Source organism: Amycolatopsis sp. WQ 127309, assembly GCF_023023025.1.
Lineage (GTDB): Bacteria > Actinomycetota > Actinomycetes > Mycobacteriales > Pseudonocardiaceae > Amycolatopsis.
In genome coordinates this window covers 57,672-170,856 of record NZ_CP095481.1, presented here as the reverse complement: position 1 = coordinate 170,856, position 113,185 = coordinate 57,672, and the positions used below count along the sequence as shown (strand labels likewise).

General features: G+C 71.8%; 107 protein-coding genes and 1 riboswitch (2 of these 108 only partly in view). Of the genes, 54 read left to right on the top strand and 53 right to left on the bottom strand.

Annotated elements, in window-relative coordinates; translation table 11 throughout:
• The 4 genes in view from MUY22_RS00760 to cobC are tightly spaced (at most 5 nt apart) and all read left to right on the top strand, a layout consistent with a single transcriptional unit that may run on beyond the window.
• A protein-coding gene (locus MUY22_RS00760; protein ID WP_247055909.1) for a putative cobaltochelatase crosses the window boundary here: on the top strand, positions 1-1,949 show its 3' portion. Its footprint begins 16 nt before the window's first position; 1,949 of the gene's 1,965 nt are visible here — the last part of the coding sequence; the start codon falls outside the window, past its left edge; its stop codon occupies positions 1,947-1,949.
• A complete protein-coding gene (gene cobO / locus MUY22_RS00755; protein ID WP_247055908.1) occupies positions 1,949-2,563 on the top strand; it encodes a cob(I)yrinic acid a,c-diamide adenosyltransferase in 615 nt (204 codons plus the stop codon). Before MUY22_RS00760 ends, cobO begins: the two co-directional genes overlap by 1 nt.
• Positions 2,564-2,568: 5 nt before the next feature.
• The gene (locus tag MUY22_RS00750; protein WP_247055906.1) at positions 2,569-3,894 is read left to right on the top strand and encodes a cobyrinate a,c-diamide synthase; all 1,326 of its coding nucleotides are present in this window, start codon (positions 2,569-2,571) and stop codon (positions 3,892-3,894) included.
• Complete coding sequence (cobC, locus tag MUY22_RS00745; protein WP_247055904.1) at positions 3,887-4,903, top strand: Rv2231c family pyridoxal phosphate-dependent protein CobC; 1,017 nt, start codon at positions 3,887-3,889, stop codon at positions 4,901-4,903. Before MUY22_RS00750 ends, cobC begins: the two co-directional genes overlap by 8 nt.
• Here the strand turns inward: cobC and MUY22_RS00740 are convergent.
• The 5 genes from MUY22_RS00740 to MUY22_RS00720 all read right to left on the bottom strand — a co-directional run bounded on the left by MUY22_RS00740 (position 4,884) and on the right by MUY22_RS00720 (position 8,528).
• A complete protein-coding gene (locus MUY22_RS00740; protein WP_247055902.1) occupies positions 4,884-5,357 on the bottom strand; it encodes a hypothetical protein in 474 nt (157 codons plus the stop codon). The two genes, cobC and MUY22_RS00740, sit on opposite strands and share 20 nt — an antisense overlap.
• Positions 5,354-5,878 (bottom strand): RNA polymerase sigma factor, encoded by a 525-nt coding sequence (locus MUY22_RS00735; RefSeq protein WP_247055900.1) that lies wholly within the window; start codon positions 5,876-5,878, stop codon positions 5,354-5,356. Before MUY22_RS00735 ends, MUY22_RS00740 begins: the two co-directional genes overlap by 4 nt.
• Before the next feature lie 14 nt (positions 5,879-5,892).
• A complete protein-coding gene (locus MUY22_RS00730) occupies positions 5,893-6,615 on the bottom strand; it encodes an adenosylcobinamide-GDP ribazoletransferase (protein ID WP_247063555.1) in 723 nt (240 codons plus the stop codon).
• Positions 6,616-6,889: 274 nt separating this feature from the next.
• On the bottom strand, positions 6,890-7,903 hold the full coding sequence (gene cobT, locus MUY22_RS00725; protein ID WP_247055898.1) for a nicotinate-nucleotide--dimethylbenzimidazole phosphoribosyltransferase: 1,014 nt from the start codon (positions 7,901-7,903) through the stop codon (positions 6,890-6,892).
• Positions 7,904-7,925: 22 nt separating this feature from the next.
• Positions 7,926-8,528: a bifunctional adenosylcobinamide kinase/adenosylcobinamide-phosphate guanylyltransferase gene (locus tag MUY22_RS00720; protein ID WP_247055896.1), complete on the bottom strand. Its 603-nt coding sequence runs from the start codon at positions 8,526-8,528 to the stop codon at positions 7,926-7,928.
• 36 nt (positions 8,529-8,564) lie between these two features.
• Between MUY22_RS00720 and MUY22_RS00715 the strand changes: the two genes are divergently transcribed.
• The gene (locus MUY22_RS00715) at positions 8,565-9,524 is read left to right on the top strand and encodes a cobalamin biosynthesis protein (protein ID WP_247055894.1); all 960 of its coding nucleotides are present in this window, start codon (positions 8,565-8,567) and stop codon (positions 9,522-9,524) included.
• A 419-nt stretch (positions 9,525-9,943) separates the two neighbouring features.
• Positions 9,944-11,425 carry a cobyric acid synthase gene (locus MUY22_RS00710; RefSeq protein ID WP_247055892.1) on the top strand — a complete coding sequence of 494 codons (1,482 nt, stop codon included), beginning with the start codon at positions 9,944-9,946 and terminating at the stop codon, positions 11,423-11,425.
• A gap of 3 nt (positions 11,426-11,428) precedes the next feature.
• Here the strand turns inward: MUY22_RS00710 and MUY22_RS00705 are convergent, their stop codons facing one another.
• From MUY22_RS00705 to MUY22_RS00695, 3 genes are all read right to left on the bottom strand, one after another.
• Complete coding sequence (locus MUY22_RS00705; RefSeq protein ID WP_247055890.1) at positions 11,429-12,064, bottom strand: DUF4190 domain-containing protein; 636 nt, start codon at positions 12,062-12,064, stop codon at positions 11,429-11,431.
• Between the two features lie 63 nt (positions 12,065-12,127).
• Positions 12,128-12,898, bottom strand: a complete 771-nt coding sequence (locus MUY22_RS00700) for a CbtA family protein (RefSeq protein ID WP_247055888.1) — start codon at positions 12,896-12,898, stop codon at positions 12,128-12,130.
• Between the two features lie 18 nt (positions 12,899-12,916).
• Positions 12,917-13,126 (bottom strand): CbtB-domain containing protein, encoded by a 210-nt coding sequence (locus MUY22_RS00695; protein WP_247055886.1) that lies wholly within the window; start codon positions 13,124-13,126, stop codon positions 12,917-12,919.
• 30 nt (positions 13,127-13,156) lie between these two features.
• A riboswitch (cobalamin riboswitch) is annotated at positions 13,157-13,308 on the bottom strand.
• Between the two features lie 11 nt (positions 13,309-13,319).
• On the opposite strand from MUY22_RS00695, the gene MUY22_RS00690 reads away from it, so the two are divergent.
• Positions 13,320-14,219 (top strand): ROK family protein, encoded by a 900-nt coding sequence (locus MUY22_RS00690; protein ID WP_247063553.1) that lies wholly within the window; start codon positions 13,320-13,322, stop codon positions 14,217-14,219.
• A 357-nt stretch (positions 14,220-14,576) separates the two neighbouring features.
• Here MUY22_RS00690 and MUY22_RS00685 read toward each other — a convergent pair whose 3' ends face one another.
• The 3 genes from MUY22_RS00685 to MUY22_RS00675 form a co-directional block, all read right to left on the bottom strand.
• The gene (locus tag MUY22_RS00685) at positions 14,577-15,362 is read right to left on the bottom strand and encodes a DeoR/GlpR family DNA-binding transcription regulator (protein WP_247055884.1); all 786 of its coding nucleotides are present in this window, start codon (positions 15,360-15,362) and stop codon (positions 14,577-14,579) included.
• A 48-nt stretch (positions 15,363-15,410) separates the two neighbouring features.
• Positions 15,411-16,808 carry a Dyp-type peroxidase gene (locus MUY22_RS00680; protein ID WP_247055872.1) on the bottom strand — a complete coding sequence of 466 codons (1,398 nt, stop codon included), beginning with the start codon at positions 16,806-16,808 and terminating at the stop codon, positions 15,411-15,413.
• A 227-nt stretch (positions 16,809-17,035) separates the two neighbouring features.
• On the bottom strand, positions 17,036-17,671 hold the full coding sequence (locus MUY22_RS00675) for an RICIN domain-containing protein (protein WP_247055869.1): 636 nt from the start codon (positions 17,669-17,671) through the stop codon (positions 17,036-17,038).
• A 274-nt stretch (positions 17,672-17,945) separates the two neighbouring features.
• On the opposite strand from MUY22_RS00675, the gene MUY22_RS00670 reads away from it, so the two are divergent.
• On the top strand, positions 17,946-18,932 hold the full coding sequence (locus MUY22_RS00670) for a helix-turn-helix transcriptional regulator (RefSeq protein WP_247055867.1): 987 nt from the start codon (positions 17,946-17,948) through the stop codon (positions 18,930-18,932).
• Positions 18,933-19,108: 176 nt separating this feature from the next.
• Here the strand turns inward: MUY22_RS00670 and MUY22_RS00665 are convergent, their stop codons facing one another.
• Together MUY22_RS00665 and gltB are read right to left on the bottom strand one after the other, a co-directional pair.
• Positions 19,109-20,560 (bottom strand): glutamate synthase subunit beta, encoded by a 1,452-nt coding sequence (locus MUY22_RS00665; RefSeq protein WP_247055865.1) that lies wholly within the window; start codon positions 20,558-20,560, stop codon positions 19,109-19,111.
• A complete protein-coding gene (gene gltB, locus MUY22_RS00660; RefSeq protein WP_247055863.1) occupies positions 20,553-25,124 on the bottom strand; it encodes a glutamate synthase large subunit in 4,572 nt (1,523 codons plus the stop codon). Before gltB ends, MUY22_RS00665 begins: the two co-directional genes overlap by 8 nt.
• Before the next feature lie 548 nt (positions 25,125-25,672).
• Between gltB and MUY22_RS00655 the strand changes: the two genes are divergently transcribed.
• Complete coding sequence (locus MUY22_RS00655) at positions 25,673-26,305, top strand: YigZ family protein (RefSeq protein WP_247055861.1); 633 nt, start codon at positions 25,673-25,675, stop codon at positions 26,303-26,305.
• A gap of 282 nt (positions 26,306-26,587) precedes the next feature.
• Positions 26,588-29,308 (top strand): GH92 family glycosyl hydrolase, encoded by a 2,721-nt coding sequence (locus MUY22_RS00650; RefSeq protein ID WP_247055858.1) that lies wholly within the window; start codon positions 26,588-26,590, stop codon positions 29,306-29,308.
• Positions 29,309-29,364: 56 nt separating this feature from the next.
• Here MUY22_RS00650 and MUY22_RS00645 read toward each other — a convergent pair whose 3' ends face one another.
• The 3 genes from MUY22_RS00645 to MUY22_RS00635 all read right to left on the bottom strand — a co-directional run bounded on the left by MUY22_RS00645 (position 29,365) and on the right by MUY22_RS00635 (position 30,812).
• Positions 29,365-29,931 carry a GNAT family N-acetyltransferase gene (locus tag MUY22_RS00645; protein WP_247055856.1) on the bottom strand — a complete coding sequence of 189 codons (567 nt, stop codon included), beginning with the start codon at positions 29,929-29,931 and terminating at the stop codon, positions 29,365-29,367.
• A gap of 41 nt (positions 29,932-29,972) precedes the next feature.
• Entirely contained in the window at positions 29,973-30,230 is a 258-nt protein-coding gene (locus tag MUY22_RS00640) for a hypothetical protein (RefSeq protein WP_247055854.1), read from the bottom strand.
• Positions 30,231-30,356: 126 nt separating this feature from the next.
• Positions 30,357-30,812 carry an Lrp/AsnC family transcriptional regulator gene (locus MUY22_RS00635; RefSeq protein ID WP_247063551.1) on the bottom strand — a complete coding sequence of 152 codons (456 nt, stop codon included), beginning with the start codon at positions 30,810-30,812 and terminating at the stop codon, positions 30,357-30,359.
• Positions 30,813-30,892: 80 nt separating this feature from the next.
• Here MUY22_RS00635 and MUY22_RS00630 point away from each other — a divergent pair, with 80 nt between their 5' ends.
• Positions 30,893-31,912 carry a Glu/Leu/Phe/Val dehydrogenase dimerization domain-containing protein gene (locus MUY22_RS00630; protein WP_247055852.1) on the top strand — a complete coding sequence of 340 codons (1,020 nt, stop codon included), beginning with the start codon at positions 30,893-30,895 and terminating at the stop codon, positions 31,910-31,912.
• Between the two features lie 252 nt (positions 31,913-32,164).
• Here the strand turns inward: MUY22_RS00630 and MUY22_RS00625 are convergent, their stop codons facing one another.
• A complete protein-coding gene (locus MUY22_RS00625) occupies positions 32,165-32,974 on the bottom strand; it encodes a PHP domain-containing protein (RefSeq protein ID WP_247055850.1) in 810 nt (269 codons plus the stop codon).
• A 37-nt stretch (positions 32,975-33,011) separates the two neighbouring features.
• Between MUY22_RS00625 and MUY22_RS00620 the strand changes: the two genes are divergently transcribed.
• Positions 33,012-35,759, top strand: coding sequence for an FAD-binding and (Fe-S)-binding domain-containing protein (locus tag MUY22_RS00620; RefSeq protein WP_247055848.1), 2,748 nt, complete (start codon positions 33,012-33,014; stop codon positions 35,757-35,759).
• A gap of 42 nt (positions 35,760-35,801) precedes the next feature.
• Here MUY22_RS00620 and MUY22_RS00615 read toward each other — a convergent pair whose 3' ends face one another.
• Genes MUY22_RS00615 through MUY22_RS00600 form a run of 4 tightly spaced genes read right to left on the bottom strand, consistent with a single transcriptional unit; the run spans position 35,802 to position 38,326 of the window.
• Positions 35,802-36,365: a TetR family transcriptional regulator gene (locus MUY22_RS00615; protein ID WP_247055846.1), complete on the bottom strand. Its 564-nt coding sequence runs from the start codon at positions 36,363-36,365 to the stop codon at positions 35,802-35,804.
• A gap of 42 nt (positions 36,366-36,407) precedes the next feature.
• Positions 36,408-36,602, bottom strand: a complete 195-nt coding sequence (locus tag MUY22_RS00610; RefSeq protein ID WP_247055844.1) for a ferredoxin — start codon at positions 36,600-36,602, stop codon at positions 36,408-36,410.
• A gap of 10 nt (positions 36,603-36,612) precedes the next feature.
• Positions 36,613-37,827 (bottom strand): cytochrome P450, encoded by a 1,215-nt coding sequence (locus MUY22_RS00605; RefSeq protein ID WP_247055842.1) that lies wholly within the window; start codon positions 37,825-37,827, stop codon positions 36,613-36,615.
• A complete protein-coding gene (locus MUY22_RS00600; RefSeq protein WP_247055840.1) occupies positions 37,814-38,326 on the bottom strand; it encodes a PadR family transcriptional regulator in 513 nt (170 codons plus the stop codon). Before MUY22_RS00600 ends, MUY22_RS00605 begins: the two co-directional genes overlap by 14 nt.
• A gap of 109 nt (positions 38,327-38,435) precedes the next feature.
• On the opposite strand from MUY22_RS00600, the gene MUY22_RS00595 reads away from it, so the two are divergent.
• From MUY22_RS00595 to MUY22_RS00585, 3 genes are all read left to right on the top strand, one after another.
• Positions 38,436-38,792 (top strand): VOC family protein, encoded by a 357-nt coding sequence (locus tag MUY22_RS00595; protein ID WP_247055838.1) that lies wholly within the window; start codon positions 38,436-38,438, stop codon positions 38,790-38,792.
• Positions 38,793-38,901: 109 nt separating this feature from the next.
• Positions 38,902-40,092, top strand: a complete 1,191-nt coding sequence (locus MUY22_RS00590; protein WP_247055836.1) for a cytochrome P450 — start codon at positions 38,902-38,904, stop codon at positions 40,090-40,092.
• Positions 40,093-40,106: 14 nt separating this feature from the next.
• The gene (locus MUY22_RS00585; protein ID WP_247055834.1) at positions 40,107-40,322 is read left to right on the top strand and encodes a ferredoxin; all 216 of its coding nucleotides are present in this window, start codon (positions 40,107-40,109) and stop codon (positions 40,320-40,322) included.
• Here the strand turns inward: MUY22_RS00585 and mtnA are convergent.
• Entirely contained in the window at positions 40,319-41,284 is a 966-nt protein-coding gene (gene mtnA / locus MUY22_RS00580) for an S-methyl-5-thioribose-1-phosphate isomerase (protein WP_247055832.1), read from the bottom strand. The two genes, MUY22_RS00585 and mtnA, sit on opposite strands and share 4 nt — an antisense overlap.
• A gap of 45 nt (positions 41,285-41,329) precedes the next feature.
• Between mtnA and MUY22_RS00575 the strand changes: the two genes are divergently transcribed.
• Positions 41,330-41,728, top strand: coding sequence for a RidA family protein (locus tag MUY22_RS00575; RefSeq protein WP_247055831.1), 399 nt, complete (start codon positions 41,330-41,332; stop codon positions 41,726-41,728).
• Between the two features lie 126 nt (positions 41,729-41,854).
• Here MUY22_RS00575 and MUY22_RS00570 read toward each other — a convergent pair whose 3' ends face one another.
• Positions 41,855-42,649, bottom strand: a complete 795-nt coding sequence (locus tag MUY22_RS00570; RefSeq protein ID WP_247055829.1) for a PIG-L family deacetylase — start codon at positions 42,647-42,649, stop codon at positions 41,855-41,857.
• Between the two features lie 60 nt (positions 42,650-42,709).
• Here MUY22_RS00570 and MUY22_RS00565 point away from each other — a divergent pair, with 60 nt between their 5' ends.
• Positions 42,710-43,192 (top strand): DinB family protein, encoded by a 483-nt coding sequence (locus MUY22_RS00565; RefSeq protein WP_247055827.1) that lies wholly within the window; start codon positions 42,710-42,712, stop codon positions 43,190-43,192.
• On the opposite strand, the gene MUY22_RS00560 is transcribed toward MUY22_RS00565, so the two are convergent.
• Both MUY22_RS00560 and MUY22_RS00555 read right to left on the bottom strand, forming a co-directional pair.
• On the bottom strand, positions 43,189-43,989 hold the full coding sequence (locus tag MUY22_RS00560) for an Fpg/Nei family DNA glycosylase (protein WP_247055824.1): 801 nt from the start codon (positions 43,987-43,989) through the stop codon (positions 43,189-43,191). The two genes, MUY22_RS00565 and MUY22_RS00560, sit on opposite strands and share 4 nt — an antisense overlap.
• 20 nt (positions 43,990-44,009) lie before the next feature.
• Positions 44,010-44,651, bottom strand: coding sequence for a TetR/AcrR family transcriptional regulator (locus tag MUY22_RS00555; protein ID WP_247055822.1), 642 nt, complete (start codon positions 44,649-44,651; stop codon positions 44,010-44,012).
• 74 nt (positions 44,652-44,725) lie between these two features.
• Here MUY22_RS00555 and MUY22_RS00550 point away from each other — a divergent pair, with 74 nt between their 5' ends.
• The 4 genes from MUY22_RS00550 (at position 44,726) to infA (ending at position 47,483) form a co-directional block, all read left to right on the top strand.
• Positions 44,726-45,577 (top strand): NAD(P)H-binding protein, encoded by an 852-nt coding sequence (locus tag MUY22_RS00550; RefSeq protein ID WP_247055820.1) that lies wholly within the window; start codon positions 44,726-44,728, stop codon positions 45,575-45,577.
• 207 nt (positions 45,578-45,784) lie between these two features.
• Positions 45,785-46,519, top strand: a complete 735-nt coding sequence (locus tag MUY22_RS00545) for an alpha/beta hydrolase (protein WP_247055818.1) — start codon at positions 45,785-45,787, stop codon at positions 46,517-46,519.
• On the top strand, positions 46,516-47,262 hold the full coding sequence (locus MUY22_RS00540; RefSeq protein ID WP_247055816.1) for a GNAT family N-acetyltransferase: 747 nt from the start codon (positions 46,516-46,518) through the stop codon (positions 47,260-47,262). Before MUY22_RS00545 ends, MUY22_RS00540 begins: the two co-directional genes overlap by 4 nt.
• The gene (infA, locus tag MUY22_RS00535) at positions 47,262-47,483 is read left to right on the top strand and encodes a translation initiation factor IF-1 (protein ID WP_305879353.1); all 222 of its coding nucleotides are present in this window, start codon (positions 47,262-47,264) and stop codon (positions 47,481-47,483) included. The genes MUY22_RS00540 and infA overlap by 1 nt, the downstream gene beginning before the upstream one ends.
• Here infA and MUY22_RS00530 read toward each other — a convergent pair.
• Positions 47,431-48,405: a helix-turn-helix domain-containing protein gene (locus tag MUY22_RS00530; RefSeq protein ID WP_247055814.1), complete on the bottom strand. Its 975-nt coding sequence runs from the start codon at positions 48,403-48,405 to the stop codon at positions 47,431-47,433. The two genes, infA and MUY22_RS00530, sit on opposite strands and share 53 nt — an antisense overlap.
• Before the next feature lie 72 nt (positions 48,406-48,477).
• Here MUY22_RS00530 and MUY22_RS00525 point away from each other — a divergent pair, with 72 nt between their 5' ends.
• Positions 48,478-48,813, top strand: a complete 336-nt coding sequence (locus MUY22_RS00525; protein WP_247055812.1) for a cupin domain-containing protein — start codon at positions 48,478-48,480, stop codon at positions 48,811-48,813.
• On the opposite strand, the gene MUY22_RS49415 is transcribed toward MUY22_RS00525, so the two are convergent.
• Together MUY22_RS49415 and MUY22_RS00520 are read right to left on the bottom strand one after the other, a co-directional pair.
• The gene (locus tag MUY22_RS49415; protein ID WP_256475307.1) at positions 48,798-48,929 is read right to left on the bottom strand and encodes a hypothetical protein; all 132 of its coding nucleotides are present in this window, start codon (positions 48,927-48,929) and stop codon (positions 48,798-48,800) included. The two genes, MUY22_RS00525 and MUY22_RS49415, sit on opposite strands and share 16 nt — an antisense overlap.
• On the bottom strand, positions 48,929-49,549 hold the full coding sequence (locus tag MUY22_RS00520) for a glyoxalase (RefSeq protein WP_247055810.1): 621 nt from the start codon (positions 49,547-49,549) through the stop codon (positions 48,929-48,931). Before MUY22_RS00520 ends, MUY22_RS49415 begins: the two co-directional genes overlap by 1 nt.
• 114 nt (positions 49,550-49,663) lie before the next feature.
• Here MUY22_RS00520 and MUY22_RS00515 point away from each other — a divergent pair, with 114 nt between their 5' ends.
• Positions 49,664-50,434 (top strand): oxidoreductase, encoded by a 771-nt coding sequence (locus tag MUY22_RS00515; RefSeq protein ID WP_247055808.1) that lies wholly within the window; start codon positions 49,664-49,666, stop codon positions 50,432-50,434.
• Positions 50,435-50,481: 47 nt separating this feature from the next.
• Here the strand turns inward: MUY22_RS00515 and MUY22_RS00510 are convergent, their stop codons facing one another.
• The gene (locus MUY22_RS00510; RefSeq protein WP_247055806.1) at positions 50,482-50,730 is read right to left on the bottom strand and encodes a hypothetical protein; all 249 of its coding nucleotides are present in this window, start codon (positions 50,728-50,730) and stop codon (positions 50,482-50,484) included.
• 13 nt (positions 50,731-50,743) lie between these two features.
• Complete coding sequence (locus MUY22_RS00505; protein WP_247055804.1) at positions 50,744-51,205, bottom strand: phage tail protein; 462 nt, start codon at positions 51,203-51,205, stop codon at positions 50,744-50,746.
• Positions 51,206-51,352: 147 nt separating this feature from the next.
• Between MUY22_RS00505 and MUY22_RS00500 the strand changes: the two genes are divergently transcribed.
• Entirely contained in the window at positions 51,353-52,705 is a 1,353-nt protein-coding gene (locus MUY22_RS00500; RefSeq protein ID WP_247055802.1) for a TrpB-like pyridoxal phosphate-dependent enzyme, read from the top strand.
• A 43-nt stretch (positions 52,706-52,748) separates the two neighbouring features.
• Here the strand turns inward: MUY22_RS00500 and MUY22_RS00495 are convergent, their stop codons facing one another.
• From MUY22_RS00495 to MUY22_RS00485, 3 genes are all read right to left on the bottom strand, one after another.
• Positions 52,749-53,675: an NADP-dependent oxidoreductase gene (locus tag MUY22_RS00495; protein ID WP_247055800.1), complete on the bottom strand. Its 927-nt coding sequence runs from the start codon at positions 53,673-53,675 to the stop codon at positions 52,749-52,751.
• A 217-nt stretch (positions 53,676-53,892) separates the two neighbouring features.
• Positions 53,893-54,441: a DUF1062 domain-containing protein gene (locus MUY22_RS00490; protein ID WP_247055798.1), complete on the bottom strand. Its 549-nt coding sequence runs from the start codon at positions 54,439-54,441 to the stop codon at positions 53,893-53,895.
• 187 nt (positions 54,442-54,628) lie between these two features.
• Positions 54,629-55,906, bottom strand: a complete 1,278-nt coding sequence (locus MUY22_RS00485) for a GGDEF domain-containing protein (RefSeq protein WP_247055796.1) — start codon at positions 55,904-55,906, stop codon at positions 54,629-54,631.
• A gap of 218 nt (positions 55,907-56,124) precedes the next feature.
• On the opposite strand from MUY22_RS00485, the gene MUY22_RS00480 reads away from it, so the two are divergent.
• Positions 56,125-56,424 (top strand): hypothetical protein, encoded by a 300-nt coding sequence (locus MUY22_RS00480; protein WP_247055794.1) that lies wholly within the window; start codon positions 56,125-56,127, stop codon positions 56,422-56,424.
• 96 nt (positions 56,425-56,520) lie between these two features.
• Here MUY22_RS00480 and MUY22_RS00475 read toward each other — a convergent pair whose 3' ends face one another.
• From MUY22_RS00475 to araD, 3 genes are all read right to left on the bottom strand, one after another.
• Complete coding sequence (locus tag MUY22_RS00475; RefSeq protein WP_247055792.1) at positions 56,521-57,726, bottom strand: MFS transporter; 1,206 nt, start codon at positions 57,724-57,726, stop codon at positions 56,521-56,523.
• A gap of 64 nt (positions 57,727-57,790) precedes the next feature.
• Positions 57,791-59,581, bottom strand: a complete 1,791-nt coding sequence (locus MUY22_RS00470; protein WP_247055790.1) for a VanW family protein — start codon at positions 59,579-59,581, stop codon at positions 57,791-57,793.
• Between the two features lie 130 nt (positions 59,582-59,711).
• Entirely contained in the window at positions 59,712-61,439 is a 1,728-nt protein-coding gene (gene araD / locus MUY22_RS00465; protein ID WP_247055789.1) for an L-arabinonate dehydratase, read from the bottom strand.
• A 78-nt stretch (positions 61,440-61,517) separates the two neighbouring features.
• Here araD and MUY22_RS00460 point away from each other — a divergent pair, with 78 nt between their 5' ends.
• From MUY22_RS00460 to MUY22_RS00450, 3 genes are read left to right on the top strand one after another with little or no spacing between them, the layout of a single operon-like run.
• Complete coding sequence (locus MUY22_RS00460) at positions 61,518-62,171, top strand: GntR family transcriptional regulator (RefSeq protein WP_247055787.1); 654 nt, start codon at positions 61,518-61,520, stop codon at positions 62,169-62,171.
• A complete protein-coding gene (locus MUY22_RS00455; RefSeq protein WP_247055785.1) occupies positions 62,168-62,671 on the top strand; it encodes a metallophosphoesterase in 504 nt (167 codons plus the stop codon). Before MUY22_RS00460 ends, MUY22_RS00455 begins: the two co-directional genes overlap by 4 nt.
• Before the next feature lie 9 nt (positions 62,672-62,680).
• Positions 62,681-63,667, top strand: coding sequence for a PHP domain-containing protein (locus MUY22_RS00450; RefSeq protein WP_247055783.1), 987 nt, complete (start codon positions 62,681-62,683; stop codon positions 63,665-63,667).
• Here MUY22_RS00450 and MUY22_RS00445 read toward each other — a convergent pair.
• From MUY22_RS00445 to MUY22_RS00435, 3 genes are all read right to left on the bottom strand, one after another.
• Entirely contained in the window at positions 63,657-64,337 is a 681-nt protein-coding gene (locus tag MUY22_RS00445; RefSeq protein WP_247055782.1) for a L,D-transpeptidase, read from the bottom strand. The two genes, MUY22_RS00450 and MUY22_RS00445, sit on opposite strands and share 11 nt — an antisense overlap.
• 41 nt (positions 64,338-64,378) lie before the next feature.
• Entirely contained in the window at positions 64,379-65,224 is an 846-nt protein-coding gene (locus tag MUY22_RS00440) for a chitosanase (protein ID WP_247055779.1), read from the bottom strand.
• Positions 65,225-65,446: 222 nt separating this feature from the next.
• Positions 65,447-66,037 carry a TetR/AcrR family transcriptional regulator gene (locus tag MUY22_RS00435; protein ID WP_247055777.1) on the bottom strand — a complete coding sequence of 197 codons (591 nt, stop codon included), beginning with the start codon at positions 66,035-66,037 and terminating at the stop codon, positions 65,447-65,449.
• Positions 66,038-66,103: 66 nt separating this feature from the next.
• Between MUY22_RS00435 and MUY22_RS00430 the strand changes: the two genes are divergently transcribed.
• Together MUY22_RS00430 and MUY22_RS00425 are read left to right on the top strand one after the other, a co-directional pair.
• Positions 66,104-67,576, top strand: a complete 1,473-nt coding sequence (locus tag MUY22_RS00430) for an NAD(P)/FAD-dependent oxidoreductase (protein ID WP_247055775.1) — start codon at positions 66,104-66,106, stop codon at positions 67,574-67,576.
• Positions 67,563-68,423: an SDR family oxidoreductase gene (locus tag MUY22_RS00425; protein ID WP_247055772.1), complete on the top strand. Its 861-nt coding sequence runs from the start codon at positions 67,563-67,565 to the stop codon at positions 68,421-68,423. Before MUY22_RS00430 ends, MUY22_RS00425 begins: the two co-directional genes overlap by 14 nt.
• Here MUY22_RS00425 and MUY22_RS00420 read toward each other — a convergent pair.
• From MUY22_RS00420 to MUY22_RS00405, 4 genes are all read right to left on the bottom strand, one after another.
• Complete coding sequence (locus tag MUY22_RS00420) at positions 68,396-69,355, bottom strand: hypothetical protein (protein WP_247055770.1); 960 nt, start codon at positions 69,353-69,355, stop codon at positions 68,396-68,398. The genes MUY22_RS00425 and MUY22_RS00420 overlap by 28 nt on opposite strands.
• A 100-nt stretch (positions 69,356-69,455) precedes the next feature.
• Positions 69,456-71,567 carry a M4 family metallopeptidase gene (locus tag MUY22_RS00415; protein ID WP_247055768.1) on the bottom strand — a complete coding sequence of 704 codons (2,112 nt, stop codon included), beginning with the start codon at positions 71,565-71,567 and terminating at the stop codon, positions 69,456-69,458.
• Positions 71,568-71,981: 414 nt separating this feature from the next.
• Entirely contained in the window at positions 71,982-73,142 is a 1,161-nt protein-coding gene (locus MUY22_RS00410; RefSeq protein ID WP_247055766.1) for a trans-acting enoyl reductase family protein, read from the bottom strand.
• Between the two features lie 50 nt (positions 73,143-73,192).
• Complete coding sequence (locus MUY22_RS00405) at positions 73,193-73,834, bottom strand: GPP34 family phosphoprotein (RefSeq protein WP_247055764.1); 642 nt, start codon at positions 73,832-73,834, stop codon at positions 73,193-73,195.
• Between the two features lie 194 nt (positions 73,835-74,028).
• On the opposite strand from MUY22_RS00405, the gene MUY22_RS00400 reads away from it, so the two are divergent.
• The 5 genes from MUY22_RS00400 to hrpA all read left to right on the top strand — a co-directional run bounded on the left by MUY22_RS00400 (position 74,029) and on the right by hrpA (position 81,748).
• Complete coding sequence (locus MUY22_RS00400) at positions 74,029-75,495, top strand: APC family permease (RefSeq protein WP_247055763.1); 1,467 nt, start codon at positions 74,029-74,031, stop codon at positions 75,493-75,495.
• Positions 75,492-76,058 (top strand): N-acetyltransferase, encoded by a 567-nt coding sequence (locus MUY22_RS00395; protein ID WP_247055761.1) that lies wholly within the window; start codon positions 75,492-75,494, stop codon positions 76,056-76,058. The genes MUY22_RS00400 and MUY22_RS00395 overlap by 4 nt, the downstream gene beginning before the upstream one ends.
• Positions 76,059-76,104: 46 nt before the next feature.
• Positions 76,105-77,268 (top strand): lactate 2-monooxygenase, encoded by a 1,164-nt coding sequence (locus MUY22_RS00390; RefSeq protein ID WP_247055759.1) that lies wholly within the window; start codon positions 76,105-76,107, stop codon positions 77,266-77,268.
• A 116-nt stretch (positions 77,269-77,384) separates the two neighbouring features.
• Complete coding sequence (locus tag MUY22_RS00385) at positions 77,385-77,714, top strand: hypothetical protein (protein WP_247055757.1); 330 nt, start codon at positions 77,385-77,387, stop codon at positions 77,712-77,714.
• Positions 77,715-77,854: 140 nt separating this feature from the next.
• Complete coding sequence (gene hrpA, locus MUY22_RS00380; RefSeq protein ID WP_247055755.1) at positions 77,855-81,748, top strand: ATP-dependent RNA helicase HrpA; 3,894 nt, start codon at positions 77,855-77,857, stop codon at positions 81,746-81,748.
• A 265-nt stretch (positions 81,749-82,013) separates the two neighbouring features.
• On the opposite strand, the gene MUY22_RS00375 is transcribed toward hrpA, so the two are convergent.
• Positions 82,014-83,702, bottom strand: a complete 1,689-nt coding sequence (locus MUY22_RS00375; RefSeq protein WP_247055752.1) for a bifunctional 3'-5' exonuclease/DNA polymerase — start codon at positions 83,700-83,702, stop codon at positions 82,014-82,016.
• Between the two features lie 151 nt (positions 83,703-83,853).
• Between MUY22_RS00375 and MUY22_RS00370 the strand changes: the two genes are divergently transcribed.
• Positions 83,854-85,488: an acyl-CoA synthetase gene (locus MUY22_RS00370; RefSeq protein WP_247055751.1), complete on the top strand. Its 1,635-nt coding sequence runs from the start codon at positions 83,854-83,856 to the stop codon at positions 85,486-85,488.
• A 4-nt stretch (positions 85,489-85,492) separates the two neighbouring features.
• Here MUY22_RS00370 and MUY22_RS00365 read toward each other — a convergent pair whose 3' ends face one another.
• Positions 85,493-86,434: a hypothetical protein gene (locus MUY22_RS00365; RefSeq protein ID WP_247055749.1), complete on the bottom strand. Its 942-nt coding sequence runs from the start codon at positions 86,432-86,434 to the stop codon at positions 85,493-85,495.
• Positions 86,435-86,824: 390 nt separating this feature from the next.
• On the opposite strand from MUY22_RS00365, the gene MUY22_RS00360 reads away from it, so the two are divergent.
• The 7 genes from MUY22_RS00360 to MUY22_RS00330 all read left to right on the top strand — a co-directional run bounded on the left by MUY22_RS00360 (position 86,825) and on the right by MUY22_RS00330 (position 94,744).
• On the top strand, positions 86,825-87,577 hold the full coding sequence (locus MUY22_RS00360; RefSeq protein WP_247055747.1) for an SDR family oxidoreductase: 753 nt from the start codon (positions 86,825-86,827) through the stop codon (positions 87,575-87,577).
• Positions 87,574-88,647, top strand: a complete 1,074-nt coding sequence (locus MUY22_RS00355) for a phosphotransferase family protein (RefSeq protein WP_247055746.1) — start codon at positions 87,574-87,576, stop codon at positions 88,645-88,647. Before MUY22_RS00360 ends, MUY22_RS00355 begins: the two co-directional genes overlap by 4 nt.
• Positions 88,648-89,304 carry a histidine phosphatase family protein gene (locus tag MUY22_RS00350; RefSeq protein ID WP_247055744.1) on the top strand — a complete coding sequence of 219 codons (657 nt, stop codon included), beginning with the start codon at positions 88,648-88,650 and terminating at the stop codon, positions 89,302-89,304. It begins immediately after the preceding gene.
• A 10-nt stretch (positions 89,305-89,314) separates the two neighbouring features.
• A complete protein-coding gene (locus MUY22_RS00345; RefSeq protein ID WP_247055742.1) occupies positions 89,315-90,226 on the top strand; it encodes an SMP-30/gluconolactonase/LRE family protein in 912 nt (303 codons plus the stop codon).
• A gap of 177 nt (positions 90,227-90,403) precedes the next feature.
• A complete protein-coding gene (locus MUY22_RS00340) occupies positions 90,404-90,808 on the top strand; it encodes a hypothetical protein (protein WP_247055741.1) in 405 nt (134 codons plus the stop codon).
• Positions 90,801-93,143 (top strand): AAA family ATPase, encoded by a 2,343-nt coding sequence (locus tag MUY22_RS00335; RefSeq protein WP_247055739.1) that lies wholly within the window; start codon positions 90,801-90,803, stop codon positions 93,141-93,143. The genes MUY22_RS00340 and MUY22_RS00335 overlap by 8 nt, the downstream gene beginning before the upstream one ends.
• Positions 93,143-94,744 (top strand): amidohydrolase, encoded by a 1,602-nt coding sequence (locus MUY22_RS00330; protein ID WP_247055737.1) that lies wholly within the window; start codon positions 93,143-93,145, stop codon positions 94,742-94,744. Before MUY22_RS00335 ends, MUY22_RS00330 begins: the two co-directional genes overlap by 1 nt.
• A 15-nt stretch (positions 94,745-94,759) precedes the next feature.
• Here the strand turns inward: MUY22_RS00330 and MUY22_RS00325 are convergent, their stop codons facing one another.
• From MUY22_RS00325 to MUY22_RS00310, 4 genes are read right to left on the bottom strand one after another with little or no spacing between them, the layout of a single operon-like run.
• Positions 94,760-95,587, bottom strand: a complete 828-nt coding sequence (locus MUY22_RS00325; protein ID WP_247055735.1) for an enoyl-CoA hydratase family protein — start codon at positions 95,585-95,587, stop codon at positions 94,760-94,762.
• Positions 95,584-96,276, bottom strand: coding sequence for an SDR family NAD(P)-dependent oxidoreductase (locus MUY22_RS00320; protein ID WP_247055734.1), 693 nt, complete (start codon positions 96,274-96,276; stop codon positions 95,584-95,586). Before MUY22_RS00320 ends, MUY22_RS00325 begins: the two co-directional genes overlap by 4 nt.
• Positions 96,273-97,775 (bottom strand): benzoate-CoA ligase family protein, encoded by a 1,503-nt coding sequence (locus tag MUY22_RS00315; protein WP_247055732.1) that lies wholly within the window; start codon positions 97,773-97,775, stop codon positions 96,273-96,275. Before MUY22_RS00315 ends, MUY22_RS00320 begins: the two co-directional genes overlap by 4 nt.
• The gene (locus MUY22_RS00310; RefSeq protein ID WP_247055730.1) at positions 97,768-98,520 is read right to left on the bottom strand and encodes a creatininase family protein; all 753 of its coding nucleotides are present in this window, start codon (positions 98,518-98,520) and stop codon (positions 97,768-97,770) included. Before MUY22_RS00310 ends, MUY22_RS00315 begins: the two co-directional genes overlap by 8 nt.
• Before the next feature lie 48 nt (positions 98,521-98,568).
• On the opposite strand from MUY22_RS00310, the gene MUY22_RS00305 reads away from it, so the two are divergent.
• The 5 genes from MUY22_RS00305 (at position 98,569) to MUY22_RS00285 (ending at position 103,471) form a co-directional block, all read left to right on the top strand.
• Positions 98,569-99,384 carry a PaaX family transcriptional regulator C-terminal domain-containing protein gene (locus tag MUY22_RS00305; protein ID WP_247055728.1) on the top strand — a complete coding sequence of 272 codons (816 nt, stop codon included), beginning with the start codon at positions 98,569-98,571 and terminating at the stop codon, positions 99,382-99,384.
• Positions 99,385-99,398: 14 nt separating this feature from the next.
• A complete protein-coding gene (locus MUY22_RS00300) occupies positions 99,399-100,244 on the top strand; it encodes a tryptophan 2,3-dioxygenase (RefSeq protein WP_256475298.1) in 846 nt (281 codons plus the stop codon).
• Positions 100,241-101,434 carry a kynureninase gene (locus tag MUY22_RS00295; protein WP_247055726.1) on the top strand — a complete coding sequence of 398 codons (1,194 nt, stop codon included), beginning with the start codon at positions 100,241-100,243 and terminating at the stop codon, positions 101,432-101,434. The genes MUY22_RS00300 and MUY22_RS00295 overlap by 4 nt, the downstream gene beginning before the upstream one ends.
• 163 nt (positions 101,435-101,597) lie before the next feature.
• The gene (locus MUY22_RS00290; RefSeq protein WP_247055724.1) at positions 101,598-102,671 is read left to right on the top strand and encodes a Glu/Leu/Phe/Val dehydrogenase dimerization domain-containing protein; all 1,074 of its coding nucleotides are present in this window, start codon (positions 101,598-101,600) and stop codon (positions 102,669-102,671) included.
• Entirely contained in the window at positions 102,668-103,471 is an 804-nt protein-coding gene (locus MUY22_RS00285) for a serine hydrolase (protein ID WP_247055722.1), read from the top strand. Before MUY22_RS00290 ends, MUY22_RS00285 begins: the two co-directional genes overlap by 4 nt.
• 129 nt (positions 103,472-103,600) lie before the next feature.
• Here MUY22_RS00285 and MUY22_RS00280 read toward each other — a convergent pair whose 3' ends face one another.
• Positions 103,601-104,545, bottom strand: coding sequence for a LysR substrate-binding domain-containing protein (locus MUY22_RS00280; protein ID WP_247055720.1), 945 nt, complete (start codon positions 104,543-104,545; stop codon positions 103,601-103,603).
• An 84-nt stretch (positions 104,546-104,629) separates the two neighbouring features.
• Between MUY22_RS00280 and MUY22_RS00275 the strand changes: the two genes are divergently transcribed.
• Complete coding sequence (locus MUY22_RS00275; RefSeq protein ID WP_247055718.1) at positions 104,630-105,577, top strand: MBL fold metallo-hydrolase; 948 nt, start codon at positions 104,630-104,632, stop codon at positions 105,575-105,577.
• Between the two features lies 1 nt (position 105,578).
• Here MUY22_RS00275 and MUY22_RS00270 read toward each other — a convergent pair whose 3' ends face one another.
• The 3 genes from MUY22_RS00270 to MUY22_RS00260 all read right to left on the bottom strand — a co-directional run bounded on the left by MUY22_RS00270 (position 105,579) and on the right by MUY22_RS00260 (position 108,158).
• The gene (locus tag MUY22_RS00270) at positions 105,579-106,811 is read right to left on the bottom strand and encodes an FAD-binding protein (protein WP_247055716.1); all 1,233 of its coding nucleotides are present in this window, start codon (positions 106,809-106,811) and stop codon (positions 105,579-105,581) included.
• 119 nt (positions 106,812-106,930) lie between these two features.
• Positions 106,931-107,119 (bottom strand): DUF5302 domain-containing protein, encoded by a 189-nt coding sequence (locus MUY22_RS00265; protein WP_247055714.1) that lies wholly within the window; start codon positions 107,117-107,119, stop codon positions 106,931-106,933.
• A gap of 82 nt (positions 107,120-107,201) precedes the next feature.
• A complete protein-coding gene (locus MUY22_RS00260) occupies positions 107,202-108,158 on the bottom strand; it encodes a helix-turn-helix domain-containing protein (protein ID WP_247055712.1) in 957 nt (318 codons plus the stop codon).
• A 136-nt stretch (positions 108,159-108,294) separates the two neighbouring features.
• Between MUY22_RS00260 and MUY22_RS00255 the strand changes: the two genes are divergently transcribed.
• From MUY22_RS00255 to MUY22_RS00235, 5 genes are all read left to right on the top strand, one after another.
• Complete coding sequence (locus MUY22_RS00255) at positions 108,295-109,767, top strand: carotenoid oxygenase family protein (protein ID WP_247055710.1); 1,473 nt, start codon at positions 108,295-108,297, stop codon at positions 109,765-109,767.
• A gap of 74 nt (positions 109,768-109,841) precedes the next feature.
• A complete protein-coding gene (locus MUY22_RS49410) occupies positions 109,842-110,369 on the top strand; it encodes an AMP-binding protein (protein ID WP_256475295.1) in 528 nt (175 codons plus the stop codon).
• On the top strand, positions 110,321-111,457 hold the full coding sequence (locus tag MUY22_RS49405) for a fatty acid--CoA ligase family protein (protein WP_256475294.1): 1,137 nt from the start codon (positions 110,321-110,323) through the stop codon (positions 111,455-111,457). The genes MUY22_RS49410 and MUY22_RS49405 overlap by 49 nt, the downstream gene beginning before the upstream one ends.
• A 4-nt stretch (positions 111,458-111,461) precedes the next feature.
• Positions 111,462-112,649, top strand: coding sequence for an acetyl-CoA acetyltransferase (locus MUY22_RS00240; RefSeq protein ID WP_247055708.1), 1,188 nt, complete (start codon positions 111,462-111,464; stop codon positions 112,647-112,649).
• On the top strand, positions 112,646-113,185 hold the beginning of the coding sequence (locus tag MUY22_RS00235) for an acetyl-CoA C-acyltransferase (RefSeq protein WP_247055706.1). The gene runs 567 nt beyond the window's last position; 540 of the gene's 1,107 nt are visible here — the first part of the coding sequence; its start codon is at positions 112,646-112,648; its stop codon lies off the right edge, out of view. Before MUY22_RS00240 ends, MUY22_RS00235 begins: the two co-directional genes overlap by 4 nt.

Sequence of the window (113,185 nt, the reverse complement as noted above, 5' to 3'; positions counted from 1 at the left end):
TCACCGCCGTCGTCGGGATGCCGGACCTGCGCCTGGCGCTGATCCTGTCCTCGATCTCGCCCGCCGTGGGCGGGGTGCTGGTGCGGGGTGAGAAGGGCACCGCGAAGTCGACCATGGTCCGCGCGCTCGCGGGCCTGCTGCCCGGCGTGGACGTCGTCGACGGCTGCCGCTTTTCGTGCGATCCCGCGGCTCCCGACCCGGTCTGCCCGGACGGCCCCCACGACGGCGCGAGCGGCCACCGGCGGCCCGCGCGGCTGGTCGAGCTGCCCGTCGGCGCGGCCGAAGACCGCGTCGTCGGCTCGTTGAACCTGGAGCGTGCGCTCGCCGAGGGCGTCACGGACTACCAGCCCGGCCTGCTCGCCGCCGCGCACCGCGGGCTGCTGTACGTCGATGAGGTCAACCTGCTGCACGACCACCTCGTCGACACGCTGCTCGACGCCGCCGCGATGGGCCGCGCGACCGTCGAGCGCGAGGGCGTCTCCGTGTCGCACGCGGCGCGGTTCGTGCTGATCGGCACCATGAACCCCGAGGAAGGCGAGCTGCGCCCGCAGCTGCTGGACCGGTTCGGCCTGACCGTCGAGGTCGCCTCCAGCCGCGATCCCGGGCAGCGCGTCGAGGTCGTCCGCCGTCGCCTGGCCTACGAAGCCGATCCCGACGCCTTCGCCGCCGGGTACGCCGACGAAGACACCCGCCTCGCCGAGGAGATCGAGTCGGCGCAACGGCTTCTGCCCGCGGTCAAGCTGCCCGACGACGCGCTGCGGCAGATCGCCGAGATCTGCGCGTCCTTCGAGGTCGACGGCATGCGCGCGGACATCGTCACCGCGCGCGCCGCGGTCGCGCACGCGGCCTGGGCCGGGCGCGACGAGGTGACCACCGAAGACGTCCGCGTCGCCGCCCGGCTCGCGCTGCCGCACCGGCGCCGCCGCAACCCGTTCGACGCGCCGGGGATCTCGGAAGAGCAGCTGGAGCAGGCCCTTCAGGACGCCCAGCCGCCGGAGCCCGGCCCCGAGGACGACGGCCCGGGCAGCGGTTCGACGCCGGAGGACGCGCCGCAAGACGTTCCGCCGGACGTTCCTCAGGGAGGAGACGCGCCGCAGGGGCAGCCCCAGCAGCAGGGCGGGCAGCAGAAGACCGTCGGCGCCGGCGAGACGTTCAAGGCCCGCGTGTTCCGCGTCAAGGGCATGGGCGAGGGCGAGCGAGGCCGCCGGTCGCGCGCGATCACCGACAGCGGCCGCACCATCGGCGTCCAGCCCCCGAGCGTCCGGGACGGGCGGCCGCACCTGGTCGCGACCGTCAAAGCCGCGGCGCCGCACCAGAAAACCCGTGGTCGCGAGGGTGCCGGCCTGAAGATGCGGCGCCAGGACCTGCGGTTCGCGCTGCGCGAAGGCCGTGAAGGCAACCTCGTACTGTTCTGCGTCGACGCGTCGGGCTCGATGGGCGCGAAGGCCCGCATGCGCGAGGTCAAGTCCGCGGTGCTGTCCCTGCTGCTCGACGCCTACCAGCGCCGCGACAAGGTCGGGCTCGTCACTTTTCGCGGTGACAGCGCGAAACTCGCGCTGCCGCCGACGATCAGCGTCGACGCGGCCGCGTCCCGCCTCGAAGGCCTGCCGACCGGTGGCCGGACGCCGCTGGCCGAGGGCCTCCTGGAAGCCGCGCGAGTGCTGCGCGTCGAAGAGATCCGCGATCCGCGACGCCGTCCGCTGCTGGTCGTCGTCACCGACGGCCGCGCCACCAGCGGCGCGAACGCCGTCGCGCGCGCCCAGGCCGCGGCCGGGCTGCTCACCGGCGTCACGACCGTGGTGATGGACTGCGAAAGCGGCAAGATGCGGCTCGGTCTCGCCGCGGATCTGGCCGTCCGCCTCGGCGGCGAGCACGTGCCGCTGTCCGACGTCGCCGCGGAGTCGCTCGCCGACGCCGTCCGCGCGCGCACCGCGGGGCGGGCCGCCTGATGCCGCAGGGGAAACCGGAAGTCGTCCCGAAGGACGGGCTGACCACGCGCCAGCGCCGCAACCGGCCGCTGCTCGCCGTGCACACCGGCGAGATGAAGGGCAAGTCGACCGCGGCCTTCGGGATGGCCCTGCGCGCCTGGAACCAGGGCTGGTCGATCGGCGTGTTCCAGTTCGTCAAGTCGGCGAAGTGGCGCGTCGGCGAGGAAGCCGCGTTCCGCGCGCTGGGCAAGCTGCACGACGACACCGGCGAAGGCGGGCCGGTCGAGTGGCACAAGATGGGTGAGGGCTGGAGCTGGGCGCGCAAGTCCGGCACCGACGAGGACCACGCGTCGAACGCCCGTGAGGGCTGGGCGGAGATCAAGCGCCGGCTCGCCGCCGAGACGCACGACTTCTACGTCCTCGACGAGTTCTCGTACCTGCTCAAGTGGGGCTGGCTCGAAGTCGACGACGTCGTGTCCACTTTGGTCGATCGGCCAGGGCACCAGCACGTCGTCATCACCGGCCGGTACGCGCCGCCCGAACTGCTCGACGCCGCCGACCTCGTCGCCGAGATGACCAAGGTCAAGCACCCGATGGACGCCGGCCAGAAGGGTCAGCGGGGGATCGAGTGGTAGCGCGCGTGGTCATCGCGGCGCCCGGCTCCGGGCACGGCAAGACGACCATCGCCGCCGGGCTGATGGCGGCCCTGCGCGCGGCCGGGCACCGGGTGTCGGGGCACAAGATCGGCCCGGACTTCATCGACCCGAGCTACCACGCGCTGGCGACCGGCCGGCCGGCGCGCAACCTCGACCCGTTCCTGCAGGGTGAGGACACGCTGATCCCGTTGCTGCGCCACGGTTCTCGCGATGCGGACATCGCCGTGATCGAGGGCGTGATGGGCCTGTTCGACGGCGCACTGGGTACCGAGGGGTACGCCTCGACCGCGCACGTCGCCCGGCTGATCGACGCGCCGGTGGTCCTGGTGGTGGACGCGTCGGCGGCCTCGCGCAGCGTCGCGGCGACGGTGCTCGGGTTCGCCTCCTACGACACGCGGGTGCGGCTCGCCGGCGTCATCCTGAACAAGCTGGGCTCGCAACGGCACTCCGACGAGATCGCGTCCGCGCTGGAAGCGACCGGCGTCCCGCTGCTGGGTGCGTTGTACCGCAACGAAGAGATCCACGCGCCGAGCCGGCACCTCGGCCTGGTGCCCGCCGCGGAACGGTCCGCGGAAGCCGAGCGCGTGCTGCCGTCGCTCGCCGCGTGGGTCACCGAGGGCGTCGACCTGGCGGCGATCGTCCGGATCGCTTCGGGGGCGTCCCGGCTTTCGGCTCCGATGTGGACACCGTCCGGTGTGGACGGTCCACGCGCGACGGTCGCGGCCGCGGGCGGGCCGGCGTTCACCTTCCGCTACACCGAGAACATCGAGCTGCTCGCGGCGTGCGGTATCGACGTCGTGGACGTCGATCCGTTGCGGGAAAAGACGTTGCCCGACGGGTGCGCCGGGTTGTACTTCGGCGGCGGGTTCCCCGAGGTGCACGCGGCCGAGCTGTCGGCGAACACGGCGTTGCGTGCCGAAGTGGCGAAGGCCGTCGACCGCGGGATGCCGGTCAGCGCGGAATGCGCCGGGCTGTTGTACCTGTGCCAGTCGCTGGACGGCGTGCCGATGGTCGGCGCGGTGCCGGCGGACGCCAAGATGACCGCGCGGGGCAAGCTCGGCTACCGGCGCGCGGTCGCCGTCGAGGACAACGTGCTGGCCGCGGCCGGTCAGCGCGTCACCGGGCACGAGTTCCACCGCACCGAAGTCACGCCGTCGCACGGCGCGTCGGCGGCCTGGGGCTGGGATCGGCAGCTGGACGGCTTCGCGTCGCCGACGCTGCACGCGTCCTACCTGCACGTCCACTGGGCCGGGTATCCCGAGCTGGCGCAGCGTTTTGCCGGCCGCGTCCGGGCTTTCGCCCATGGCTGAGTACGACCTGCACCACCACGGCGACCGCGAGGTCGGGCCGGGGCTGGTGGATCTCGCGGTGAACGTCCGGTTGCCGCGGCCGCCGGCGTGGCTGCGGGCCGAGCTGGCGTCCGCTTTGGACACTCTCGCGGCTTATCCTTCCGCCGTTGAAGCAACTGCTGCCGTCGCGGCGCGGCACGGCCGTTCTCCCGCGGAAGTGCTGGTCACGGCCGGCGCCGCGGAGGCGTTCACGCTCCTGGCGTCGGCGCTGCGGCCGCGTCGTGCGGTGGTCGTACACCCGCAGTTCACCGAGCCGGAGGCCGCGCTGCGAGCGGCGGGTCACGGGGTTTCGCGCGTGATCCTGTCCGAAGTGGACGGATTCGTGCTCGATCCGGCCGCGGTGCCCGGCGACGCGGATCTGGTGTTCGTCGGCAACCCGACGAATCCGACTTCGGTGCTGCACCCGGCGTCTTCGCTGCGTGCGTTGGCCCGGCCCGGGCGGCTGCTGGTCGTCGACGAGGCCTTCCTGGACGCGGTTCCCGGGGAGGCCGAGAGCCTGGCTCACGGCGTTCCCGGCGTCGTTGTGCTGCGCAGCCTCACAAAAACCTGGGGCTTGGCCGGGTTGCGGGCCGGGTACGTGCTCGCCGAACCTTCCGTGATCGAGCGGCTGCGTGCGGTCCAGGTGCCGTGGTCGGTGTCCACTTTGGCCGGTGTGGCGACGGTGGCGTGCTGCCGTCCGTCCGCTGTGGAGGAAGCCGAAAAGCTTGCTGCGGCGGCGGAATCGGACCGCGAGTACCTGGTGTCGGGCCTGACCGCGGCAGGCGTTCGCGTGCTCGGCGAGCCGCGCGGCCCGTTCGTGCTGGTGCGCGTCCCCGGCGGCGTCGATGTCCGCCTGCGGCTGCGCGAAGCGGGTTACGCGGTCCGCCGCGGCGACACGTTCCCCGGGTTGGGGCCGGACCACCTGCGCCTGGCGGTGCGGGATCGTGAAACGACGGACGCGTTCCTGACGGCTATTCGCAGAGGTGCTTGAACGCCGTCGCGCCGCGCCGGACCAGGAACCGCACCTCGTGGCCCTGGTCGTCGCGGAAGATCATGTCCCCGGAGTCGGTGAAGAACATCGTGCCCTCCTGGTAGGGGTTGCCCCAGCCCGCCGGCGCGCCGCCGTTCGGGCCGTACAGCGGCGTTTCCGCCTCGAAGTAGGTCAGGCCGCTGCGCGTCTCGTCGACGCCGCAGTGGGTGAGCAGCGCGAAGTTCGGCAGGAAGCCGTGAGTCTGGCGGGGCAGCGGCACCGCCGGGACGACCGGCACGGGCGCCGGTGCCGGGCGGCTCGCGAGGATGATCCCGCCGGCGGCCAGGATCGTGACGGCCGCGACCAGGGCCGGGACGAGCACCCGCCGTCGCGGTGCCGGTGCGGTTTCCCGGACGTCGACGTGATCGGCGAGGGCTGCGAAGGCGGCGCGCAGCCGCGTTTCGACGTCGGTCATCGGAGCTGTCCTTCCAGTTTCGCGAGCGCGCGGGACGCGCAGGTCTTGACCGTGCCGCGGGAGACGCCGAGCGTGTCGGCGATCTCGGCCTCGGAGAGGCCGGACCAGTACCGCAGCACGAGCACCTCCCGTTGCCGTCGCGGCAGCTGCCGCACGGCGGCGATGACCTCGCGGTGTTCCTCGTCGAGCAGGGCTTCGGCGTCGGCGGGCGGGCCGTCGTCGCGTTCGGCTTGCTCGGCTTTGCGGTGCCGCAGCCGCAGGGCCGCGCGCCGCTGGGCGGAGCGGGCGCCGTTGACGACGGAGACGCGCAGGTAGCCGCCGGCGCGGGCGGGGTCGTCGAGCGGCCATCGCTTGAAGAGCGCGACGAAGGCGTCCTGCACGACGTCCTCGGCGAGCCCGCGGTCGCCGAGCAGCAGCACGGCGAGCCGGACGAGGCCGGGGCGGTGGGCACGGAAGAGTTCCGCCAGGTCCACGGCGATGTCGGTGCTCAGGGCGTCCTCCTCGGCGTTTACCTGGTACACGCCGGGCGGAGGCCTCAGGTTGACAGCGCGAGCAACGCGGCCGCGACCCCGGCTTCGACGCCCGCGCCGAGGACGTCGCCGGTGACGCCGCCGAGCCGGGTGGTGCAGCGCCGGAGCAGCGCCGCGGCGACGGCGTAGGCCAGCAGGACGGCCAGCGGTCCGCGCCACCACGGCAAGCCGGGAAGGAACGCGGAGCCGGCGGCCGCTGCTGCGGCCAAGGCTGCCGCCGCCGACCGCGGCACCGAGCCCGCGACCGTCGCGCCCAAGCCCTCCGGACGCGCCGACGGGACGCCTTTCGCGCAGGACATCGACAGCGTGCAGCGGCCGATCAGGATCGCGGCGCAGGCGGCGACGCCGTGGTCCGCCGCGATTGCCCCGGCCAGCGCGCCGACCTGGACGAGCAGGACGAAGACCAGCGTCGCGACCCCGGTCGGCCCGGAGTCGCCGCGGCGCATGACGTCGAGGGCCTTGGCGCGGTCGTAGGAGGCACCGAGGCCGTCGGCGGTGTCGGCGAGCCCGTCCAGGTGCAGGCCACGGCTGCCGAGCGCGACCGCCCCGAGCGCGAGCGCCGCGACGGCGACCGCGGGGAGCGCGTGCCCGGCCCACACGATCAGCCCGGCCGCCGCGGCCAGCGGGACAGCGGCCAGCGGCGCGAGCACCATGGCGCCGCCGGCCACACGCCGGTCGATGACGCGCGGCGCCGGGACGGGCACGGTGGTCAGCGTCCCGACGGCCATCCGCGCGGCATCACCCCAGCGGCTCACGTCGGCTCGCCCGCGGTCCGGCCGCGGCCGGTGGGGTTGTCCTGGGCTCGGTCCGCGTTGGCGGAGTTGCGGTCCGCTCGGCCCAGATCGGCGGAGTTGCCATCCGCTCGGCCGGAACCGGCAGAGTTGTCCACAGGTGCGTCGGCACCGGCGGAGTTGTCCACAGATCGCCGAACGGGGCTTCCGACCGGCCACCCGCCGGTAGACTGGACAGGGGACGCCCCCCAGGGAGTGGTGGGGGCTGCGTTCACGCCAAGTCCGCCAGCAGGCCCATGTCCGCGATGATCGCGCGGGCCGCGCGCAGCGTCGGGATCGCCTGCACCGCGCCGCTGCCTTCGCCCAGGCGAAGCCCGAAGTCCAGGATCGGTTCCAAGCCCAGCGCCTTCAGCGCGAACGCCTGCGACGGTTCCGTCGAGCGGTGCCCGGCCAGCCACCACTGCTCCGCCCCCGGCGCGATGTCCCGCGCCACCAGGGCCGCCGCGCCCGAGAACACGCCGTCCAGGACCACCGGGATACCGCGGACCGCCGCTTGGACCAGGAAGCCCGCCGTCGCCGCGACGCAGGCGCTGCCCAGGGCCGTCAGCCGCTCGAACGGGTCATCCACCCGGCCCGCGGTCCGCGTCAACGCCGCCGAGACCGCCGCCGTCTTGCGCTCCAAGCCATCCGCGTCGACGCCGGTTCCGGTGCCGACCACCTCGGACGCCGGCAACCCCAGCGACGCCGCGACCAGGGCCGCGCACATCGCCGTGTTGCCGATGCCCATGTCACCCGGGATGAGCACGTCCGCTTCGCGCTCTTCGTCCGCGATCGCGCGGCCCGCCTCGAAAGCCGCCCGCGCTTCGCCCGGCTCCAAGGCGTCCTCGACGTCGATCGAGCCCGAGCCGCGGCGGATCTTGTGGGCCGTCACGTCCGCCGGGACGTCCGAACCGTCCCAGTCGACGCCGAGGTCGGCGACCCGGACCCGCGCGCCGACCTGCGCGGCCAGCACGTTGACGCCGCTCTTGCCGGCCAGGAACACCCGCACCATCGCCGCGGTCACCTCGCGCGGGTACGCCGACAGCGCGGACACGCCGTGGTCGCCCGCGAAGACGACGACGCGGACGTCGTCCAGGGGGCGCGGCGGCACGCTGCCGTGCGCCGCGGCCAGCCAGGCGGCGATCTCCTCGAGCCTGCCCAGCGAGCCGAGCGGCTTGACCAGGCCGTCGAGCCGCTCCTGCGCGGCGGCGCGGACGGTGGCATCAGGCACGGGTACGTCGAACACGAGCGCCTCCGGGGTACGGGTCCTACAGGTCGAGCACCCGCCCCGCGACGACCAGCTGGACCCGGTCGGCGTCGGCGGACACCCGGTTGTTGAGTGCGCCCAGCACATCACGGAACAGCCGTCCGGACGACGTTGCGGGCACCACACCGCTGCCGACCTCGTTGCTGACCGCGACCACCGGCACCCGCGCAGCGGCCCACGCGGCCAGGAAGTCCTCGAGCCGGTCGTCGAGCCGGTGCTCCCAGCCCCGCTCCTGCTCCCACGCGCCGACCTCGTCGAGCACCCGCGAGAGCCAGGTGCCGAGGCAGTCGATGAGGAGCGGCTCGGTCGCCTTCCTGAGCGTGCCCGCGAGGTCCGTGGTCTCGACGGTCTTCCAGTTCGACGGCCGCCGCGCCTGGTGCGCGGCCACCCGCGCGGCCCATTCGGGGTCGTCGTCGCTCGGGAGCAGGCCGGGCGCGACGTAGACGAGGTGCGGGTGGCGGGCGACGAGCCGCTCGGCGTGCCGCGACTTCCCCGAGCGGACCCCGCCGAGGACGAGCACCTTTCCTTCGTCGCGTCCGTACCGGCGGAGGGCGCGGGCCAGGTTTTCGAGATACCCGGCTAGCCGGTGCGTCAGCTTGGTCATACCGGGCATTGTGGTGCACGCGCTAACGTGCGCCACGTGCCACTCCGTCTAGGGACAACCGCGGCCGGACTCGTTACCGGATATGTCGCCGACACCCTGTTCGGCGACCCCCGTCGGGGGCATCCGGTGGCGATCTTCGGTACCGCCGCGGCGGCTCTCGAACGCCGCGTGTGGGCCGACTCGAAGCGGCGCGGAGCCGCCTACGCGGGTTTGAGCGCCTTCACAGCTGTCGGCCTCGGCGCCGCGCTTCAGACTGTGACGCGGCGAAGTCCCTTCGCGCGCTTCGCGGCGACTGCCGTCTGTACGTGGGTGGTGCTTGGTGGACGTGGTCTCGCCGACGAAGGCGCGGAGATGGCGAAGCTGCTCGAAGCGGGCGAAGTCCCTTCGGCGCGTATGCGGCTCTCGCACCTCTGCGCGCGCGACGCGACGACGCTCGACTCCGCCGGGCTGACCCGCGCGGCGACCGAGTCGATCGCCGAGAACACGTCGGACGCCGTGGTCGCGCCGCTGTTCTGGGGCGCCGTCGCCGGGCTGCCGGGCCTGCTCGGCTACCGCGCGCTCAACACACTCGACGCGATGGTCGGCTACCGCTCACCGCACTACCAGGAGTTCGGCTGGGCGGCGGCGCGCGCCGACGACCTGGTGAACCTGGCCCCGTCCCGCCTCGGAGCCGCGCTAACGGCTGTATGCGCGCCCCTCGTCGGCGGCCGGGCGCACACGGCCTGGCGGATCTGGCGCCGCGACGGCGGGCACCACCCGAGCCCCAACGCGGGCCAGGTGGAGGCGGCGTTCGCGGGCGCGCTGGGCATCCGGCTGGGCGGCACGAACAGCTACGGCGGCGAGGTCGAGCGCCGGGCGCGGCTGGGCGAGGGACGTGACCCGGAGCCGGTCGACCTGCGCCGGGCGGTGCGGTTGTCCCGGCTGGTGGGTGCGGCCGCGCTGACTGTGGCTGCGGCTGTGGTGGGCAGCGTCGGGATCGGCCGTGGCCGCGATTAGCGCCGGGATCGGCCGTGGCCGCGCTGGTCGCCGAGCGGCGGCTGCGGCTGTCAGGTCCAGGATCGGCCTCGGGCTCGCGATGGCAGCCCCCACCACTCCCTGGGGGGCGGCCCCTGTCCAGTCTATCGGCCGGTGGCCGGTCACAAGCCCCGTTCGGCGATCTGTGGACAACTCGGCGGGTACCGCGCGATCTGTGGACAACTCCGCGGGTGTCACACGATCCATGGGCAACTCTGCGGATACTGGGCGATGAGCGGACAACTCCGCGAGTAGTGCACGAGCTGTGGACAATCCGCGGGTGCCGGGCGACCTGCGGACAACCCTGCGACTGGTGCGCGACCTGCGGACAACTCAGCGAGTACTGCGCGAGCTGCGGACAAATCCGTGGCTACCGCGCGGCCGGTGGAAAGGGAGGAACTATGAGCGGCCTGCTCGTCGCCGGGACGACGTCCGATGCCGGGAAGAGCCTGGTCACCGCCGGGATCTGCCGGTGGCTCGCCCGGCGTGGGGTGCGCGTCGCACCCTTCAAAGCACAGAACATGTCCAACAACTCCATGGTCTGCGCCGACGGCGCCGAGATCGGGCGCGCCCAGTGGCTGCAGGCGCGGGCGGCGCGCGTCGAGCCCGAGGCCGCGATGAATCCCGTGCTGCTCAAGCCCGGGAATGACCGGCGCAGTCACGTCGTCGCGCTCGGGAAACCGTTCGGCACCCTCGAAGCGGGGGAGTACGCGACCGGCCGCGCCGGGCTCGCCGAGATCGCCTTCGCCGCCTACGAAGACCTCAGCGCGCGCTGCGACGTCGTCGTCTGCGAAGGCGCGGGCAGCCCCGCCGAGATCAACCTGCGCGGCGGCGACTACGTCAACCTGGGGCTGGCGCGGCGGTTCGGGCTGCCGGTGCTCGTCGTCGGCGACATCGACCGCGGTGGCGTGCTCGCCGCGATGTTCGGCACCCTCGCGCTGCTCTCGGCCGAGGACCAGGCGCTGGTCGCGGGCTGGGTCGTCAACAAGTTCCGCGGTGACGTCGGGCTGCTGCGCCCGGGCCTGGACAGCCTGGAGAAGGTCACCGGCCGGCCGGTGCTGGGCGTGCTGCCCTGGCTCCACCGGGTGTGGATCGACTCGGAGGACGCCCTGGCCGCGGCCGGCTGGCGCCGGGAGGCCCACCGCGGCGGCTTGAGCGTGGCCGTCGTCCGGTTCCCGCGCGCGTCCAACGCCACCGACGTCGACGCCCTCGCCGCCGAACCCGGCGTCACGGTGTCGCTGACCGCCGACCCGGACACGGTCGCCGCGGCGGACGTGGTCGTGCTGCCCGGTTCTCGCGCCACAGTCGACGACCTGGCCTGGCTGCGTGCCCGCGGTCTCGACACGGCGCTGGCGGCCCGCGCCGCGGCCGGGAAGCCGGTCCTCGGCATCTGCGGCGGCTACCAGATGCTCGCGGACTCCATTGTGGACGACGTCGAGTCCGGCGCCGGCGAGGTACCGGGCCTGGGCCTGCTGCCGGCCCGGGTGACGTTCGCCGAGGAGAAGGTGCTCGCTCGCCCGTCGGGCGAGTGGCGCGGCACCCGTGTAGACGCCTATGAGATCCACCACGGTTCGGTGACGGCGTCCGCGCCCCTGGAGTCCTTTCTGGACGGTCACCGCGCCGGCGCCGTCTGGGGCACGCTCTGGCACGGCGCCTTCGAGAACGACGCCTTCCGCCGCGCATGGCTCACCGAAGCGACGGCGCAGGCGGGCGTCTCGTGGACGCCGTCCCCGGACGCGCCGGGCTTCGCCGACCTGCGCGAGGACATGCTGGACCGGCTGGCGGACGCCGTCGGCGAGCACCTCGACACGGCGGCGCTGCTGACGTTGCTGGAACTGGGCGCGCCGGCGGGCCTGCCGTTCGTGCCGCCCGGAGCGCCCTGACGGTCAGGGCTGGAGCGGCCCGGCGAGCTTGCCGTCCGGCTTTCCGAAGGTGCAGGTCGCCTCCCGGGCCCCGGCGTTCCAGGACGACTCGGTCGGGACGTGCGCCAGGAACTCCAGGTCGGGCGGCGGGGTGCCGTGGGTGAAGTACGCCGCCCCCGCGATCCGGCACAACGGCTGCGCCAGCTCCCGCAGCGTGGTGAGCCCCGGGTAGGTCGCGTACCCGCCGCTGACGTCGACCCGGTCGGCGATCTGCTCGTCGTGCGGCGCGTCGCAGGCGGCCCGGATCACCTGCTCGCCGTCCGCGTCCAGGCAGTCGCCGATCGCCAAGCCCTGGATGTGGTCCGGGCCGGGCGCCGCCTGCGTGACGTGTTTCGGCCCGGTCGTGATCAGGCTGACGCCCAAGCCCAGCCAGACCACGCTGACCGTCAGCCCGGCGATCGCGAGCCCACGTCCGGACCGGCCGCTGCCGCCGATCCGGACGAGCGCGCGCCAGCCGAACACCACGCCGAGCGGGACGAGCCCGAGCAGCCCGCAGACGAGCGACGCGATCGCGAACCCGTCGGTCCCGGCGGGATCGACGAGCCCGCGGACGGTCGTCTGGTCGTGGCTGGACAGCGTGGAGCGTGTTTCGTCGAACAAGATTCCCCTCCGGAGTCCCCCGACCCGGCGGGGAACCCTAGAGGAGCGACGCCTGGTTCTTGATCACGAAATAACGGCGGCCGGGGTCTTCTTGGTCAGCGACTTCTCCGCGAGGGCCCCGAAAGACAGGCCCAGGGCGAGCCAGAGCGTGGCCTGGGTGCCGATCGACGCCGTCCGGAAACGCCAGAGCGTCGACGCCGGGAAAGCCGCGGGGACCTCGTCGACCACCGGCATCAGCCACGCCACCAGGGCGACCACCACGAGGTAGCCCGCCGCGGCGAGGAGGAAGCCGTTGAGCGCGCCGAACCGGTCCGCGAGCTTGCGGCCGAACACCGTCGCGAGGATGCCCGCGAGCAGGGAGACGGCGACGAACCCGAAGTACAGCTCGGTGCGCGAGCCGATCGTGCCCGGCTGGCCCACCGCGGGCGGGTTGGCCGGGTACTTGAGGAACGGGATCAGGAACACCACGGCGAACGCGCCGCCGGTGAGCAGCAACGCCGTCACCCGCGGGCGGAGGCTGCCGAGGCGGCCCTGGACGAACGCGAAGGCGAGTGAGAGCAGCCCGCCGATCGCGACGGCGTAGACCAGCACGCCGGCCAGCAGCCCGACGGTGCTCTGGATGTCGCGGGGGACGAGCTCCTCTTCGGGCGCTTCGGCGGCCTGCCCGGCGCCGGCGTCGGCGTCCGTCCCGTGGGCATGGTCGTGGGAAAGGGTCTCTTCGAGCCCGATGGACGTGTCGACCGGCGGCTCGCCGAAGGCGTAGGCGAAACCGAACGCGAGCACGCCGGCGATCAGGCCCGCGAGCATGCCGCGGACCAGCAGGGACTTCATCATGGGAGTACGTGCCGCCGATCAGTGGCAGGGGAAGGCCAGCAGGTGCCGGCCGTCGTGCACGAACTCGTGGACGTACATGTTCGCGAAGATCGAGGTGGCGCCCTGCTCGGCGCTGACGAAGTACACCGCGATCAGGGCGAGGAGCACCACGAACACCGCCCACGGGACGATCTCACGGATCGGGATCCGGACCGGGAGCGGAACGGCGGGGACTGCCGCTTGCGACATGGTGGGGGCCTCCTCGGGCTTTCGCGGCCTCATCGGGGTTCATACGACGGTCCGGGTCTGGCTTCCCCCTGGCGGGGGTCACAGTGGCGCGACCGCGCGGACTTGCACCGCGTTCCGGATTCCGTCGTCTTGCCGGTTGAGCGTAGGTCCGCACTTCCGGGCCCGTCAATGTGACAATGCGCCGGTGACTCGAATGGTGGCGGCCCTCGACGTGGGCGGTACGACGATCAAGGCGGCGCTGCTCGACGAGCAGCTGCAGCCGAAGGCGACGCTGCGGGCCGAGACGGCGCGCAGCGCGGACGGCACGGCGCTGGCCGAGCAGGTGGCGGAGATCGTCGACATGCTGGCCGGGCAGGCCGGCACAGTGACACCGGCCGCGGTCGGCGTGGTGGTGCCGGGGATCGTCGACGAGGAGACCCGGATCTGCCACTTCTCCGCCAACCTCGACTGGCGCGAGGTCCACTTCGGCGAGCTGCTGGAGGACCGGCTGGGGCTGCCGGTGGCGTTCGGCCACGACGTCACCGCGGGCGGCATCGCCGAGTTCCGCGTCGGCGCCGGACAGGGCGCGCGGAACGCGGCGTTCATCCCGGTCGGCACCGGGATCGCGGCCGCGCTGCTGCTCGACGGCCGCATCCACCGCGCGGGCGGGCAGGCGGGCGAGGTCGGCCACATCGACGTCGGCCACTCGCTGAAGTGCGGCTGCGGCGCGACCGGCTGCCTGGAGGCGATTTCCTCGGCGGCGGCGATCGCCCGCCGCTACACCGAACGCACGGGCCGCCCCGCCGACGGCGCGCGGGAGGTCGTCGACCTGGCCCGCCACGGCGACGAGGTCGCGGTGGAGGTGGTCCAGGACGCGCTGGACGGCCTCGGCCACGGCATCCGGACGCTGCTGACGCTGCTCGGCCCGGAGGTGATCGTCCTGGGCGGCGGGCTGTTCACGGCGGCGGACTACGTGCTCGAGCCGGTGCGCGACTGGCTGGCGTCGCACCTGACTTTCCAGCGGATGCCGGAGCTGCGGATCGCGAAGCTGGGCGACGAGGCCGGGCGGCTGGGGGCGGGGCTGCTGGCCTTGGACCGGCTGGCGGCGCACTGACGGAGCTGCTGTGCCCTGGCGGCGCGCTGACGGAGCTGCTGTGCCTCTTTCGGATCCGCCCCGGCTGTGTCTCTGACGTCTCTGACGGATCTGCCCGGCTGTGTCAAGTCGCTTGTCCACAGCCGGGCAGTTGTCCACAGATTTGCCGGAGCCCGTTTTTGCAGGTCAGGGGCGATAGACTGGACGTGGGACGCCCCCCAGGGAGTGGTGGGGGCTGGTCTGGGGGGCTGGGGGTTTCCACACCGGCCGAGCGCGACGCCGATCGGAGCGGAAGGGGCCTCGGGCCGCTCGCTGGGGTGTAGTCATCGCCGGACACCTCGCCGCGGGCCGCCCGGCGACGTCACCACCGACGGCTGGTCAGGCCGTGACGACCTCGACTCCCGCCGCTGCGAAGGCCGCTATCTGGTCCGGGTCCGCTCCCGAGTCCGTGATCAGCTGGTGGACCGCCGTGGTGTCGCAGATGCGGGCGAACGCGTGGCCGCCCAGTTTGCCGCTGTCCGCTATCACCACCACCTGACGCGCTCGCGATGCCAGCAGGCGGTTGATGCTCGCCTCGCCTTCGTGGTGGGCGTACGCGCCGCGCTCGGGGTCGAACGCGTCCACGCCCAGGAACACCAGGTCCAGGGTGATCTGGTCGAGGAACAGGCTGGCCAGCGGGCCCGTCAGCTCGAAGGAGTGCTGGCGGGCCACGCCGCCCGTCACGACGATCTTGATGTTGGGGCGGACCGCCAGCTCGTGGGCGATGTTGAGCGCGTTCGTCACCACCGTCAGCGCCGGCGAGCCGTCGCGCTCGGCCAGCTCCGGGCGCAGCGCCAGCGCGCGGGCGACCTCTGTGCTCGTGGTGCCGCCGTTGAGGCCCAGCACCATCCCGCGCTCGACCAGCCGTGCGGCGGCCGCGCTGATGCGCTGCTTCTCCGGCGCATTGCGCGCGGCCTTGTGCCGCAACGGCAGGTCGTACGCGACGTTGCTCGCCACCGCGCCGCCCCGCGTGCGGGTCAGCAGCTGGCGACCGGCCAGGTGGTCCAGATCCCGCCGGATCGTGGCGGGGGAGACGTCGAGCTCCTCCGCGGAGGCCTCGACGTCGATCTTGTCCCGCTGCCCCACCATGTCCAGCAGTGCGCTGAGCCGTTCGTGCCGGTCCAAGCCCGTCCCTTTCGCCGCTTCACCAGGAGCGGTAAAGGTACCGGGTAATCAGAGCGAGCGTAGGAAGGCGAGCGACGGCATGAAGAAGTATTCGCCGCCCTTGAGCGTCACCGACTGCGGCACCGGCTCCGCCGCGCGCTGCGCCGAGCCGCCCCAGTCGACCGTGTAGTCCGACGACCCGCGCGCGCCCTGGCCGATCACCGGGTCCAGGCCCGGCGTGACGCCGTCGACGATCGGGAAGCCCGGGTTGTCCGCCCAGATCGCCTGGGTGAACTCGAACTGGTTGCCCAGCACGGAGTTGAAGGCCATGAACAGCAGCCCGACCCCGCCGCTCGGGCGCGCCCCGGGCGGCAGGTCGGCGTTCGGGTCGTCCGGACGCTCGCCGTAGGTGACGCCGCGGCGGGCCATCAGGTGCAGGCGTTCGTCGGCCGCGGCTTCCGCGCCGCCCGAGCCGCGCGGGTTCGTCTTCCGGATGTGCGCCTGGAACGGGCACTTGAGCGCGTCGCGGTCGCTGTCGAAGGTGAAGTTGTTCGACACCGGGCTCTCGGCGCCGTCCTCCCGCTGGGTGGTCAGCGGCGTGCCGTCCTCGAACCGGCCGATGATCATCGCGCCGGCGCGCTCGCGGTCGTCGCCGGTGAGGCTCAGCGTGTCGGCCAGGTCCGCTTCCGCCTGCTTGAACCGGCGCACGTTCTGCTCCAGCTTGCGGAAAACGAAGTAACTGCCGAAATGCACGCCGGGATCCGGCGCCGCGGTGTCGGGCACCAATACCTGGGAAAGCGGCGCCGCCGGATTCCAGACGTTGATGCCGTCGGTGTTGTTCTTTTCCGCGTCGACGTCTTCGGTGAGGAACAACGGCTGGCTGCGGCCGTCGACGTAGCCGAAGTGCTCGATGCCTTCGCCGCGCGCGTTGACCCGGCCGAGCCCGGTTTCCTCCGCCACGACGGCGACGGAGTCCGGCAGCAGGTCGAGGATCTCGTTGCGCCGCGCGGTCATCGCCTTGTCGGTGGCGTCGCCGACGAGCACGACGGCGTGGATTTCGCCGTGGTAGCCCGGATCGAACGTCGAGCGCGGCGGATCGCTCAGCTTCCGCCGCGTGTCCGGCGCCGCCATGCCCCGCAGGAACGCCTCGTCCTGCGGGACGTTCTCGACGCCGAGCGCGCGGTAGCCCGCCGCGGTGAGCCCGGCGCCGACGTACGGCGTCCCGGGGGCGCCGCCGCTCTTGAACCCGCCGACCTCGGCGAGGTGTTCCTTGGCGGACTTCATCTTCCCGGTGACCGAGACGAGGAACGCCCGCGCCGCCGCCGGCTCGCCGAACGTCAGGAACAACGCGGAAAGGTGGTCGCGCACGTGCGCTTTGAGGATGTTCGGCTGCAACTCGCCGAGCATCGTGGCGGCGTCACCGCTCGCCGTGGTCCAGGACAGTGTGGTGGACAGATCGACAGACATCAGGGTCCCCTCCCCAAGTAAACCGCCTAGCGGCGGTACCCGGCCGGCTCCTCCCCTGCGGCCGGCCGGGTCCCCTGAACACAGAATGCAACGAACGGGCGGCTTCGCGCCACCCGCTCGGCGGTTTCACACGAAAGATTAAGGTGAACGCGTAATTGCTACGGAAACGGAAACGCGGGCCCCGGCCGGGACCCGCGTTCCGTTCAAACGACTAGCCGATCAACTGGTCAGGACCACCACTGGGACGTGCCGCCCGCGATGAAGTCCCACAGCTGCAGGCGCGTGCCGTTCGTCCCGGCCGACCCCTCGGCGGTCAGGTAGCGCGTGCTCGCGCCGCTCTGCAGCCGCAGGTAGCCCTCCGGGTTGACGGTGCCCGCCCACCACTGGTTCTTGCCACCGGCGATGAAGTCCCAGAGCTGGACCTTGGTGCCGTTCTTGCCGATCGAGTTCAGGTCGGCGTCGAGGTACCGGTTGCTCTGGTAGTTCTGGAAGCGGTAGAAGCCCTCCGGGTTCTGAGTCAGCCAGAACGCCTGGTTCGGCGCCGTGTCGTTGCAGTCCCAGAGCTGCACCTTCGTGCCGTTCGCGCCGATCGTGTTCAGATCCGCGTCCCAGCAACGGCCGGACTGAGCGGAGACGATCAGCCACGGCCCCGGGTCGACGTCGGCCGCCGCGCGGTTGGTGGACCGCTGCTGCTTCGCCGCGTCGGCCACCTTCGAGTGCCGGAGCGTGACCCCGGCCAGCGAAGAGACCTTCACATCCCCCTTGCCATCGGCCGGCGCCGCGCCGGCCTGCGGTACGGCGACCAGGCCCAGCAGGCCCGCCGCCGCGGCGACCGTCACCATCAGTCGCTTGATCTTCGTCATCGTTCCCCTTTTCGGCATCTGGATGGCACCTGAAGACGGGGAGAAGGCAGGCGCCACCCAGCCCCGGGCCACCATGGACCCGGCGCGCGGCAAAACCGGCGAATCCCCCTCGTCGAGACCCTCAAACCCCCGAAAGCGGGCCTCTGAAAGCCATCATTCAGGGGAGTTCCTGCCTCGTCGAGCAGATTTCCCGGAGCGGCAAAGACGCTGGTCAGCGGTGTAACGGAACGGTACGGCGGCCGATAGAGGGGGACAGACACCCGGGGGGCCATCGGTGCGCATCGAGCTGACGTTGCACGACCTGATCCGCGTCGGGCTCGCCGCCGCGGCCGACCCGATGGCCGAGCTCGCCGCGAGCCTGCAGGTCCTGCAACGGCGTGACGGCGGGCGCAACGCGGCGTCGTCGGCGTTCAACCGCTGGCGGCACCGGGTGTGGCAGGGCCTGCCGGACTCGGCGGCCGTGCTGATGTGGCTCTGCCGCCCGGACGCGCCGCTCCCGGAGTTCCTGCTGCCGGCCGCGGGCCGCTACGACCTGGAGTCGGGACTCACGGCGGTGCTGAAGACGGACCCGACGGCGCTGAAGATCGGCTTGCGCACCGCGCCGGCCGACCACGAGCTCCCGGGCTGGGCGACGGCGCTCGCCGACGGCGATACCGCGGGCCTGCCGCGATTGGTCCAGGCCATGCAGGACTACCACGAACTGGCCCTCGCGCCGAGCTGGGACTTCGTCGGCGCCCAGGTGGACGCGGACCTCGGGATGCGCACGCAGGTGCTGCTCCACGGCGGCGTCGACGCGCTGCTGACCGGCCTGCGCCCGATGGTCCGCTGGGCGCCCCCGGTGCTGGAGACCGACGACCGCACCGCCGGCGGGCCCGTGTCGGAGGGCACCGGGCTGCTGCTGGTGCCGACGTACTTCGCGGTGTGCCCGGCGCTCGTCACGCCCGCCCCGGGCGGGATCCCGCGGCTGCTCTACCCGTGCGTCCGCCAGGCCTTCTACGGGTCGGGGCCCGACCGCGCGGCCCGGCCCGTGCGCGGCAACGCGCTGGCGGACCTGCTCGGCCCGACCCGCGCGGCGGCGCTGACGGTGCTGGCGGTCGGCTGCAGCACGTCCGAACTGGCGGCGCGGCTGGGCGTCACGCCGTCGGCGGTCAGCAAGCACGCGACGGTCCTGCGCCGCGCGGGGCTGATCATCACGCACCGGGAGCGCAACACGGTGCTGCACTCGCTGACCCCGCTGGGCAGCGCGCTGCTCGACAGCTGACAACGGTTCCGCCCGGCACCGGGAATTCGACGCCGGCCGCTCTGGCCGGACTTTCGGGCTGTGCCGGCGGTCCCGTCGAACGCGGGCGCTGAGCACCGGGTTCGACGAGCTGTGAACCCACCCCGGGAAAGGGACGGCGCCGGCGGCGGTGACGACTCTGGCACCGCCGCCGGGTCTCACGTCAGCGGGCGGTCCGTCGGGGCGATCGGGGCCGGCAGGATGCCGCGGCCCGTCAGGAACGCGTCGACGCCCGCCGCCGCGGAACGGCCTTCCGCGATCGCCCAGACGATCAGCGACTGGCCTCGGCCCATGTCGCCCGCGACGAACACGTTGTCCAGGCTCGTCTTGAACGTCTTGTCGCGTGCGACGTTGCCGCGCGCGTCCAGCTCGACGCCCAGGTCCTCGATCAGACCCTTCTTCTGCGGTCCGAGGAAGCCCATCGCCAGCAGCACCAGCTGCGCCGGCAGCTCGCGTTCGGAACCGGGGACCGGGACGAACTTGCCGCCCTCGTTGCGCACCTCGACCAGCTTCAGCGCGCGCACCCGGCCGTCGGCGTCAGCCGCGAACTCCTGCGTGTTCACCGAGTACAGCCGCTCGCCGCCCTCTTCGTGCGCCGAGGACACCCGGTAGATCATCGGGTAGGTCGGCCACGGGTGGGCGTCCGACCGGGCCTCCGGCGGCCGCGGCATGATCTCCAGCTGCGTCACCGACCGCGCGCCCTGGCGGTGGGACGTCCCGACGCAGTCCGCGCCCGTGTCGCCGCCGCCGATGACGACGACGTCGAGGCCCGCAGCGTCGAAGGGCGACGACTCGAGGTCACCCGACGCGACCCGGTTGGCCGGCGGGAGGAACTCCATCGCCTGGTGGATGCCGTCGAGCTCGCGGCCGGGGATCGGCAGGTCGCGCCAGTCCGTGGCGCCACCGGCCAGCACCACCGCGTCGTACGACGACCGCAGCTCGGCGACCGACAGGTCCACGCCGACGTTCACCGAGGTGCGGAACTCCGTGCCCTCGGCTTCCATCTGCGCGAGCCGGCGGTCCAGGCGGTGCTTCTCCATCTTGAACTCGGGAATGCCGTAGCGCAGCAGCCCGCCGATCCTGTCGGCCCGCTCGAGGACCACGACGCTGTGGCCCGCGCGCGTGAGCTGCTGCGCCGCGGCAAGACCCGACGGGCCGGACCCGACCACCGCGACCTTCTTTCCGGTGCGCGCGGCCGGCACCTCCGGCGTCACCCAGCCCTCGGCGAAGGCGCGGTCGATGATCGAGATCTCGACGCGCTTGATGGTCACCGGATCGTCGTTGATCCCCAGCACGCACGCGGTTTCGCACGGTGCCGGGCACAGCGTGCCGGTGAACTCCGGGAAGTTGTTGGTCGCGTGCAGCCGGTCGGCCGCCTGCTGCCAGTCCTCCCGCCACACCAGCGTGTTCCACTCCGGGATGAGGTTCCCGAGCGGGCAGCCCTGGTGGCAGAACGGGATGCCGCAGTCCATGCAGCGGCCGGCCTGCTTCTCCAGCTTCGTGGACGCGAAGTCCTCGTAGACCTCGCGCCAGTCCATCAGCCGCAGGTCGACCGGACGGCGCGTCGGCTCTTCGCGCGTGGTGGTCAGAAAGCCCTTGGGGTCAGCCATGTGCGGCCTCCATGATCGCCTCGTTCACGTCGCGCCCGTCGCGTTCGGCCTGCACCTGGGCGGCGAGCACGCGCTTGTAGTCCTTCGGCATGACCTTGCCGAACCGGTCGACGCCGGCGTCCCAGTCGGCGAGCAGGGCGCGCGCGACCGCGGACTCCGTTTCGTCGTAGTGCTTTTCGAGGGCCTCGCGCAGGAAGTCCGCGTCCTCGGAGTCGAGCGGGTCGAGGTCGACCATCTCCGGGTTGACGCGGTGCGCGGGCAGGTCCAGCACGTACGCGACGCCGCCGGACATGCCGGCCGCGAAGTTGCGGCCGATCGACCCGAGCACGACCACCCGGCCGCCGGTCATGTACTCCGCGCCGTGGTCGCCGACGCCTTCGACGACGGCCAGCGCGCCCGAGTTGCGCACGCAGAACCGCTCGCCGACCTTGCCGCGGATGAAGATCTCGCCGCTCGTCGCGCCGTAGCCGATCACGTTGCCGGCGATGATGTGCTCCTCGGCGGCGTAGCGCGCCTCCTTCGACGGGCGCACGATCAGCCGGCCGCCGGAGAGGCCCTTGCCGACGTAGTCGTTGCCGTCGCCGTAGAGCCGCAGCGTGATGCCCTTCGGCACGAACGCGCCGAACGACTGGCCCGCGGTCCCGGTGAAGGTGACGTCGATGGTGTCGTCCGGCAGGCCTTCGCCGCCCCACCGCTTGGTCAGCTCCGAGCCGAGCATGGTGCCGACGGTCCGGTTCACGTTGCGCACTGGCAGTTCCAGCCGCACCTTGTCACCCGAGTTGAGGGCGCCTTCGGCGAGCTGGATCAGCGTGTTGTCGAGCGCCTTCTCGAGCCCGTGGTCCTGCTGCGTCTGCTGCAGCCGCAGGCCGGCCGGGGCCATGTCCGGCACGTGGAAGATCGGCGACAGGTCCAGCCCGGCCGCCTTCCAGTGGTCGACCGCCTTGCGCTTGTCGAGGAACTCCGCGTGCCCGACGGCCTCGGCGATCGTCCGGAAGCCCAGCTCCGCCAGGTACTCCCGCACCTCCTGGGCGATGAACTCGAAGAAGTTGACGACGTACTCGGCCTTGCCGCTGAACTTCTCGCGCAGCTTCGGGTTCTGCGTCGCGACGCCCACCGGGCAGGTGTCGAGGTGGCAGACGCGCATCATGATGCAGCCCGACACCACCAGCGGCGCGGTCGCGAAGCCGAACTCCTCGGCGCCGAGCAGCGCCGCGATGACGACGTCGCGGCCGGTCTTGAGCTGGCCGTCGGTCTGCACGACGATCCGGTCGCGCAGCCGGTTGGCCAGCAGCGTCTGCTGCGTCTCGGCCAGGCCCAGCTCCCACGGGCCGCCGGCGTGCTTGATCGACGACAGCGGTGACGCGCCGGTCCCGCCGTCGTGACCCGAGATGAGCACGACGTCCGCGTGCGCCTTCGAGACGCCCGCCGCGACCGTGCCGACGCCGACCTCGGACACGAGCTTCACGTGGATGCGCGCGGCCGGGTTGGCGTTCTTGAGGTCGTGGATCAGCTGGGCGAGGTCCTCGATCGAGTAGATGTCGTGGTGCGGCGGCGGCGAAATGAGGCCGACACCCGGCGTCGAGTACCGCGTCTTCGCGATCCACGGGTACACCTTCGCGCCGGGCAGCTGCCCGCCTTCACCGGGCTTCGCGCCCTGCGCCATCTTGATCTGGATGTCGTCGGCGTTGACGAGGTACTCGCTAGTGACGCCGAAGCGGCCGCTGGCGACCTGCTTCACGGCGCTTCGCCGCTCCGGGTCGTACAGCCGCTCCGCGTCTTCGCCGCCCTCGCCGGTGTTGGACTTCCCGCCGAGGCGGTTCATCGCGATGGCGAGGGTCTGGTGCATCTCCATCGAGATCGAGCCGTAGGAGATCGCGCCGGTGGCGAACCGCTTGACGATCGAGGAGACCGGTTCGACCTCGTCGATCGGCACCGGCGGCCGCTCGCCGTACTTGAAGCCGAACAGCCCGCGCAGCGTCAGCAGCTTCTCGGCCTGGTCGTCGACGGCCTTCGTGTACTCCTTGAAGACGTCGTACTTCCCGGACCGGGTGGAGTGCTGGAGCTTGAACACGGTCTGCGGGTTGAACAGGTGCGGCTCGCCCTCGCGGCGCCACTGGTAGTCCGCGCCGGTTTCCAGCTGGCGGTGGGCGGCGCGGACGCCGTCGGCCGGGAACGCGTACTGGTGCCGCTTCGCGACCTCTTCGGCCAGGGTGTCGAAGCCGACGCCGCCGAGGCGCGAGGTCGTGCCGGTGAAGCAGTTCTCGATGACCTCTTCGCCGAGCCCGATCGCCTCGAAGATCTGCGCGCCAGTGTAGGACGCGACGGTCGATACGCCCATCTTGGACATCGTCTTGCGGACGCCCTTGCCCAGCGCCTTGATCAGGTTCCGGGTCGCCTCCTTCGGCGTCACGCCCGGGATCAGGCCCTGGTGGGCCATCTCCTCGACGGTCGCCATCGCGAGGTACGGGTTGACCGCGGCGACGCCGTAGCCGACGAGCAGCGCGATGTGGTGCACCTCGCGCGCGTCGCCGGCCTCGACGACGAGGCCGACCTGCGTGCGCGTCTTCTCGCGGACGAGGTGGTGGTGCACCGCGCCGGTCAGCAGCAGCGACGGGATCGGCGCGTGGTCCTCGTCGGTCCCGCGGTCGGACAGCACGATCACCCGCGCGCCGTCCTCGATCGCCTCCGACACCTCGGTGCGGATCTCGTCGAGCCGCTTGACCAGGGCCTCACCGCCACCGTGCACGTTGTACCGGCCGAGCACGGTGACGGCCTGGAACTCGGGCAGGTCGCCGTCGTCGTTGACGTGCACCAGCTTGGCGAGCTGGTCGTTGTCGAGCACCGGGAACGGCAGCGCGATCCGGCGGCACGACGCCGAGTTGCCGACGAGCAGGTTCGGCTCGGCGCCGATCTGCGCGCCCAGCGCCGTCACCAGCTCTTCGCGGATCGCGTCCAGTGGCGGGTTCGTGACCTGGGCGAACAGCTGGATGAAGTAGTCGAAGATGAGCCGCGACCGGCTGGAGAGCGACGCCAGCGGCGAGTCGTTGCCCATCGACCCGATCGGCTCCGCGGCGGTGCGGGCCATCGGTTCGAGGATGGTTTCGAGGTCTTCCTCGGTGTAGCCGAACGCCTGCTGCCGGCGCACGAGCGTGGCGTGCAGCGGGACCTCGCGGTCGCGCTCGGGCAGCTCGTCGAGGTGCAGCAGCCCGGCCTCGACCCACTCGTCGTACGGGTGCGCGGTGGCCAGCTCGCCCTTGATCTCCTCGTCCTCGACGATCCGGCCGGCCTCGGTGTCCACCAGGAACATCCGGCCGGGCTCGAGCCGTCCCTTGCGGACGATCGTCGCCGGGTCGATGTCGAGCACGCCGACCTCGGAGGCGAGCACGACGAGGCCGTCGTCGGTCACCCAGTAGCGCCCGGGACGCAGGCCGTTGCGGTCGAGCACGGCGCCGATCTGGCTGCCGTCGGTGAAGGCGACCAGCGCCGGGCCGTCCCACGGCTCCATCAGCGTCGAGTGGAACTCGTAGAAGGCGCGGCGCGCCGGGTCCATCTCCTGGTGGTTCTCCCAGGCCTCGGGGATCATCATCAGCACCGCGTGGGGGAGCGACCGGCCGCCGAGGTGGAGCAGCTCCAGGACCTCGTCGAAGCTCGCCGAGTCGCTGGCGTCGCGGGTGATCACCGGGTAGATGCGCTTGAGGTCGCCCGGGATCAGGTCGGTCTCGAGCAGCGCCTCGCGGGCGTCCATCCAGTTGCGGTTGCCGCGGAGGGTGTTGATCTCGCCGTTGTGCGCGACGTACCGGTACGGGTGCGCCAGCGGCCACGACGGGAAGGTGTTGGTGGAGAAGCGGGAGTGCACCAGGCCGATGGCGCTGGTGACGCGCTCGTCGGTCAGGTCGGCGAAGAACCGCTCGACCTGGGGCTCGGTGAGCATTCCTTTGTAGACGATCGTGCGCGAGGACAGGCTGGGGAAGTAGACGTCTTCCGCGGCCAGCTCGTGCTCCACGCGCTTGCGGACGCAGAACGCGCTGCGCTCGATCGACAGCGGGTCGGCGTGCTCCGGCTTCGGGCGGCGCGCGGCCAGGAACAGCTGCGTGAAGTGCGGCATCGTCTCGGCCGCGGTCGGCCCGCAGTGCTCGGGGTCGACCGGCAGCTCGCGCCAGCCGAGCACGCGCATGTCCTCTTCGGCCGCGATGCGCTCGATGGTCGTCATGGCCCGGCCGCGGCGTTTTTCGTCCTGGGGCAGGAAAGCGGTGCCCACGGCGTAGGTGCCCGGTTCGGGCAGGGCGAAATCGACGACTTCGCGGAAGAACTCGTCCGGGATCTGGATCAGGAGCCCGGCGCCGTCCCCGGTATCCGGTTCGGCGCCCCGCGCCCCGCGGTGTTCCAGGTTGCGCAACGCGACCAGGGCCTTCGCGACGATCGCATGATCCCGGCGTCCGGTGAGATCGGCGACGAACGCGACACCGCAGGCGTCGTGTTCGTATTCGCTCCGGTAGAGGCCCTTGGCCTCGGCGTTGCTGAACTGCTCCCCCGACGGGGGGAGAGCACTGGCACGGTGGGTCACGGCTGGCCGCCTCCCAAGGCGTTGGCGTGACCGGTACTCACCTCATCGAGTGGTTCGAACTGAACCGGTTAACGAAGTGGTCCGGTACCGCGATGGTCAGTCGAGAACAGTTGCTGTTGTCGAGGTGCAAGATGCCGCGAGGTATCGGCCGGGCTGGGTCGGCGTCACCGAAGGAGCCCGGAAACCGGACGCGGGTCATCTGGGAGGCCGCACAACACTGGGCAGCCGAACGTGTTCGGTACTGCGTGCGCGCAGAGGCAGACCACTGTGGTGGGGGTCAGTCGGAGCGCGCGGTGTTACTCCCGGGTTCGCCGGGTCTTATGACGATAGTGTGAATTCGCTGTTATCGACATACGTCGTCGCCCCCGGGTGGGAAATGCCACGCTTGCGTTGACGGGCACGGGGGTCGTCCCATATGCCAGGCCGCATCTCCCTCTGCTGCCTGAAAGATCGCCTTGACCTGCGGAAACGTCCGTCCCAAGTGGTCCGAGGCGGGTGCCGCTGCCCGGCTCCGGGGTGAGAAGCTGGGTACATGGTGAACCCGGCCGATGACTGATCGTTATCTCTCCGTGGCTCGAGAGGGCAGCCACGAGGTCGAGATCAAGCGCTCCCGCTTCCTCTGCGCGCTCGCTCCGGTGACGTCGGAGGAGGCCGCGCGCGCGTTCATCGCGGCCCGGCGGCGAGCCGAACCGGGCGCGCGGCACCACTGTCTCGCCTTCGTTCTCGGCCCGGATGGACGGACCCGGCGTTCCAGTGACGACGGGGAACCGGCGGGCACCGCGGGCACGCCGATGCTGGAAGTGCTGCGCCGCCGGGAGTTGACGGACACGGTCGCGGTCGTGACGCGCCACTTCGGCGGGGTGCTGCTCGGCGCGGGCGGGCTCATCCGCGCGTACGGACAGGCTGTGGCACAAGCGATCGACGTAGTAGGCGTACTAGAACACCGTCGACTCCAAGTGGTCGAGGTCGCCGTGAGCCACGACCGCGCGGGCCGGCTGGAGAACGTCCTGCGCGCGTCGCGGTACGTCCTGCGCGCGACGCGCTTCGACGAGCTGGCCCACTTCGAGATCGGCCTGGCGCCCGGCGAGTCCGAAGTGTTCGCGAGCCGGCTGGCCGACCTCACCGGCGGCGAAGCGACGGCCGTCGAGCTCGGCGAGCAGTGGGTCACCGGGGGCGCGTGAGTGCGGACCACCACCGGGTAGTGGGCTGACAACACGCGCATTCGGTTGCGCACAAGGGGGATTCGGACTTTCGGTGCTACCGCGGAGGTATTCGCCCGTGGCACCATGTCCTTCCCCCGACCACCGGATCACCCGGCCCGCCCCGAACCGGGCCGCGCACCACCCTCGATCACCACATCAGCCTCACGAGCCTCAAAAAGCTGCACTTTCCCTGGGAAAGTGCAGCTTTCGGGCCGATTGACAACGTTGTCAGCCACTGCGTGCCGAGGAGAGGAAGGTTCCATGTCCGGACCACTGTCAAGGTTCAGGAAACGGCTTCGGGGAGCGGCGCTCGCCGCGGTCCTCGTGGGCGCGGGGCTCGCCGCGCTGCCCGCTCCGGCCGCCGGCGCCGCGACGCTCGCCCTTACGCAGTACGTGAATCCCTTCATCGGCACGGACAACAGCAACTCGCCCAACCCGGTGCCCGGCGGCGCCGGCGGCAGCACGTACCCGGGCGCCGTCGTGCCGTTCGGGATGACGCAGTTCAGCCCGGACACCCCGACCGGGTCGCCGTCGGGCTACCGCTACAGCGACACCAGCATCGAAGAGTTCAGCCTCACCCACTTCAACGGCGCCGGCTGCCCCAACAACGAGGACCTCGGCCTGCTGCCGATCACCGGCGCGATCGGGACGTCGCCGGGCACGGGCTGGACCGGGTACGCCGGGCGCTACACGAAGGCGAACGAGTCGGCCGCGCCCGGCTACTACAAGAACAAGCTCGACAACTACAACACCACCGTCGAACTGTCCGCCACCCAGCGGTCCGGCTCCATGAAGCTGACCTACCCGAACACGACGACCGCGCGGCTGCTCGTCAACACCGGCCGCAGCGCGACCGGCAACCGCAACGGGTCGATCGCCATCAGCGGCAGCCAGCTCACCGGCACGGTGACCGGCGGCGGCTTCTGCGGGGCGTCGAAGACCTACCAGATCTTCTACGTGGTCCAGTTCGACCGCGCGCCCAGCGGCTTCGGCACCTGGCTCGGCGGGACGGTGAGCGCCGGGTCCGCGAGCACCAGCGGCACGAACTCCGGCGGCTACGTCACCTTCGACACCTCGAGCAACACGACCGTGCAGGCGAAGGTCGGCATCTCGTTCGTCAGCCTGGCCAACGCGCAGGCGAACCTCGCGGCCGAGAACCCCGGGTTCGACTTCGCCGGGGTCCGCGCCGCGGCCGACACGAGCTGGAACACCATCCTCAACCGCGTCCAGGTGACCGGGGGCGCGGCCGCGGACCTGCAGAAGTTCTACACGGCGCTGTACCACGTGTTCCAGAACCCGAACATCGCCAGCGACACCAACGGCCAGTACCGCGGGTTCGACCAGGCGATCCACACCGCCACGCACACCGTGTACCAGAACTACTCCGGCTGGGACATCTACCGGTCGTGGGCGGCGTTGATCGGGCTGGTCGCGCCCAATGAAGCGAGCGACATCGCGAAGTCGATGGTGCTGGACGGCCAGCAGGGCGGGTTGCTGCCCAAGTGGTCGCACAACAACAACGAGCACTTCGTGATGACCGGGGACCCCGGGCCGATCGTCGTCGGCAGCATGTACGCCTTCGGCGTCCGCGGTTTCGACACGGCGGCCGCGCTGACGCTGATGGACAAGAGCTCCAACGGCGGCACCGCACAGGGCCAGGCGATCCGCGGGCGTCAGTCCGGGTACGTCAGCCGGCACTACGTCACCGAGGACCCGTCGGACTCGCTCGAGTACTCGGCGTCGGACTTCGCGGTGGCTCAGTTCGCGAAAGCCGTCGGTGACACGACGAAGTACACCACCTACATGCAGCGCGCCCAGTGGTGGCAGAACGTGTACGGCACCGACTCCGGCTACATCCAGCCGCGGGGCAGCACCGGCACGTTCGCCTGGCCGGTCGTGCCGTCGAGCAACAGCGGTTACACCGAAGGCAACCCGTCGCAGTACACGTGGATGGTGCCCTACAACTACCAGGGCCTGATCAACCTGATGGGCGGCGCGAAGACCGCCGTCCAGCGGCTGGACCACCACTTCACGCAGCTCAACGGCGGCCTCACCCAGCCGTACTTCTACATCGGCAACGAGCCCGAGCACGGCGTGCCGTGGGCGTACAACTACGCCGCCCACCCGCAGGGCACCAGCTCGGCGGTGCGGCGCGTGATGAACGAGTCGTTCACCACCGGCGCGGGCGGCGAGCCCGGCAACGACGACCTCGGCGCGACCTCGGCGTGGTACGTCTTCGCCGCGCTGGGGATGTACCCGGCGACGCCGGGCGCGGACGTCCTGGCCCTGCACGGCCCGCTGTTCCCGGCGGTCTCGATCATCCGCCCGAGCGGGACGATCCAGATCAACGGCAGTGGCGCCGGCCAGGGCTCGCAGTACGTGCAGAGCCTGAGCGTCAACGGGACCGCGACGACGAAGTCGTGGATCCGCTACGGCGACATCGCGGGCGCGTCGACGCTGAACTACACGATGGGCTCGTCGCCGAGCGCGTGGGGCACGAACGCGGCGGACGTCCCGCCGTCGTACAACGACGGCTTCACGCCGCCGGCCGCCGCGCCGAACCTCGGCGCGAACCTGGCGCAGGGCAAGGCCGCCACGGGCTCGGCGGCGTGCGCCTCGTCCGAAGGCGCGGCCAACGCCGTCGACGGCAGCCTGATGAACAACAGCAAGTTCTGCACCACGGCCGCCACGAAGTTCCTCCAGGTGGACCTGGGGTCGGCGCAGAACGTGTCGTCGTTCGTGGTCGAGCACGCCGGCCTCGGCGGTGAGACCACGGCCTGGAACACCGGGGCGTTCACGATCCAGACGTCGACCGACGGCACGAACTGGACGACGGTCGCGTCCGTGACCGGCTCCCGGGCCAGCCGCACGTACCACCCGATCACCGCGAGGTCGGCCCGCTACGTGAAGCTGAACATCACCACCGCGGCCAACGACGGCAACGGCGCGGCGCGGATCTACGAGTTCGAGGTCCACGGCTGAGTCCTCTGCCGCAGCTCGTCGTGAGTGTTCAGGGCGGTTAGAACCGCCCTGAACACTCACGACCGCGACCCCCACTGCTCGCGGGTGATCGCGTACTCGACTTCGCCGTGTTCCGCACCCGGGGCGAGGTTGTGCTCCGGGAACTCCTCGAAGTACGTGCGGATGAACGTCATCCCCAGCTTTTCCATGACGCGTCGCGAGCGCTGGTTCACCGCCATGGTGAACGCCGTGACGCGCTTGACCCCCAGGTCGTCGAAGCCTTTCGCGAGCAACGCCATCGAGCCTTCGGTGCCGTAGCCCTTGCCCCAGGCCGCTCGGTGCAGCCGGTACCCCAGTTCGGGCTCGTCGGGCGGGTCCGCCGGCCGCGGCCGGAAGTGGAACCAGCCCAGGAAATCGCCCGTGCTCTTCTCGATCGCGGCCCAGAACCCGTAACCGGGGAACCGCTCGTAGTAGCCAAGGAACGCGGGGAGGTCGAGGGTGACGATCTCCGTGCGATCCGCGGGCCGGCCCCCGTCGATGTACTTCATGACCGCGGCGTCGTCGTAGAGGTCGAACAGCGCGTCGGCGTCGCTCTCGGTGAACCGGCGCAGGATCAGCCGCTCGGTCTCGAGGAATACGTGCATTCGGGCGATGCTGGCAGGGCTCCCACTGCGCGGCAACGTTATTACGCGGCGGTCGCGAAGACCTCACCCAGTGCTTGCGAACCGGCTTCGGTGAGCAGTGCCGGGACGCGCTGGCCGCACTTGCCCGGGCGGGCCGGCGCGATCAGGCCCAGGCGGGCCAGCCGGTGCACGGTGGACTGGTCGCAGCAGCTCAGGCCGTCGATGAAGAGGTCGGGCTCGCAGCTGCAGCTGATTTCGGCGTGACCCTCGGCCACGGCTCTCAGTGTGGCCCGCTCACGATGGTTCAACGTGGTGATCATGGCGGTGCCTCCTTCCGTCGCAATCATTAGACGCTTCACCACCGGCAGTTTCCCCTCTCAGCGTGCGAATCCGGGTATTCAGGGGGTGTATTCAGGGGTGATGCGCAGTCTTCGTCCGGGTACCCCTTAGGCCAGTGGTTCCAACGTCGTCTTTCGCAGGTGCCGGAAAATGATCGAAGTGCGGAAGCCGACGATCTCCCGGCGGATCGCGAGGCGGTCGGTGAGGAAGGCGTGCAGCCCGTCGATGTCGGGGGCGGTGACTTCGATCAGGAAATCGTCGCTGCCCGCGGTCACGTAGACCGAAAGCACCTCCGGCAGTTCGGCGATCGAGCGCTGGAAGGCGTCGATGACGGCCCGGCTCAGCGGCCGCACCTGCGCCGCGACCAGGGCCCGGACGCCGCGGTTGAGGCTCGCGAGGTCGATGTCGGCGTGGTAACCCCGGATGACGCCGCGCTCCCGCAGCAGCCGGATCCGTTCGAGGCACGTCGACGGCGCGATGCCGACCTTCCGGGCGATCTCGCGGTTGGTCTGCCGGGCGTCCTCCTGCAGCAGGCGCACGATCGCCGAATCAAGTTCGTCCAGCACCGGGTGCTCCTCGTGGTTGCCGAATTTAGTTCGGCGACATGTCGACATCGCCGACGATCACTCTAACTTCAATGCCCATGACCGCACATGAGCAGCTCATCGCCCGCCGTGGCCGCCGATCCGGCGTCACCACGATGGTGGCGATCCATTCGAGCGTCCTCGGCCCCGCCGTCGGCGGCTGCCGCCTGAAGGCCTATCCGAGCCTGACCGACGCCGTCGACGACGTCCTGCGCCTCTCGGCGGCGATGACCGCGAAGTGCGCGGTCGCCGGGCTCGATTTCGGCGGCGCGAAGAGCGTCATCGCGCTGGAGCCGGGCCGGGTGCTCTCAACGGCGGAACGGCGGGACGTCCTTCTGGACCACGCCGAGCTGATCGCCTCGTTCGACGGCGCGTACCTCGCGGGCCCGGACGTCGGTACCGGCCCGGCCGACATGCTGGTGCTGCGCGAGGTCTCGCCGCACGCGTTCTGCACACCCGAGTCCGCGGGCGGCACGGGCTCGTCCAGCGGCCCGACGGCGCTCGGCGTCCTCGCCGCGCTGCGGGCGGCGTCGGGCACGCGGTCGATGGCCGGTCGCCGGGTGGTGATCAGCGGCTACGGCGCGGTCGGGGCCCATCTGGCCGCGAGCCTGCAGGCCGCGGGTGCGTCAGTCGTGGTTTCGGACGTCGACCCGGCGAAGCGTGCCGAGGCTCGCGACTTCGAGTGGGCTCCGCCGGAGAAAGCGCTCACCCTGCCGGCGGACGTCGTCATCCCGGCGGCGGTGGGCGGCGTGCTGACCCCGGAGAGCGTGGCCCGGCTCGACACGCCGCTGGTGGTGGGCCCGGCGAACAACCAGCTGACCGACGACGCCGTCGCGGACGCGCTGGCCGCCCGGGGCGTGCTGTGGGTGCCGGACTACGTCGCGAGCGCGGGCGGGATCTTGTACACGCTTTCGCGGGAGGCGGAGGGCCTGGACCACGACGCCGCGCTGGCCCGCGTCGAGTCGATCGAAGGGACGGTGGAGGGCATCCTCACGGCCGCGCGGGCGCACTCGACGACGCCGTTGCGGGAGGCGGCCGCGCTGGCCGAGCGCCGCCTCACCGCGCCCAGCGCCCGCTGAAGCCGAAGGTCGTGAGGGGCACCCCCAGGGCCGTAAGCGCCTGGGGGTGCCCCTCACGGCGAGTCGGCCGGGGCGCGCGGCTCACCTCAGGCTGGCACCGAGCGCCCCAATGTGGCGTTGGGTGCGTTGGACGCACCGAACGCCACGTTGGGTGCGTTGGGTGCACCGAACGCCACGTTGGGTGCGCTGGATGCACCCAACGCCACGTTGGGTGCGTTGGATGCACCCAACGCCACATTGGGGCGCTCGAGCTCAGGGGCGCAGGGCGGCCAGCACCTCGGGCGCCGTGGTGAAGTCGCCCAGCCGGACCGGCTTGCGGTCGCCGTGGAAGTCGCTCGAGCCCATCGTCAGCAGGCCCAGCTCCGCCGCCACCTCCCGCAGCCGCCGCCCGACCTCCGGTGGCTGCTCCGGGTGGTCCGCTTCCAGCCCGGCCAGGCCCGCCGCGGCCAACGTCGCCAGCTGGGCGTCCGACACCTCCGCCCGGCGCTTCGACGAGCGCGGGTGGGCCAGCACCGCCGTGCCGCCGGCCGCGCGGATCAGGGCGATCGCGGCCGTCGTGGGCAGGACGTGCTTCGGGACGTCCGCGCGGCCGCCGTCGGCGAGCCAGTCCGGGGTGAACGCGTCCGTCACCACGCCCGCCGCGACCAGGGCCGCCGCGATGTGGGGGCGGCCCAGCGGGGCGCCGGCGGCGATCGGCTCCACCTGGGCCAGCGTGATCGGCGCGCCCAGCTCGCGGCAGCGGTCCACCATCCGGACCGCGCGGCGGGCGCGGTCGGTGCGGATCAGCTCCAGCTCGGCCGCCAGCGACGCGTCCGCCGGGTCGGCGAAGTAGCCGAGCAGGTGCACCTCGGCTTCGTCGAGGCGGCAGGAGATCTCGACGCCGGGCACCAGCTCGACCCCGGCTTCCGCGGCGGCGGGCGCCGCGAGAGCCAGGCCGGCGAACGTGTCGTGGTCGGTCAGCGCGACCACGGTCAGGCCCGCCCGGGCCGCCAGCCGGGGCAGGTCCGCCGGCGGCGTCGTGCCGTCCGAGGCCGTGCTGTGGGCGTGCAAGTCGATCGTCACACAGCGGATCGTGCCACCGATCGACTTGAATGGGGGCGTGGAGATCCTCACCGACACCGCCACGCTCGCGCTGTACACGACCGACGCCTCCAACTACCGCCACGTGCCCCGGGGCGTCGTGCTGCCGGAGACCGTCGACGACGTCGTCGCCGCGGTCGCCGCCGCCCGCGCCCGGGACCTGCCGGTGATCGCCCGCGGTGGTGGCACCAGCGTCGCCGGGAACGCGTGCGGGCCCGGGCTGGTGATCGACACCTCGCGCCACGTCGGCGGGGTGCTTTCGCTCGATCCGGAGACGCGGCTCGCGCGGGTGCTGCCCGGAACCGTGCTGGACGACCTCCAAGCCGTCGCGGCGCCGCACGGGCTGCGGTTCGGCCCGGACCCCTCGACGCACAGCCGCTGCACGATCGGCGGGATGATCGGCAACAACGCGTGCGGCTCGCACTCGGTGGCGTGGGGCCGCACGGTCGACGTCGTGCGCTCGCTGGACGTCCTGCTCTACGACGGCACGCGGCTGCGGCTCGGCCCGGGCGAGCCGACCGAAGGCCGGGTCTTCGACGAGCTGCGCGCGCTGGTGCGGGACAACCTGGCCTTGCTGCGCAAGGAACTTTCGACGTGGCCGCGGCGCGTCTCCGGCTACGGCCTGGAGCACCTGCTGCCGGAGAACGGCTTCGACGTCGCCAAGGCACTGGTCGGCTCGGAGGGCACGTGCGTCACGGTGCTGGAGGCGACGGTCGCGCTGGCCGAGCTGCCGCGGCACCGGGTGCTGGCCGTGCTGGGCTTCCCGTCCGACATCGCGGCGGCCGACGCGGTGCCGTCGATCCTGCCGTGGTCGCCGCTGACCGTCGAAGGCGTCGACGCCGAGCTGGTCGCGATGCTCCCCGGCCGTGGCGACGACCTGCCGCCGGGCGGCGCGTGGCTGTTCGTCGAGCTGGCCGGCGCGGACCCGGCCGAGGCCGCCGGACGCGCCCGCGCGCTGGCCGCGTCGCTGGAGCTGACCGGGTCCGTCGTGCTGGACGACCCGGTCGCGCAGCGCGAGCTGTGGCGGATCCGCGAGGAGGGCGCGGGCCTGGCGACCCGGCTCGCGGACGGCTCCGAGGCGTGGCCGGGCTGGGAGGACGCGGCTGTCCCGCCGGAGCGGCTCGGCGCGTACCTGCGCGAGTTCAAGGACCTCATGCGCGCGCACGGGCGCAAAAGCGTCGTCTACGGGCACTACGGCGAGGGCTGTCTGCACCTGCGGCTGGACTTCGATCTGCTTTCGCAGCAGGGGATCGCCGGGTTCCGGCGGTTCCTGGAGGAGGCCGCGGACCTCGTCGCGGCCCACGGCGGCTCCCTGTCCGGCGAACACGGCGACGGCCAGGCCCGCTCGGAGCTGCTGTCCCGGATGTACAGCCCCGAGATGATGGCCGTCTTCGCACGGTTCAAGGCGATCTTCGACCCGGCGGGGCGGATGAACCCCGGCATCATCGTCGAGCCGCGCAAGGTCGACGCGAACCTGCGCGTGCGCCCGGCCCCACTGTCCCTTGAGGACGTCACCGTGCTCGGCTACCCCGAGGACCGGGGGAGTTTCGGGCAGGCGATGCGCCGCTGCGTCGGCGTCGGGAAGTGCCGCAACACCAGCGGCGGCGGCGTCATGTGCCCCAGTTACCGCGCCACCCGCGAGGAGCAGCACTCGACGCGCGGGCGCGCGCACCTGCTCGCGGAGATGCTCAACGGCGAGGTCATCACGGACGGCTGGCGCTCCGCCGAGGTCCACGACGCGCTCGACTTGTGCCTGTCCTGCAAGGGATGCCTGTCGGACTGCCCGGTGGACGTCGACATGGCGACGTACAAGGCGGAGTTCCTGCACCAGCACTACCGGCGGCGGCTGCGCCCGGCGGCGCACTACTCGATGGGCTGGCTGCCGCTGTGGCTGCGGGCCGGCGCGCGGGCGCCGCGGCTGGCCAACGCGCTCGGCCGCTCGCCGCGGCTGTCCGGCCTGCTGAAACGGCTGGGCGGGATCGCACCGGAACGCGCGCTGCCGGAGTTCGCGCGGAAGCCGTTCACGACGGCGCGGGCCGACCTGCGGCGGCGCGCTTCCGGCGACCGGAAAGTCGTGCTGTGGCCGGATTCGTTCAACAACTACCTGACGCCGTCAGTCCTCGACGCGGCCCACGAGGTGCTGACCGCGGCCGGCTACGACGTCGTGCTGCCGGACCGCGGTGTCTGTTGTGGACTGACGTGGGTCTCGACCGGTCAGCTCGACGTCGCCCGCCGGGTGCTGCGCCGGACCCTGGACGTGCTGGCGCCCTACCTGGACGCGGGGTACGAGGTCGCCGGGCTGGAGCCGAGCTGCACGGCGCTGTTCCGCGGCGACCTGCCGGCCCTCCTGCCGGACGACGAGCGCGCGTCGTTGCTGGCGTCTCGCACGGCCACCTTCGCGGAGCTGCTGGAGCGCGCCCCGATCCCGTTCGCGGCGCTGGACGTCGACGCGATCACCCAGGTCCACTGCCACCAGCACGCGGTCCTCGGCTTCACGGCCGACGAGTCGGCGATGGCGGCGGCGGGCGTCCGCAACACGACGCTCGACTCGGGATGTTGTGGCCTGGCGGGCAACTTCGGCTTCGAGCGCGGCCACTACGACGTCTCGAAGGCGGTGGCGGAGGACCGCATGCTCCCGGCGATCCGCGCGGCTTCGGAAGACACGGTCGTCGTCTCCGACGGCTTCAGCTGCCGGACCCAGATCGCGCAGGAGTCGGGCCGCCAGGCCGTGCACCTGGCGGAACTGCTGCGGCGCGCGTTGCCCTGACGCGGCGGCACTTTCACGTGAAAGTGCCGCTTTGATCGAGCGTTATTCGGTGCGCTCCAGCAAGGTCCGGGTGGCGGCGAGCACCAGGCGGCAGATGTCGTCCGGGTCCGCGCTGGCCAGGGGTTCCTTGGCGGTGACCTCGCGGACCAGGCCGATGCCCAGCAGCCAGGCCAGCGCGAGGTCGGCGCGCAGCTCGGCGTCCGGTGCGTCGGTCAGGCCCGCCAGTGTGCCGGCGTACTCGCGGCCCAGCTCCTGCCGCATCGCGGCCGCGGCGCTGTCACTGCCGGGTGACCGCAGGTACGTCTCCAGCGTGCGGTTGCGCTCGCCGCCCGGTTCCAGCATGGCGCGCAACGTCGCGCTGAACAGCCGTTCCGGCGCGTTCGAGGCGATCTGCTCGCGCGTGTTCCGCGCGATGACCGCCTCGAACAACGCCTCTTTGCTGCCGAAGTAGCGGAAGAGCAGCGACTGGTTGGCGCCCGCTTCCTTCGCGATGTCCCGCACGGTGGTCCGGTCGAAACCGCGGTCGGCGAACAGGTCCGCGGCGGCGTCGAGCAGCGCCAGGCGCGTCGCGGCGGCGTCCCGCTTCCGGCCTGGCTGTTCGGTCACCGCTGAAGGTTAACCGGCAAACCGGACGCGGGTGCGGTGCGGTCAGGCCTCGGCGAGCCGGATCGCCGCGGCCGGGCAGGTCAGCTCCGCCTGGCGGACCTCCTCTTCGTCACCCTTCGGCTCGGAAGCGAGGAGGACCACCGTGCCGTCGTCTTCGTTCTGGTCGAACGTCTCCGGCGCCAGCAGCACGCACTGGCCCGACGAGACGCACTTCCCGGTGTCGACGCTGATCTTCACAGGGTGCTCCTCACCAGGTGACGGGGACGCGGTCGACGCCGCCCGCGACGCGGTTCACGCGGACGGCGATGTCGTCGAGGCCGACGGCCAGGCGCATGTCCGGGAAGGCGCGGAACAGGGCGGGGAAGACCGTCCGCAGCTCGGTGCGGGCCAGGTTGGCGCCGATGCAGACGTGCGCGCCGGTACCGAAGGCGAGGTGGACGTTCGGGGTGCGGCCCGGGTCGAACTCGTCCGGGTCGGCGAACGCCGCGGCGTCGCGGTTGGCCGCGTCGCTGGAGATGAGCACGGCGTCGCCGCGCATGATCCGGGTCCCGGCGACCTCGACGTCCTCGTGCGCGTACCGCAGCAGGCCGGTGCCGCTGGTGGCCGTCATCCGCAGGATCTCCTCGACGGTCTGGTTCACCTCGCCTTCGGGATCGGCGGCGAAGCGGTCGCGGCGGGCGGTGTCGGTGAGCAGGAACAGCACGCCCATCGCGATCCGGGTGGACGTCGTCTCGTGGCCGGCGAACAGCAGCCCGGCGCCCATGCGCGCGAGGTCGTCGTCGGTGAACGTCGGGTCGTCGGCCTGGACCGCGACCATGTCGGAGATGACGTCGGCCTGCGGGTTCGCGCGCTTGGCGTCGGCCAGGCCCGTCATGTACGCCTTGAACTCGGTCATCGCGGCCTGCGCGTCGGCGCCGCCGTCCATCACGGCGATCCGCTCCGACAGGTTCCGGAAGTGCTCGCGGTCCTCGAACGGGACGCCGAGCAGCTCGCAGATCACCAGTACCGGCAAGGGAAAGGCGAGCAGCTCGGTCAGGTTGACCGGCTCGCCGGGGTGGGCGTCGTGCGCCGCCCGCATGTCGTCGAGGCAGCGGGTGGTCAGCTCGTCGATCCGGTCGCCGAGGGCGCGCATCCGCGGCGCGGAGAATGCGGGCGCCAGCATCCGGCGCATCCGCTTGTGCTCCTGCTCCTCGGTGTCGAAGTCGCCGCTCGGGCCGTCCTGGATCGCGGCGTGGGAGATGCGCGACGCCTGCTCGGGCGCCGGGTGCGACCGGCCGAAACGCTTGTCGCGGAACACTTCCTTGGCTTCCTCGAACGACGTCACCAGCCACGCCGGGTCGCCGGCGGGGGTGAGCACCCGGCTGACCGGGGCCTGCTGCCGGAGCGCTTCGTAGTCCGGCGCGATCGCGAGCGCGTTGGCGCGGGCGAAGGGCAGCCGGGGGGTTTCTTCAGTGGTGGTCATGAACCGCTCCTCGTTTCAGTTCGGCGAGCCAGGCGCGTTCGGTGTCGAACTGCTCGCAGACGTGCCGCATGGTGGCGCGGCTCCACGGATCGGCCTGGTCGGCGAGCAGCCGGGTCAGCCGCTCGTGTTCGGCCGCGAGCCCGCGGTCACGGACGTCGATGACGCGTATCCGCTCGCCTTCGCGCAGCCAGCCGAAGTTTCCCACCCTGGCGAGGAACTCGGCTTCGTTGAGCGCGAGGTCGTCCGGGAAGTCGGCGAGCATGTCGTGCAGCAGTTCCCGCCCGACGTCGGTGACGGTGTAGACGTGCCGCGGCGGTTTGGCCTCCTGTTCCTCCGCGCTGCGGCTCACCGCGCCGGCGTCGACGAAGCGCCGCAGCGTCGGGTACAGCGAGTTGTTCGACAAGGTGTGGCCGGTCGAGGCCTCCACGGCCTTGCGGAGCTCGTAACCGTGCATCGGTTCGCGGGCCAGTCTCGACAGCAGCAGGATCTCGATCCACACCTAGGTCACCGTAACCTAGGTTTCCGTGACTCGGCAATGGCTCGTGGTGACAACCGGCCGGAAACTTTCCGTCGTCCGGGGCGGCGCCACGACCTGGCAGGATCGCGGCATGGAACGTGTGACCGGCATCGGTGGGTACTTTCTCCGCGCGGCGGATCCGGCGGCGCTCAGCGCCTGGTACCGGGAGAAACTCGGCCTCGACACCGACGAGCACGGGGCCTGGCGGCAGGAGGCGGGCCCCACGGTCTTCGCGCCGTTCGAGGCGGACACCGACTACTTCGGCGCGCGCTCCCAGCAGACGATGCTCAACTTCCGGGTCCGCGACCTCGACGCCATGCTGGCGCAGCTGCGCGACCTCGGCGCCGACGTCGCGGCCGAGGCCCAGGAGTTCGACGGCGTCGGCAAGTTCGGCTGGGTCACCGACCCGGAGGGCAACCGCGTCGAACTCTGGCAGCCCGCCGGCTGAGCCGCCCGCGGTGCACGCAGCGTGGTCGCCGGAACGCTCGACGTGAACCCCGAAGCTGTGTAGCGTTTGCAAGCAGGTGCTTACAAACGAGACCACGGGGGGTTCCCGCATGACCACCACGCACACCGAGGCGCTCGCGTACCCGTTCAACGAGGAGGCCGGGCTCGACCTGAACGAGGCCTACGCCGCCGCCCGCGACGCGGACGGCATGGTGCGGGTCAAGATGACCTACGGCGAGCCCGCTTGGCTGGCCACGCGCTACGCCGACGCCCGGCTCGTGCTGGGGGACCGCCGCTTCTCGCGGGCGATGGAGAAGGAGAAGGACGCGCCGCGACGCTCGCCCGTGCAGCGCGACGGCGGGATCCTGCAGATGGACCCGCCCGACCACACGCGGCTGCGGACGCTCGTCGCGAAGGCGTTCACCATGCGCCGCGTCGAGCTGCTCCGCCCGCGCGTCGCCCGGCTCGCGGCCGAGCTGATCGCCGACATGAAGGCCGCCGGGGCGACCGCGGACCTCGTCGACGCCTACGCGCTGCCGATCCCGGTCGCCGTGATCTGCGAGCTGCTCGGCGTCCCGGTCGCGGACCGGCCGAAGTTCCGCGTCTGGAGCGACGCCGCGCTGTCCACCAGCGGGCTGACGCCCGAGGAGTTCGAGCGCAACCGCGAGGAGCTGCGCGACTACATGCGCGGCCTGATCGCCGAACACCGCTCGGCGCCGCAAGACGACCTGATGACGGCGTTGATCGAGGCCCGCGACACCCGCGACCGGCTGACCGAGCTGGAGCTGGTCGACCTGTGCGTCGGCATCCTCGTCGCCGGCCACGAGACCACCGCGAGCCAGATCCCCAACTTCGTCTACGCGCTGCTGGACCAGCCCGGGCAGTGGGACCGGCTGCGCTCCGATCCCGGCTTGATCCCGGCCGCGGTCGAGGAGCTGCTGCGGTTCGTGCCGCTGGGCGCCGGCGCCGGGTTCGCGCGCTACGCCACCGAGGACATCGAGGTCGGCGGGGTGCTCGTACGGGCGGGCGAGCCGGTGCTGGTGGCGGTCGGCGCGGCCAACCGCGACCGCCTGCAGTTCGACGACGCGGATCAGCTGCGCTTCGACCGCGGGGACAGCCACCACCTCGGCTTCGGCCACGGCGTCCACCACTGCCTCGGTGCGCCGCTCGCCCGCCTCGAGCTGCAGGAGGCGCTCCGCGCGTTGGTCACCGAGCTGCCCGGGCTGCACCTCGCGGGCGATATCGTGTGGAAGACGCAGATGCTCGTCCGCGGACCGCGGTCGATGCCGATCGGCTGGTGATTCGGAAGGTGACCATGAGCTGGCACGTGGAGGTCGACGAACACACCTGCATCGGGTCGGGGATGTGCGCGTCCCTGATGCCCGAGGTGTTCGCGCTGGACGGTGCCGTCGCGCGCACGGTCACGAGCGAGGTCGACGCGGACGAGACGGTGCTCGACGCCGCCGACTCGTGCCCGGCGATGGCGATCCTGGTGACCGACGGCGGCCGCGAGATCGGCCCGCGTCCCTAGGGGAGGTAGCGGCCGTTCTCGGTGACCACGGCGGTGATGAGCGCCGCCGGGGTGACGTCGAACGCGGGGTTGAACACCTCGGCGCCCGGCGGCGTGACGCCGGCGCCGGCGTATTCGGTGAGCTCGCGGGCGTCGCGTTCCTCGATGGTGATGCCCGTGCCGTCCGCGAGCGAACTGTCTACTGTGGACGACGGTGCGACGACGACGAACGGCACGCCGTGGTGCGCGGCGGCGATGGCCAGGCCGTAGGTGCCGATCTTGTTGGCCACGTCGCCGTTGGCGGCGATCCGGTCGGCGCCGACGAGCACGCAGTCGACCATCCCACGGGCCATCGCCGCGGCGGCCGCGCCGTCCGGCTGGACGCGGTAGGGCACGCCGGCCTGCGCCAGCTCCCACGCCGTCAGCCGGGAGCCCTGCAGCAGCGGGCGCGTCTCGTCGACGAGCACCTCCTCGACGAGCCCGCGCTCGTGCAGGTGCCAGACGACGCCGAGCGCGCTGCCCCACCCGACGGTCGCGAGCCGGCCGGCGTTGCAGTGGCTGAGCAGCCGCAGCGGCCGGCGCGGGCACGCGGCCAGCACGATCCCGGCGGCGTGCGCGGACGCCGTCTTGTTGAGTTCTTCGTCCTCGGTGAGCAGGGCTAGTGCTTCGGCAAGAACGGCGTCGGCCCCCCGGTCGAGCTTGGCCAGCGCGCGTTCCACCCCCCACCGCAGGTTGACGGCGGTGGGACGGGCGGCCGCGACCAGCTCGGCGTCGGCCCGGACGTCGCCGCCGTGCCGGGCCGCGAGCGCGACGCCGAGCGCACCGGCACCCCCGAGCGCGGGTGCGCCGCGGACGGCGAGCCGCTTGATCGCGTCGACCAGCTCGCCGACGGTGCGCAGCTCCAGCAGCCGGTAGTCGCCGGGCAGCGCGGTCTGGTCGATGATGACGATCGCGCCGTCCGCCCAGTCGATGGTCCTGCGCACGCGCCCTCCCGAAATCCGGTTGCCCGCCCGGAGAGGATGCGGGTCGTGACCATTCAACGGCAGAACCCGCCCGGCCTGCACGCGACGCCGGGCTACCACCACGTGACGGTGGCCGCGGCGGGCCGCACGGTGTACCTGGCGGGCCAGTGCCCGCTGACCGCGGACGGCAAGGTCGTCGACGGAGACGTGCTGGCCCAGACCGACCAGGTGGTGGCCAACACCCTGGCCGCGCTGACGTTCGCGGGCGCGACCCCGGAAGACGTGGTCCGCACGGTGATCTACGTGGTGACCGACGACCGCGCGACGCTGTCGGCGGTCTGGGACCGCCTGACGGAGTCGCCACTCGGCGCGGCCTTCACCACGGCGAGCACGCTGCTGGGGGTGGCACAGCTCGGGTACCCGGACCAGCTGGTGGAACTGGACGTCACGGCGGCGCTCGCCTGAGCCCGCCCGGCCTTCGGTCTTGGCGCGCCGGCCGGGATGGCGTTCACCCGCCCGCCCGGGCCGGCCCGCCCGCCCGGGCCGGCCCGCCCGCCTGCGTCCGGCCCGTGATTCCCAGTCCTGCTGGGGTCAGAGTCCGGCCATCAGGTCCGTCTCCGTGATGCCCGGGCCCTGGCCCGCGCGGATGTACCACTCCGTGCCGAAGGCGAAGGCGAACGCTTCGTCCGGCATGGCCAGCATGAACGTGTCCTCGCTGATCTGGCTCGGGTGGGCGCGCATCGCCGCGCGCTTGGCGTCCACGTACTTCGAGACGTCCACCGCCGCCGTGATCTCGGCTTCCGGCTTGCCGAACTCGACGTTCTCCGGTGGGTTCGGCCTCGCCTCCGGCGGCATCAGGCCCTCCTCGACCGCCGCGTCGAAGCCGCGCTGCATGAACTCGCGGTTGAACGTCGCCTGGAAGACGCGGGGGGTGCCGGCCAGCTCGGCCGCGCGGACGCCGACGCGGTGGACCTGGATGTGGTCGGGGTGGCCGTAATCGCCGTTGTCGTCGTAGACCGTCAGCACGCTCGCCGACTCCTCGCGCAGGATCGCCGCGAGCTGGACGGCGGCCGCTTCGACGTCGGCCTGCCAGAAGCACGCCGGATCGTCGTTCGTCGCCTCGCCCATCATCCCGGAGTCGCGGTAGCCGAGGAACTCGACGCGTTCCACGCCGAGGATCTTCGCGGCCGCGTGCGCCTCCTGGACGCGGCGGTCCTCGAGCTTTTCGCCCTCGGCGAGGAATCCGTCGGGTACTTCGCCGACCTCGCCGCGCGTCGCGACGACCAGCACGACGCGGTGGCCCTCCTCGACGGCCTTGCGCATGACGCCGGCGGTGCGCAGGCACTCGTCGTCGGGGTGGGCGTGGAAGGTGACCAGTGTTGCCATGAAACCGACGCTACCGGCAACCCCCGACAAATTCCGCGCGGACCGCTAAGGTCCGCGGTCGTGGACGGCGAGAAGCGCACGCTGCTGCGGTACCTGCACGCCCAGCGGGCGGCCATCCTGGCGATCCTCGACGGACTGGGGGAGCCGGCGCTGACGACCCCGGTCCTGCCGTCCGGCTGGACCCCGCTGGGCATGGTGGAGCACCTCGGGTACGCCGAGCGGTTCTGGTTCCAGGAGATCGTCACCGGCACCGCCGGCCCGGTCGCCTGGCCGGACGACGACCACGCGCCGCTGACCACCCCGCGCGCCCCGGACGTCGTTTTCGCCTTCTACCGCGAACAATGCCGCCGGTCCGACGAGATCTTCGCCGCGACGCCGCTCGACACGCCGTCGAAAGGCCGGTTTCCCGACCTGCCCGAGGCGGAGATCGCCGACCTGCGCGGGGTCGTGCTGCACGTGATCGAGGAGACGGCCCGGCACGCCGGCCAGCTGGACGTCGTGCGCGAGCTGATCGACGGCCGCACCGGCCTGGGCCCCCGTTAGTTCAGCTGTTCCTTCGAACACCACCAGGCCGACCGGCCGCCGACCGTGCCGTGCGCCATCTCCGCGCCGCAGCGGGGACAGTGGTCGCCGGCGCGGCGGTGCCCGATGATCTCGCCGGTGTGCACGCCGCCGTGCTTGATCGCGGCGCGCAACGCCTTCTTCAGTGCCTTGTGGAGCTCGGTGAGCTCGTCGCCGGTCAGGCCGTCCACCGGCCGCGACGGGCTCAGCGCGGCCTGCCACAGGGTCTCGTCGGCCAGCAGGTTGCCGATGCCGGCCACCACGGACTGGTCGAGCAGCCGCGCCTTCAGCGGCGCCCGGCCGCGGCCGACGCGTTCCCGGAAGTCCGCCCGCGAGATCTCGCCGGCGTCGGGGCCCAGCGCGTCGAGATCGGGGTCGAGGCGCACCCGGCCCAGCCGTCGCGTGTCGAACAGGAGCAGCTGTTCGCCGTCGGTGAAGGTGATCCCGAACCGGAACCACTCGGGTTTCTCCACGCGGCCGGTGAGCTGCTCCGGGCCGAGCGGCCCGCGCTCGTCGCCGAGCCGCAGCTGGCCGGCCATCCCCAGGTGCAGGCCGAGGTTCGGGCCGGGTTGCCCGTCGCCGCCTTCGGTTTCGCACCACAGCGTCTTGCCACGCCGGCGCGCGGCGGTCAGCCGCCCGCCGGTCAGCGCGGCGGCGATCTCGCCGGGCGGGTGCGGCCGGCAGACCCAGTCGTCGTGGTCGTCGACGTCACGGATCTTGCGGCCGAGCGCACCGATGAGAACCTGACGGGCGAGCTCGACTTCGGGGAGTTCCGGCACGCCGCCCAGTCTGCCCCAGCTCAGCCGGGCCGGCCGAGCCACTCGTTCAGCAGGGTGCGTTCGGCGGCGGTCAGCTTCGACAGTCCCGGCACGACGGCGCCGGGCGCCGGCGCGTCGGCGAGGATCGCGTGCAGCACGGCCTGGTACATCGTGTCGGCGAGCCCGGGCTCCCGGTCGTCCGGCGGCCCGGCCAGCAGCGTGAGCACGGCGCCGGTGCCGGCCGCGTGGATCACCTCGACGGCGCGGCGTTCGGTGACCCGCAGGCGCCCGGTCGCCGCGACACGCCGGACGCGGGCGCGCAGGACCGCCAGCCCGGCGGCCGTGGCGCCGCCGGAGGTGCGCCGCGGGTCGATCAGCAGGCCGAACAACGCCGCGTTGGCGAGGCCGAAGGCGACGTGCGCGTCCCAGCCGGCGCGCAGGTCGGCCACGGGATCGAGCGTCTCGTCGACGGCCTTCCCGGTGACGTAGGTGCTGAAGGCGTGCTCGGCGACGACGTCGAGCAGGGCGTCCTTGTCCGCGAAGAACCGGTAGATGGCCGGCGGCTGCAGGCCGGCCGCCTGCGCGACGGCGCGGATCGTGACCGCGGCCACGCCCTGTTCGCGCAGGAGCCGCGCCGCGACCTCGACGATGTTCGTGCGCGTCTCGCCCCGGACCGTCCTCATGGTTTCGATGATAACGCATCTGTGGTATCCATGATGCTAACGTCGTTACTATCAACGTTAGCGAGAGGTGGACCATGATCGTCATCACCGGTGGGACCGGCAAGCTCGGTTCCCGGATCGTCGAGCGGCTGCGCGAGCGCGTCCCGGCCGAGCGGATCGGCGTCAGCGTGCGCGACGTCGGCCGCGCCGGCGACCTCGGCGTGCGCGTGCGGCGCGGCGACTTCGGCGACCCGCAGTCCCTCGCGGAGGCTTTCGAGGGCGCCACGCAGGTGCTCATCGTCTCGGCGAACGAGACGGGCGGGAAGGCCGTCCAGAGCCACGTCACGGCGATCGAGGCCGCCCGGGACGCGGGTGCGGAGCGCATCCTCTACACGAGCCACCAGGGCGCGGCCGGCGATTCGCTGTTCGCGCCGATGCCCGACCACGCGGCGACGGAGGCGTACCTGGCCAAGACGGGGGCGCCGTTCACCGTGCTGCGCAACGGGTTTTACGCGAGCACGGTGCCCCAGCTGCTCGGCGCGGCACTGGACACCGGCGAGCTGGTCGCCCCGGCGGACGGCCCGGTGTCCTGGACCGCGCACGCCGACCTCGCCGAAGCGGCGGCGATCACCCTGGCGTCCGGCGGCTCCTTCGAAGGCCCGACGCCGCCGTTGACCGCCCCGGTCGCGCTGGACCTCACGGACGTCGCGCGCATCCTCTCGGAGCTGACGGGCCGCACGATCCGGCGCGTGGTGGCGGACGACGAGGAGTGGGTGCAGTCGCTGACCGGCCACGGCGTCCCGGCACCGCAGGCGCGGATGCTGCTGGGCATGTTCCACGCGTCACGCCGCGGCGAGTTCGCGACGGTGGACCCGGAGCTGGAGCGGCTGCTGGGCCACCCGGCGACGTCGATGCGGTCGGTGCTGGAGGAGACCATCACGAAGTAGGTGGCTCGGGTGCACGACGCGGCGGCACGCCGGTAAATGAGTTGGACTGCTGAAGCCGGGCCGGTAGCTTCACCGAAGACCGTGTACTGCCTGAGGAGGTGAGCCCCGTGACCGTATTGCCGTGGGTGCTCCCTTCCCGTGTCACGGCCGGGTGGTCGGCGTAGGTGCCGCCGGGAGCGTCCTGACTCTCCCGAAAGGCAGCACCTCATGCACTTCACCGCAGAAACTTCTTCGAACGGCGTCCTCGAACGCGACTTCACCGTGGGCGACGTCCCCGGTGTCCTCTGGTCACCCGCCGCGGGTGGCGAGCACCTTCCCCTGGTCCTGATGGGCCACGGCGGCGGCACGCACAAGAAGGCCCCCGCCATGGCCGGCCGGGCCGAGCGGATCGTGGCCGGCTGCGGGTTCGCCGTCGCCGTCCTCGACGCGCCCGGGCACGGCGACCGGCCGCGTACGGACCACGATGAGCGGGAAATCGCCGTCATGCAGGCGGCGATGGCCGCGGGCGAGCCCGTCGGACCGATCGTCGTCCGGTACAACGCGCACCTGGCGGAGCAGGCCGTCCCCGAGTGGCGGGCGGCGCTCGACGCGCTCCAGGACGTCGGCGTCGACGGGCCGGTCGGCTACTTCGGCCTCAACATGGGTACCGCGATCGGCGTGCCGTTGACGGCGGCCGAACCCCGGATCGCCGCCGCGGTCTTCGGGCTCTTCTGGCCCGAACCCCTGGCGGAGACGGCGAAACGCATCACGATCCCGATCGAGTTCGCCCTCCAGTGGGACGACGAGCACATCCCGCGCGAAGCCGGCCTCGCGTTGTTCGACGCCTTCGGTTCGAAGGAGAAGTCGTTGCACGCCAACGCCGGCGCGCACAAGGAGCTGCCGCGGTTCGAGGCCGACAGCGCCGTCCGGTTCTTCGCCCGGCACCTCGGCGGTGCCCGGTGAACCCGCCGGACACGCACGAGAAGACGGTCGTCACCCGGGTCGCGGAGCGGCACTGGCACGCGCTGGAAGACGACCTCGTCGTCGGCCGCGGCGAGGCGTCCCGGCGGCCCGACGGGCGGGTCTTCCTCAGCGTCGACGCCTGGCACGGCGCCGTCTTCGACCACCTCGCCGAGGCCGTGCTGCGCGATCTGCCGCGGCCGCTCTACACCGTGGTCGACGAGGCCGACCTCGACCTGACCACCGACTGGCTGCGCGCCGGCTTCTCGATCCGCCGTCGCGAGTGGGAGTACGTCGTGCCCACTCGTGCCGACCCGGCACCGGCGCCGTCCGGCGTGACCATGATCGGTGTCGGCGACGCGGAAGAGGAGCCGTTGAAAGAGCTGGATCGGGTGATCCGCGACGAGGTCGAGGCCACGATCGGCTGGCAGGAGATGCCGGCCGAGGTGCGGTCCGTGCTCGACCCGTCGCGGTACGCGGTGGCGGCGCGGGCCGGTGACTACGTCGGGATGGTCCGGGTCGTGCCGCTCCGGCAGCCGCGGATCGGGCTGATCGCCGTTCGCGCCGACCTGCGACGCCGGGGCATCGCCCGCGCGCTGCTCTCCTACGCGCTGGGTGCGCTGCACCGCTCCGGCGTCGCCACGGCGTCGGCCGAGGTCAACGAAGCCAACGCGGCCGCCACGGCGTTGGTCGAGGGCGCCGGCGCCCGGCGGGCGAGCAGCAACCTCGAGCTGGTGATCCGCTGATGGCCAAGACCGGCAGCATCGAGATCGAGGGCACGGTCGTGGAGTGCCTGCGCAACGCCACTTTCCGGGTGGAGCTGGAAAACGGGCACAAGGTGCTCGCGCACATCAGCGGCAAGATCCGGCGCAACTACATCAAGATCCTGCCGTACGACCGCGTGCTGGTGGAGCTCAGCCCGTATGACCTGAGCCGCGGCCGGATCCTGTTCCGCTACCGGAGCTGAACGCCCGCCGGTAGGCACCCGGCGTCGTGCCGACCAGGGTGCGGAAGCGGCGGCGGAGGTTGACCGCGGAGGTCAGGCCGACGCGCGCCGCGACCGCCTCCACCGGCAGGTCGGTCTCCTCGAGCAGGGTGCGGGCCTCGGCGACCCGGCGCGACAGCAGCCAGGCGCCGGGGCTCGTGCCCAGCTGCTCGGCGAAGCGCCGGGCCAGCGTGCGCGGCGAGACGCTCAGGTGCGCGGCCAGGTCGCCGACGGACAACGACGTCGCGAGGTGCGCGCCGGCCCAGTCGAGGAGGCCGTCCAGCGCGTCCCCGGGCGGGGCTGGCGGCGCGTACTGCGCCTGGCCGCCGTCGCGGTGCGGCGGCATCACCATGTGCCGCGCGACGAGCGCCGCGTGCGCGGCCCCGTGGTCCTGCCGGACGAGGTGCAGGCACAGGTCGATCCCCGCGCCCGCACCGGCGCTCGTCGCGACGTCGCCGTGGTCGATGTAGAGCGCGTCGGCCTCGACCCGTACGTCGGGGAACTCCCGCTGCAGCTGGGCGGCGCGCTGCCAGTGCGTCGTGGCCGAGCGGCCGTCCAGCAGCCCGGTGCGGGCGAGCGCGAACACGCCGGAGCAGATCGTGACGAGCCGCGCGCCCCGGGCGTGGGCCCGCAGCAGGGCACGGCACACGCGGGCGGGGAGCGGCGCCTCGACCGGCGCCCAGCCCGGGATGATCACCGTGTCGGCGGACGCGAGCGCCGAAAGCCCCAGCGGCACGGACATCGTGTACCCGGCCGACGTCGGCACCGGGCCGGGCGTCTCGGCGCAGACGTCGAACTCGTAGTGCCGCGGCACGCCGGTCCGGGGCGTGCCGAAGACCTCGGCGGCGCAGCCGAGCTCGAAGGTCGACTGCACCGGGCGGACCAGGGCCACCACACGATGCATGGCAGGAAAGTACCCCAAGGTGTCTTTGCCGACACTTTCCCCGCGCCGCCCGGGCGCGGCACGGTGGGGGACATGCACCCCGAGATCCTCGCCCAGCCGGGCTACACCGCCGTCTCCGTCGAGGAAGCCCCCGTCCGGGAACTGTTCCCCGGGATCCGCCACCGTCCGTTGTGGACGGACCCGGCCGGTGCGCACGCCGGCGTGCTGGAGATGGACCCGGGCACGTCGTGGCCGCGCCGCGACGTCCACGAGCCCGGCCCGGAGGAGGTCTACGTCGTCGCGGGCACCTTCAACGACGGCGCCCGCGACTACCCGGCCGGGACGTTCCTGCACGCGCCGGCCGGCTCGTGGCACGTGCCCGCGACGGCCACCGGCTGCACGCTGTTCCTCTTCTACCCGCAGGGCTGAGGATCGAGGCTCTCCAGCGGGACGTCGTCTTCGGTCGGCGGGGCCTCGACGACGTCGTCGTCCTCGGCCAGCTCGGCCAGCTCGGCGAGCCGGGCGAGCAGGTAGTGGTGGCACATCAGGACTTGGCGGCCATCGAGGCGGCTTCCCAGGTGAAGCCGTCGGGGTCGGTGAGGGGCGCGTCGCCGCCGACGACGGCGATCCGGTGCGAGCCCTGGCCCTCGGGTGAGACGCCGGCGTCCTTCGCGAGGGCCTTGTGCCGGTAGAGCCCCAGCTTGACGCCGGTGGTGGCGAACTCGACGTACATCCGGCCGAAGCTCTTCCCGACGGCGAGGCCGTGGTCGGCGTAGAACTTCTTGCTCGCCACGATGTCGCTGACGCCGAGCAGGAGCGCGACGTCGTCGACCTGCTTGGTGGCGGGGCCGCTGTTCTTCTTCGCGGAGGTCGCGACCTTCCAGATGGTGCCGTCCGGGGCCTGGACGACGCCGCCGTAGCCCCACATCGACTTCGCGGCGGGCTTGAGCGTCGTGGCGCCGGCTTCGAGGGCGGCGTCGATCAGGGCGTCGACGTTGGCCGGCTGGGACACGATGAGCGACAGGGTGAACCCGCGGAAGCCGGTACTGGGCGCCTCGGAGGCCCGCAGGCGAAGCCGGTCGCCCAGCCCGAAGGCGGCGGTGTAGAAGCGTTCGGCGGCCGCGGTGTCGGCCACCTCGAGGGTGATGTTTTCGATGGAGGTCATGGCGGTAACGCTAGGCGCGACCCGGTGACCAGGGCTTCTCGATTCCTGATCGGTCTGGGGCGGGTCCGCGCGTAGGGTGACGCTGCTGTTCCTCCTTCGCAGAGAGAGCGTCACATGGACTTGAAGCTGTCCGGCAAGATCGCCGTCGTCACCGGAGCCAGCAAGGGCATCGGGCTGGCCATCACCCGCGCCCTGGTCGCCGAGGGCGTCCACGTCGTGGCCGGCGCCCGCACGGTCCCGCCCGAGCTGGCCGGCGTCCGGGTCGTCCAGGGCGACCTCACCTCCCCGGAGGGACCCGCGCAGCTGATCGACGCCGCGATCGCCGAGTTCGGCGGGCTGGACATCCTGGTCAACAACGTCGGCGGGGTGACGCCGCGCACCGGCGGCTTCCTGTCCGTCACGGACGACGACTGGCTCACGGCCCTGACGATCAACTTCCTCGCCGCGGTCCGCACGACCCGCGCGGCCGTCCCGCACCTGCTCGAACGCGGCGCGGGCAGCATCGTCACGATCGCGTCGGTCAACGCGACCCTGCCGGACCCGCTCGTCATCGACTACAGCGCGGCCAAGGCGGCGCTGCTCAGCTTCTGCAAATCGCTGTCGAAGGAGCTGGGGCCGCAGGGAATCCGGGTGAACACGATCAGCCCGGGCCCGGTGAGCACGGGCCTCTGGCTGGGCGACGCGGGCGTCGCGGCCACGGTCGGCCAGGCGAAGGGCCTGGACCCGGACGCGGTGGCCAAGCAGGCGGCGGGCGACGCGGTGACGGGCCGGTTCACCCAGCCGGCGGAGGTCGCGGACCTGGTACTGCTGCTGGCGGGCGGCCGAGCGGCGAACGTGACGGGTACGGACATCCTCATCGACGGCGGGATGACACCGACTCTGTGATTCCGGGCGCCCTGTTGCCCGGCTCCCGCCGGCAGCAGGGCGAGCCGTCAGGGACGTTCCGCGAACCAGCGGAGTTCGGCCGGTGCCACGGTATCGGCCACCTCGCCATCGCGGACGGTCCACGACGTCGATCGCTGCCGTTCGTCGCTCAACAGGAAGAACCCGACCGGCCTGTCCAGGTCGTCGTCCCCCCAGCCGTCCGCGTACTGGTCGTCTCGGTGTTCGGCCAGAGTCCGCTCGACCTGCTCTCGCTGTCCGTGGTCGAACTCGAGCCAGCCGCGAACGGCGACGTACATGCCCACGGCAGTCCTAGTACTCGTTCTTGATGACGAAGTACGAGCCGCGGATGGTGCCGGCCAGTTTGGACTTCTGGCGGGCGAACTTGAACGCTCCGAGCTCCTCCGGGACCTCCATCCCGTCCGACAGCTTGAACCCGACCGCGCGTTTCCCGCCGTCCTCGAGGGTGTACATCACGTTGATCGACAGGCCGCTCTCGTAGAAGACGTACGCCATCCGGATGTTCTCGACCTGGAACTCCGTCGCCTCCAGCGGGGGTGAGGCGATGACGATGCCGCGTTCTTCCTCGAGGATCCGGGTCACCCAGTCGATGGACGGCCGGGCGTCGCTCGCGGGGTCGACCGTGAAGGTGTGGTCGTACTTGTTCTTGAAGTAACGCGCCTCGTTCGCCCGCAGGCCGGCGAGGGCGGCCGCTACCGGTGACGTCTCCAGGCCGGCCGTCGATACGGTGGCGAAGTCCACGGCGTGGGGCATGGCGGATCCTCCGGTTCGTGTCGGGTCGGCGAGCTTCCGCCGAGGTCCGGAGTCAGCGTAGGCGAAGGAGACCCCAGTCGTGGGTACCGCTGGCTTCCCCGGCGGACTCGTCCTAAGTTCGAGCTGCGAGCCGAGCATGGAGGCGTGATGGCCGAACGGACCAAGTACATCCTGGACGAAGCCGATCTCCCGACCCAGTGGTACAACGTCATCCCCGATCTTCCCGAGCCGCCGCCCCCGCCGTTGCACCCCGGCACCCGGGAGCCGGTCGGGCCGGCCGATCTCGCTCCGCTCTTCCCGCAGGCGCTCATCGAGCAGGAGGTGACGACCGAGCGCTATGTCGACATTCCCGAAGAGGTGCTCGAGGTCTACCGGCTCTGGCGGCCGTCGCCGCTGTTCCGCGCGCGCCGGCTCGAGAAGGCGCTCGGGACGCCGGCGCGGATCTACTACAAGTACGAGGGGGTCAGCCCGGTCGGCTCCCACAAACCGAACACCGCCGTGCCGCAGGCGTTCTACAACGCGCAGGAGGGCGTCACCCGGCTGACCAGCGAGACCGGCGCCGGCCAGTGGGGCAGTGCGCTCGCGTTCGCCTGCGCCCAGTTCGGCCTCGAGTGCGAGGTCTGGCAGGTCCGGGCGTCCTATGACCAGAAGCCCTACCGCAAGCTGATGATGGAGACGTTCGGCGCGACCGTCCACCCCAGCCCGTCCGAGCTGACCGAGTCCGGCCGGGCCATCCTCAAGCAGCACCCGGACTCGACCGGCAGCCTCGGCATCGCCATCAGCGAGGCGGTCGAGCAGGCGGCGCAGGACCCGGACACGCGGTACGCGCTGGGCAGCGTCCTCAACCACGTGCTGCTGCACCAGACGATCATCGGCGAGGAGGCACTGCGGCAGTTCCAGCTGGCCGGCGACACCCCGGACCTGCTGGTCGGCTGCACCGGCGGCGGCTCGAACTTCGGCGGGCTGGCGTTCCCGTTCCTGCGGGAGAAGCTGGCCGGCCGGATGGACCCGGTGATCCGCGCGGTCGAGCCGGCCGCGTGCCCGTCGCTGACGCGCGGCCGGTACGCCTACGACTTCGGCGACACCGCCGGGCTGACGCCATTGCTCAAGATGCACACCCTCGGCCACGACTTCATCCCGGACCCGATCCACGCGGGCGGCCTGCGCTACCACGGGATGTCGCCGCTGATCTCGCACATCTACGAGCTCGGCCTGATCGAGGCGATCGCCATCGGGCAGCAGGAGTGCTTCTCCGCGGGCGTCCGGTTCGCCCGGTCCGAGGGCATCATCCCGGCCCCGGAGCCGACGCACGCGCTCGCCGCGTGCATCCAGGAAGCGTTGCGGTGCAAGGAAACCGGTGAGGAGAAGGTGATCCTCACGGCGCTGTGCGGCCACGCGCACCTGGACCTGCCGGCCTACGGCGCGTACCTGGCCGGGGACATGGTCGACGACGAGCTGTCCGACGCGGTTCTCGCGCAGTCCCTGGCGACGCTGCCTTGACGTCCGGTGGGGGCCTCGCCCGCGCGAGGCCCTCACCGCCGGCTCAGACGGTGAGCACGACCTTGCCCCGGAGGTGGCCGCCTTCGAGCAGCCGGTGGGCGTCGGCGACGCGCTCGAACGGGACCGTCTCCTGCACGTGGACCCGGAGCTTGCCCTGGTCGACGAGGTCGGCGAGACCGCGCAGGGCGACCGGATCGGGGTCGACGGCGATGCCGCTGAAGCGCATCCCGGCCGCCTCGAACTTCGCGATGAGCTGCGCATCGTCCTCGGCGACCGCCGTCACCAGGTGCCCGCCCGGGCGGAGCACGCCGAGCGAGCGCTCGGCGGTGTCGCCGCCGATCGTGTCGAGCACGACGTCGACGTCGCGGACCACCTCGGCGAAGTCGGCCGCCGTGTAGTCGATCACCTCGTCGGCGCCGAACCCCTCGACGAACGCCCGCTTGCTCCCGCTCGCGGTCGTGATCACGTGCGCGCCGAGCGCTTTCGCGAGCTGGATCGCGACGTGGCCGACCCCGCCGCCACCGCCGTGGACCAGGACCCGGTCGCCTTCGGTCACGCCGCCGAGGTCGACGAGGCCCTGCCACGCCGTCAGCCCGGCGACCGGCAGCGCCGCCGCTTCGACGTGCGAGAGCGACGCCGGCTTGCGCACCAGGTGCAACGCCGGAGCGGCCACGACCTCGGCGTAGGCGTTGGCCGCCCGCGGGAACAGCGGCATGCCGAACACCTCGTCGCCGGGCCGGAACCGCCACGTGTGCGCCTGCTCGACCACGCCGCTGACGTCCCAGCCGAGGACGAACGGCGGCCGGCCGAGCAGCGGGAACTCGCCGGCGCGCAGGCGCGCCTCCAGGGGGTTCAGGCCGATCGCTTGGACGCGGACGAGGACCTCGGTCGGCAGGGCCCGGGGCGCGGGCGCGTCGACGATGGTGAGCACGTCGGGGCCGCCGAGCGTCTGCTGAGTGATGATTCGCATGACGCCCAGGCTAGGTTGCCCGCAGGAACCCGCAGGTACCTAAGGATCATGAGCAGTTTCGGTCCCGGTGCGCCACGGCGACCTGGTCGAGCTGATCCACATGTTGACGGAGTGGGCGCGAGCGCACGGCGACACGGTGCTCGACGCCGGATCGGCCACGACTGAGACGTCCTTTTAGGACACCTCGGGCCTGCCGTCGGGCAGGCCCGAGGAGGGATCAGCGTTTCAGCGTGAAGGTGAAGTCACCGGAGAGCTTGCCGCTCAGCCGGACCGCCGAGACGAGCTTTCCTTCCGTGAGCAGCCTTTCGGCCTCGGCCCGCGAAAGATCGCACCCTTCGGCGATCAGCCGCAGCGGCCGGACCGGGATCCTGGCCGCGAACCGGACCGCGACGTCGATCACCTCGCGGTCGCGGAGGTCCGCGCCGCCCGTGTCGAGCCGCCAGGCGCCGTCCCAGTCGAGGGCGACGTGGTTGCGGTGGAGCACGACCGGATCTCGGAGCAGCTCGGCCGCCAGGCCGGGATCGTTGTCGTGCAGCCGATCGAGCAGCTCAGGCCGGACGGAGCGCACGGGCACCCGCTCCAGGAACGTGAGCTTCACGGTGTCCCCGCACGCGACGCAGCGTGCGAGGAGCCAGGCGTCGAGGAGCTTGTGGTGGGCGTTGACGCGGAACTTGCCGTTGACGCGGAAGCGCTCGGATGCGCAGGCGTGGCAACGGCGGCGGACGAGTGGCAGGCAAAGGGGCACGACGGCCCAGTTTTCGAGCATGGGAAGGACACCGTTCAGTGAGAAATCCGCAGCAGAAAGGAACGCGGCGCACCAACGCGACGCGTGAGGAATCAGCGCTCGGAAGATCTCAACGGATGTACAACGGCACGTCCTCGCCTGGACGACTCGGTCACGCAGCACGGTAGTGGCCCGCGGCGGCGCCGATCCACCGGTTTTCGGGCCGGGTTCAGAGCACGTCGGGGACTTCGGGGCGGGCCAGCTCGCTGCGGGTGCCGGCCAGGACGACCTGGTCGCGGCCGGCTTCCTTCGCCGCGAACACGGCGTCGTCGGCCGCTTGCAGCAGGATCGTGTAGTCCGTGGCCGTCTCCGGGTACACCGCCGCGCCGATCGACGCCGTCAGGCCGGTGATCACCTCGGGCTTGCCCGGGCGGACCACCGGGACCTTCACCTCGATCCGCGCGATCGCCGCGCGGATGCGGTCGGCGACGGCCACGATCTCCGTGGTCGTCGTGCCCGGGAGCAGGACCACGAACTCGTCGCCGCCGAAGCGCCCGACGTAGTCGCCGCCCCGCACCGAGTTCTGGACGACCGCCGCGATCGCGCGCAGCACCTCGTCGCCCGCCAGGTGGCCGTTGCCGTCGTCGATGGCCTTGAAGTGGTCGATGTCGATCATCAGCACACCCGCGGTCGACGACAGCTCGGCCGCGCGCGCCAGCTCGTTGCGCGCCAGCTGCACCCAGAACTCCGGCGCCAGCAGCGAAGTCTTCGAATCCGTGCGCGCGGCGGCCTGGAACTGCGGCAGCAGCAGGCCGATGTGCAGCGCCACCGGCGTCACCATGAGCACGGGCAGCAGCCACGGCCGGACCGTCATGACCAGCGCGATGCCGCAGCCGACGCCGACCGCGGCGAGCACGATCAGCACGTCGGACGGGTTGCCGAACGCCTGCCGCGGCGGCTTGCCCGGGTTGCTCAGCACGATCGCGAGGATCACCAGCACGTAGTTGAGTCCGAAGTAGACGATCCCCGAGACGAGCAGCGCGGTCATCCCGCCGAAACCGTCGAGGTAAGGGATGTACGGCGCCACGTGCCCGCCCGTGCCGACGGTCAGCACCACGCCGGCGGCCGTGCAGGCCAGGATCACCGTGGCACCGGAGAACACTTTCCGGTGAACAACGCCACGCCTTTTGTAGACGCGAACCCACGAATGGGCGTAACTGACGACGATCACCACGGTGGCCAGTGGCGGTGGCAGCAGGAGGAGCCCGGCGAAGATCCAGATCGACTGCAGGTGCATGTGCGGCCGGCCGTCGGCGGCGAGCTCGCGGATGCGCTCGATGCGTTGCGCCGCTTCGAGGTGCACGATCTCGCCGGCCAGGATCAGGCCACACCAGAGCACGGCTTGACCGCTGATCGGCACGAGGCCGGCGGTCGCCAGGATCGCGACCACGGCGAGCGCGTCGACCACGAGGACATAGCCGAACACCGGAGTGGGCAGCTTCCACATGGCCCACGTACGGATACCCGATCGTGGACGTTCTGAGCTGGGCTTACGCCCTTGGGACCCGGAGAATCCCACGGAACGCCCCTCTTTCCAGGACGGAACTCTTCGCGGAATCGTCACTGTAATCGAATGAATGCGGTGTGTCATTAGGCTGGTCGGGCTACCGTCCGATTACGCACCGTACAAGATCGCCCCGCATTCGTACACCACAAGGAGAAATCATGTCGCACTTCCTGTCCAACGCCAACATCGTCCCGTCCCGCCGTCGCGCGCAGCGGCCCACCGACTGGACGCGGCAGCTGCCGACCGACTGGACCCGCGCCATCCCGACGGACTGGACCACGCGTCAGATGCCCACCGACTGGACCGCGCGCGAACTGCCGACCGACTGGACCGCGCACCAGATCCCGACCGACTGGGCCAATGCCGACACCGACGTCGACGTCGCACCACTGCCCGCGTGCCCGACCGACTGGACCACCCGCACCGGTCAGCGCCCGACCGACTGGACGCGGTTCTGAGAACCGGACCCGGTGACCGGGACCCACTGGGGACCGGTCACCGGGCCCGGACCGCCCGGCTTGTGGCCAGGAGGCCCGGAAACCAGTCAAACCGGCTCAGGACGGCTCGGCTGCCGGTTGCGCCCGCCGCCAGAGCCGGGCCGCGCCGAACGCCGCGAGCACGCCCAGGGCCCCGGCCGCGGCGACGACGCCGTGCGGGGCCGCCCGCTCGGCCGCGAGCCCGGCGAGCACCACGCCCAGCCCCTGGGAGACCCGCAACGCCGTCAACGCGAAGCCGAACGCCTGCGCGCGCTGGGCTTCCGGCGTCAGCTGGACGAACGTCGTGTTGGCGATGAGGTTGTACGAGCTCGCGATCCCGGACAGCGTGAGCAGCGCGAGCGTCGCCTCGAGGTCCGGCCGCAGCGCGCAGCCCAGCAGGGCCGCGCACGCCAGCACGGCGAGCGGCCCCAGCAACCGCGCGCGCCGCTCCGGCGGGACGCGGGACAGCGCGGCCATGCCCACGACGTTGCCCAGCGCGTACGCCCCGAGCAGCAGCCCGACGACCACCGCGCCGCCGCCCAGCTCGGCCGCGTACGGCGCCGCGATCGCCTCGCCCGCGATGTAGCTGCCGGACACGCAGCCCAGCGCCACCAGCGCGAGCCGGCGCGGGTCGCCGACGACCACCGTCCAGCCCGCGCGGACGTGCCGCCACCAGCGGACGCCGGGCTCGGCGCGTGGCGGGCGCGGGCGCACGCCGATGGCCAGCACCACCGCCGACGCCGCGAAGCTGACCGCGTCGGCCAGCAGCGCCCCGGCGGTGCCGAGCCCGGCGACGAGCAGCCCGCCGAGCGCGAACCCGGCGACCTGCCCGGCCTGCACCAGGATCATCAGCAAACCCATGCCGGGCACGAACGTCTCGGCCGGCAGCACCTGCGGCATCAGCGCGGCCCGCGCGGAGTTCCACACCGGGTTGAACAGCTGGACGCCGACGAGCAGCGCCGCGACCGCGGGCAGCGGCAAGCCGGGCCACGCCATCGCCGTCACGGCGACCGCGCGCACGACGTCGGCGACGACCATCACCCGCCGCGGCGGGTAGCGGTCGGCGAGGCCGGACAGCAGCGGGCCGCCGACGAGGTCGGGCAGGAACGTCAGCGCGTAGGTCAGCGCGGCCCAGCCGGGCGAGTTCGTGCGGTCGTACACCAGGATCGACAGCGCGACGCGCGCGAGCTGGTCACCGGTGACGGAGACCAGCTGGGCACCGAACAGCGCCCGGAACTCCGGTACCGCGAGGACGTCCCGGAACCCTGCCGCACGTGCCGTCATGGCGCCCCCGGTGACTCGCGGAAGCACTCAGCGTACCGGCGCGGACGCAGCCGGTGAACGGCCGTTAGGAGGGGCCGCAGGTGATTTTCGGTTGCGGGTTGTAGCGGACGGTCCGCGTCGAGCGGCTGACCTCACGGCCGGACGAAGCGTCCTTGAGCACGCGGGTGTCGGTCGTGGTGAAGCCCGGCGCGCCGTTGGAGGCGTGGCAGTTCTCCGCCGGGCCCGGCTTGGTCTGCGGGTCGGTCGGGTTGGACCGGCTGCCCGGGATCGACTCGACGGTGTAGCGCTTGGTGCCCCACAGCTTCACGGTGATCGACGACGGCGTCCAGATCGTCTGGATCGCGATGCCGGTCGCCGAGTCGTTCGTGAACTTGATGTCGATGACGCTGGCCCCGTTGGGGTTCTGGAACACCGTCGCCTCGCGCGCGGCGGGGTAGCGGCTGATGTAGTAGCTGTGTTCCTTGTGGCCGGCGTCTTTCATGCCCGAGAAGTAGGACGCGTTGTACAGCGTCGTCGCGAACTGCGAGATGCCGCCGCCGACCTCGCGCGCCGGGGCGCCGTTTTCGATCACGCCGGCCTCGACGTACCCCTGCGGCTTGCCGCGCGGGCCGGTGAACCCGTTGAGGCTGAAGGTTTCGCCCGGCTTGACGATGGCGCCGTTGACCTTCTGCGCCACCACGCGGATGTTCGTGCCGGAGTCGGCCGCGAAGCCGTTGGTGGTGAACTCGCCGACGACCTCCTTGACGCCGAGCTGGTTCGCCTGCTCGGTGGTCACCTTGGCCGGGCTGTCCTTGTAGATCGCCGGGACCTCGCGGCCGTCGGTCTTCTTCAGCACCTCGGGCAGCGGCTTGAGGCTCGGGTCCCAGTCGATCGCCCGGCCGTCGGTCGACGGGTCCACCGTGGGCTTGCCGCCTTCGAAGACGATGGTCGCCTCCTTGCCCTCCTTCTCGGTGGACTTCAGCTGCGGCTTGGCGGCGTCGGTGATCTTGGCGTTGTCGATCTTCGGCGTCAGCCCGCCGCCCTCGGCGGGTTCGAAGCTCAGCGCCGCGGCGATCGCGTCCGGCTTCACGGTGGCGTTCTTGCCGTCGCCCTTGATGACGAGCGGGCCCGAGACGGCGGGCTTGGCGAACTGCTCCAGCGCGGCCTGGACGCCTTCGGGCGTGGTGCGGACCGGCGTGCTCGTGACCGGCAGGGCGAGGGTCTCGCCGCGGGCCCACTTCTCGACGACGGCGGCCTTCGCGGCCTCGACGTCGAGCTTCTGCCCGGGCTTCGGCGCGACGGCGACCGGGTTCGTGCCGTCGAACTTCACGGTGCCCTCGGCGGGTTCGCGGTCGACCTGGCCGCGGAGGCTGTCGAGCGCGGCCGCGAGCTTGGTGTCGTCGGCGTGGCTGACGACACCGACCTCGCGGCTGGAGAACAGCGACGCGAGGCGCGTGAACGGGTTCAGCGGCTGCTCGCCGGCCTGGTCCAGGGTCTGCGTCCAGTCGAGGCGCAGCCCGGCCAGGGTGGGTGACAGGCTGCCCTGGACGTCGCCGGCCGTCACGGCCAGCGGACGGGTGAGCCGCGGCTCGATCTGCCCGCGCAGCTGCTGCTCGGCGGCGGCGCGGTCCATGCCGCCGACGTCGACCCCGGCGACGGTCACGCCGCGCGGGACGCTGCCCTGGCTGACCACCAGGTCGACGCCGTAGACCACGACGAGCAGCCCGAAGACGCCGCCGGCGATCCAGCCGGCCTTGCGCAGGCTCTTCGGCCGGTTCGCCGGAGCTTCGGGTTCGGGTTCGGTGTCGGGGCGGACGACCGGCAGGACGTCCGTCTGCTCACCGTGTGACTCGGGCCAGCGCGGTTCGTACGGCAACTCTCCACCCCTTCAACGCGGCGCCCGATCGCGCCGGTGACGAGGTCAGCGTACGTGGCACCCGGACAAGCCGTACGACTCGCCCTAACGGGGGATGAACCGGTCACGGTAGGGGTACGCGAGGCAACCTTCAGCGTGCGTCGGGCTCCGGGTTGTGGCCCGCGCGGGCCAGGAAGTCGAAGTCGCAGCCTTCGTCGGCCTGGGTGATGTGCTCGGCGTAGAGCGCTCCGTAACCGCGCTCGAACGGGGGTGCCGGGGGAGTCCACGCGGCACGGCGCCGGGCCAGCTCCTCATCGGACACCTCCAGTCGCAAGACTCGTGATGGGACGTCCAGCGTGATCAGGTCGCCGTCGCGGACCAGGGCCAGCGGGCCGCCCACGTGGGACTCCGGGGCCACGTGCAGCACGCACGCGCCGTAGCTCGTGCCGCTCATCCGGGCGTCCGAGATCCGGACCATGTCGCGGACCCCGGCTTCCAGCAGGTGCGAGGGGATCGGCAGCATCCCGTACTCCGGCATCCCGGGGCCGCCGAGCGGGCCCGAGCCGCGCAGCACCAGCACCGAGTCCGCGGTGATGGCCGGGTTCTCGATCCGCTTCTTCAGGTCGCGGTAGTTCTCGAAGACCACCGCCGGGCCGGTGTGGGTCAGCAGGTGCGGCTCGGCGGCGATGTGCTTGATCACCGCGCCGGACGGCGCCAGGTTGCCGTGCAGGACCGCGACCCCGCCCTCGGCCGCGACGGGGTTGCCGCGCGGCCGGATGACGTCGTCGTTGTGCACCGCCGCCGCGGCCAGGTTGTCGCCGAGCGTCCGGCCGGTGACCGTGAGGCGGTCGGGGTGCAGCAGGTCGGTCAGCCGCGACAGCAGCCCGGGCAGGCCGCCCGCGTAGTAGAAGTCCTCCATCAGCCAGTCGCCGCCGGGGCGGATGTTGGCCAGCACCGGCACGTGCCGCGCGATCGCGTCGAAATCGCCCAGCGACAACGGGATCCCGCTGCGCCCGGCCATCGCGATCAGGTGGATCACGGCGTTGGTCGAGCCACCCAGGGCGAGCACGGTGGTGATCGCGTCCGCGTACGCCCGCTTGTCGAGGACCTGCCCGATGCGCAGGTCCTCCCAGACCATGCCGACGATCCGCGCGCCGCTCGCCGCGGCCATCCGGTGGTGGGCCGAGTCGACGGCCGGGATCGACGCCGCGCCCGGCAGCGTCATGCCGAGCACCTCGGCGGCCGACGTCATGGTCGACGCCGTGCCCATCGTCATGCAGTGGCCGGGCGACCGGGCGAGCCCGCGCTCCAGTTCGGACAGCTCGGCGTCGCCGATCCGGCCCGCGCGCTTCTCGTCCCAGTACTTCCACATGTCGGTGCCGCTGCCGAGGACCTCGTTCCGCCAGTGCCCGCGCAGCATCGGCCCGGCCGGGACGAAGATGGCGGGCAGGCCCGCGCTCGCCGCGCCCATCAGCAGCGCCGGGGTGGACTTGTCGCAGCCGCCCATCAGCACCGCGCCGTCGATCGGGTAGGACCGCAGGATCTCCTCGGTCTCCATGGCGAGGAGGTTGCGGTAGAGCATCGGCGTCGGCTTCTGGTAGGTCTCCGAAAGCGTCGCCACCGGGAACTCCAGCGGGAAACCGCCGGCCTGCCACACCCCGCGTTTGACCTGCTCGGCGCGTTCGCGCAGGTGCATGTGGCACGGGTTGATGTCGCTCCACGTGTTGAGGATGCCGATCACCGGCTTGCCGAGGTGCTCCTCCGGGTTGTACCCGAGCTGACGGCTGCGGGCGCGGTGGCTGAAGTCGCGCAGGTCGTCGCCGCCGTACCACCGGTGGCTGCGGAGCTCCTCGGGCGTCTTTCGGGGACTCGGGTTCATGCCGACCAGTATGGCATCTGATATATGATCCGGTGGGGCTGGTTGAATGGGCTCCGACACGACCGAGGGAGCCGCGCCATGACCGGGACGTTCAGCCTGCCCGCATCCCGGACCGAAGTGGTCCTGGAGGAGATCCGCCGTGGCATCCTCACGCGCGAGCTGCTCCCCGGCCAGGCGCTGGTCGAAGCCGAGCTGGCCGCGCGGCTGGGCGTGTCCAAGACGCCGGTGCGCGAGGCGCTCAAAGTGCTGTCCAACTCGGGCCTGGTGACGTTCAGCCCGTACAAGGGCGCGTCGGTCTGCGTGGTCGACGCCGACCTGGCCCGGTCCGTCTACGACGTGCGGATGGTGCTCGAACCCGAAGCCGTCCGGCGCACCGTCGAGCGGCGCGACGCCGACCTGCTGGAAGACGCCGCGGACGCGCTGAAGGAGGCGTCGGCGGCGATCGCGGACAAGGACCAGGTCGCGCTGAGCCTGCTCAACCGCCGGTTCCACCGCGCGCTCTATCGCGGCTGCGGCAACCCGCTGCTGGTCTCGATCCTGGACGACCTCAAGGACCGCGCGGCGCTGATCAGCGTCGTCGGCTGGGAGGCCAACCCCAGCTGGAAGAAGGAGTGGACCGAGCACCGGGCCGTGCTGGCCGCGGCCAAGAAGGGCGACGCCGAGGGCGCGGCCGCGCTGCTGCGCGACCACATCGGCGGGTTCCTGGACCGGATCCTGAAGGCCATCGAGTGAAGCTCCTCCTCATCTCCGACACCCACCTCCCGGGCCGCGCCCGCGTCCTGCCCGAGCAGGTCTGGCGGGCGGTCGAGGCCGCCGACGTCGTCGTGCACGCGGGCGACTGGGTCGACGTCTCCCTGCTCGACGAGCTGGAAGCGCGCAGCCGGCGGCTGATCGGCGTCCACGGCAACAACGACGGGCCGGCGCTGCGCGAGCGGCTGCCGGAGATCGCCCGCGCCGACCTCGACGGCGTCCGCCTGGCCGTCATCCACGAGACGGGTGCGAAACAGGGCCGCGAGCAGCGGTGCGACGCGCAGTTCCCGGACACCGACGTCCTCGTGTTCGGCCACAGCCACATCCCGTGGGACACGGTCGCGCCGTCCGGCCTGCGCCTGCTCAACCCGGGCTCGCCCACCGACCGCCGCCGTCAGCCGTTCTGCACCTACCGGACGGCCCGGATCTCGGAAGGTGCGCTGACGGACGTCGAGCTGCACGAACTGCCCCCGAGGGGGTAGGAAGGTCCCATGGATCCGGCGTGGGCGTTGCGGGAGATCGCGTTCCAGCTCGAACGCGCGGGTGAGCCGAGCTACCGGGTGCGCGCGTTCCGCAACGCGGCCGCCACCGTCGACAAGACCGACGCCGACAGGCTGGCTTCGATGGCCGAGAACGGGACGCTCACCGCGTTGCCCGGGATCGGGAAGGCCACCGCGGGCGTCATCGAAGACGCGCTGGCCGGCCGTGATCCGGCCTACCGCGAGAAGATCGTCGAGGCGAAGCTGCCCGACGGCGAACCGCTGCGGTCCGCGCTGAAGGGCGACTGCCACACCCACTCCGACTGGTCGGACGGCGGCAGCTCGATCGGCGAGATGGCCGTCGCGGGGCGGGAGGTCGGGCACGAGTGGATGGTCCTGACCGACCACTCGCCGCGGCTGACCGTCGCGAACGGGCTGTCGCCGGAGCGGCTGCGGACGCAGATGCAGATCGTGGCGAAGGCCAACGAGCTGATGGCGCCGTTCCGGCTGCTGCAGGGCATCGAGGTCGACATCCTCGACGACGGCGCGCTCGACCAGGAGGAGGAGCTGCTCGGGGAGCTCGACTTCGTCGTCGCGAGCGTGCACTCGAAGCTGCGGATGCCGGCGCGGGACATGACCCGGCGGATGCTCGCCGCGGTGCGGAACCCGCACGTCCGGGTGCTCGGGCACTGCACCGGGCGGCTCGTCGTCGGCCGCGGCCGGCCGGAGTCGGAGTTCGACGCCGAGGCCGTGTTCACCGCGTGCCGCGAGAACGGCGTCGCGGTGGAGATCAACTCGCGGCCCGAACGCCTCGACCCGCCGATGAAGCTGCTGCGCCTGGCCGCGGAGCTCGGCTGCGAGTTCGCCATCGACAGCGACGCGCACGCGCCCGGCCAGCTCGACTGGCAGGGTTACGGGTGCGAGCGGGCGATCAAGGCCGGGATCGGGCCCGAGCGGATCATCAACACCCGCTCGGTGGAGGACTTGCTCAGCCGCTGACCGAGATGTCGGCGACCGGGTGCCGCGCCGGGTCGAGCCAGCGCATCACGGCGTCGAGGTCGGCGCCCGGGATCGAGACGCAGCCCGCGGTCGGCTTCCCGTTCGAGACGTGCAGGAAGAACGCGGACCCGGCGCCCGGCACCGCGGGCGCGCGGTTGTAGTCGAGGACGACGGCGTGGTCGTAGACCGGGCCCGCCTTGCCGAGATCTTCACCGGCGGCCTCGTTGAACGGACACGTGCCGGGAACGCAGGAGAAGTGCGTGTTGTAGTACGGGGACTTCACATCGGACACCCACCAGTCCGACGTCGTGACTTGCCGGTACGGCAGCCGGGTCCCGTTGTTCGGCTGGATCCCGAAGGCCTCGGTCAGCTTCCACACGCCGGCCGGGGTGTGCGACGTCGACTCGCTGGCCTGGCCGACGCCGTCCTTGCCGACGAACGCGCTGACCGGACCGTAGGCCCTGGACCAGCCGGTTCCGGTGCGCTGCCAGGCGGTGAGCACGGCGGTGGTCGCGCTCGCGGAGTCCGCGACGACGGTGACGACCTGGCCCGCGTCCCCGCGGAAGGACAGCGGGACCGCGTCGGCGGGGGTGGCGGCGGTGCTGGTCAGCAACGTGGCCGCGACCAGCGCGGCCACGACCAGCGTGGCGCCGAGGAATCTCCTGCCCATGCCGGAGACCCTAGCGGCGCCACGCGGGTCGCGCACCTGCGTCAGTTGATGGTGTAGGAGTCCCCGTAGACCTTCCACTTCAGCGGGGTGTGCAGGTCGAAGTTGCCCGCGTTGAGGAACGTCACCTGCTCGGTGTCGATGCGCGAGGTGTCGGAGTGGGCTTCTTCCTCGTTCATGACGACCTTGCGGGCGGCGAAGAACGCCTTGAGGTAGGTCGCCTCGTCGCCACCCTGTGCCGGCGGCTTCGCCTTCTTGATCGCGGCCGAGCGGATGCCGCCGAAGCTGCTGTGGTCGGTGCCGGGGCCGTGCATGACGATGGCGTCGTAGTAGGCGAACTGGCCGAGGTTGCTGAGGCCGTCCGTCTTGCCCTGGCTCACCGCGGGGTTGAAGTAGACGCGGTCGCGCTCGTTGTTCTGCGCGGTCTGGAACGCGGTGGTGGCCGCGGCCGACTTCCACGCGCTCTCGAACGCCGAGCCGAGCCCGCTGTGCGAGTCGGTGCCGTTCACCTTCTTCAGCGCGGGCAGGTACTTCGCCAGCGGGTTGTTCGGGACGGCGTCGGTGTAGGCCTGGACGAGCTCGAGCATGTCGCCGGTGCCGGAGCAGAAACCGATGATGCCGGCGGTGTACCCGCGGCCGTCGCCGATGTCCTCGATGTACTTGTACTGCGCTTTCCAGTCCAGGGAGGAGTTTTCCGCGCTGGAGACCAGCTTCATCGCGATCTCCTTCTTGGCCGCGACGGACAGGTCGCCGGTCGCCTGCACCGAGGCGCTCTGCGCGGCCAGCGGTGCGGGGGCGGCCGAGGAGAGCGCGGGCGTGGTGATCACGAGGGCCGCGACGGAGGCCGCGCCGAGCGCGCCGATCAGGACCGGCCGCAACTTCTTGCTCATGGGGGAAAACCCTTTCCGCAGAACGTGCCGTGGGGGATCACGGCGTCTCGGGCATAGCGGACAGCACCCGGAATTCGACGGCCTTCGGCTGCCGGAAACGGGATACTGGTGGTGCTGCGGCGTAGCGCCACGGTAGCGAAGGGTCAGCACCGCCACAAGGGGGAGGAAGTCGTTTGCAAATAGGGAAAAAAGACCGGGGAAAGCAGACGATTTCGGCCGGGGCTACCGGGCGCCGGCGAAGATGCGGATGACGTCCGGCAGCACGTTCACCGGGATCGTCGGGTCGATCGCCCGCTGCACGCCCAGGCCGATCCCCAGGCTGAGCAGCGCCGTGGCGGCGTCGTCGGCCGACATCGGGAGCGTGATCCCGAACCGCTCCGCGTACCCCGAGAGCAGGCCCGCGATCGTGTCGCGGATGGTCTTGTCCCGCGCGGCCAGCTCGGCCCGCACGTGCGGGTTGCGCCGGGCGTTCGTGGCGAACTCGACCTCCAGTGCCGTCCACGCCTCGTCGCCGATGCTGCGCTCGGCCCACGCCTGGAACGCCGTCAGCAGGTCTTCCATCCCGTCGGCGCCGACCAGCGCCCCGGCGATCGCCTCGACCTGTTCGTCGTGGATCCGGTCGAGCACGGCGAGGCAGAGCTCGTCCTTGTTGCGGAAGTTCGAGTACACCGCGCCCTTCGAGTACCCGGCCTCGTCGGCGACCTTCTCCAGCGACGTCACCGAATAGCCGTCACGCAGGAACAGCTCCCTGGCGGTCTCGATGAGCTGTTCGCGGGTGCGCGCCTGGCTTTCCGCGCGGGTGAGTCGGGCCATGCCGCCACTGTAGCGAGTCGTGGGATCAGGGTACCGACAGTATCGAGATACTGTTAGTCTCCGAAAATGGAACAACGCGACTTCGCGGTCCTCGTCGTCGGTGCCGGGGCGTCGGGCCTGGGTGCCGCCGTCCGCCTCGGCCAGGCCGGGGTCGACGATCTCGCCGTGCTGGAGAAGGCGGCCGAGCTCGGCGGGACCTGGCGCGACAACACCTATCCCGGTTGCGCCTGCGACGTGCCGTCCGCGCTCTACTCGTACTCCTTCGCCCCCAATCCCGGGTGGACACGTGCGTTCGCGGGTCAGGCCGAGATCAAGGCCTACTTGCGCGAGACGGCGTCGCGGTTCGGGGTTGCCCCGAAGATCCGGTACGGCGTCGAGGTGACGCGCGCGCAGTGGAACGCCCGTGCGGCGCGGTGGGAACTGGAGACGTCCCGGGGGCCCTACACCGCAAGGATCCTGGTCGCGGGCACCGGGCCGTGGCACGAGCCGCTGATCCCGGACCTGCCCGGCCTCGGCACCTTCCCGGGCGAGGTCTTCCACTCCGCGCGCTGGAACCACGGCTACGACCTCGCCGGCAAGCGGGTCGCGGTGATCGGCACCGGCGCGTCCGCGGTCCAGTTCGTCCCGGAGATCGTGCCCGACGTCGAGCGGCTGCACCTGTTCCAGCGCACCGCGCAGTGGGTGCTGCCCAAGCCGGACCACCACGTCCCGGGCGTCGAACGGCTGCTGCTGCGGCGGTTCCCGTTGCTGCAGAATGCGTTGCGCCGCGTCGAATACGGCGCCATGGAGACGCTCGGGTTCGGGTTCCGGCACCCGTGGCTGCTGCGGCAGGTCCAGAAACTCGGGCTCGCGCACCTGCGGCTCGCGGTGCGGGACCCGGTGCTGCGCCGAAAGCTCACGCCGGACTACACCCTCGGCTGCAAGCGGTTGCTGATGTCGAACACGTACTACCGCGCGCTCACGAAGTCCACAGTGGACGTCCACGCGACGGCCGTCTCGTCGGTGTCCGGGAACCGGGTGGTGGGCGCGGACGGCTCCACGGCGGAGGTCGACGCGATCATCTTCGGCACCGGCTTCCACATCCTCGACATGCCGGTGTCGGCCCGCGTGTTCGACGACGCCGGCCGCAGCCTCGACGACCACTGGAAGGGCAGCCCTTCGGCGTACAACGGGACGACGGTGGCCGGGTTCCCGAACCTGTACCTGCTGCTGGGCCCGAGCCTCGGCACCGGCCACACGTCGGCGTTCATGATCCTGGAGGCCCAGCTGCGGCACACGGTCACCGCGGTGACACGCACGATGCGCTCGGACTGGGCGTCGGTGTCGGTGCGACCCGAGGCGCAAGCGGCGTTCAACGCCGAGGTACAGGCGGCCCTGCCGGGCACGGTCTACCAGTCGGGCGGCTGTTCGAGCTACTACACGGACGTCAACGGCCGCAACAGCTTCAGCTGGCCGTTCTCCACAGGACGGCTGCGGTCACAGGTGGGCTCGTTCGAGGAAGCGGACTACGAGATCAGGAGGGTCCATGCTGTTCGGTGACCGCTACCCGGCGATCGACCCGCGTGGCGCGGTGGTCGCGATCACGGGTGGCGCCCGTGGGATCGGCCGTGCGACCGCGGCAGAGTTCGTCGCGAGAGGTGCGACGGTGTGCGTCGGTGACCTCGACACAGCGTTGGCCGAGGACGTCCCGGGCGCGCACGGCTTTCCCTTGGACGTCACCGTTCGCGAGTCCTTCGCCGCCTTCGCCGAGGCCGCGACCAGCCGGTTCGGCCGGATCGACGTCCTGGTCAACAACGCCGGCGTGATGCCGCTCGGCGACTTCCTCGAGGAGCCGGACGCGGTCGGCCGCACCACCATGGACGTCAACGTGCAGGGGCTCGTCCACGGGCTGCGGTCGGTGTTGCCGGGGATGATCGCCCGTGGGCGCGGGCACGTCGTCACCGTCGCGTCGATGGCCGGGAAGGTTCCGCTGCCGGGCATGGCGGTGTACAACGCGAGCAAGTTCGCGGCCGTCGGCCTGACCGCGGCGGTGCGGCGCGAGTACGCGGGCACGGGAGTCAGCGTCAGTGCCGTGCTGCCCAGCGCGGTCCGCACCGAACTGGCCTCCGGCGTCCGGCTGGGCGGGGCACTGCCCACAGTGGACCCCGAGGACGTCGCCCGCGCGATCGCCGGCACCCTGCGGACCCGCCGCGCGGAGACGGCGGTCCCGCGCTGGGCCGGCGGCTGGGACCTCCTGGCCGCGCTGACCCCGGAGCCGGTGATGTCGTGGGTGCGCGGCCTGATCGGTGACGACCGGGCGTTGACCTCCCTCGACCAGGCGAGCCGCGCGGCGTACATCGACCGGGTGGCGACGCAGGTTCAGTCCCACTCCCAGACCATGCCGTAGACGCCCGGCTGCGCGTCCAGCACCGCGATGTGGCTGGTCAGGCTCGGGCCGACCGGGAGTTCCGGTTCGCCGACGACGTCCGAGGAGCCGTCGCGGGGGCGGTGGTAGCGGTAGCAGCGCACCGGCACCGCCGCCGGGTCGAAGTGCGCCTGCAGCACCAGCTGCCGGGCCGGGGCGCGGATGCCGAACTGCAGGTAGCTCGTCTCCGGCGGCTCGCCGTCGTAGCCGAAGTCGAAGTCGAAGACGTACGTCTCGCCGGCGCGCAGCGGGTAGTCGAACCGCAGCTCGACGGCCAGCAGCTCGGACGACGGGTCGCGGCGGATCCGGCCGGGGCGGCAGCAGTGCGCCGAGCGCAGCGCCGGGTGGTGGGCGCCGCCGGTCTGCGGGCGGAAGAACGACACCCAGCGGTCGACGCCGTCCTCGCGGCTGGTCACCACCATCTCGGTGCGGACCGACCCCTCGGTGCGGTCCGCGGTCAGCGTCGCCCGCTGGTGCACCGACGCGATCGCGAGCCGCGCGTTGCCGTCGAGGTCGATGCCGTCGCAGGAGCCCAGCTCGGTCGGCTCGGCGCCGAGCGCGCTGGCCAGGCTGACGCCGCCGGGAAACGGCTCGGCCCGGCGGGCGCGCGGGCGGGCCGGCGTCACCAGGCCGGTGAGGGCGTCGGCGGGCAGGCCGAGACAGCCTTCCGCGACCCGTACGGCGTGCAGTGAACGTCCCCCTTCAGGGTGACGGCGGCCGCGTCGCCAATAGCTCAGCGTCGCCAGGCTGACCTGGGCGCCGCGGATCGCCATCCGCCGCTGCAGGCCCTCCAAGCTCAGCCCGCGATGCCGGATCACCAGGTCGAAGGCCACGTCGAACGGCCCTTCGCGGACGGCCGCGGCCGCCTCGGCGGGCAGGTCCGCGTCGGCCGGCTCAAGCGCACTCGCCTCCATGCTCACCTCCGATCGGGTAAGCATGAGTACTCGGCGCAGCCGACGCAACGAGGCCTGCCACCAAAGTAGGGGGCAGGCCTCGCCGGTCACCGAGCGCGGATCAGCTCACGGTGAGCGCCGTGTCGTCGACGACGAACGACGTCTGCAGCGACTGGTCCTCGATCCCGGCGAACTTGAGCGTCACCGTCTGGCCGGCGTAGGACGACAGGTCGATCGTCTTCTGCGCGTAGGCCGAGTTGCGGTCGAGGTTCGAGTACGTCGCCACCGCCGTCGAGCCGGCGGACACGACGAGCTTGTCGTAGACGACGTTCTCGGTCTCGGCGGTCCCGACGCGCAACCAGAAGGTCAGGCTCGCGTGGCAGCCCGCGGGGATGGCCACCGGCTGCGTCAGCGTGTCGGTGTGGGTCACGCCCTGGCCGCCGAGCCACGACGCGTAGCTGCCCGAGCGCGCCGGCGCCTGGCTGCCCCACTGGCCGATGGTGGTGTTCGGGTCGGACCACGACGTCTTGCCCGACTCGAAGCCCGGGTTCAGCAGCTTCTGGCCGGTGCAGCCGCCCGGCGGCGGCGTGGTCGTCGGCGGTGTCGTGGTGGGGGGCGTGGTCGTCGGGGGCGTGGTGGTCGGGGTCGAGCCGGTGCACGTCGGGTCGCCCGACTGCGCCGGCACGCTGACCGCGTTCCAGGCCGCCTTCACGACGTTGAACTCGGTGCAGCTGTTCGGGTACAGGTTCTTCGCGGCCTGCAGCGTCCACGTGCGGTAGCGCACGTACGAGCTGCCGGACGTCTTGAGCTGGACGGCGCCGTGCATGATGTTGATCGCCTTGCGGATGCCCAGGCCGGCCACGGTGGTGCTGTTGCAGGTCGGGCTGGTGGGCTGGCCGTTGGTCGGGTTGCTGCCCTCGGCGAGCAGGTAGAACCAGTGGTCGCCGGGCCCGGCCGCCTTGTGCACCTCCGCGTTCGGGGTGGAGCTGGAGTAGCAGTTCGGGTCGCCGACCTTCGACGGGTCGTACATGTAGCGGATCGCGCCGGTGCCGACCAGGTTGACCTCTTCGCCGATCGCGTAGTCCGGCGGGTCGTACTGCGACGGCTCGTTCGCGTAGAACTCCGTCGCGGTGCCGAAGGTGTCGGCGATGAACTCCTGCGTGCCGCCGCCGGAGAAGCCGCCGGAGCCGGAGTAGTCGTCGATGCCGTGGCCCATCTCGTGGCCCAGGATGTCGAGCGAGCCGACCCATTCGCCGCTCGGGTTGTGCCCGAGGTTCACGTACGCCGGGCGCGAGTTGTAGTAGTAAGCGTTTTCGTCGTCGAGGCCGACGCGGATCTTCCAGGCGCCGCCGTTGCCGGTGAAGCCGTTGCGGCCCAACCATTCCGAGAGCATCTTCTTCTCGGTCTGGGTGACGAACAGCGCGTCCGCGCAGCCGGTCTCGATGTTCGTGCCGGTGCCGTTGCCCCAGCTGTCGTCGGTCCCGGTGAGGATCGAGTCGCTGCTGTAGTTGCGGCAGTCCAGGTTGGGCGTGTTCGGGTCGGCCATCGAGTACGTGCTGCCGGACTTCGTGGTGTTCAGCGGCAGCGGGGCCGGCCCGTTCCACTTGCCGGTGCCGGTGCCCGCGGCGACGTGCTGCACGGTCCGCAGCACCCGGCCGTCCACGGCGTCGACGTAGACGCTCAGGCTGCTCGGCTCGCCGTGCTCGTCGGTGCCTTCGACGTTGCTCTCGTAGGCGAGGCGGCCACTGCCGTCGGCGACGACGACGAGCTTCCCGCCGGGCAGGCCCTTCGGCCCGCGGACCTGCTTGGCGGCAACGGCGTCCGCCTGGGCCGCGGTGAGCTTGGCGCCGTGGACGTCCAGGTCGCCGAGGGGCTGCTGCTGGGCGACGGAGGTGGTCTTCACGGTGCCCGCGGAGTCGGTGGCGATGACCAGGTCGCCGCCGATCACGGGCAGGCCGTCGTAGGTCCGGTCGTAGACGACGTAGGACAGGCCGGACGCGGACCGCACGTCCCGCTGGACGAACTTGTCGTGCGACCCGGCGAACAGGGCGGCCGGGCGGGCGCCGACCAGGCCGGCAGCCGCGCTGGTGGCGTTGGCCTGGGCCTGCGCGGCGGACACCGCCGGGGGTGGCGTGGGGTCGGGCTGCGCGGGCGCGGCGACGGCGATGCCGACCACGACCATGCCCGCCGCCGTCGCCCCGCCGAGCGCGGCGAACCGTTGGGGCAATCTCATGACGCTCCTCGGGAAAACTGGGGAAAGGGGAGGTTCCGCCCAAAGACCGATGCAGAACCCGGCAGACGCTAATCGCGTGCCGGGAGCGGCAGAAGATCCATCACACCGGCAAAGTTTCACGCCACGGCACTGTGAAACCGCGTGAAACTCCGGCCGCGGCACAGATCGCCGCGCCGCGCACCCCTCGTGTGATCCAGTTCATTTCCAGCGCGGGGTGATTTGTCTCATTCATCCCCCGCGCGGGGCAAAACGGTCACCAAACCTGGCTTGTTACGCCATTCGGCCCAATGCTCTACGCGGCCGCCGACATCGCCTACTTCGCGATCCACCACGTCGGCAACCTGGTCCACCTGCTGGTGGGCTGACCGGGGTTCCTCTGTGGACGGCCCGCTCGGGGCCGTCCACCGAGGACGGTCAGAGCGTCTCGAAGCGGATCCCCGCCTTGGTGAGCCGGTCGATCAGCGCGTCGCCCATCGCGGCCGCCGTGGTCACCTGGCCGGCTGTCTCCGGGAGGTCGTCGGTCGCCAGGCACAGCGCCGACTCCGCGAGCATCTTCGCCGTCTCGTCGTAACCCGGGTCGCCGCCGGACACCTCGGTCACCACGCGCCGGCCGCCGCCCTCACCGATGAACCGCACCGAGAACCACGACCGGGCCCGGCGCTCGGGGCTCGGTCCGCCGCCGGGCGCCAGCAGCCGGGACAGCGCCCGCCGGGCCGGCGGGACCTGCGCGGCGGCGAACAGCGCGCCGACGCCGACCGCGCCGCCCGCCAGCACCGGCAGGTGCTTGACCGCGGCGAAGTGCCGGTAGGTGAAGTCCGGGCCGTAACGCTCGACCGCGGCCGCGGACCGGCGCACGATCTCGGGGTCGATCGTCGGCAGCGGCACCGCCCACCAGCCCGCGCCGGCCACCCGGTGCGGTCGGCCGAGCGGGGCCCGGGCGAACCGGCCCGCCGGCCGCGGCTCGGCGGCCGCGCGCTCGCGGGCCGCCCGCGCCCCGGCCGGCATCCGGGACAGCACGGTCAGCGCGCTGAGGAACGTGCCGCCCGAGGGCATCCCGCTCGCCCGGACGTAACCGTCGACGCGCAGCGGCACGCCCTCGGGCAGCTGCCGCACGGTGAACCAGGCGCCGAGGTCGTGCGGGATCGAGTCGAACCCGCACGCGTGCACCAGCCGCGCGCCGGTTTCGCGAGCGCGTCGATCGTGCTTGAGGTACATGAGGTCGGCGAACTCGGGCTCGCCGGTCAGGTCGACGTAGTCGGTGCCCGCCTCGGCGCACGCCGCGACCAGCGGCTCACCCTGGTTCAGGTACGGCCCGACCGTCGTGATCACGACCTTCGCGGCCTCGGCGACGGCGCGCAGCGACGCCGGGTCGCCCGAGTCGGCGACGAGCAGGTCGAGCGTCGCGAACCGGTCGTCGATCTCCGCGAGCTTCGCCCGCACCGCCTCGAGCTTGCCGCGGTTGCGCCCGGCCAGCGCCCAGCGCAGGTCCGCGGGCGCATGCCGGGCCAGGTACGCGGCGGTGAGGCCGCCGGTGAAGCCGGTGGCGCCGAACAGGACCACGTCGTGCGCGCGCATGTCTCCTCCAAGGGGACGTCGACGGCGGACGCGCTCAGGTTACCCGTGGGTCACTTCCGGTCGCCGGTGTAGACGACGGCCGCCGCCACGGCTTCCACCGCGGTGATCACGTCGGCGATGCGGCGCGGCAGCGACTCGTGGGTGTCGGCCATCCAGGCCCGCACCTGCGCCCGGCCGAGCTCCGGTTCGCACAGGTCGGAGACCCCCGCGGTCCACGCGAGCAGCGCCAGGCACGCCGAGTGCGGGTCCGGCCGCTCGACGCCGAACACCGCCGACCGGGCCTTGCTGCGCGCGGCCGTCGAGACGAGCAGGTCCGCGGGCGGGTAGCGGTGCGTGCGGCGCAACAGCACGCGATCCGGGGCCCGGCGCACGAGCCCGAGCGCGATGAGGTTGTCGGCGGTGATCGACGGCAACGTCGCGCGCAGGTGGTCGATCCAGTCGCGCACGCCGTACGCGGCGGATTCGGTGAGGATTTCGGAAAAGATCCGGTCCATGGTCGGAATTCCCGGCGGGCGCCGGGTGATCGGCCGGACTTTGCGGTCCTGGACGGTGATCCGGTCGGCGAACAACAGGTCGCACAACACCGCCCCGGCGAGCCCGATGCCGAGCGACGTCCGGCCGAGCACCGCGCGCCCGGTGAACTCGTCGTGCCCGAGGAAGAAGAACGAATCGACCAAGGTGAGCCGGCGCATGACGGAAATGGGCCCCCTGGGCTGTCGGCGGGAAGGATCCCGAAGATAGCGGTAGGGCTTCCGGCGGTTTCCGGCGCCACGGGTGTTTTACCCCGATCGGCCGTACCGCGGGCGGGGGCGCTGCCCCTACTCTGTGGACCGCCGCCAAGATCACTTCGGATTCCCGGGCGGTTTCCAAGTGGTGGGAAAGGTTCATGCGCACGCACACGCCCGAACGGCGCGGCCTCGGCACCCGGCGCCTCGGTGCCGTTCAGATAGTGTTCTTCGTGGTCGCGGCGGCGGGCCCGCTCTACGCGATCGCCGGCGGGGTTTCGGCGACATACGCTGTGACAGGCAGTATCGGCGTGCCACTTTCGTTCGTGGTGCTGGCTCCGGTGCTCGCGTTGTTCGCCGCCGGGTACGCCGCGATGAGCCGCTACATCACGAACGCCGGCGCGTTCTACCCGTACGTCGCCCACGGAATCGGGAAATCGGCCGGCACCGGCGTCGCCTACGTCACAGTGGTCGCCTACAGCTCGATCCAGCTCGGGATCTACGGCATCTTCGGCCTTTCCGTTTCGACGTGGCTCACCGCGCTGTTCGGCGTGCACGTGCCGTGGTGGCTGATCGCGCTGCTCATGGTGCTGGTCGTCGGCGCGGCCGGGGTGCTGCGGATCGACCTCAACGCCAAGGTGCTCGGTGTCGCGCTGGCGCTGGAGGTCGCGGTGCTCGTGGTGGCGGACGCCGGGATGTTCGCGCACCCGGCAGGCGGCCACGTTTCGCTGACGCCGCTCTCGCCGTCGAGCCTGTTCACGGCGGGTGTCGGCGCGGTCTTCGCCTTTTCCATCGCGGTTTTCCTCGGTTTCGAAGGCGCCGCGACCTACGGCGAGGAATGCCGCGACCCGAGCCGGACGGTCGGCCGGGCGACCTACATCGCGATCGGCCTGACCGCCGTGCTGTTCGTCGTTTCCTCGCTCGGAATGGCGGTCGCGACCGGACCGGACCACATCGTGGAACGGGCCGTCGCCGAAGGACCGGGACTGCTGTTCGGGCTGGCCGGGGAACACCTCGGTCCGGTGTTTTCCCCCGTGGCCTACGTCCTGTTCCTGACGAGCCAATGCGCCGCGATGCTGAGTTTCCACAACGCGGTCGGGCGGTATTTCTTCGCGCTCGGCCGCGACGGGCTGCTGCCCGTCGGGTTCAGCCGCACGAGCAAGCGCACCGGCGCCCCGATCGGCGGCTCGCTGGTCCAGACGACGATCGCGTTCGTCGTCGTCGCGGTGTTCGCGCTGGCCGGGCGCGACCCGTTCACCGACCTGTTCACCTGGACCGGCGTCACGGCGTCGACCGGCGTCACGATCATCATGATCGCGGTTTCGCTGTCGGTGGTCGGCTTCTTCCGGCGTCACCCGGGGACGGAGACGCGGTGGCGGCGCCTGATCGCGCCGCTGCTGGCCACGCTGGCGCTGAGCGTGATCCTGGTGCTCATCGTCGCCCACTTCGACGTCCTGCTCGGCCCGGCGGGCGCGAACCCGCTGCTGCGCTGGGGCCTGCCGGGGCTGCTGGTGCTGGCCGGGCTGGTCGGCTTCCTGCGGGGCGAGTCGCTGCGCACCCTGCGGCCGGACGTCTACGCCGGGATCGGCGGGCCGGTCCGCGAGGCCGAGGATCTGGTCAGCCGATGAGCGACGTCCGGGCCGCCGATCCGTCCGAAGTGGACGTCGTCGTCGGCATCCTCGTCGCCGCGTTCCAGGACGACCCGATGAGCCGCTGGGTCTTCCCGGGCGACGACCGCCGCCGCACCCGCGCCCACCCGGCGTTCTTCCGCGCGCTCGCCGAGCTGGGTTTCGCGGCCGGGAGCGTCGATCTGACCACCGACCACTCGGCCGCGGTGATCTGGACCCCCGCCGGCGGGGACGGCGACCTCATGATCCCCGGGCTCGACGACGACGAGCTGCACCGGCTGGGCGCCCTGCTCGGGCTGATGGCCGCCCGCGAGCCGCGCGAGCCGCACTGGCACGCGCAGTTCACCGGCGTCCGGCCGGGCCGGCAGCGGGGAGGCGTCGGCACGCGGCTGCTCCGCCACGGCCTCGACCGCTACGACGCCGCGGGCGCGCCGACCTACCTCGAAGCCAGTTCGCCGGACAGCACGCGGCTCTACCGGCGGCTGGGGTTCGCCGACCACGGTCCCGCGTTCTCGCCACCCGGCGGCCCGCCGATGCAGCCGATGCGGCGTCTCCCGGCGTGAGCCGTACCGGCGAGTACAGTGCGCGTTCGAACGCGAGGAGGCAGACGTGACCGAACGCTTCGGCAGCTACCAGAACGAGCTCTACCTGCAGGGACTCGGTGGTCAGCTGCCGCCGTGCTCGACCGACGCGACGAAGCTCGAAGCGTCGGCGCGCGAGGTCATGGCGCCCGGCCCGTTCTCCTACGTCGCGGGCGCGGCCGGCTCCGGCGCCACCGCGCGGGCCAACCGCGAGGCGTTCGACCGCTGGCGCGTCGTGCCGCGGATGCTGACCGGCGCCACCGACCGCGACCTGGCGACCACGGTGCTCGGCACCCGGCTGCCCGCGCCGGTGGCCGTCGCGCCCGTCGGCGTCCAGTCGATCGTGCACTCCGGCGCCGAGTCCGCCACGGCCCGCGCCGCGGCCTCGGTCGGCCTGCCGTTCATCCTTTCCACGGCGTCGTCGACCGGCATCGAGGACGTCGCCGCGGCCAACGGCGACGGCCCGCGCTGGTTCCAGCTGTACTGGCCCGGCGACCCGGACGTCTGCGCGAGCCTGCTGTCCCGGGCGAAGGCGGCCGGCTACACGGCGCTGGTCGTCACGCTCGACACGTGGACGCTGGCCTGGCGGCCGTCCGATCTGGACCAGGGCTACCTGCCGTTCCTCAAGGGCGAGGGGCTCGCCGTCGCGTTCACCGACCCGGTGTTCCGCGGGATGCTGGAGAAGACGCCCGAGGAGGACTCGGGCACGGCGATCCTGCGCTGGCTCGGCATGATCACCGGCGCCGACCGGACGTGGGACCAGCTGCCGTTCCTGCGCGAGCACTGGGACGGCCCGATCGTGCTCAAGGGCATCCAGCACGTTGCCGACGCGCGTCGCGCGGCCGAGGCCGGGATGGACGGCATCGTCGTCTCCAACCACGGCGGCCGCCAGGTCGACGGCGCGATCGGCGCGCTGGAGGCGTTGCCCGGCATCGTCGCGGCGGTCGGCGACCGGCTGGAGGTGCTGTTCGACTCCGGCATCCGCACCGGCGCGGACGTCCTCAAGGCGATCGCGCTCGGCGCCCGCGCGGTGCTGGTGGGGCGCCCGTGGGTCTACGGCCTGGCGCACGCGGGAGAGGACGGCGTGCGCCACGTGCTGCGGAGCTTGCTGGCCGACTTCGACCTGACGATGGGACTTTCCGGCCACCGCACCCTCGCCGACCTGGGCCCGGACTCGCTCCAGCGGACGTGAGGTAACAAATCGGGAAATCCGGGGACAGGGTCTGGACCGGTCGTTATCGTTCGAGTCCCATCGCGGGCCGTCGGGGGCGGTCTGCTCCTGTTTTCCTTGCCCGTTGGGGGTTTTCCTTGTCTTCCATCCTGATGCGGATCGGCATCCTGTTCGCCGTCCTCGGCTTCGGCACGTTCGTCCTCGAGCAGTTCGACATGGAGTTCCGGCTGCTCTCGTGGGCCGACGACATGCAGCCCACGTTCGGGATCGTGCTGGGCCTCGTCGGCGTCGCGCTGATCGTCGTCTCGCTGGTGCTCAACCGGTCCAAGGCCGCGCCGCAGCCGCAGCAGCAGTTCGCGCAGCAGCCGCCGGCGCCGGGCGCCCCGCAGGGCTACCCGGGCCAGCCGCAGCAGCAGCCCTACGCCCAGCAGCAGCAGTACCCGCAGCAGCCCGGGCAGCCCGGCTGACGCTCTTGGTCCGTGAAGGCCTCCTTACCGGCTCTTACGGCCGGTAAGGAGGCCTTCACGGCTTTCGGGGGTGCCGCCGGTCACGCCGCGGGGATATTCAGGAGCCCGCGTCGTCACGCACGGCTATCCTTGGCCCGAGTATGTCCACACCATCCCCGTTCGAAGCGCTGCGTGCGCGCCTGCCCGAGCTGATGCCGCGCGACGAGCACCGGCTGCGCAGGCGGCTCGACGGTGCCCGCAAGGCCCGCGACCGCGACTCCGCCCTCGCCCGGATCGCCGCCGACGTCGACGCCGCCGAGCTGCGCCTGCTGTCGCGCCGCGAGAGCGTGCCCAAGATCGAATACCCCGAAGAGCTGCCGGTCAGCAGGCTCAAGGACGAGATCGGCGCGGCCATCGCCGCGCACCAGGTCGTCATCGTCGCGGGGGAGACCGGCTCGGGCAAGACCACCCAGCTGCCGAAGATCTGCCTCGAGCTGGGCCGCGGCGTCCGCGGCCAGATCGGGCACACGCAGCCGCGCCGGCTGGCCGCGCGCACGGTCGCCGACCGGATCGCCAGCGAGCTGAAGACCGAGCTGGGCGACACCGTCGGCTACAAGGTGCGGTTCACCGACCAGTCCGGGCAGGACACGCTGGTCAAGCTGATGACCGACGGCATCCTGCTGGCCGAGATCCAGACCGACCGGTCGCTGCGCCAGTACGACACGCTGATCATCGACGAGGCCCACGAGCGCAGCCTCAACATCGACTTCATCCTCGGCTACCTCAAGCAGCTGCTGCCGCGGCGTCCCGACCTCAAGGTGATCATCACCTCGGCGACCATCGACCCGGAGCGGTTCTCGAAGCACTTCGACAACGCGCCGATCGTTGAGGTCTCCGGCCGGACGTACCCCGTCGAGGTCCGCTACCGGCCGCTCGTCGACCCCGAAGACCCCGAGGGGGACGACGAGCGCGACCAGACCCAGGGCATCCTCGAAGCCGTCGAAGAGCTGTGCGCCGAGGGCCCGGGCGACGTGCTGGTGTTCCTCTCCGGCGAGCGCGAGATCCGCGACACGGCGGACGTGCTCAACCGCGCCGACCTGCGGGGCACCGAGGTCCTGCCGCTGTACGCGCGGCTGTCGGCGGCCGACCAGCACCGGGTGTTCCAGCAGCACACCGGGCGCCGGGTCGTGCTCGCGACGAACGTCGCCGAGACGTCGCTGACCGTGCCGGGCATCAAGTACGTCGTCGACCCGGGCACCGCGCGGATCTCGCGCTACAGCCACCGCACCAAGGTGCAGCGGCTGCCGATCGAGCAGGTGTCGCAGGCGTCGGCGAACCAGCGCAAGGGCCGCTGCGGCCGGACGTCCGACGGCATCTGCATCCGGCTCTACTCCGAAGACGACTTCGAGGCGCGGCCCGAGTTCACCGACCCGGAGATCCTGCGGACCAACCTGGCCTCGGTCATCCTGCAGATGACGTCGCTGGGGCTGGGCGACATCGCCGCGTTCCCGTTCGTCGAGCCGCCGGACCGCCGTCAGGTCACCGACGGTATCGGCCTGCTGCAGGAGCTGGGCGCGTTCGACAGCGAGGCCGCCGGCAACAGCGACCGGCGGCTCACCGAGACCGGCCGCAAGCTCGCGCAGCTGCCGGTGGACCCGCGGATGGGCCGGATGGTCCTGGAGGCCGCCCGGAACGGCTGCGTCCGCGAAGTGATGATCATCGCGGCCGCGCTGTCCATCCAGGACCCGCGCGAGCGGCCGTCGGAGAAGCAGCAGCAGGCCGACCAGCAGCACGCGCGGTTCGCGGACCCGACGTCGGACTTCCTGGCCTACCTCAACCTGTGGGAGTACGTCGCCGAGCAGCAGAAGGCGTTGTCCAGCAACCAGTTTCGCCGGCTGTGCCGCAACGAGTACCTGAACTACCTGCGCGTGCGCGAGTGGCAGGACATCTTCAGTCAGCTCCGCCAGCTGGCCAAACCGCTCGGCATCTCGCTGAACACGAACACCGACGCCGTCGACCCGCAGAAGGTGCACACGTCGCTGATCGCCGGGCTGCTCTCGCACATCGGGCTCAAGGACCCGGCGAAGGGCGACTACCTGGGCGCGCGCGGCGCGCGGTTCGGCGTGTTCCCCGGTTCGGCGCTGTTCAAGAAGCAGCCGCGCTGGGTGATGTCGGCCGAGCTGGTCGAGACGTCCCGGCTGTGGGCCCGGGTCAACGCGCGCATCGAGCCGGAGTGGGTCGAGCCGCTGGCGCAGCACGTCGTCAAGCGCAACTACTCCGAGCCGCACTGGGAACGCAAGCAGGGCGCGGTGATCGCGATCGAGAAGGTGACGCTCTACGGCGTCCCGCTGATCGCCGACCGGCGCGTCAACTACGGCCGGATCGACCCCGAGATGTCGCGGGCGCTGTTCATCCGACACGCGCTCGTGGAGGGCGACTGGCAGACGCGCCACCACTTCTTCGCTGAGAACCGGGCCCTGCTGGAGGAGGTCGAGGACCTCGAGAACCGCGCGCGGCGCCGCGACATCCTGGTCGACGACCAGACGCTGTACGAGTTCTACGACTCCCGCGTGCCCGCGGACGTCGTCTCGGTGCGGCACTTCGACACGTGGTGGAAGAAGACCCGCCACGAGCAGCCGGACCTGCTGTCGTTCGAGAAGTCGATGCTCATCAACGAGACCGCGGGCGGCGTCCGCGAGGGCGACTACCCCGACTCGTGGACGCAGGGCACGCAGGTCTTCGCGCTGACCTACCAGTTCGAGCCGGGCGCGGACGCCGACGGCGTCACCGTGCACATCCCGCTGCCGGTGCTGAACCAGGTCACCGAGGACGGTTTCGACTGGCAGGTGCCGGGCTTGCGGTCGGAGCTGGTGACGCAGCTGATCAAGTCGCTGCCGAAGGCGGTGCGCCGCAACTTCGTCCCGGCGCCCGACACGGCGAACTACGTCCTTTCGCGAGTGTCCCCTTCGGACGGTCCGCTGCTGGAGGTGCTCGGCCGCGAGCTGCGTGCGTTGCGCGGTATCACGATCCCGTTCTCCGACTGGGACCTCGCTTCGGTGCCGGACCACCTGAAGGTGACGTTCCGGGTGGTGGACGAGCGCGGCAAGCGCGTGGCCGAGGGCAAGGACATCTCGCTGCTGCGGCTGAAGCTGGCGCCGAAGGTCCGGGAGACCATCTCGAAGGCGGCCAACAGCTTGGAGAAGGCGGGCCTGACGAAGCCGTCGTTCGGTTCGCTGCCAAGGGTTTTCGCTTCGACGCAACGCGGCCACGACGTCAAGGCGTACCCGGCGCTGGTCGACGAGGGCGCGACGGTGGCGGTCCGGATGCTGGACACGCCGGCCCAGCAGGAACACGCGATGTGGGCGGGCACGCGGCGGATGCTGCGGCTCAACCTGAGCTCGCCGATGAAGTTCATCACGCGGTCGCTGTCGAACTCCTCGAAGCTGGTGCTGAACCGCAACCCGCACGGCAGCGTCGCGGCGTTGCTGGAGGACTGCGTCGACTGCGCGGTGGACGCCCTGATGGCCACCGCGGGCGGCCCGGCGTTCGACGAAGCCGGGTTCGCGTCGCTGCTGGAGAAGGTCCGGGCCGGCCTGCACCAGACGGTGCTGGAGGTCCTGACCGAAGTGGAGAAGATCCTCCGCGCGGCGAACGACGTCGAGGTGGCGTTGTCCGCGACGCGAGGCCCGGCGGAGTCCCTCGCGGACGTGCGCGCACAGCTGTCATCGCTGGTGTACCCGGGTTTCGTGACGGCGACGGGCGCTTCACGGCTGCGGAACGTCGTCCGCTACCTGCAGGGGATCTCGCGCCGGCTGGAGAAGCTGGTGTCGGAACCGACCCGCGACCTGCAGCGGACGGCGGACATCGCGTGGATCACTTCCGAGTACGCCGAGGCTCGCGCTTCCCTCCCACCGGCCACGTCGTCCCCGGCCCTGGACGAGGTCCGCTGGATGATCGAGGAGCTGCGGGTCTCGTTCTTCGCCCAGACCCTGGGCACGGCGCACCCGGTCTCGCTGAAACGCATCACGAAGGCTTTGGACGACGCCCTGGCCTGACGCCGTATCGCCCTCCAATCACGCGAGATGCGCCCCCAATCACGCGAGATCCGTTTCTGATCACGCGAGATCCGCCGCTGATCACGCGACTCCGGTGTACTGGAACGGCGAACTCGCCGTACCTGGACGGACGACTCGCGTACCCAGCGGGTCGGCTCACGTGCCGGGACTCCGAACTCGCGTGATCAGCGGCGGGTCTCGCGTGATTGAAGACGTGACTCGCGCGATTGAAGACGTGACTCGCGTGATTGAAGACGTGACTCGGTTATTTTGCGTCGGCGTACGTGTCGACTGGGGCTATGTGCATCGGGAAGCGGACCGGGCATGCCTCGCCGAACAGCATGGTCGCCGCTTCCGTGATGCTGTCCACAATGGACGACGAGACCACGTCGGCCAGCTCGGCCGGGGTGTGGACGATCACCTCGTCGTGCTGGAAGAAGACCAGGTGGGCGGGGGCGGGGAGGCGACGGCGGAGCGTGGCCAGCATCACCGCCGTCATGTCCGCCGCGCTCGCCTGGACGACGAAGTTGCGCGTGAACCGGCCCCAGCCGCGCGACGCCCGGCGGGCCTTCAGCTCCGCCGCTTCGTCCGACGCCAGGCCGCCGGTCAGGGCGCGCCAGGCCGCGGAAGGGGCGGGGGAGGTGCGGCCGAGACGAGAACGGACGCGCTCGCCGCGTTCGCCCGCTTGCGCCGCGTGCTCCACATAGGACACCGCGTCCGGGAACCGCTGCCGCAAGAGCGCCAGCAACGGCCCCGCTTCGCCGGACGTGCCGCCGTACATCGCCGACAGCATCGCGATCTTCGCGCGGGCCCGGTCGTCGCGGTCGTCATCCGCAGCCGGGACCCAGCGGGCGCCCGAGAACAGCGCCTCGCCCAGCCGCGCGTACAGGTCCGTCGCCGCCGCGACGTCGGCCAGGCGGCGGTCGCCCGACAACGCCGTCAGCACCCGGGGTTCCAGCTGCGCCGCGTCAGCCACCACCAGCTTCCAGCCCGGGTCCGCGCGGACGCACGTGCGCAGCACCTTCGGGATCTGCAACGCCCCGCCGCCGCGGCTGGCCCACCGCCCGGACACCACCCCGCCGACGACGTAGTGCGGGCGGAAGCGGCCGTCGGTGACCCACTCCTCGAGCCACGTCCAGCCGTTCGCCGTGTAGAGCCGCGACAGCTCCTTGTACTCCAGCAGCGGCCCGACCGCCGGGTGGTCGATCCCCTTCAGGAAGTACTTCCGCGCGGACGGTACCTCGATCCCGGCCCGGGCCAGCGCCCGGACGACGCTCGGCGGCGAGTCCGGGTTGACCGCCCGCCCGCCGAACGCCTCGGTGATCTTCGCGGCCAGCTCCACCAGCACCTTCGGCCGGTGCCCGGCCGGCACGCGGGGACCGAGCCGTGAGACCAGCAGTGCCTCGTGCAGGTCCGCGCGCCAGGGCAGGCCGTCGGCCGCCATCTCCACCGCGGCCAGCGCGCTCGCCGACTCCGCGGCCAGCAGCAGCCGGAACCGGTCCGGGTGCTCGACCGCCGCGGCCCGCCGGTCCTGCTCCGCGAGGACGCGCTGGACCGCCGTGACGACCGTCACGCCGTCGGGCAACGTCGGCGTCCGGGTGTCGAACAGCGTCGGCTGAGCCAGCTCGACGGTCGCCGAATCCGACGGCGGTTCCTCGCCGTTGGCCCTGGCCCAGGCCGCGCGCAGGCTCCGCGACTGCCCCTCCTGACCCGCGTGCGCCAGCAGCAGCCCCTCGGCCAGCGAGAGGTCGTGACACCGCCGCAGCCGCACCCCGGCCGCCACCAGCACCGGGTAGGTGACCTCGACGGACGGGAACACCCACCGCGGGTCGAGCGCGGCCTCCAGCTCCCGGGCCAGCGCCGCGAAACCCGCCTCGTCCAGGCCGGTCACGGTCGAGGACGGCGAGTGCACGGTGAAGCTCCCGTCCTCCTCCTGCCCCGCGATCACCTGCACGAACACATTGTGCCGACCACCACCGACAGTTTCGGCCGGACCACGTCTGGTGCGGGGGCGACGGGCTTGGTTTACTGTCGAGTAGCCCCCATACCGCCGGTACGTCGTGCCGTCGGCGTGGGTCTCTTCCCGCAGCAACGGAGGTGCCCGGATGAGTCTGGTCGCGCTCGCCACGCAGGTGGCGGACAAGGTGGCCGAGACGGCGCGCAGTGTCGACGTGATGCGGCGGGCCGGGCTGGTGCCCTTCCCCCGCGTCGACGAAGGCCTCCGGTCCCTGGTCGCGATTCGCAAGTACGGGCCGTTCGCCGGCGCCAACCACATCTCCGCACGCCGCGACCCGACCGCCGTCGGCATCGTCGACGAGGTCGGCCCGCTCACCTACAAGCAGCTCGACGACCAGTCGAACGCGCTGGCCCGGGCCTGGTCGGAGCGCGGGATCAAGCCCGGCCAGGTCGTCGCCGCGCTGTGTCGCGACCACCGCGGCCTGGTCCTCACGATGGCCGCGGCCGGCAAGCTCGGCGTCCGCCTGCTGCTGATGAACACCGGCTTCGCGAAGCCGCAGCTGGCCGACGTCGCGAAGCGCGAGAACGTCACCGCGCTGGTGTACGACCAGGAGTTCACCGGCCTGCTCGACGCCATGCCGAAGAACGTCGACCGCTACCTGGCCTGGGTGGACGACGGCAGCGACCTGTCCGACCGGGACGTCCCGGTACTCGCCGAGATCATCGCCAGCACCGACGACCGGCCGTGGCCCGCGCCGGCCAAGCCGGGCGGGTTCGTGCTGCTGACCAGCGGCACCACCGGGACGCCGAAGGGCGCGCCGCGGCCGCACACCTCGGCGCTGGCCTCGGCGCAGTTCCTCGACCGGATCCCGCTGCGCGCCAACGAAGCCACGTACATGGGTGCGCCGCTGTTCCACGGCACCGGGCTGTCGCAGTTCATCCTGTCCTTCGCGCTCGGCTCGACGGTCGTGATGCGCCGCAAGTTCAGTCCCGAAGAGACACTGCGCGGGGTGGCCGAGCACAAGTGCACCGCGCTGGTGCTCGTGCCGACCATGCTGCAGCGCATCGTCGACCTGCCGAAGGACGTCCTCGGCAAGTACGACACGTCGTCGCTGCGGATCGTCTTCGTCGCGGGCTCCGCGCTGTCGCCGGACCTCGGCAACCGCGCCAACGAGGCGTTCGGCCCGGTCGTGCACAACCTGTACGGCTCGACCGAGGTCGCCGTGGCCACCGTCGCGACGCCGGAGGACTGGGTGAAGGCCCCGGGCACGGTCGGCCGCGCGCCGGTCGGCTGCAAAGTCGCGCTGTACGACGAAAAGGGCGGCCGGGTCACCGAGCCGCACGTCACCGGCCGCGTGTTCGTCGGCAGCGGGCTCAGCTTCGGCGGCTACACCGACGGCCGCCACAAGGAGATCATCGACGGCCTGCTCTCCAGCGGCGACGTCGGCCACTTCGACGAGGACGGCCTGCTGTTCATCGACGGCCGCGACGACGAGATGATCGTCTCCGGCGGCGAGAACGTGTTCCCGATCGAGGTGGAGAACCTCCTGGTCGAGCGCGAGGACGTCCTGGAGGCGGCGGTGATCGGCGTCGAGGACCCCGAGTTCGGCCAGCGGCTCAAGGCGTTCGTCGTCCTGGCCGACGGCGCGGACCTCGACGTCGACGCGGTCCGCGACTACGTCAAGGCGAACCTGGCGCGCTACAAGGTGCCCCGCGACGTCGAGTTCCTCGCCGAGCTGCCGCGCAACGCGACCGGGAAGGTGCTGCGCACCAAGCTTTCCTGAGCCGCTACTCCCAGTCGATGCCGAAGACGCCGGGGCCGAAGTCGAGGGCCACGGCGTGCACGCCGTCCGCGCCGTCCAGCTTCAGCGGGCGGCGCGACATCGAGCCGGCGTTGTCGTTGCGCGAGTACTGCCAGCAGTGCCCGGGCGCGGTGCCCGGCGCGAACCGGACCTCCAGCAGGTATTCGCGCACCGGGCGGCGGAACTCGCGGTAGTGGGTGTTGCGGCACTCCGGGTACGGCGGCCCGCTGTTGGTCAGGGTGTACTCGATCAGGTGCGTCTCGCCGCGGTCGATCGGCTGGTCGAAGACGAGCTCGGCGACGACGAGGCCGTGCTTCTCGTCGACCTCGGCGCGCCCGACCCGGCAGTTGCGCACCGCGTGCAGCTCCGGCGGCCCGGCGGCCGGGTCGTCCTGGGTGTAGACCAGCAGCCAGCGGTCCAGGCCGTCGGTGCCGGCCTGGAAGACCGCGCGGGCGGTCACCGAGCGCTGGCCGCCGTCCTCGGCGATCTCGCAGAGGTCGTGCAGCCCGACCATCTTCAGCGGGTGCTGGCGCTCGAGCGCGTCCGGCGCCCCGACCTTGGCGAGCATCGGCAGCAGCACCTCGCGCGGGAACGACATGGGCTCGCCGCCGGCCTGGCGCTTCCCGGCGCCGCCACGGGGGCGCGGCGGGGGCAGCAGGCCGAGCAGGGACCCAGCGGGCACGTCGAGGATTTCTTCGAGGCTGCGCACCGCCGACAGGGAGCTCTGCCGCTCCGGCTGTCTTTTGCCGGACTGCCAATAACTGAGCGCGGTGACGCTGACGACGACGCCACGGGCCCGCAGCCGGGCCTGGATGCGGTCGAGGGAGAGCCCGCTGGTGGCGATGGCCGCGCGCAGCCGGGTGGCGAACGCGGTGCGTTCACCTTCCTGACCGCCGCTCACCACGTGGTCCGCCGTGCTGCCCGCCATTGCCGATCCGACCCGCCCCGTGCCGTCCCCCGACGATCCCCGACACGGTGCACGTTAGCAGGATTCCGGGCATGATCCGCGTCCCTCTTCACGGGGGTGCTCGATCGCTCCGGACGTGCGTCCACTCGGGCGAACGGGCTAGTACTGGCAACTGTGAACCATTGCCCCGGCCTGGGCGGACGCGCTTGTATGACTTGCCTGCGCCGGTGGCTCCGCCTCCCCCTCACGGCCCACCCGGGCGCAGGCGAACCGGCCGCGTGAGCGGTTCCGGCTCCGGTTCACCCGGCCGCGTTGTGCGACCGGCCGGTGTGGCCGCGCGATGACCGGTGGCCCGGCGACGCCCCCAGCGCCGGGCCACCGGTCTTATTACCACCGGGTAGCATCCGGTCCATGACGCTCCGGAAGAACATCCTGATCACGGGCGCGAGCAGCGGCTTGGGCGAGGGCATGGCCCGGCAGTTCGCGGCGAAGGGACGCAACCTCGCGCTGTGCGCCCGGCGCACGGAGCGCCTGGAGAAACTCGCCGCCGAGCTGACGGCGGCCCACCCCGGGATCAAGGTCGTGACGCGCACCCTGGACGTCACCGACCACGACAGCGTCTTCCGCGTCTTCGCGGAGTTCCGCGCCGAGCTGGGGTCCCTCGACCGGGTGATTGTGAACGCCGGGCTCGGGAAGGGGCAGCCGGTCGGCAAAGGCCGGTTCGACGCCAACCGCCAGACCCTCGAAGTCAACTTCGTCGCGGCCGCCGCGCAGATCGAAGCGGCCGCCGGGATCTTCCGCGAGCAGGGCGCCGGGCACATCGCCGTGGTCTCGTCGTTCAGCGCGATCCGCGGCCTGCCCGGCAACCTCACCGCGTACGCCGCGTCGAAGGCGGGCATCTCGACGTTCGTCGACGGCACCCGCGCCGAGCTGAAGCGCAAGGGCATCGCCGTCACCGACATCCGGCCGGGCTACATCGAGTCCGAGATGAACGACCGGATCGGCAAGAACCCGTTGCTGGCCAAGGCCGACGCCGGGGCCCGCGCGCTGGTGAAGGCGATCGAGGCCGAGGGTTCGCGGGCCTACGTCCCGGCGTGGCCGTGGGTACCGCTCAGCCTCGCCATGCGCGTCGTGCCGATCTGGATCCTGCGGAAGTTCGCGTGAGCATCAACAGCACCGACAGCACGGTCGACGTCCGTGCCGAGGACGTCTTCGACGCCTCCGCGGTGCACGAGTGGCTGGCGGTCCGCGTCGAAGGCCTCGGCGGCGAACCACCGCGGGTCCGGCAGTTCCCCGGCGGCGCGTCGAACCTGACCTACCTGCTGACCTACCCCGGCCGGGAGCTGATCCTGCGCCGCCCGCCGGCCGGGCACAAAGCCGCGTCGGCGCACGACATGCGGCGTGAGTACCGCGTGCAGCACGCCCTGAAGCCGGTGTTCCCGTACGTGCCGAAGATGCTCGCCTTCGGCGACGACCCGGTCGTGCTCGGCGGCGACTTCTACGTCATGGAGAAGCTCGACGGCCTGATCCTGCGCGGCGACCTCCCCGAGGGCATGACGCTGGCGCCGGAGCAGGCGCGCGAGCTGTCCGGCAAGGTCGTCGACCGGCTGGTCGACCTGCACGCCGTCGACGTCGAACGCGCCGGGCTGAGCGACCTCGGCAAGGGCGCGGGGTACGTCGAGCGGCAGATCCGCGGCTGGTCGGAGCGGTTCACCGCGGCGCGCACGGACAACGTCGGCGACTTCGCCGAGGTGCGCGAGTGGCTGGCTTCGAACCAGCCCGGCGAAGTGAAGATCTGCCTGATCCACAACGACTACCGCCTCGACAACCTGGTGCTGGACGGCCCGTCGACCCTGAACATCACCGGCGTCCTCGACTGGGAGATGGCGACGCTCGGCGACCCGCTGATGGAGCTGGGCAGCATGCTGGCCTACTGGGTGGAGGCCGGCGACGACGACGTCATGCAGGCCAGCCGCCGCCAGCCGACGCACCTGCCGGGCACGTTCACCCGCGAGGAGTTCGTCGCGCACTACGCCGGGAAGACCGGCCTGGAGATCGGCGACTGGCGGTTCTACGAGGTCTACGGCCTCTTCCGGCTCGCCGCGGTGCTGCAGCAGCTCTACCGGCGCTACCACGACGGCGCCACGCGCAACCCGGCGTTCAAGGACTTCTGGCGGTTCGTCGGTTACCTCGACTGGCGCTGCCGCGAGATCATCGCGAAGGGGAAGGTGTAAGTGGGCGCGATCTACCTGGTCCGGCACGGACAGGCGTCGTTCGGCGCGGCGGACTACGACGCGCTGTCCCCGCGCGGCTTCGAGCAGTCCACTGTGGTCGGTGCGGAGCTGCTGCGCCGCAACGTCTCCTTCAGCCAGGTCCGGTCGGGCACGCTCGCCCGGCAGCGCGACACCGCGGCGACGGCGTTGAAGGTGCTGGGCACCGACGTCCCGGTGGCCGAGGACCCGCGCTGGAACGAGTACGACCACGTCGACATCGCGCGGCACCACGCCGGCGGCGCGCCGCAGGAGGATTCCCGCGCGTACCAAGGGCTTCTGGACGCGGCGCTGACGGCGTGGACCTCGGCCGACGCCGGCGGGCCGTGCGCCGAGACGTGGCCAGCGTTCCTCGCGCGCTGCCGGGACGCGCTCTCGGACCTGGTGGCGGCGCTGGGCAAGGGCGAGCACGCGGTCGTGTTCACCTCCGGCGGCGTGATCGCCACGATCTGCGGCCTGCTCATGGGGACTCCCGAAGCCGGGCTGCTCAAGCTCAACCGCGTCACCGTGAACGGCGGGATCACGAAGCTGGTGTCCGGCCGCGGTGGCGTTACCCTGTTGTCTTTCAACGAGCACCCGCACTTCGAGGCCGAAGCGGCTTCGCTGCTGACCTACCGGTAGGAGACGTTCGATGCGGTTCGGCGAGGTCACGGTCATCCCGGTCAACGGGCACGGCCCGGAAGACGTCGTGGTCGACGGCGAGGGCCGGATCTACGCCGGCGTCGACGACGGGCGCATCCTGCGCGTGTCCCCGGACGGCCGGCGCATCGACGTCATCGCCGATACGGGCGGACGGCCGCTCGGGCTGGAGCTCTACGGCGAGGACGAGCTGCTGATCTGCGACGCGCGGGCGGGCCTGCTGGTGGTGCCGCTCGCGGGTGGCTCGCCCGCGGCGCTGGCGACGTCGGCGCTGGGGCTCGACTTCGTGTTCTGCAACAACGCGGCGGTCGCCGCCGACGGCACGGTGTACTTCACGGACTCCTCCCGCCGCTTCGGCATCGACAACTGGCGCGACGACCTGATCGAGCAGACCGGCGGCGGCCGCCTGCTCCGGCGCTCCCCGGACGGGTCGATCGACCTGCTCCTCGACAGCCTCCAGTTCGCGAACGGCGTGGCACTGGCCCCGGACGAGTCGTTCGTGGCGGTGGCGGAGACGGGCGCGTTCAGCGTGTCCCGCGTCCGGCTCGCGGACGGTCACCGGGACGTGCTGATCGAGGACCTCTGGGGCTTCCCGGACAACATTTCGACGGGCTCGGACGGGCTGATCTGGATCACCCAGGCCTCCCCGCGCGTGCCGGCGCTGGACGTGGTGCGCCGGATGCCGGCCTTCCTCCGGGCCGGCGTCCGGGCGCTCCCGACGTCGCTGCAGCCTCGGCCGGGCCGTGAGGTGGGAGTCCTGGGCGTGTCGGCGGACGGCAAGGTGGAGCACGAATTGCGCGGCGAGATCGACGGCTTCCACATGCTGGTGGGCGTGCGCGAGTGGCAGGGCAAGCTGTACTTCGGGTCGCTGGAGGAAGACGCGATCGCGGTGACCCGGCTCTGACCCGGTCGCCGGTTTGTCACGATGAATCCCGGCTGGGTGTCATTCCCGGTCCGGCGAAAATTGTTTTCACTCGAAAGGTTGCTGACGATCACGAGTGAGCGTGCCCTAGAATTCGCTCGCTGATCGAATTGCGCGGTCGGCATTCTTGATCTTCGGAATCAGGAATGGGTGGCGCCCATGTCCCGGAAGACGGCGAAGTTCGTCGCCATCGGTGTGGCGTGCCTGATCGCGGGGATTCTCGTCGTCGTGTCGGCGATTCTCCGCAGCGGGAACCTGGACGCGGCGGACAAATGGGCGAGCGTCATCGAGGTGTACCTCAACATCGCCGCGCTGGTGGTCGCGGTCGTGGGCGTGTTCACGGGCCTGTTCCTCGGCCGGGGTCGCAGAACCGCTTCGGGGACACGCCAAGTCATCACGGCTGATGGTGGCGCGACAGTCGACGCCCGGCGCGCGCAGCACGTGTCCGGAGCGCCCGCGACCGACGTCGACCAGACCATCGCCGGAACCGCGCGCAGCACTGTCCACGCCGCCGATGCGCAGATCGTGAATGATGTCGAAGATGTGAATGGTTCGGATGCCTGAAGCCTTTTCCCGGAACCGGGACGCCATCGTCGACGCCATCCTGGACAACTACACCAGTCCTCATCTGGTCGGCGGTCCGTTCGGCGCCGGCAAGACCTGGTTGCTGAGCAGGCTCGAAGAATGTCTCGAGGCCCGCGGATACCTCGTCATCCGGGCGGCGGTCCCGTCGGCCGCGGATCCGGACGACGGGATCGGCCGGACGTTCGACCGGTTCCGGCAGACCCTGGACTTCGTCCGCCGGATCGGAGAGCGGCTGAGGCACTCCGGTCACCCTCGGCTGGCCAAGGCGACGGCCACCCTCACCCGCAAGGCCCAGTTCACCCCGGTGCACTTCGAGCAGACCATCGCGGCCTCGGGTCGTTCGACCGTGAACGCGGCGGGTGCCCAGGGGATCCACTTCCAGTGGGGTGACCACCTCGGCGGGCTCGACGGGGCGTTGCGCGATCACGTCGTCGAGGCGATCACGCGGGCCGGCCGCCGGCGGCGGGTCGCCCTGCTGGTCGACGACGCGCAGCACCTCGACGCGAGCGGCGGTACGGCGTGGCTGCTGGAACTGGTACGGGCGCTCGGCGGCGCGCTGGTCGTGGTCGCCCGCCGCGGCGGTGGTGCCGACACGGCGCTCGGGCACGTGTGCCGCGTGCACGCGCTGGGCCCGCTGTCTCGCGATGACGTCGCGGCCCATCTCGCCCAGCGGCTCGGCCGGGGTGTCCGGCCGGCGCTCGTCGACGACGTCTGCTTGACGACCGGTCGCCTGGCCTGGGGCGTCGGCGTGCTGGCCGAGGGGCTGGCCCGTGAACCCGCCGAGGGCGGCGGGCGGGCGGTCGTCCCGGCGGGTCCGGTCGAGCTCGACGAGCTCATCGGCCGCGTGCTGGCGGCCATGCCCAAGGAGCTGCGGAGCGCGCTCGACCACCTCGCGGTGCTTCGCGAGTTCGACCGGGCGACGGCGGTGCACATGCTGGGCGCGGACGGCACTCCGGCCGGCCGGGCCGAGGTGCTGCTGGACGAGCTCGTGGACGCGCTGCTGGTGGAAACCGACGTGGCCCGCGAAGACCCGCGGGCGCGCTCGGCCGACGTGACCCACCCGCTGACGGCGCTGCGCCTGCCCGAACTGGTCCGGAAGGTCGCCTGCGCGAGCGTCCGCGCGCGGCGTCCGGACGGGCTGGCCGAGCTGCACCGGCGCGCGGCGGACTTCTGCCAGTCCGCGGTGGACGCGGCGAGCGTCGCGGCCGGCGACCCGTTCGCCCACTGGTCGGCGATCGAAGGCGGGCTGTCGCAGCGCTATTTCTCCGAATGGGTGTACCACGTCGCGCACGCCGAACCCCGGCTGCGGGCGGGGACCCGCGACAAGATCATCCGGTGGTACCTGGAAGGGTTCTTCTGGTACGAGTGGAAGGTCCCGCACTGGTTTTGCTCGCGGCTGCTGAGCTACTGCGCGGAGATCCGGCGGACGAACACCGACGTCGAGTGGCTCGACTGCCTGACCACGTTGCACCAGAACTATCCGCGCGGGTGGCGCAAGGAGGCTCCGCCGGAGGCGTGGCGACGGGCCATCGACGCCCTCACCCACCTGCGCACCGTCGTCCGGCGGCCGGCCGGGCCGCCGGCGGAGGTGACCGACGACGGACAGGTCTTCGCTCTCGCGACCCACCTGCTCGCCGAGTGCTTCCACTTCGTGGGCACCAACCCGGAGGTCGCCGACGAGCGCTACCTCGAGGCGGCGGAGTGGTACGTGAGCGACTACAACAGCTGGAACCGGCGGTACACGTGTCTGCACCGGCTCGAGCTCGCGGTCCGGCACGGCCTCCGTGAGGTCGGCTTCGACGAGCTCGCCGAGCTGCTCGGTTACGCCAAGGACGTCGGGGACGTCGAGATGTTCTGCTTGGCGCTGCGGGTTTCCGCCGACGCCCACCTCCGCCGCGGCGAGCTCGGGCACGCGGCGGCGAAGACGGCCGCGGCCACCCTCCACGCGCTGGCCTACCAGGCGAAGCAGCTCCTGCTCCAGCAGATGAACGACTTCCCGGACGGCTACACGCGCGAGGTGTACCTGGAAATGATCGCGCGAACCGAGGCACTGGTCGCCGAGATCAGGCAGCGGGACACCGCGTTCGCCGCGCGGGTGGAGAAGTCGGTGGTGGACCTGTTCGCACCGTTCTGGGAAGGTGGCGACGACTGTGCCGGCGGACGCGAAACGCTGCTGCCCCCTCCGCCGTCGGATCGCGAGCTGGGTGTCGTGGACAGCGGGTACGTGCGGCGGGTGCGCTGGCTGGTCGAGCTGCGGAACCGGTACCTGTGGCGGGTGGACGTCGACCCGGCGGAGTTCGGACTGGAGGCGTGATGACGACGGCATTCACGAACGCGGCGGTCTGGCCGGGGACCGGTGGCGTCCGCGAGGCCACGGTCCTGGTCGGCGGGGACAAGGTGCTCGCCGTCCTGGATCGCGGGGAGCCACTGCCGGCCTCGGCGAGCGTGGTCGACCTGGACGGCGGTGCGCTGCTGCCCGCGTTCGGGGACGGCCACGCCCACCCCGTCTTCGCCGCGCTGGAAGACGATGGGCCCGCGGTGCGGAGCGCACGAACCGTCGAGGAGGCGGCGGAAGCCGTCCGGGTCTTCGCCGCTGCCGACCCGGACGCCGAGTGGGTCGTCGGCGCCAGCTTCGACCGGTCGATCACCCCGGACGGAACCTTCGACGCTCGCTGGCTCGACGCGGTGGTCCCCGACCGGCCGGTGGTCCTGCGGGCCAGCGACTACCACACGGTGTGGTGCAACACGGCCGCCCTGCGCGCCGCCGGAATCGACTCGGCCACCCCGGAGCCGGCGCTCGGGCGCATCGTGCGCCGCGACGACGGCTCCCCGATGGGGACGCTGCTCGAGTGGGGTGCCTGCGACCTGGTCCTGGACCTGGTGCCGCCGCCGTCACCCGCGGCGATGCGCCGGGCCGTCGCCGCCGCGAGCGCACGCTGCGCCGCCGCCGGGCTCACCTGGGTGCTGGACGCCTGGGTCGACCTGGAGTCGGGGGCGGTCGACGCCTACGTCGACGCCGTCGCGGCGGGCGAGTGCGCCACCCGCTTCGACCTCGCCTTCCGGATCGACCCGCGCGCGTGGCACGAGCAGGTGCCGCTGGTCGCCGCGGAGCGGGCGAGAGTCGAAGCCGCGGGTCTCGGCGACCGGCTCAGAGCGCGCACGGTCAAGTTCTTCGCGGACGGGATCATCGAGAGCTCCACCGCGGCGATGCTCGACTGCTACTGCGGTCACTCCGGGGACCGCGGTATCCCCATGTGGGACCCGGACGAGCTGGCCGCCGCCATGGCGGCCTTCGACGCGCTGGGGATGCGCACCCACGTGCACGCCATCGGTGACGCCGGGGTGCGCGCCGCGCTGGACGCCGTGGCGCGGGTCACGCGCGGCAACCCGGCGTGGGACCGCAGGCCGACGATCACCCACTTGCAGCTGGTGGACCCGGCCGACGTGGCTCGGCTGGCGAGCACCGGCGTCATCGCCAACTTCCAGCCGTATTGGGCGCAGTGGGACGATTTTCAGACGAACCTGACCGCGCCGCGGCTGGGCGAGCGGACCGATCGGCAGTACGCGATGGCGACGGTCCACGCCGGCGGAGCCCGGGTCTCGTTCGGCAGCGACTGGCCGGTGAGCTCGGTCCGGCCGCTCGACGGCCTGCGGGCCGCGGTCACCCGCAAGAGGCCGGGGAGCGCCGGCGCGTCCTGGTGTCCGGACGAGTGCCTGACGATCGGCCAAGCGTTGACGGCTTATACCGCGGGCGCGGCGTACCAAGCCGCCGACGAAGCCACGCGCGGCCTGATCCGTCCCGGCATGGTGGCCGACTTCGTGCACCTCTCGGCGGATCCGTTCGCCGTGGAACCGGAAGCGCTGGACGCCATCGAGGTCCGCGGCACCTGGCTGGCCGGTCACCAGGTGGCGTGAGCTGCCGGGTCGTCCCTAGCGACCCGTCCAGCGGGGCTCGCGCCCGGCGGACCAGGCCGCGTAGAACTCCTTGTGGTCCTTCGCCGTCATCAGCAGCGCTTGGGTCATCGCTTCCAGCTCGATCGCGCTGCCCAGGTCCATGTCCAGCTCGCGGGTCAGCAGCACCTTCGTCGTCGCGTACGCCAGGGCCGGGCCGTCCGCCAGGCGGCGGGCCAAGGCGGTGGCGGCGGCGGGAAGTTCGGAGTCGGGAACCACCTGTGTGGCCAGGCCGATCTCGGACGCGCGAGAAGAGGACACCTTGTCGCCCAGGATCAGGAGTTCCGTGGCGCGGCCCAGGCCGACCAGGCGCGGCAGGAGGTACGCCGAGCCCATGTCCGCGCCGGCCAGGCCCACCTTCGTGAACAGGAACGCGAACTTCGCCGACTGCGCCAGCAGCCGGAAGTCGCTCGCCAGGGCGATCACCGAACCCGCGCCCGCCGCGACGCCGTTGACCGCCGCGATCACCGGCAGCGGGCACTCGCGCAGGGCCTTCACCACCGCGCCCGTCATGCGCGTGAACTCGAGCAGCTCCGCCGTCTCGAACTTCTGCAGCTCGCCGATGATCTCCTCGACGTCGCCGCCCGAGCAGAACCCGCGCCCGCGCCCGGTGATCACCAGCACCCGGACGTCCTCGTGCTGCGGCAGCTCGATGATCAGGTCGCGCAGGTCGGCGTAGACGTCGAACGTCAGCGCGTTCAGCTTCCCGGGCCGGTCGAGCGTCACCGTGGCGACGCCGTCGGCCACCGTGAACTCGAAGTGCTCCCACTCCTTCGTGAGCGGTGCGGTCGCGCGGAACGGGCTCATAGCTGGATTCCTCCGCCGTCGAGTACGAGGGTCTGGCCGTTGATCGCGGCGGCCTCGGGGGCCGCCAGGAAGGACACCGCGAACGCCACTTCGTCCGGTTCCAACAGCCTGCCGAGCGGGGACGCCGCCGCCAGCGCGGATTCGGCGTCGTCCACTGAACGTCCGGTGCGCTCCCGGATCCGGGCCACCGAGGTCGCCGTCATGTCCGTGCGGACGAACGCCGGGCAGACCGCGTTCGCCGTGACGCCGGTGCCGGCCAGCTCCGCCGCGACGGCCCGCATCAACCCGGCCGCCGCGTGCTTCGACGCCGTGTAGCCGGCCGTGTAGCGGTAGCCGACGTGCGACGCCGTCGACGCCACCGTGACGATCCGGCCGCGGTCCCGCGAGCGCATCCCCGGCAGCACCGCGCGGGTGCACAGGAACGCGCCGGTCGCGTTGACCTCGAGCTGCTCGCGCCAATCGTCCAAAGTGGTCCGGGAAAGCGGTGCGCTGGAAGAGATCCCGGCGTTGTTCACCAGCACGTCCACGGGCCCCGCGGTCGCGAAGTACTCTGCAACCGCGTTCTCGTCGGTGACGTCGCACTCCGCGCGGCCGGGCGCCAGCACGGTGTCTCCGGCGGCGCGGAACCGTGCGGCGATCGCCGCGCCGATGCCGCGTGTGCCGCCGGTGACCACGACCAGGCGGCTCACGGGCGGGCCGCCAGTGCGCGCCGGTCGAGCTTTCCGTTGGCGGTGCGGGGAAGTTCGGTCACGAAGACCACCTCACGGGGATACTTGTGCTTGGCCAGCCGGGCCCGGACGTGATCCTTCAGCTCGTCCGCGGGCACCGGCGCCCGCACCACGACGTACGCGCGCGGCACGACCAGCCCGTCCACCTCGTGGCCGACGACCGCGCAATCGGTCACCGCCGCGTGGCCGAGCAGGCAGTCCTCGATCTCACCCGGCGCGACGAACACGCCGCCGACCTTGAGCAGCGCGTCGGCCCGGCCGTGGTGCCGGAAGTACCCGTCCGTGCGGCTGAACAGGTCACTCGACGTGAGTGTGTCGCCGTCGAACGTCTTCGCGGACTTCTCGGCGTCGCCGTGGTACTCCAGCGCGATCGTCGGCCCCGACACCCGCAACGGCCCGATTTCGCCGTCCGGCAAGGGATTCCCGAGTTCGTCGACGACCTGCGCGGTGTAGCCGGGCACCTCGGTGCCGAGCGTCCCGACCCGAACCGAGCCGGGCCGGTTCGACAGGTAGATGTGGTACGCCTCGGACGACCCGATGCCGTCGACCACCGGCACGCCGAACGCCGCGTCCCACTTCCGGTGCAGCTCGGCGGGCAGCGCCTCGCCCGCCGACGTCGTCATGCGCAGGCAGCTGAGGTCCTGCTCCGCCGCGGCCGGGTGCGCGATCATCGCGCTCATCATGGTCGGCACGTTCACCAGCACGCTCGGCCGGTACCGCGCGATCAGCTCGAACATCAGATCCGCCGTGCTGCGTTCGGGGAACGCGATCCCGGCCGCGCCGACGCCGAACGGGAACAGCGCCACCAGGTCGCGCGCGTACCCGAAGAACAGCTTGGGCACGGCGAGGACCCGGTCGTCCTCACGCAATCCGAGCACCTGGACGGCGTACCGTTCGAAGCTCTCTTTCGCACTCCGCAAGGGATGCACACACGCCTTGGGTGCGCCCGTGCTTCCCGTGGTGAACTTCCAGATGCCGACGTCGTCCAGCGTGGTCGGCGCGGCTTCGAGTTCGTCGGACGCGGCGTCGAGCAGTGTCCGAAAAGGACGCTCGCCCGGCAGCAGTTCACTCTCCGGCACTCCGGTGACCAGCAGGTTCCGTGCACCCGCCTCGCGGAGCGCGGGCAGCGTGACGGCGTCCGCGATGACCGCGACGGCCTCGGTGTAGCCGAGGTAGTACGCGTAGTCCTTGGGCTGCAGGAACGGGTAGACCTCGGCGGTGACCGCGCCGATCTTCTGCGCGCCGTACCACGTGGCGACGAACTCCTCGCCGTCGCTCAACGCCAGCAGCACCCGCTGTCCACTTCGGACACCGGCGTCACGCAGCACGTTCCCGGCCTGGTTCACGAGGCGAGCCAGCGCCGCGTAACCGACCTCCCGCGAGCCGACGAACAACGCGGTCCGATCCGTTGCCGCGTGCCGGTCGACGAAGTAGGACGCGAGGTTGAACGGCTCAGGCACGGGCCAGCTCCCGGATCGCTTCCACCAGCAGATCGGTCAGCACGGAGAACGTCTCTTCGCCCTCTTCCGCCGTCGCTTCGGCGGGCTTGCCGCAGTAGGCGTCGGCCATCCCCATTTCGACGAAGCCACCATCGGACGGCGCCGAAGCCAGGCTGACCGGCACGTGCGGCAGCTCCCGCATGACGGCCTGGTCGACCAGCTCGGGCCGGTCGGCCAGCACCAGCGACGTCTCGTACCGCCCGGCGTGGCACTCGCCCGACCGGAACTCCTCGGTGAGGCGCTGCGCGTGCCGCCGCCGGACCAGGTCCAGCAGCGCGACGTGCCCGGCGTAGGCGAAGTTGAGCGTCTCCACCGCACGCCGCAGGGTGACCAGGTGCGCGGGCTCGAAGTGGTTGTTGACCAGCAGGATCCTCGGCAGTCGCTGGCCGATCAGCGCGGCGCCGACGTCCACCAGCAGCGCGTGCAGCGTCTCCTCGCCGACGTGGATGCCGCCGGCGAACCCGGCCGCGAACCGCGTCACGCCGTACGGGATCTCCGGGAGGATCAGCACCCGGACGTCGTCGTCGGCGGCCAGCCGGGCGGCCGCGCGCTCGCACATCCCGCGCGAGATCAGCGGGTCCGTGCCCAGCGGCGCGTGCGGGCCGTGCGGCTCGACCGCGCCCAGCGGGAGCAGCAGCACCGGGACACGCGGGCCGTCCGAAAGGGCGCCGACCTGGGGCGAGCTGAGGTCCGCGAAGTACGTCACGCAAATCAAGCTACACCGCAGCGGCCTGAGGTGTATAGAGTTGCGCCCGTGCCCGTCGACGCCTTCGAAGCCAGCCCCCAGGAGCTGGTCGTGACGTTGCTGGGCAGCTACGTCCACCCGCGCGAGACGCGCCGGGTGTGGTCGGGCGGCCTGGTCGCGGTGCTCGCCGAGCTGGGCTTCTCCGACGGCGCGGCCCGGATCGCGCTCACCCGCCTGGTGCGGCGCGGCCTGCTCACGCGCCACCGCGAAGGCCGCACGGTGCACTACTCGCTGACCCGCCGCACGGTCGCCCTGCTCGCCGACGGCGACCACCGGATCTTCTCCCTCGGCCGCCGCGAGCGCGCCGCGGGCGAGTGGACGGTGCTGTGGCAGAGCATCCCCGAGACCCGCCGCCAAGCCCGCGAACGCCTGGTGCGGCGGCTGCGGTTCCTCGGCTTCGGGCCGTACGCGGACGGCACCTGGATCGCTCCGCACGACCGCGAGGCCGAGGTGCTCGCGCTGCTCGGCGAGCTGGACGTCACCGAGCACGCCGGGCTGCTGCTCGGCCGGCCGTCGGCCGCGCTCGACGTCCGCCGGTTCGCCGGGCGGGCCTGGGACCTCGACGAGCTGGCCGCGCGCTACACGGCGTTCGTCGAGCAGTTCGGCGGTTACTGCGGCAAGGAGCTGGCCGACGCGACCACGTTCGACGTCCGCACGCGGCTGGTGCACACCTTCCGCGCGTTCCCGTCGCTCGACCCGGAACTGCCCGCCGACCTGGTGCCCGCACCGGATCACCGGGCGGCCGCGGTCGAGTTGTTCCACGATCTGTACACCGCGCTGGCCCCTGCGGCCCAGCGCCACTTCGACGAGGTGACCAAGGGATGACCGATCAAGATGCAGTGGGGGGGTCCAGGGGGGCTCGCCCCTCTGGCGGGGTCCGGGGCTCGGCCCCGGAAGACACGGCCGCCAAGACCCAGGAAGCGCTGAGCTACACCTCGTACCTGGCGCTGGACGAGGTGCTGGGTGCTCAGCGGCCGCGTTCCGAGGAGCACGACGAGCTGCTGTTCATCGTGATCCACCAGGTGTACGAGCTGTGGTTCAAGCAGATGCTGCACGAAGCGACGTACCTGCAGGAGTGTCTCGAAGCGGGCACGACCGCGCACGCGATCCGCACCGTGCGGCGGATCCTGTCGATCCTCAAGGTCGCCGTCGCGCAGATCGACGTCCTCGAGACCATGACGCCCAGCCAGTTCACCAGCTTCCGCACCCGGCTGGACGCTTCCAGTGGCTTCCAGTCGGCCCAGTTCCGGGAGCTGGAGGCGGTGCTCGGGCGCCGCGACGAGCGCGTCTTCGCGCACTACCCCGAAGGCGGCGAGCAGCGGAAGGGCATCGCCGACGCGATGGCGCGGCCGTCGTTGTTCGACTCTTTCCTCGCGTACCTCAAGGCTTCTGGCTACCCGGTCGAGTGTGATCGAGACGTCACTCGACCGGTGGAGCCCTCCCCGGCCCTGCAGGCGATATTGCTGGACATGTACCGCGACGACGGCGGCCCGTCGGTCGTCGCCGAATGTCTGGTGGATCTCGATGAAGGGATGCAGGAGTGGCGCTACCGGCACGTGAAGATGGTCGAACGCACCATCGGCGACAAGACCGGGACAGGGGGCTCGTCCGGCGCGACTTACCTGCGTACCACGCTCTTCCAGCCGATGTTCCCGGATCTCTGGGCAGTACGGAGCCGATTGTGACCTCGCTCGACGACCTCCGCGCGGACTCGAACGCCCTGGCCGCGCACTACACGCGGTTCTCGGTGCGGGAACGCCTCCTGCTTTCCGGGCACTCGCACCAGGCCTGGCCCGACGTCGCCGAAGAAGGGCTCCTCGAGTCCTTCGCCGACGCCGCCCGGGACGTCGACCTGAAGTGGGAGCGGGCCTTCGCGAAGGCCGACGAGCTGCGCGCGGGCTTCCGCCTGCTGCTCGGCGACCCGCACGGCGAGTACGCGCTCGGCGCGAGCACCCACGACCTGGTGCTGCGGTTCCTGTCCGCGATGGAGCTGCCCCGAAGACCACGGCTGGTGACCACCGAAGGCGAGTTCCACACGTTGCGCCGTCAGCTCGCGCGCCTCGAAGAGGCGGGCGTCGAGGTCGTGCGCGTGCCGGTCGAACCGGTGACGACGCTGGCCGAGCGCGTCGCCGCCGAGGTCGACGACCACACGGCCGCGGTGCTCGTGTCGGCCGTGCTCTTCGAGACGTCCCGGCTGGTCCCGGGCCTCGCGCACCTCGCCGACGTCTGCCGCGACCGCTCGATCGAGCTGGTCGTCGACGCCTACCACGCGCTCGGCGTGGTGCCGTTCCCGCTGCACGACCTGGGCCTGACCAACGCCTGGGTGCTCGGCGGCGGGTACAAGTACCTGCAGCTGGGCGAGGGCAACTGCTTCCTCCGGCTGCCCGCGCACGCCCAGGAGCTGCGGCCGGTGATCACCGGCTGGTACGCCGAGTTCGGCGCGCTCGCCGACGAACGGCGGCCCGGCGGGGTCGCCTACGCCATGGGCGGGGACCGGTTCGCCGGCGCCACCTACGACCCGGCGAGCCACTACCGCGGCGCCCGCGTCCAGCGGTTCTTCGCCGAGCAGGGCCTCACGCCGGCGTTCCTGCGCGAGGTGTCGCAGCACCAGGTGGGCCTGCTCGCGGACGTCTTCGACAAGCTCGCGCTGCCCGAGGGCGTCGTCACCCGCGACCGCGAGACGCCGCTCGGCCTGCTCGGCGGCTTCCTCTCGCTGCGGTGCGCCGACGCCGGTGCGCTGCAGGCCGCGCTGGCCGCGCAGGGCGTCCGCACCGACAGCCGGGGGCCGTACCTGCGCTTCGGCCCGGCGCCGTACCTCTCCGACACACAGCTGGAGACGGCGATGGGCACGCTCGGCGCGGTGGTGCGCGGCTGAGATTACCGGTCCGTATCGCGGGACCTGTACTGGTCCGGCGAGCGGCGGCGATCTAGGTTGATGCCGGGAACCCGTGGGCGGACGACCTCCGCGTTCGGTCCCGTCAACCATCGAAGCGCGTCCCGGCCACGAACCGGACGCGGGAGACAAAGGAGTCACCACCGTGACCGAAGGAGTGTTCGCCCGGAGCTCCGGGCACGAACAGGTCGTGTACTGCCACGACGAAGCCAGTGGCCTGAAGGCCATCATCGGCATCTACTCCACGGCGCTCGGTCCCGCACTGGGCGGGACGCGCTTCCACCCCTACGCCACCGAAGCCGACGCGCTCGACGACGTGCTCGCGCTGTCGAAGGGCATGGCGTACAAGAACGCGCTGGCCGGGCTCGACCTCGGCGGCGGCAAGGCCGTCATCCTCGGCGACCCGAAGACGCTCAAGTCCGAAGCGCTGCTGCGCGCGTACGGGCGCTTCGTGCAGTCCCTGGGCGGCCGTTACATTACCGCTTGCGACGTGGGCACGTACGTGCACGACATGGACGTCGTGGCGCGCGAGTCCCGGTTCGTCACCGGCCGTTCGCCCGAAGACGGCGGCGCCGGCGACTCGTCCGTGCTGACCGCGTTCGGCGTCTTCCAGGGCATGCGGGCCTCGGCCGAGCACCTCTGGGGCAGCCCGGACCTGGCCGGCAAGCGTGTCGGCGTGGCCGGCGTCGGCAAGGTCGGGCACATCCTCGTCGGCCATCTGGTCGAGGCCGGGGCGCAGGTGACGATCACCGACGTCTACGCGCCCGCCATCGAGCGCACTCTCGCGCTGTACCCGGACGTCAAGGCCGTGTCCGATGTGGACACCCTGCTGCGCGCCGAGCTGGACGTCTTCGCGCCGTGCGCGTTGGGCGGCGTGCTGAACGACGACACCGTGCCGGTGCTGGGCGCGCGCATCGTCTGCGGCGCGGCCAACAACCAGCTCGCGCACGCGGGCGTCGACAAGCAGCTCGCCGACCGCGGCGTGCTGTACGCGCCGGACTACCTGGTCAACGCGGGCGGCGTGATCCAGGTCGACGACGAGCGCCACGGGTTCGACTTCGCGCGCGCCAAGCGCAAGACCACGGCGATCTTCGACACGACGAAGGCCGTGTTCGCGCTGGCCGACGCCGACGGCGTCCCCCCGGCGACGGCGGCCGACCGGCTCGCCGAGCGGCGGATGGCGGAGGTCGGCCGGCTGCGGTCCATCATGACCGTGTGAGTCTTTCTTCTCTGTTCGAGGCGGTGGGCGTGCGGGGTTTCCTGCACGTCCGCCGCCTCGGTTCCTCCGCTTGTGTGGGTGTGGACGCCGATGAGCCGGTCGTCCTGGCGTCGGTGGTGAAGGTGGCGCTGGCGTTCGAGTTCGCCCGCCAGGTCGAGGCGGGCCTGCTCGACCCGACGGACCGCGTCCGGGCCACGGCCGCGGACCGCCTGGGCGGCAGCGGCTCGGCCGGCTTCGCCGACGACGTTTCGTACAGCCTGCGGGACGCGGCGTTGCTGGCGTTGTCGGTGTCCGACAACACGGCCGCGGACCTGCTGTTCGACCGCGTCGGCGTGGAGAACGTCCGGTCACTGCTGGCCGAGCTGGGCCTGACCCGCACGACGATCATCGGCGCCCCACGCGACCTGCTGCGCACGATCATCGAGGACACGTCGGCGGGCGTTCCGCTGCGAGCCCTGGATCCCCTGCGTACCACGGCAAGCACCCCACGCGAGATGACCGGCCTGCTGTCGGCGATCTGGAGCGACGACGTCGCCGGCGCCCAGGTCCGCGAGTGGCTTTCGGCGCAGGTCAGCTGGCACCGCCTGACGGCGGGCTTCCCGGCCGACGTCGCGGTGGCGGCCAAGACGGGCACGATGCCGGGCATCCGCAACGAGATCGGCATCGCGACCTACCCGGACGGAGTGTCGTACGCGATCGCGGTGTTCACGGTAGGCGGAGCGGAAACGTTGCGCCGCCCGGACATTGACCGAGCCATCGGCGACGCAGCCCGGGCCGCGGTGGATCAGCTGCGCTCGTAGCTGTTGTCCACAGCCTCGTCGTGATGTGGACAACCAAGCCGCTCAGCGGCTTTCCGAGCGGTCTCGTCGGGGCCCGCCGATAGACTGGACAGGGGACGCCCCCCAGGGATGGGTGGGGGACTGCCGTCGTCAGCCGCGGTCGTAGAAGACGTCCCATGGCCGGGCGCCGCTCGGATCCGGGGGCACGATCCGTGAGACCCCGTCGTCCCGCAGCACCTCCGCCGCGATGTCCGCCAGCGTCGCCGCCTGCGGGTGCGGGCTCGACGACGGCCAGGCGAACGCCATCCGCGCGTCCAGTTGCTCCCGCAGCGGCCGCCACACCACACGCGGTTCCTTGCGCGCGGTCGGTTCGAACGCGACGCCGTGCCCGGCCAGGACCAGGCCCAGCGCGAACTCCGGGTTGCGTGCGTGCCGCACCGCCGCCGGGCGGAAGCCGTGCTCCCAGCACGTGCGCAGCAGTGCGTCGTAGCTGCCGGGCGCCGCCGCTCGTGGGGCGTGCACCAGGCCCTCGCCCGCCAGGTCGGCCAGCGCCAGCGACGAAGCGCGGGCCAGCGGCGAGTCGCGGGGGAGGAGCACGCCCAGGGGTGTGTCGATCGCGGGGCCGAGGTCGAGCCCGACGACGTCGACCGGCAGCTGCAGCAGCCCCGCGTCGAGTTCGCGGTCGGCCAGCAGCCGGGTCTGCTCGGCGGTGGTCAGCTCCTGCAGGTCGAGGCGGACGCCGGGGCACCGCTCGGCGAACGCCGTGAGGATCGTGGCCAGCACCCGGCCCGGCAGCTCCGGCGGCACGCCCGCGCGCAGGGCGTCCAGCTCGCCGCGCTCGGCCTTCGCGACCAGCGACGTCATCCGCTCCCAGCGCGCGAGGAGGTCCCGGGCCTCGGTCCGCAGCACCTCGCCGGCCTCGGTCAGCGTGACGCGGCGGCCGCGGTCGAACAGCTTCGCGCCCAGCTCGGCTTCGAGGCGTTTGATCCGCTGGCTCAACGGCGGCTGCGCGATGCCGAGCCGGTCCGCGGCGTGCCCGAAGTGCAGTTCCTCGGCGACGACGAGGAAGTACCGCAGCGAACGGAGGTGGTCCACGCTGCGATGATAGCTGTTTACATATCGATATGCCGACGGATCGATCTTGGACAGCGGCGCCGGACCCGTGATCGGGTGGCGGCCATGGACACAGGACTCAGCAGACGCGGGCTGTTCGGCGCGGGCGCGGCGGCGGCCACGATCCTCGCCGGGGTATCGACGGCTTCGGCCGCCACCAGGAGGACGTCGCGGATGACGTTGCGGTGGTGGGGGAACAACAGCTGGGAGATCCGCGTGCCGGGCTCGGCCGGCACGAAGACCATCCTCATCGACCCGTGGCTGACCCGGTTCAAGACCGGGACGTACACCCCGCAGGGCGCGGACCCGAAGACGCCGCTGTCGGTGAACGAGGCGCTGATCGACGCTTACCTCGACCGCGGCGAGTTGCGCGCGGACCACATCCTCGTCACCCACGGCCACTACGACCACCTCACCGACGTCCCCTACCTGGCCAAACGCACCGGCGCGACGGTCTTCGGCACCGAAACCCATTTGAGTCTCATGGCCGCCCTCGGCGCCCCGGAGGACCAGCTCGCGATCGCGCACGGCGGCGAGGACCTGACCTTCGACGGCTACTCGATCCGGATCTTCCGGTCCCTGCACTCGGCGACGGGCGACCGGGCGCGGGTGCCGTTCCCCGGCTCGCGCCCGTTGTCGCGGCGTGACAAGCCGAAGGTCATCGAGGACCTCTACGAGGGTGGCACGCTGGCCTACCAGGTGACGGGCGGCGGCGCGAGCGTCCTGGACTTCGGCGGCTCGAACTACGTCGAGTCCGAGCTGGCCGGCCTGCGCCCGGACGTCGTCCTGGTCCCGGCGGGCGGCGCGAAGGTGACGCAGTACGTACCCCGGCTGCTGCGCACCCTGGGCCACCCGCGCTACGTCGCCCCCACGCACTGGGACGACTTCGACCTCCCGCTGGGCCAGGCGAAGGACCCCAACGGCGGCCTGGAGATCCTGCGCGCGGCGGTGACGGCGGCGAGCCCGGGGAGCGCGTTCGTGGTGCTGGACCACCTGGGCTCGTTCACGCCGTGAGCTACTCCCCGAAGACGTGCCTGCGCAGGTACGGGCTGCGGAAGGCGCCCCGCGGGTCGAGCTCCCCGGCCAGCGCCCGGAACCGCGGCAGCTCCGGGTAGCGCTCGGCGGCCCACCCGTCGCCGTGGAAGACCTTCCCCCAGTGCGGCCGGGCGCCGAAGGGGGCCAGCCGCTCCTGGATCAGCGGCAGCAGCGCCGCGACCGCGTCCGGCTTCGGCTGCCAGGTGAAGTGGATGCCGACGCGGTCCCCGCCGTGGCACGGGCTCAGCCACAGGTCGTCGCCGGCGACCGTGCGGATCTCGGACACGTGCAGGGCCGTGGCCAGCTGCTCGCCGAGCGCGCGGATCTCCCTCAGCGCGGCGACGGCGTCCGCGCGGGGCACGAAGAACTCCGACTGCAGCTCTTCGCCGATGCTGGGCACGGAGTCCAGCCGGAAGTGCGGCAGCCGGTGGTGCCAGGGCCCCGGCACACCCCAGTCGGTGAAGTTCGCGCCCGGCGGCGAAGTCATCCGCGTCCCGCCGTGGAACTCGCTCAGCTCGGGCACGCTCGCGCCCGGGGCGACACGGCGTTTGAGCAGGACCAGGCCCGCGGTCTCGCCAACCCAAGGGGTGAACAGGCTCACGCTGTAGCCGGCGGCCTGCAGCTCGTCGAAGCCGTCGAGCACCGACGACCACGGGATCGCCACGAACCCGTCCTGCTGCACCGAGAACGACGGCGCGAGGTCGAGGGTCACCCGCGTGACGACGCCGAGCGCACCGAGGTTGACCACCAGGCCGGGGAAGATCTCCGGGTCTTGCGAGCGGGTGTAGCGGCGCAGCGTGCCGTCGGCGGTGACCAGCTCGAGGCCGGACACCGCCGCCGAGAGGTTGCGGACCCGCTCGCCGGATCCGTGGGTGGCGGTGGCGACGCTGCCGGCGACCGTGCAGTGCGGCAGCGACGCGAGGTTCTCCAGAGCGAACCCGGCTTCGTCGACGGCCTCGACGAGGTCGCCGTACCGGGTCGCCGCGCCGACGGTGACCGTGGCCGCGGCGGCGTCGACGACCGTGGGGACGTCGAGGCCGGCCAGGTCGACCAGGACACCACCGGGGAAGTCGGCGACGTCGTTGAAGGAGTGCCGGGTGCCCAGCGCCTTGACCTTCGGTGCGTCCGCCACCAGCTTCTGCAGCTCGTCGACACTCGACGGCCGGGCGATCCGGTCCGCGGCGAAGTGGTGGTTGCCCGCCCAGTTCTTCATCTCCGCACGGTATCCGGGGCGCGTGCGGGGCGGTGTCGCTCGGAGCGAAGACACGGGAAATCCCCGGAACACGCCGAAGGCCCCCACCGCGAGCGGTGGGGGCCTTCGGCGGCGAGATCTCAGCCGCTCTTGCGCCGGAACGTGCGCTTGTTCGCCGCCGGGCCGTGGGCGTGCTGGTTCTTGCCGCCACCGCTCTCGTTCGACGCACCGGAGCGCGCGTGCGCCTGCTTGCGCTCGAGCGCCTCGCGGAACTTGCGCTTGACGTCGTCCTCCTCCTCGCCGCTGGGCGAGGGATTCGGTTCACTCATGCTTACCTCCGGAACTGACGACGTGTGACCACTCCAGCCTGGCAGTGGCCGGAGCGAATGGCGAGTCGATTAGGTCACGCCGTCACCGTTTGGGCGTCGGTACTCCGCCGAACTGCACCGACTTGCGGGTCAGGGGACGGCCGCAATGGTCGCACAGGAGCATCGGCCGCAGCCGGTTGCCGCATTCGACGTGGTTCAGCGTGATGTCGGGCTCCTGGCCGGTGACCTCGAACCCGCGCGACCACTCGGCGATGAACGCCAGTGCGGGGAAGAACGCCAGGCCCTTCGCCGTCATCCGGTAGTCACGCGCGTCCGTGCGCGTGGCCGCCGTGCCCGTGCGCAGCACGCCGACCTCGACGAGCTTGCTCAGCCGGGCCGACAGCACGCTCGGCCCGATGCCCAGCTCGCGTTCGAACTCCGAGAAGTGCCGCGCGCCGAGCAGCGCCGACACCAGCAGCCCGGTCGACCAGCGGTCGCCGAGCAGTTCCATCGTGTCCGGGAAGAACATCAGCGGGTCGCCGGCCAGACCTTCGGCGTCCTTGCGGCGAAAGCGCTTGGACGCCGTCGCGGCGGCGACGCCGGTGCTGTCGAGGCGTTCGGCGCGGACGTCGCGCGCGTCCACGCGGCGGCCGCAGGCGCCGCACCCGAGGGGCGCTGATGTAGTCAGCTCGCAGTCGAGGTGGATCAGCGTCGGCAGCACCTCGCGGCGGCCGTCGACCCACTCGCGCTCCCAGGCCCAGATGGAGATCAGCAGCGGCCACAGCTCGAGGCCCCGCTCGGTGAGCCGGTACTCGTGCCGGGTCCGGCGGGCGTCCCGGTACGGCACGCGCGTGAGCAGGCCCGCTTCCACCATGTCGCGCAGGCGCCCGGAAAGCGCGGTCGGCGAGATGCCGAGGCGCAGGCGCAGCTCTTCGTACCGCCGGAAGCGCAGGAAGAGGCTCTGCAGGATCAGCAGCGTCCACTGGTCACCGACCAGTTCGAGTGCCCTGCGGAGCGGATCGCCCGCTGGGCGCACCCGCTGTGCAGTCGCTTCCGTCACGTGTTCCCCCTTGTTACATCGGCGCCCAGCGTACACCTGGCTACAGGAAAAGAAGCCTATTGACACCTGGCTACACAAATCATAGTCTCGTCTCCATCAGCCAGCGCGGTGAGCCCGAGAACCAGGGAGAAGCCCGATGACCAGCACCTCCGAACAGCCGCTGATGGTGGCCCGGACGGCGGACGGCGACGAGGCCAACCCCTACCTCCTGGGCGTCTACGCCCCGGTCGGCACCGAGATCGACGCCGAAGACCTGCAGGTCATCGGCGAGATCCCGAAGGACCTCAACGGCGTCTACCTGCGCAACGGCCCCAACCCGCGGTTCGCCCCGGAAGGCCGCTACCACTGGTTCGACGGCGACGGCATGATCCACGCCGTCCACCTGGAGAACGGCAAGGCCCGCTACCGCAACCGCTGGGTCCGCACCAAGGCCTTCGAGGCCGAGTCTGAAGCCGGCAAGGGCCTCTGGACCGGCGTCATGGAGAACCCGAAGGGCAACCCGTTCGGCAACGGCCACGGCCTGGGGCTGAAGGACAACGCCAACACCGACGTCGTCTTCCACCGCGGCCGCATCCTCGCCACCTGGTACCTGTGCGGCTCGCCGTACGGCGTCGACCCGCTCTCCCTGGAGACGCTGGGCGCCGAGGACTTCCTCGGCACACTGGTCGGCGACATGATGGCCCACCCCAAGGTGGACGAGGCCACCGGCGAGCTGTTCTGGTTCGACTACGGCCCGCGCCCGCCCTACCTGCGCTACGGCGTCATCAGCGCGGACGGCCAGGTCGTCAGGACCACCGAGATCGAGCTGCCCGGCCCGCGGCTGCCGCACGACATGGCCATCACCGAGCACTACGCGGTGCTGATGGACCTGCCGCTGGTCCAGGACATCCAGGCCGCGAAACAGGGCCGCCACAAGCTGCACTTCGACCGCTCGATGCCGAGCCGGTTCGGGGTCATGCCACGCTACGGGGAAGGTAGCCAGATCCGCTGGTTCGAAGCCAGCCCGTGCTACATCTACCACGTCGTCAACGCCTGGGAAGAGGGCGACGAAGTCGTCCTCGACGTCTGCCGCGTGAGCAAGCCGCAACCGCGGGCCGACGCGCACACGCCGCTGGCGAAGATGCTGTCCTACCTGCGGCTCGACGCCCAGCTGCACCGCTACCGCTTCGACCTGCGGACCGGCGCGTGCACGGAGACGCCGCTCGACGACGCCAACACCGAGTTCCCGACCGTCGACGCCCGGGGCGTCGGCGCGCGGAACCGGTACTCCTACACGGTGCACATCTCGCCCGAGTCGACGCTGAAGTTCGACGGGCTCGTGCGCTACGACAATCTTGCCGGCTCCAAGACCGAATACCGGTTCGGTCCCGGCCGGTGGGGCAGTGAGGCGCCCTTCGCACCCCGCGATGGCGCATCCGTCGACTCGGCGGACGGTTATCTGGTGACGTTCGTGCAGGACGAGCGGGATGGCCGCTCGGAACTGGACATCTTCGACGCCGCCGATCTCGCTGCCGGACCCGTGGCCAGGGTCCTGCTACCCCAGCGGGTGCCACTCGGATTCCACGCGACGTGGGTCCGGGCGGACCAGCTGGACAGCCTCCGCGCATGAGGTGCCATCGAGAGGGTCGTGCCCGGGATCTCCGGGCACGGGGATGGTGGGGTGCGGAGACGATCGACCGGCTCGTGAAGGAGCGGGTCAGTGCCGACCCGGAGGGTCTCGCGCTGGTCGATCCACCGAACACCACCGCACTGGTCGGACGCGACCCGGTGCGGTGGACCTGGAACCGGCTCGACGACCGTGTCGACGTCCTGGCCGCGTTCCTGCTCGCCAGAGGGGTGCGAGCAGGAGACGTCGTGGCCGTGCAGCTGCCGAACTGCTCGGCCCTGGTCCAGGCGTTCCTCGCGATCGTGCGGATCGGCGCGATCGTCACCCCGTTCCCGGTGTCCTACCGGGAACACGAGATGGGCCCGATGTGCCGGCGCACCGGGGCCGTCGGGGTGATCACCGCATCCAGATACGGCGAGCACGAGCTCGCCGGGGCGGCCCTTGGGCTGGGCGTTGCGGCGCCGTCGGTCCGGTTCGTCGTCGCCCGGGGGACGACGAACCGGCCGGCGCGCTGGCCTGGCCCGAAGAACCACTGTCCACGGCGGATAAGTCCGCTTTGGACGAACACCTGTCCACACTGGACATCGACGTCAACGACTGCGTGACGATCTGCTGGACGTCCGGCACGGAAGCCGAACCCAAGGCCGTCCCACGCTGTCACGGCGACTGGCTCGCCACCGCGGCCGGCTGCGCGCAGGCCGCCGGCCTCACGAGCGACGACGTCCTGCTGTCGCCGTTCCCGATGACGAACATGGCCGGCATCGGCGGGATGTTCCTGCCGTGGCTGCAGACCGGCGCGGTGTTCGTGCCGCACCACCCGTTCGACCTGCCCGTGTTCCTCGGCCAGCTCGCGGCCGAGCGCGTCACGTACACGCTCGCGCCGCCCGCGTTGCTGACCATGTTGCTGCACAACGAGAAGATCCTGTCCGGAGTGGACATCTCGGCGCTGCGGCAGATCGGCTCCGGCTCGGCGCCGCTCTCGCCGTGGCTGGTCCGCACCTGGGCGCAGCGGCACGGGATCGACATCATCAACTTCTTCGGCTCCAACGAGGGCACCGCGCTGCTGTCCGGCCCGATCGACCTGCCGGACCCGGACCAGCGCGCGAGCTTCTTCCCGAACTACGCCGCCGACGTCACCTGGTCGACCCCGGTCGCCGGCTGGACGTCGGTGCGGCTGCACGACCCGGTGAGCGGTGAGCACGTGACCGAACCCGGGCGGCCCGGCGTGCTGCACATCGCCGGGCCGACGGTGTTCGCCGGGTACCTGACGCGGCTGGGGGAGCCGCTCGACACGACGGCCTTCGACGACGACGGGCACTTCCGCACCGGTGACGTCTTCGAGATCGCCGGCGAGCGCGGCGAGTTCCTGCGCTACGTCGACCGCGCGAAGGACCTGGTCATCCGGGGCGGGATGAACATCTCGCCCGCCGAGGTCGAGGGCCTGCTGGCCGGGCACCCGGACGTCGCGGACGTCGGCGTCGTCGGCGTGCCCGACGCGGTGATGGGCGAACGCGTCTGCGCGGTCGTCGTGCCGGGGGAGCGCAAGCCGTCGCTCGAGGACCTGGTGGCCTACCTGCGCGAGCGGAAGGTCGCCGCGTTCAAGCTGCCGGAACGCCTGGAGTACGCGGCGGCCTTGCCCCGCAACCCGGTGGGGAAGATCCTGAAACGGCAGCTGCGGGAGAGTCTGGAGTGAAGTCATGACGGTGTTCGTGCTGGGCGGGGCGCAGACCGACTTCGCGCGCAACTTCGCGAAGGAGGGGCGCGGGATCTTCGAGATGTTCGCCGAGGTCGTGCCGGCGGCGCTCGCCGACGCCGGTGTATCGGCGGCGGACGTCGGCGTCGCGCACGTCGGCAACCTCGCCGCCGAGCTGTTCACCGGGCAGGCCCAGCTCGGCGGCCTGCTGGTGGCGGCCGTCCCGGAGCTGGACGGCGTGCCCAGCACCCGGCACGAAGCCGCGTGCGCGTCCGGCAGCACGGCGGTGCTCGCCGCCTGCGCCGACCTCGAGTCCGGGCGGTACGACCTCGCGCTCGTCGTCGGCGTCGAGCTGATGCGCAACACCGACGGGCAGCGCGCGGCCGAGTACCTCGGGTCCGCCGCGTGGGCCGGGCACGAAGCCGTCGCCGCGAAGTTCCCGTGGCCCGCGCTGTTCGCCGACGTCGCCACCGCCTACGACGCGCGCTACGGCCTCGACCCCGCGCACCTCGGGCAGTTCGCCGAGCACGCTTTCGCTTGCGCGGCAAGGAATCCGCTCGCGCAGGCCCGCGACTGGCAGTTCCCGGCCGGCGCGTTCGGCGCCGACGACGAGCTGAACCCGGTCATCGAAGGCAGCCTGCGCAAGCAGGACTGCGGCCGGATCACCGACGGCGCCGCGGCGGTCCTGCTGGCCTCGCCGGCGTTCGCCCAGCGCCTCGGCGGCGACTTCCCGCGCATCGCCGGGTTCGGCCACCGCACCGCGCACATCGGGCTGACCGAGAAGCTCGCGACGGGCGGCGAGTACCTGTTCCCGCAGCTGCGCGGCGCCGTCGTCGACGCCTACCGGCGCGCGGACGTGCCCGGGCCGGACGCGCTCGACGTCATCGAACTGCACGACTGCTTCACGATCACCGGGCTCGTCGCGCTGGAGCACCTCGGCGTCGCCCCGCCGGGTGACGGCGGGCGGTTCATCGCCGACGGCGGCCTCGACACGGCCGGGATCAACCCGAGCGGCGGCCTGCTCGGGCTCGGCCACCCGGTTGGCGCCACCGGCGTCCGCATGCTGCACGACGCCGCGCGCCAGGTGACCGGCACCGCGGGCGAGGCCCAGGTCGACGGCGCGCGGACGGCGTTGACGCTCAACGTCGGCGGGTCGTTCACCACGGTCGTCACGACCATCGTGACGCGATGACGGCGTCGGTGCTGCTGACCGTGCGGACGCCGCGCGGCAAGGCGTCCCCACGTGGCGGGCTGGCCTCGGTGCCGCCGTTGTCGCTGGTCACGTCGCTGTTGGACGCGCTGGTCGCGCGCGGCCTCGATCCCGCGGTGGTCGATCAGGTGATCCTGGGGTGCGCGTCGCAGACCGGCGAGCAGGGCGCGAACCTGGCGCGGACGGCGGTGCTGGCGGCGGACTGGCCGGTGTCGGTGGCCGGGATGACGGTCAACCGGTTCTGCTCGTCCGGTTTGGACGCCGTCGCGGTGGGCGCGGCGCTGATCCACGCGGGCGAGGCGGAAGTCGTGGTGGCGGGCGGGGTCGAGTCGGTTTCGCGCGTCCCGATGTTCACCGACGGCGGTCCACTGTGGACCGAAGAACGGTTCGGCGCGGGCAACATGGGCATCGCGGCCGACCTGGTGGCCGCAGACGAAGGCTTCACGCGCCCGGAACTGGACGCCTACGGTCTCCGGACGCAGCAGCTCGCCGCCGCGGCCTGGAAAGACGGCCGGTAC

Coding starts and splice junctions, on each gene's coding strand:
- cobO (WP_247055908.1), top strand. CDS start 1,949: ATGCCGCAGGGGAAACCGGAAGTCGTCCCGAAGGACGGGCTGACCACG.
- cobC (WP_247055904.1), top strand. CDS start 3,887: ATGGCTGAGTACGACCTGCACCACCACGGCGACCGCGAGGTCGGGCCG.
- MUY22_RS00740 (WP_247055902.1), bottom strand. CDS start 5,357: ATGACCGACGTCGAAACGCGGCTGCGCGCCGCCTTCGCAGCCCTCGCC.
- MUY22_RS00730 (WP_247063555.1), bottom strand. CDS start 6,615: ATGGCCGTCGGGACGCTGACCACCGTGCCCGTCCCGGCGCCGCGCGTC.
- MUY22_RS00720 (WP_247055896.1), bottom strand. CDS start 8,528: ATGACCAAGCTGACGCACCGGCTAGCCGGGTATCTCGAAAACCTGGCC.
- MUY22_RS00710 (WP_247055892.1), top strand. CDS start 9,944: ATGAGCGGCCTGCTCGTCGCCGGGACGACGTCCGATGCCGGGAAGAGC.
- MUY22_RS00700 (WP_247055888.1), bottom strand. CDS start 12,898: ATGATGAAGTCCCTGCTGGTCCGCGGCATGCTCGCGGGCCTGATCGCC.
- MUY22_RS00695 (WP_247055886.1), bottom strand. CDS start 13,126: ATGTCGCAAGCGGCAGTCCCCGCCGTTCCGCTCCCGGTCCGGATCCCG.
- MUY22_RS00690 (WP_247063553.1), top strand. CDS start 13,320: ATGGTGGCGGCCCTCGACGTGGGCGGTACGACGATCAAGGCGGCGCTG.
- MUY22_RS00680 (WP_247055872.1), bottom strand. CDS start 16,808: ATGTCTGTCGATCTGTCCACCACACTGTCCTGGACCACGGCGAGCGGT.
- MUY22_RS00675 (WP_247055869.1), bottom strand. CDS start 17,671: ATGACGAAGATCAAGCGACTGATGGTGACGGTCGCCGCGGCGGCGGGC.
- MUY22_RS00665 (WP_247055865.1), bottom strand. CDS start 20,560: ATGGCTGACCCCAAGGGCTTTCTGACCACCACGCGCGAAGAGCCGACG.
- MUY22_RS00655 (WP_247055861.1), top strand. CDS start 25,673: ATGACTGATCGTTATCTCTCCGTGGCTCGAGAGGGCAGCCACGAGGTC.
- MUY22_RS00650 (WP_247055858.1), top strand. CDS start 26,588: ATGTCCGGACCACTGTCAAGGTTCAGGAAACGGCTTCGGGGAGCGGCG.
- MUY22_RS00645 (WP_247055856.1), bottom strand. CDS start 29,931: ATGCACGTATTCCTCGAGACCGAGCGGCTGATCCTGCGCCGGTTCACC.
- MUY22_RS00640 (WP_247055854.1), bottom strand. CDS start 30,230: ATGATCACCACGTTGAACCATCGTGAGCGGGCCACACTGAGAGCCGTG.
- MUY22_RS00630 (WP_247055852.1), top strand. CDS start 30,893: ATGACCGCACATGAGCAGCTCATCGCCCGCCGTGGCCGCCGATCCGGC.
- MUY22_RS00605 (WP_247055842.1), bottom strand. CDS start 37,827: ATGACCACCACTGAAGAAACCCCCCGGCTGCCCTTCGCCCGCGCCAAC.
- MUY22_RS00595 (WP_247055838.1), top strand. CDS start 38,436: ATGGAACGTGTGACCGGCATCGGTGGGTACTTTCTCCGCGCGGCGGAT.
- MUY22_RS00590 (WP_247055836.1), top strand. CDS start 38,902: ATGACCACCACGCACACCGAGGCGCTCGCGTACCCGTTCAACGAGGAG.
- MUY22_RS00585 (WP_247055834.1), top strand. CDS start 40,107: ATGAGCTGGCACGTGGAGGTCGACGAACACACCTGCATCGGGTCGGGG.
- MUY22_RS00570 (WP_247055829.1), bottom strand. CDS start 42,649: ATGGCAACACTGGTCACCTTCCACGCCCACCCCGACGACGAGTGCCTG.
- MUY22_RS00555 (WP_247055822.1), bottom strand. CDS start 44,651: ATGAGGACGGTCCGGGGCGAGACGCGCACGAACATCGTCGAGGTCGCG.
- MUY22_RS00550 (WP_247055820.1), top strand. CDS start 44,726: ATGATCGTCATCACCGGTGGGACCGGCAAGCTCGGTTCCCGGATCGTC.
- MUY22_RS00545 (WP_247055818.1), top strand. CDS start 45,785: ATGCACTTCACCGCAGAAACTTCTTCGAACGGCGTCCTCGAACGCGAC.
- infA (WP_305879353.1), top strand. CDS start 47,262: ATGGCCAAGACCGGCAGCATCGAGATCGAGGGCACGGTCGTGGAGTGC.
- MUY22_RS00530 (WP_247055814.1), bottom strand. CDS start 48,405: ATGCATCGTGTGGTGGCCCTGGTCCGCCCGGTGCAGTCGACCTTCGAG.
- MUY22_RS00525 (WP_247055812.1), top strand. CDS start 48,478: ATGCACCCCGAGATCCTCGCCCAGCCGGGCTACACCGCCGTCTCCGTC.
- MUY22_RS49415 (WP_256475307.1), bottom strand. CDS start 48,929: ATGTGCCACCACTACCTGCTCGCCCGGCTCGCCGAGCTGGCCGAGCTG.
- MUY22_RS00520 (WP_247055810.1), bottom strand. CDS start 49,549: ATGACCTCCATCGAAAACATCACCCTCGAGGTGGCCGACACCGCGGCC.
- MUY22_RS00515 (WP_247055808.1), top strand. CDS start 49,664: ATGGACTTGAAGCTGTCCGGCAAGATCGCCGTCGTCACCGGAGCCAGC.
- MUY22_RS00510 (WP_247055806.1), bottom strand. CDS start 50,730: ATGTACGTCGCCGTTCGCGGCTGGCTCGAGTTCGACCACGGACAGCGA.
- MUY22_RS00505 (WP_247055804.1), bottom strand. CDS start 51,205: ATGCCCCACGCCGTGGACTTCGCCACCGTATCGACGGCCGGCCTGGAG.
- MUY22_RS00500 (WP_247055802.1), top strand. CDS start 51,353: ATGGCCGAACGGACCAAGTACATCCTGGACGAAGCCGATCTCCCGACC.
- MUY22_RS00495 (WP_247055800.1), bottom strand. CDS start 53,675: ATGCGAATCATCACTCAGCAGACGCTCGGCGGCCCCGACGTGCTCACC.
- MUY22_RS00490 (WP_247055798.1), bottom strand. CDS start 54,441: ATGCTCGAAAACTGGGCCGTCGTGCCCCTTTGCCTGCCACTCGTCCGC.
- MUY22_RS00485 (WP_247055796.1), bottom strand. CDS start 55,906: ATGTGGAAGCTGCCCACTCCGGTGTTCGGCTATGTCCTCGTGGTCGAC.
- MUY22_RS00480 (WP_247055794.1), top strand. CDS start 56,125: ATGTCGCACTTCCTGTCCAACGCCAACATCGTCCCGTCCCGCCGTCGC.
- MUY22_RS00475 (WP_247055792.1), bottom strand. CDS start 57,726: ATGACGGCACGTGCGGCAGGGTTCCGGGACGTCCTCGCGGTACCGGAG.
- araD (WP_247055789.1), bottom strand. CDS start 61,439: ATGAACCCGAGTCCCCGAAAGACGCCCGAGGAGCTCCGCAGCCACCGG.
- MUY22_RS00460 (WP_247055787.1), top strand. CDS start 61,518: ATGACCGGGACGTTCAGCCTGCCCGCATCCCGGACCGAAGTGGTCCTG.
- MUY22_RS00450 (WP_247055783.1), top strand. CDS start 62,681: ATGGATCCGGCGTGGGCGTTGCGGGAGATCGCGTTCCAGCTCGAACGC.
- MUY22_RS00445 (WP_247055782.1), bottom strand. CDS start 64,337: ATGGGCAGGAGATTCCTCGGCGCCACGCTGGTCGTGGCCGCGCTGGTC.
- MUY22_RS00440 (WP_247055779.1), bottom strand. CDS start 65,224: ATGAGCAAGAAGTTGCGGCCGGTCCTGATCGGCGCGCTCGGCGCGGCC.
- MUY22_RS00435 (WP_247055777.1), bottom strand. CDS start 66,037: ATGGCCCGACTCACCCGCGCGGAAAGCCAGGCGCGCACCCGCGAACAG.
- MUY22_RS00430 (WP_247055775.1), top strand. CDS start 66,104: ATGGAACAACGCGACTTCGCGGTCCTCGTCGTCGGTGCCGGGGCGTCG.
- MUY22_RS00425 (WP_247055772.1), top strand. CDS start 67,563: ATGCTGTTCGGTGACCGCTACCCGGCGATCGACCCGCGTGGCGCGGTG.
- MUY22_RS00420 (WP_247055770.1), bottom strand. CDS start 69,355: ATGGAGGCGAGTGCGCTTGAGCCGGCCGACGCGGACCTGCCCGCCGAG.
- MUY22_RS00415 (WP_247055768.1), bottom strand. CDS start 71,567: ATGAGATTGCCCCAACGGTTCGCCGCGCTCGGCGGGGCGACGGCGGCG.
- MUY22_RS00410 (WP_247055766.1), bottom strand. CDS start 73,142: ATGCGCGCGCACGACGTGGTCCTGTTCGGCGCCACCGGCTTCACCGGC.
- MUY22_RS00405 (WP_247055764.1), bottom strand. CDS start 73,834: ATGCGCCGGCTCACCTTGGTCGATTCGTTCTTCTTCCTCGGGCACGAC.
- MUY22_RS00400 (WP_247055763.1), top strand. CDS start 74,029: ATGCGCACGCACACGCCCGAACGGCGCGGCCTCGGCACCCGGCGCCTC.
- MUY22_RS00395 (WP_247055761.1), top strand. CDS start 75,492: ATGAGCGACGTCCGGGCCGCCGATCCGTCCGAAGTGGACGTCGTCGTC.
- hrpA (WP_247055755.1), top strand. CDS start 77,855: ATGTCCACACCATCCCCGTTCGAAGCGCTGCGTGCGCGCCTGCCCGAG.
- MUY22_RS00370 (WP_247055751.1), top strand. CDS start 83,854: ATGAGTCTGGTCGCGCTCGCCACGCAGGTGGCGGACAAGGTGGCCGAG.
- MUY22_RS00365 (WP_247055749.1), bottom strand. CDS start 86,434: ATGGCGGGCAGCACGGCGGACCACGTGGTGAGCGGCGGTCAGGAAGGT.
- MUY22_RS00360 (WP_247055747.1), top strand. CDS start 86,825: ATGACGCTCCGGAAGAACATCCTGATCACGGGCGCGAGCAGCGGCTTG.
- MUY22_RS00345 (WP_247055742.1), top strand. CDS start 89,315: ATGCGGTTCGGCGAGGTCACGGTCATCCCGGTCAACGGGCACGGCCCG.
- MUY22_RS00340 (WP_247055741.1), top strand. CDS start 90,404: ATGTCCCGGAAGACGGCGAAGTTCGTCGCCATCGGTGTGGCGTGCCTG.
- MUY22_RS00335 (WP_247055739.1), top strand. CDS start 90,801: ATGCCTGAAGCCTTTTCCCGGAACCGGGACGCCATCGTCGACGCCATC.
- MUY22_RS00330 (WP_247055737.1), top strand. CDS start 93,143: ATGACGACGGCATTCACGAACGCGGCGGTCTGGCCGGGGACCGGTGGC.
- MUY22_RS00325 (WP_247055735.1), bottom strand. CDS start 95,587: ATGAGCCCGTTCCGCGCGACCGCACCGCTCACGAAGGAGTGGGAGCAC.
- MUY22_RS00275 (WP_247055718.1), top strand. CDS start 104,630: ATGGACACAGGACTCAGCAGACGCGGGCTGTTCGGCGCGGGCGCGGCG.
- MUY22_RS00270 (WP_247055716.1), bottom strand. CDS start 106,811: ATGAAGAACTGGGCGGGCAACCACCACTTCGCCGCGGACCGGATCGCC.
- MUY22_RS00265 (WP_247055714.1), bottom strand. CDS start 107,119: ATGAGTGAACCGAATCCCTCGCCCAGCGGCGAGGAGGAGGACGACGTC.
- MUY22_RS00255 (WP_247055710.1), top strand. CDS start 108,295: ATGACCAGCACCTCCGAACAGCCGCTGATGGTGGCCCGGACGGCGGAC.
- MUY22_RS00240 (WP_247055708.1), top strand. CDS start 111,462: ATGACGGTGTTCGTGCTGGGCGGGGCGCAGACCGACTTCGCGCGCAAC.